112 protein-coding genes, 1 tRNA gene and 1 pseudogene (2 of these 114 cut by a window edge) are annotated in these 115,343 nt (G+C 51.5%); 44 read left to right on the top strand and 70 right to left on the bottom strand.

The window, feature by feature from the left end:
- Nucleotides 1–111 carry the 5' portion of a hypothetical protein gene (locus BCM14_RS12970; RefSeq protein ID WP_106228458.1) on the bottom strand. Its footprint begins 390 nt before the window's first position, so only the first 111 of its 501 coding nucleotides appear in the window; its start codon is at nucleotides 109–111; the stop codon falls past the left edge of the window.
- Nucleotides 112–322: 211 nt separating this feature from the next.
- Between BCM14_RS12970 and BCM14_RS12965 the strand changes: the two genes are divergently transcribed.
- Nucleotides 323–544, top strand: coding sequence for a hypothetical protein (locus tag BCM14_RS12965; protein WP_146129775.1), 222 nt, complete (start codon nucleotides 323–325; stop codon nucleotides 542–544).
- A 98-nt stretch (nucleotides 545–642) separates the two neighbouring features.
- On the opposite strand, the gene BCM14_RS12960 is transcribed toward BCM14_RS12965, so the two are convergent.
- From BCM14_RS12960 to BCM14_RS12890, 15 genes are all read right to left on the bottom strand, one after another.
- Nucleotides 643–1,347: an ABC transporter ATP-binding protein gene (locus BCM14_RS12960; protein ID WP_106228456.1), complete on the bottom strand. Its 705-nt coding sequence runs from the start codon at nucleotides 1,345–1,347 to the stop codon at nucleotides 643–645.
- Entirely contained in the window at nucleotides 1,344–3,155 is a 1,812-nt protein-coding gene (locus tag BCM14_RS12955) for a branched-chain amino acid ABC transporter ATP-binding protein/permease (protein WP_259673621.1), read from the bottom strand. Before BCM14_RS12955 ends, BCM14_RS12960 begins: the two co-directional genes overlap by 4 nt.
- Complete coding sequence (locus BCM14_RS12950) at nucleotides 3,145–4,044, bottom strand: branched-chain amino acid ABC transporter permease (RefSeq protein WP_106228454.1); 900 nt, start codon at nucleotides 4,042–4,044, stop codon at nucleotides 3,145–3,147. Before BCM14_RS12950 ends, BCM14_RS12955 begins: the two co-directional genes overlap by 11 nt.
- Nucleotide 4,045: 1 nt before the next feature.
- Nucleotides 4,046–5,185 (bottom strand): ABC transporter substrate-binding protein, encoded by a 1,140-nt coding sequence (locus tag BCM14_RS12945; RefSeq protein WP_106228453.1) that lies wholly within the window; start codon nucleotides 5,183–5,185, stop codon nucleotides 4,046–4,048.
- A 60-nt stretch (nucleotides 5,186–5,245) separates the two neighbouring features.
- Nucleotides 5,246–6,040: an enoyl-CoA hydratase/isomerase family protein gene (locus tag BCM14_RS12940; RefSeq protein WP_106228452.1), complete on the bottom strand. Its 795-nt coding sequence runs from the start codon at nucleotides 6,038–6,040 to the stop codon at nucleotides 5,246–5,248.
- Complete coding sequence (locus BCM14_RS12935; protein WP_106228451.1) at nucleotides 6,033–6,377, bottom strand: Zn-ribbon domain-containing OB-fold protein; 345 nt, start codon at nucleotides 6,375–6,377, stop codon at nucleotides 6,033–6,035. Before BCM14_RS12935 ends, BCM14_RS12940 begins: the two co-directional genes overlap by 8 nt.
- Complete coding sequence (locus BCM14_RS12930) at nucleotides 6,377–7,534, bottom strand: thiolase domain-containing protein (RefSeq protein WP_106228450.1); 1,158 nt, start codon at nucleotides 7,532–7,534, stop codon at nucleotides 6,377–6,379. The genes BCM14_RS12935 and BCM14_RS12930 overlap by 1 nt, the downstream gene beginning before the upstream one ends.
- Entirely contained in the window at nucleotides 7,534–9,060 is a 1,527-nt protein-coding gene (locus BCM14_RS12925) for an AMP-binding protein (RefSeq protein ID WP_106228449.1), read from the bottom strand. The genes BCM14_RS12930 and BCM14_RS12925 overlap by 1 nt, the downstream gene beginning before the upstream one ends.
- Nucleotides 9,057–9,725 (bottom strand): TetR/AcrR family transcriptional regulator, encoded by a 669-nt coding sequence (locus BCM14_RS12920; protein WP_106228448.1) that lies wholly within the window; start codon nucleotides 9,723–9,725, stop codon nucleotides 9,057–9,059. The genes BCM14_RS12925 and BCM14_RS12920 overlap by 4 nt, the downstream gene beginning before the upstream one ends.
- 90 nt (nucleotides 9,726–9,815) lie before the next feature.
- Entirely contained in the window at nucleotides 9,816–10,352 is a 537-nt protein-coding gene (locus BCM14_RS12915) for a hypothetical protein (protein ID WP_106228447.1), read from the bottom strand.
- A gap of 11 nt (nucleotides 10,353–10,363) precedes the next feature.
- Nucleotides 10,364–11,494, bottom strand: coding sequence for a D-alanine--D-alanine ligase (locus BCM14_RS12910; RefSeq protein WP_106228446.1), 1,131 nt, complete (start codon nucleotides 11,492–11,494; stop codon nucleotides 10,364–10,366).
- Complete coding sequence (locus tag BCM14_RS12905; RefSeq protein WP_106228445.1) at nucleotides 11,487–12,071, bottom strand: DedA family protein; 585 nt, start codon at nucleotides 12,069–12,071, stop codon at nucleotides 11,487–11,489. The genes BCM14_RS12910 and BCM14_RS12905 overlap by 8 nt, the downstream gene beginning before the upstream one ends.
- Nucleotides 12,065–12,862, bottom strand: coding sequence for an alpha/beta fold hydrolase (locus BCM14_RS12900; protein WP_259673619.1), 798 nt, complete (start codon nucleotides 12,860–12,862; stop codon nucleotides 12,065–12,067). The genes BCM14_RS12905 and BCM14_RS12900 overlap by 7 nt, the downstream gene beginning before the upstream one ends.
- Before the next feature lie 71 nt (nucleotides 12,863–12,933).
- Nucleotides 12,934–13,425, bottom strand: coding sequence for a hypothetical protein (locus BCM14_RS12895; protein ID WP_106228511.1), 492 nt, complete (start codon nucleotides 13,423–13,425; stop codon nucleotides 12,934–12,936).
- Between the two features lie 23 nt (nucleotides 13,426–13,448).
- The gene (locus tag BCM14_RS12890; protein ID WP_259673618.1) at nucleotides 13,449–13,937 is read right to left on the bottom strand and encodes a YHS domain-containing (seleno)protein; all 489 of its coding nucleotides are present in this window, start codon (nucleotides 13,935–13,937) and stop codon (nucleotides 13,449–13,451) included.
- Nucleotides 13,938–14,047: 110 nt separating this feature from the next.
- Here BCM14_RS12890 and BCM14_RS15355 point away from each other — a divergent pair, with 110 nt between their 5' ends.
- Together BCM14_RS15355 and BCM14_RS12885 are read left to right on the top strand one after the other, a co-directional pair.
- A complete protein-coding gene (locus BCM14_RS15355) occupies nucleotides 14,048–14,206 on the top strand; it encodes a DUF5993 family protein (protein ID WP_259673617.1) in 159 nt (52 codons plus the stop codon).
- Nucleotides 14,207–14,216: 10 nt separating this feature from the next.
- The gene (locus BCM14_RS12885) at nucleotides 14,217–14,786 is read left to right on the top strand and encodes a disulfide bond formation protein B (protein ID WP_106228443.1); all 570 of its coding nucleotides are present in this window, start codon (nucleotides 14,217–14,219) and stop codon (nucleotides 14,784–14,786) included.
- Between the two features lie 38 nt (nucleotides 14,787–14,824).
- Here the strand turns inward: BCM14_RS12885 and BCM14_RS12880 are convergent, their stop codons facing one another.
- Nucleotides 14,825–15,205, bottom strand: coding sequence for a hypothetical protein (locus tag BCM14_RS12880; protein ID WP_106228442.1), 381 nt, complete (start codon nucleotides 15,203–15,205; stop codon nucleotides 14,825–14,827).
- A gap of 239 nt (nucleotides 15,206–15,444) precedes the next feature.
- Here BCM14_RS12880 and BCM14_RS12875 point away from each other — a divergent pair, with 239 nt between their 5' ends.
- Nucleotides 15,445–17,175 carry an adenylate/guanylate cyclase domain-containing protein gene (locus BCM14_RS12875; RefSeq protein ID WP_106228441.1) on the top strand — a complete coding sequence of 577 codons (1,731 nt, stop codon included), beginning with the start codon at nucleotides 15,445–15,447 and terminating at the stop codon, nucleotides 17,173–17,175.
- Nucleotides 17,176–17,312: 137 nt separating this feature from the next.
- On the opposite strand, the gene BCM14_RS12870 is transcribed toward BCM14_RS12875, so the two are convergent.
- The 11 genes from BCM14_RS12870 to BCM14_RS12815 all read right to left on the bottom strand — a co-directional run bounded on the left by BCM14_RS12870 (nucleotide 17,313) and on the right by BCM14_RS12815 (nucleotide 25,948).
- Nucleotides 17,313–17,672 (bottom strand): type II toxin-antitoxin system death-on-curing family toxin, encoded by a 360-nt coding sequence (locus tag BCM14_RS12870; RefSeq protein ID WP_259673616.1) that lies wholly within the window; start codon nucleotides 17,670–17,672, stop codon nucleotides 17,313–17,315.
- A 24-nt stretch (nucleotides 17,673–17,696) separates the two neighbouring features.
- Complete coding sequence (locus BCM14_RS12865; RefSeq protein ID WP_106228509.1) at nucleotides 17,697–17,927, bottom strand: hypothetical protein; 231 nt, start codon at nucleotides 17,925–17,927, stop codon at nucleotides 17,697–17,699.
- Between the two features lie 237 nt (nucleotides 17,928–18,164).
- Nucleotides 18,165–18,950 (bottom strand): carboxymuconolactone decarboxylase family protein, encoded by a 786-nt coding sequence (locus BCM14_RS12860; protein WP_259673615.1) that lies wholly within the window; start codon nucleotides 18,948–18,950, stop codon nucleotides 18,165–18,167.
- A gap of 643 nt (nucleotides 18,951–19,593) precedes the next feature.
- A complete protein-coding gene (locus BCM14_RS12850; protein WP_106228438.1) occupies nucleotides 19,594–19,902 on the bottom strand; it encodes an ArsR/SmtB family transcription factor in 309 nt (102 codons plus the stop codon).
- A 5-nt stretch (nucleotides 19,903–19,907) separates the two neighbouring features.
- Entirely contained in the window at nucleotides 19,908–21,002 is a 1,095-nt protein-coding gene (locus tag BCM14_RS12845) for a sulfate/molybdate ABC transporter ATP-binding protein (RefSeq protein ID WP_106228437.1), read from the bottom strand.
- 27 nt (nucleotides 21,003–21,029) lie between these two features.
- The gene (gene cysW / locus BCM14_RS12840; RefSeq protein ID WP_106228436.1) at nucleotides 21,030–21,917 is read right to left on the bottom strand and encodes a sulfate ABC transporter permease subunit CysW; all 888 of its coding nucleotides are present in this window, start codon (nucleotides 21,915–21,917) and stop codon (nucleotides 21,030–21,032) included.
- Nucleotides 21,914–22,777 (bottom strand): sulfate ABC transporter permease subunit CysT, encoded by an 864-nt coding sequence (cysT, locus tag BCM14_RS12835; RefSeq protein WP_106228435.1) that lies wholly within the window; start codon nucleotides 22,775–22,777, stop codon nucleotides 21,914–21,916. The genes cysW and cysT overlap by 4 nt, the downstream gene beginning before the upstream one ends.
- The gene (locus BCM14_RS12830) at nucleotides 22,774–23,778 is read right to left on the bottom strand and encodes a sulfate ABC transporter substrate-binding protein (protein WP_106228434.1); all 1,005 of its coding nucleotides are present in this window, start codon (nucleotides 23,776–23,778) and stop codon (nucleotides 22,774–22,776) included. Before BCM14_RS12830 ends, cysT begins: the two co-directional genes overlap by 4 nt.
- A 134-nt stretch (nucleotides 23,779–23,912) precedes the next feature.
- Nucleotides 23,913–24,923, bottom strand: a complete 1,011-nt coding sequence (locus tag BCM14_RS12825) for a sulfate ABC transporter substrate-binding protein (protein ID WP_106228433.1) — start codon at nucleotides 24,921–24,923, stop codon at nucleotides 23,913–23,915.
- A gap of 148 nt (nucleotides 24,924–25,071) precedes the next feature.
- On the bottom strand, nucleotides 25,072–25,587 hold the full coding sequence (locus tag BCM14_RS12820; protein WP_146129774.1) for a hypothetical protein: 516 nt from the start codon (nucleotides 25,585–25,587) through the stop codon (nucleotides 25,072–25,074).
- Nucleotides 25,571–25,948, bottom strand: a complete 378-nt coding sequence (locus BCM14_RS12815; protein ID WP_106228431.1) for a hypothetical protein — start codon at nucleotides 25,946–25,948, stop codon at nucleotides 25,571–25,573. Before BCM14_RS12815 ends, BCM14_RS12820 begins: the two co-directional genes overlap by 17 nt.
- A 357-nt stretch (nucleotides 25,949–26,305) precedes the next feature.
- On the opposite strand from BCM14_RS12815, the gene BCM14_RS12810 reads away from it, so the two are divergent.
- From BCM14_RS12810 to BCM14_RS12750, 13 genes are all read left to right on the top strand, one after another.
- Nucleotides 26,306–27,247 carry a CysB family HTH-type transcriptional regulator gene (locus BCM14_RS12810; RefSeq protein ID WP_106228508.1) on the top strand — a complete coding sequence of 314 codons (942 nt, stop codon included), beginning with the start codon at nucleotides 26,306–26,308 and terminating at the stop codon, nucleotides 27,245–27,247.
- A 132-nt stretch (nucleotides 27,248–27,379) separates the two neighbouring features.
- Nucleotides 27,380–27,868, top strand: coding sequence for a rhodanese-like domain-containing protein (locus tag BCM14_RS12805; protein WP_375318485.1), 489 nt, complete (start codon nucleotides 27,380–27,382; stop codon nucleotides 27,866–27,868).
- A gap of 11 nt (nucleotides 27,869–27,879) precedes the next feature.
- The gene (gene epsC / locus BCM14_RS12800) at nucleotides 27,880–28,872 is read left to right on the top strand and encodes a serine O-acetyltransferase EpsC (RefSeq protein WP_106228506.1); all 993 of its coding nucleotides are present in this window, start codon (nucleotides 27,880–27,882) and stop codon (nucleotides 28,870–28,872) included.
- 16 nt (nucleotides 28,873–28,888) lie between these two features.
- Nucleotides 28,889–29,818 carry a family 2A encapsulin nanocompartment shell protein gene (locus BCM14_RS12795; RefSeq protein ID WP_106228430.1) on the top strand — a complete coding sequence of 310 codons (930 nt, stop codon included), beginning with the start codon at nucleotides 28,889–28,891 and terminating at the stop codon, nucleotides 29,816–29,818.
- Complete coding sequence (locus BCM14_RS12790; RefSeq protein WP_259673613.1) at nucleotides 29,793–31,385, top strand: family 2A encapsulin nanocompartment cargo protein cysteine desulfurase; 1,593 nt, start codon at nucleotides 29,793–29,795, stop codon at nucleotides 31,383–31,385. The genes BCM14_RS12795 and BCM14_RS12790 overlap by 26 nt, the downstream gene beginning before the upstream one ends.
- Nucleotides 31,378–31,956 (top strand): RBBP9/YdeN family alpha/beta hydrolase, encoded by a 579-nt coding sequence (locus BCM14_RS12785; RefSeq protein WP_106228429.1) that lies wholly within the window; start codon nucleotides 31,378–31,380, stop codon nucleotides 31,954–31,956. Before BCM14_RS12790 ends, BCM14_RS12785 begins: the two co-directional genes overlap by 8 nt.
- A gap of 183 nt (nucleotides 31,957–32,139) precedes the next feature.
- Nucleotides 32,140–33,138, top strand: a complete 999-nt coding sequence (locus BCM14_RS12780) for a Bug family tripartite tricarboxylate transporter substrate binding protein (RefSeq protein ID WP_106228428.1) — start codon at nucleotides 32,140–32,142, stop codon at nucleotides 33,136–33,138.
- A 55-nt stretch (nucleotides 33,139–33,193) separates the two neighbouring features.
- Complete coding sequence (locus tag BCM14_RS12775) at nucleotides 33,194–34,477, top strand: LLM class flavin-dependent oxidoreductase (RefSeq protein WP_106228427.1); 1,284 nt, start codon at nucleotides 33,194–33,196, stop codon at nucleotides 34,475–34,477.
- 217 nt (nucleotides 34,478–34,694) lie between these two features.
- Complete coding sequence (locus BCM14_RS12770) at nucleotides 34,695–35,669, top strand: sulfonate ABC transporter substrate-binding protein (protein WP_106228426.1); 975 nt, start codon at nucleotides 34,695–34,697, stop codon at nucleotides 35,667–35,669.
- Between the two features lie 42 nt (nucleotides 35,670–35,711).
- Nucleotides 35,712–36,707: a sulfonate ABC transporter substrate-binding protein gene (locus BCM14_RS12765; protein ID WP_259673627.1), complete on the top strand. Its 996-nt coding sequence runs from the start codon at nucleotides 35,712–35,714 to the stop codon at nucleotides 36,705–36,707.
- A 21-nt stretch (nucleotides 36,708–36,728) separates the two neighbouring features.
- Nucleotides 36,729–37,877, top strand: a complete 1,149-nt coding sequence (ssuD, locus tag BCM14_RS12760; RefSeq protein WP_106228424.1) for an FMNH2-dependent alkanesulfonate monooxygenase — start codon at nucleotides 36,729–36,731, stop codon at nucleotides 37,875–37,877.
- Nucleotides 37,878–37,883: 6 nt separating this feature from the next.
- Nucleotides 37,884–38,693, top strand: coding sequence for an aliphatic sulfonate ABC transporter permease SsuC (gene ssuC, locus BCM14_RS12755; protein WP_375318484.1), 810 nt, complete (start codon nucleotides 37,884–37,886; stop codon nucleotides 38,691–38,693).
- A gap of 3 nt (nucleotides 38,694–38,696) precedes the next feature.
- A complete protein-coding gene (locus tag BCM14_RS12750) occupies nucleotides 38,697–39,518 on the top strand; it encodes an ATP-binding cassette domain-containing protein (protein WP_106228422.1) in 822 nt (273 codons plus the stop codon).
- Between the two features lie 60 nt (nucleotides 39,519–39,578).
- Here BCM14_RS12750 and BCM14_RS15350 read toward each other — a convergent pair whose 3' ends face one another.
- The 8 genes from BCM14_RS15350 to tyrS all read right to left on the bottom strand — a co-directional run bounded on the left by BCM14_RS15350 (nucleotide 39,579) and on the right by tyrS (nucleotide 45,581).
- A complete protein-coding gene (locus BCM14_RS15350) occupies nucleotides 39,579–39,776 on the bottom strand; it encodes a hypothetical protein (RefSeq protein WP_259673611.1) in 198 nt (65 codons plus the stop codon).
- On the bottom strand, nucleotides 39,773–40,312 hold the full coding sequence (gene ssuE, locus BCM14_RS12745) for an NADPH-dependent FMN reductase (RefSeq protein ID WP_106228421.1): 540 nt from the start codon (nucleotides 40,310–40,312) through the stop codon (nucleotides 39,773–39,775). The genes BCM14_RS15350 and ssuE overlap by 4 nt, the downstream gene beginning before the upstream one ends.
- 109 nt (nucleotides 40,313–40,421) lie before the next feature.
- A tRNA-Ser gene (locus tag BCM14_RS12740) sits at nucleotides 40,422–40,512 on the bottom strand.
- 214 nt (nucleotides 40,513–40,726) lie between these two features.
- Nucleotides 40,727–41,353 (bottom strand): riboflavin synthase, encoded by a 627-nt coding sequence (locus tag BCM14_RS12735; protein WP_106228420.1) that lies wholly within the window; start codon nucleotides 41,351–41,353, stop codon nucleotides 40,727–40,729.
- Nucleotides 41,354–41,397: 44 nt separating this feature from the next.
- Nucleotides 41,398–42,567, bottom strand: a complete 1,170-nt coding sequence (ribD, locus tag BCM14_RS12730) for a bifunctional diaminohydroxyphosphoribosylaminopyrimidine deaminase/5-amino-6-(5-phosphoribosylamino)uracil reductase RibD (RefSeq protein WP_259673610.1) — start codon at nucleotides 42,565–42,567, stop codon at nucleotides 41,398–41,400.
- Nucleotides 42,564–43,037, bottom strand: a complete 474-nt coding sequence (nrdR, locus tag BCM14_RS12725) for a transcriptional regulator NrdR (RefSeq protein ID WP_106228418.1) — start codon at nucleotides 43,035–43,037, stop codon at nucleotides 42,564–42,566. The genes ribD and nrdR overlap by 4 nt, the downstream gene beginning before the upstream one ends.
- 9 nt (nucleotides 43,038–43,046) lie before the next feature.
- The gene (gene glyA / locus BCM14_RS12720; protein ID WP_106228417.1) at nucleotides 43,047–44,291 is read right to left on the bottom strand and encodes a serine hydroxymethyltransferase; all 1,245 of its coding nucleotides are present in this window, start codon (nucleotides 44,289–44,291) and stop codon (nucleotides 43,047–43,049) included.
- A 63-nt stretch (nucleotides 44,292–44,354) separates the two neighbouring features.
- Nucleotides 44,355–45,581 (bottom strand): tyrosine--tRNA ligase, encoded by a 1,227-nt coding sequence (tyrS, locus tag BCM14_RS12715; protein ID WP_106228416.1) that lies wholly within the window; start codon nucleotides 45,579–45,581, stop codon nucleotides 44,355–44,357.
- A gap of 226 nt (nucleotides 45,582–45,807) precedes the next feature.
- Between tyrS and BCM14_RS12710 the strand changes: the two genes are divergently transcribed.
- Together BCM14_RS12710 and BCM14_RS12705 are read left to right on the top strand one after the other, a co-directional pair.
- Nucleotides 45,808–47,229, top strand: coding sequence for a M23 family metallopeptidase (locus BCM14_RS12710; protein WP_259673609.1), 1,422 nt, complete (start codon nucleotides 45,808–45,810; stop codon nucleotides 47,227–47,229).
- 2 nt (nucleotides 47,230–47,231) lie between these two features.
- Nucleotides 47,232–48,332, top strand: a complete 1,101-nt coding sequence (locus BCM14_RS12705; RefSeq protein ID WP_106228415.1) for an anhydro-N-acetylmuramic acid kinase — start codon at nucleotides 47,232–47,234, stop codon at nucleotides 48,330–48,332.
- On the opposite strand, the gene erpA is transcribed toward BCM14_RS12705, so the two are convergent.
- The 6 genes from erpA to pmbA form a co-directional block, all read right to left on the bottom strand.
- Nucleotides 48,333–48,701, bottom strand: coding sequence for an iron-sulfur cluster insertion protein ErpA (erpA, locus tag BCM14_RS12700; RefSeq protein WP_106228414.1), 369 nt, complete (start codon nucleotides 48,699–48,701; stop codon nucleotides 48,333–48,335).
- Between the two features lie 126 nt (nucleotides 48,702–48,827).
- On the bottom strand, nucleotides 48,828–49,889 hold the full coding sequence (gene argC / locus BCM14_RS12695) for an N-acetyl-gamma-glutamyl-phosphate reductase (protein WP_106228413.1): 1,062 nt from the start codon (nucleotides 49,887–49,889) through the stop codon (nucleotides 48,828–48,830).
- 86 nt (nucleotides 49,890–49,975) lie between these two features.
- Nucleotides 49,976–50,368: a 30S ribosomal protein S9 gene (gene rpsI, locus BCM14_RS12690; RefSeq protein ID WP_106228412.1), complete on the bottom strand. Its 393-nt coding sequence runs from the start codon at nucleotides 50,366–50,368 to the stop codon at nucleotides 49,976–49,978.
- Nucleotides 50,369–50,377: 9 nt separating this feature from the next.
- Entirely contained in the window at nucleotides 50,378–50,806 is a 429-nt protein-coding gene (gene rplM, locus BCM14_RS12685) for a 50S ribosomal protein L13 (protein WP_106228411.1), read from the bottom strand.
- Nucleotides 50,807–51,087: 281 nt separating this feature from the next.
- A complete protein-coding gene (locus BCM14_RS12680; RefSeq protein ID WP_106228410.1) occupies nucleotides 51,088–52,185 on the bottom strand; it encodes a TRAP transporter substrate-binding protein in 1,098 nt (365 codons plus the stop codon).
- Nucleotides 52,186–52,274: 89 nt separating this feature from the next.
- Nucleotides 52,275–53,642, bottom strand: a complete 1,368-nt coding sequence (gene pmbA / locus BCM14_RS12675; protein ID WP_106228409.1) for a metalloprotease PmbA — start codon at nucleotides 53,640–53,642, stop codon at nucleotides 52,275–52,277.
- 36 nt (nucleotides 53,643–53,678) lie between these two features.
- Between pmbA and yjgA the strand changes: the two genes are divergently transcribed.
- On the top strand, nucleotides 53,679–54,239 hold the full coding sequence (yjgA, locus tag BCM14_RS12670; protein WP_106228408.1) for a ribosome biogenesis factor YjgA: 561 nt from the start codon (nucleotides 53,679–53,681) through the stop codon (nucleotides 54,237–54,239).
- Nucleotides 54,236–54,910, top strand: a complete 675-nt coding sequence (locus tag BCM14_RS12665; RefSeq protein WP_106228407.1) for an alpha/beta hydrolase — start codon at nucleotides 54,236–54,238, stop codon at nucleotides 54,908–54,910. Before yjgA ends, BCM14_RS12665 begins: the two co-directional genes overlap by 4 nt.
- Before the next feature lie 15 nt (nucleotides 54,911–54,925).
- Here the strand turns inward: BCM14_RS12665 and BCM14_RS12660 are convergent, their stop codons facing one another.
- A complete protein-coding gene (locus tag BCM14_RS12660; RefSeq protein ID WP_106228406.1) occupies nucleotides 54,926–57,391 on the bottom strand; it encodes a bifunctional acetate--CoA ligase family protein/GNAT family N-acetyltransferase in 2,466 nt (821 codons plus the stop codon).
- Between the two features lie 92 nt (nucleotides 57,392–57,483).
- Here BCM14_RS12660 and gltX point away from each other — a divergent pair, with 92 nt between their 5' ends.
- From gltX to BCM14_RS12635, 5 genes are all read left to right on the top strand, one after another.
- A complete protein-coding gene (gene gltX / locus BCM14_RS12655) occupies nucleotides 57,484–58,884 on the top strand; it encodes a glutamate--tRNA ligase (RefSeq protein WP_106228405.1) in 1,401 nt (466 codons plus the stop codon).
- Between the two features lie 68 nt (nucleotides 58,885–58,952).
- Nucleotides 58,953–60,428: a M81 family metallopeptidase gene (locus BCM14_RS12650; RefSeq protein ID WP_106228404.1), complete on the top strand. Its 1,476-nt coding sequence runs from the start codon at nucleotides 58,953–58,955 to the stop codon at nucleotides 60,426–60,428.
- 7 nt (nucleotides 60,429–60,435) lie between these two features.
- Entirely contained in the window at nucleotides 60,436–61,377 is a 942-nt protein-coding gene (locus BCM14_RS12645; RefSeq protein ID WP_106228403.1) for an ABC transporter permease, read from the top strand.
- Nucleotides 61,377–62,210, top strand: a complete 834-nt coding sequence (locus BCM14_RS12640) for an ABC transporter permease (RefSeq protein WP_106228402.1) — start codon at nucleotides 61,377–61,379, stop codon at nucleotides 62,208–62,210. The genes BCM14_RS12645 and BCM14_RS12640 overlap by 1 nt, the downstream gene beginning before the upstream one ends.
- A gap of 35 nt (nucleotides 62,211–62,245) precedes the next feature.
- Entirely contained in the window at nucleotides 62,246–63,826 is a 1,581-nt protein-coding gene (locus BCM14_RS12635; protein ID WP_106228401.1) for an ABC transporter substrate-binding protein, read from the top strand.
- A gap of 8 nt (nucleotides 63,827–63,834) precedes the next feature.
- Here the strand turns inward: BCM14_RS12635 and BCM14_RS12630 are convergent, their stop codons facing one another.
- The 5 genes from BCM14_RS12630 to BCM14_RS12610 are packed head-to-tail and all read right to left on the bottom strand — an operon-like array spanning nucleotide 63,835 to nucleotide 70,553.
- Entirely contained in the window at nucleotides 63,835–64,638 is an 804-nt protein-coding gene (locus BCM14_RS12630) for a gamma-glutamyl-gamma-aminobutyrate hydrolase family protein (protein WP_106228400.1), read from the bottom strand.
- Nucleotides 64,639–64,643: 5 nt separating this feature from the next.
- Nucleotides 64,644–65,585 (bottom strand): ABC transporter permease, encoded by a 942-nt coding sequence (locus BCM14_RS12625; RefSeq protein ID WP_106228399.1) that lies wholly within the window; start codon nucleotides 65,583–65,585, stop codon nucleotides 64,644–64,646.
- The gene (locus BCM14_RS12620) at nucleotides 65,582–66,541 is read right to left on the bottom strand and encodes an ABC transporter permease (protein WP_106228398.1); all 960 of its coding nucleotides are present in this window, start codon (nucleotides 66,539–66,541) and stop codon (nucleotides 65,582–65,584) included. Before BCM14_RS12620 ends, BCM14_RS12625 begins: the two co-directional genes overlap by 4 nt.
- 38 nt (nucleotides 66,542–66,579) lie before the next feature.
- On the bottom strand, nucleotides 66,580–68,223 hold the full coding sequence (locus BCM14_RS12615; RefSeq protein ID WP_259673608.1) for a peptide ABC transporter substrate-binding protein: 1,644 nt from the start codon (nucleotides 68,221–68,223) through the stop codon (nucleotides 66,580–66,582).
- Nucleotides 68,224–68,252: 29 nt separating this feature from the next.
- Nucleotides 68,253–70,553, bottom strand: coding sequence for a penicillin acylase family protein (locus BCM14_RS12610; RefSeq protein WP_259673607.1), 2,301 nt, complete (start codon nucleotides 70,551–70,553; stop codon nucleotides 68,253–68,255).
- A gap of 154 nt (nucleotides 70,554–70,707) precedes the next feature.
- On the opposite strand from BCM14_RS12610, the gene BCM14_RS12605 reads away from it, so the two are divergent.
- Nucleotides 70,708–72,396 (top strand): gamma-glutamyltransferase family protein, encoded by a 1,689-nt coding sequence (locus tag BCM14_RS12605; protein ID WP_106228395.1) that lies wholly within the window; start codon nucleotides 70,708–70,710, stop codon nucleotides 72,394–72,396.
- On the opposite strand, the gene BCM14_RS12600 is transcribed toward BCM14_RS12605, so the two are convergent.
- Nucleotides 72,385–72,876, bottom strand: coding sequence for a hypothetical protein (locus tag BCM14_RS12600; RefSeq protein WP_106228394.1), 492 nt, complete (start codon nucleotides 72,874–72,876; stop codon nucleotides 72,385–72,387). The genes BCM14_RS12605 and BCM14_RS12600 overlap by 12 nt on opposite strands.
- Before the next feature lie 310 nt (nucleotides 72,877–73,186).
- Between BCM14_RS12600 and BCM14_RS12590 the strand changes: the two genes are divergently transcribed.
- The 5 genes and pseudogenes from BCM14_RS12590 (at nucleotide 73,187) to BCM14_RS12570 (ending at nucleotide 81,132) form a co-directional block, all read left to right on the top strand.
- The gene (locus BCM14_RS12590; RefSeq protein WP_106228392.1) at nucleotides 73,187–76,108 is read left to right on the top strand and encodes a ribonucleoside-diphosphate reductase subunit alpha; all 2,922 of its coding nucleotides are present in this window, start codon (nucleotides 73,187–73,189) and stop codon (nucleotides 76,106–76,108) included.
- Between the two features lie 19 nt (nucleotides 76,109–76,127).
- A complete protein-coding gene (locus BCM14_RS12585; protein WP_106228391.1) occupies nucleotides 76,128–77,330 on the top strand; it encodes a ribonucleotide-diphosphate reductase subunit beta in 1,203 nt (400 codons plus the stop codon).
- A gap of 259 nt (nucleotides 77,331–77,589) precedes the next feature.
- Nucleotides 77,590–78,062 (top strand): annotated as a pseudogene (locus BCM14_RS12580) (histone H1-like DNA-binding protein).
- A 124-nt stretch (nucleotides 78,063–78,186) separates the two neighbouring features.
- On the top strand, nucleotides 78,187–78,759 hold the full coding sequence (locus BCM14_RS12575; protein WP_106228390.1) for a YggT family protein: 573 nt from the start codon (nucleotides 78,187–78,189) through the stop codon (nucleotides 78,757–78,759).
- 105 nt (nucleotides 78,760–78,864) lie between these two features.
- Nucleotides 78,865–81,132: a mechanosensitive ion channel domain-containing protein gene (locus BCM14_RS12570; protein WP_259673605.1), complete on the top strand. Its 2,268-nt coding sequence runs from the start codon at nucleotides 78,865–78,867 to the stop codon at nucleotides 81,130–81,132.
- Here the strand turns inward: BCM14_RS12570 and BCM14_RS12565 are convergent, their stop codons facing one another.
- The 8 genes from BCM14_RS12565 to BCM14_RS12530 form a co-directional block, all read right to left on the bottom strand.
- The gene (locus BCM14_RS12565) at nucleotides 81,133–81,627 is read right to left on the bottom strand and encodes an outer membrane lipoprotein (RefSeq protein WP_106228504.1); all 495 of its coding nucleotides are present in this window, start codon (nucleotides 81,625–81,627) and stop codon (nucleotides 81,133–81,135) included.
- 56 nt (nucleotides 81,628–81,683) lie between these two features.
- Nucleotides 81,684–82,622 (bottom strand): carbohydrate kinase family protein, encoded by a 939-nt coding sequence (locus BCM14_RS12560; RefSeq protein ID WP_106228388.1) that lies wholly within the window; start codon nucleotides 82,620–82,622, stop codon nucleotides 81,684–81,686.
- Nucleotides 82,623–82,629: 7 nt separating this feature from the next.
- The gene (locus tag BCM14_RS12555) at nucleotides 82,630–83,616 is read right to left on the bottom strand and encodes a zinc-ribbon and DUF3426 domain-containing protein (protein ID WP_106228387.1); all 987 of its coding nucleotides are present in this window, start codon (nucleotides 83,614–83,616) and stop codon (nucleotides 82,630–82,632) included.
- Between the two features lie 12 nt (nucleotides 83,617–83,628).
- Complete coding sequence (gene prmA, locus BCM14_RS12550; protein ID WP_106228386.1) at nucleotides 83,629–84,534, bottom strand: 50S ribosomal protein L11 methyltransferase; 906 nt, start codon at nucleotides 84,532–84,534, stop codon at nucleotides 83,629–83,631.
- Between the two features lie 8 nt (nucleotides 84,535–84,542).
- On the bottom strand, nucleotides 84,543–85,889 hold the full coding sequence (gene accC, locus BCM14_RS12545) for an acetyl-CoA carboxylase biotin carboxylase subunit (protein WP_106228385.1): 1,347 nt from the start codon (nucleotides 85,887–85,889) through the stop codon (nucleotides 84,543–84,545).
- A gap of 1 nt (nucleotide 85,890) precedes the next feature.
- Complete coding sequence (accB, locus tag BCM14_RS12540; RefSeq protein ID WP_106228384.1) at nucleotides 85,891–86,337, bottom strand: acetyl-CoA carboxylase biotin carboxyl carrier protein; 447 nt, start codon at nucleotides 86,335–86,337, stop codon at nucleotides 85,891–85,893.
- A 42-nt stretch (nucleotides 86,338–86,379) separates the two neighbouring features.
- On the bottom strand, nucleotides 86,380–86,814 hold the full coding sequence (gene aroQ / locus BCM14_RS12535) for a type II 3-dehydroquinate dehydratase (RefSeq protein WP_106228383.1): 435 nt from the start codon (nucleotides 86,812–86,814) through the stop codon (nucleotides 86,380–86,382).
- 75 nt (nucleotides 86,815–86,889) lie between these two features.
- Nucleotides 86,890–87,459, bottom strand: a complete 570-nt coding sequence (locus BCM14_RS12530) for a TlpA family protein disulfide reductase (RefSeq protein ID WP_106228503.1) — start codon at nucleotides 87,457–87,459, stop codon at nucleotides 86,890–86,892.
- 65 nt (nucleotides 87,460–87,524) lie between these two features.
- Between BCM14_RS12530 and mpl the strand changes: the two genes are divergently transcribed.
- Genes mpl through BCM14_RS12500 form a run of 6 tightly spaced genes read left to right on the top strand, consistent with a single transcriptional unit; the run spans nucleotide 87,525 to nucleotide 94,548 of the window.
- Nucleotides 87,525–88,895: a UDP-N-acetylmuramate:L-alanyl-gamma-D-glutamyl-meso-diaminopimelate ligase gene (mpl, locus tag BCM14_RS12525; protein ID WP_106228382.1), complete on the top strand. Its 1,371-nt coding sequence runs from the start codon at nucleotides 87,525–87,527 to the stop codon at nucleotides 88,893–88,895.
- Between the two features lie 13 nt (nucleotides 88,896–88,908).
- Nucleotides 88,909–90,810 carry an RNB domain-containing ribonuclease gene (locus BCM14_RS12520; protein WP_106228381.1) on the top strand — a complete coding sequence of 634 codons (1,902 nt, stop codon included), beginning with the start codon at nucleotides 88,909–88,911 and terminating at the stop codon, nucleotides 90,808–90,810.
- The gene (locus tag BCM14_RS12515; protein WP_106228380.1) at nucleotides 90,773–91,669 is read left to right on the top strand and encodes an energy transducer TonB family protein; all 897 of its coding nucleotides are present in this window, start codon (nucleotides 90,773–90,775) and stop codon (nucleotides 91,667–91,669) included. Before BCM14_RS12520 ends, BCM14_RS12515 begins: the two co-directional genes overlap by 38 nt.
- Before the next feature lie 4 nt (nucleotides 91,670–91,673).
- On the top strand, nucleotides 91,674–92,516 hold the full coding sequence (gene aroE / locus BCM14_RS12510) for a shikimate dehydrogenase (RefSeq protein ID WP_106228379.1): 843 nt from the start codon (nucleotides 91,674–91,676) through the stop codon (nucleotides 92,514–92,516).
- 17 nt (nucleotides 92,517–92,533) lie between these two features.
- Nucleotides 92,534–93,712 (top strand): LPS export ABC transporter permease LptG, encoded by a 1,179-nt coding sequence (lptG, locus tag BCM14_RS12505; RefSeq protein WP_106228378.1) that lies wholly within the window; start codon nucleotides 92,534–92,536, stop codon nucleotides 93,710–93,712.
- Entirely contained in the window at nucleotides 93,709–94,548 is an 840-nt protein-coding gene (locus BCM14_RS12500; RefSeq protein ID WP_106228377.1) for a symmetrical bis(5'-nucleosyl)-tetraphosphatase, read from the top strand. The genes lptG and BCM14_RS12500 overlap by 4 nt, the downstream gene beginning before the upstream one ends.
- A 16-nt stretch (nucleotides 94,549–94,564) precedes the next feature.
- Here the strand turns inward: BCM14_RS12500 and BCM14_RS12495 are convergent, their stop codons facing one another.
- From BCM14_RS12495 to BCM14_RS12470, 6 genes are read right to left on the bottom strand one after another with little or no spacing between them, the layout of a single operon-like run.
- Nucleotides 94,565–95,335, bottom strand: a complete 771-nt coding sequence (locus BCM14_RS12495) for a lysophospholipid acyltransferase family protein (RefSeq protein WP_375318490.1) — start codon at nucleotides 95,333–95,335, stop codon at nucleotides 94,565–94,567.
- On the bottom strand, nucleotides 95,335–96,318 hold the full coding sequence (locus tag BCM14_RS12490) for an amidohydrolase family protein (RefSeq protein ID WP_106228375.1): 984 nt from the start codon (nucleotides 96,316–96,318) through the stop codon (nucleotides 95,335–95,337). Before BCM14_RS12490 ends, BCM14_RS12495 begins: the two co-directional genes overlap by 1 nt.
- Nucleotides 96,315–97,118, bottom strand: a complete 804-nt coding sequence (locus BCM14_RS12485) for an aspartate carbamoyltransferase (protein ID WP_106228374.1) — start codon at nucleotides 97,116–97,118, stop codon at nucleotides 96,315–96,317. The genes BCM14_RS12490 and BCM14_RS12485 overlap by 4 nt, the downstream gene beginning before the upstream one ends.
- Nucleotides 97,096–97,497, bottom strand: coding sequence for a Holliday junction resolvase RuvX (ruvX, locus tag BCM14_RS12480; RefSeq protein ID WP_106228373.1), 402 nt, complete (start codon nucleotides 97,495–97,497; stop codon nucleotides 97,096–97,098). Before ruvX ends, BCM14_RS12485 begins: the two co-directional genes overlap by 23 nt.
- On the bottom strand, nucleotides 97,490–98,074 hold the full coding sequence (locus BCM14_RS12475) for a YqgE/AlgH family protein (protein WP_259673604.1): 585 nt from the start codon (nucleotides 98,072–98,074) through the stop codon (nucleotides 97,490–97,492). Before BCM14_RS12475 ends, ruvX begins: the two co-directional genes overlap by 8 nt.
- 17 nt (nucleotides 98,075–98,091) lie before the next feature.
- Complete coding sequence (locus tag BCM14_RS12470) at nucleotides 98,092–98,256, bottom strand: rubredoxin (RefSeq protein ID WP_106228371.1); 165 nt, start codon at nucleotides 98,254–98,256, stop codon at nucleotides 98,092–98,094.
- A 68-nt stretch (nucleotides 98,257–98,324) separates the two neighbouring features.
- Between BCM14_RS12470 and thiD the strand changes: the two genes are divergently transcribed.
- The 6 genes from thiD (at nucleotide 98,325) to BCM14_RS12440 (ending at nucleotide 104,301) form a co-directional block, all read left to right on the top strand.
- Nucleotides 98,325–99,170, top strand: coding sequence for a bifunctional hydroxymethylpyrimidine kinase/phosphomethylpyrimidine kinase (gene thiD, locus BCM14_RS12465; RefSeq protein WP_106228370.1), 846 nt, complete (start codon nucleotides 98,325–98,327; stop codon nucleotides 99,168–99,170).
- Nucleotides 99,171–99,175: 5 nt separating this feature from the next.
- The gene (thiE, locus tag BCM14_RS12460) at nucleotides 99,176–99,823 is read left to right on the top strand and encodes a thiamine phosphate synthase (protein ID WP_106228369.1); all 648 of its coding nucleotides are present in this window, start codon (nucleotides 99,176–99,178) and stop codon (nucleotides 99,821–99,823) included.
- A 24-nt stretch (nucleotides 99,824–99,847) separates the two neighbouring features.
- The gene (gene hemL, locus BCM14_RS12455) at nucleotides 99,848–101,128 is read left to right on the top strand and encodes a glutamate-1-semialdehyde 2,1-aminomutase (RefSeq protein ID WP_106228368.1); all 1,281 of its coding nucleotides are present in this window, start codon (nucleotides 99,848–99,850) and stop codon (nucleotides 101,126–101,128) included.
- Between the two features lie 76 nt (nucleotides 101,129–101,204).
- Nucleotides 101,205–102,431: a bifunctional glutamate N-acetyltransferase/amino-acid acetyltransferase ArgJ gene (gene argJ, locus BCM14_RS12450; RefSeq protein WP_106228367.1), complete on the top strand. Its 1,227-nt coding sequence runs from the start codon at nucleotides 101,205–101,207 to the stop codon at nucleotides 102,429–102,431.
- Nucleotides 102,432–102,452: 21 nt separating this feature from the next.
- Nucleotides 102,453–103,340, top strand: coding sequence for an ATP-binding protein (locus BCM14_RS12445; RefSeq protein WP_259673603.1), 888 nt, complete (start codon nucleotides 102,453–102,455; stop codon nucleotides 103,338–103,340).
- Nucleotides 103,333–104,301 (top strand): Nudix family hydrolase, encoded by a 969-nt coding sequence (locus BCM14_RS12440; RefSeq protein WP_106228366.1) that lies wholly within the window; start codon nucleotides 103,333–103,335, stop codon nucleotides 104,299–104,301. The genes BCM14_RS12445 and BCM14_RS12440 overlap by 8 nt, the downstream gene beginning before the upstream one ends.
- Here the strand turns inward: BCM14_RS12440 and BCM14_RS12435 are convergent.
- The 7 genes from BCM14_RS12435 to BCM14_RS12405 all read right to left on the bottom strand — a co-directional run.
- Complete coding sequence (locus tag BCM14_RS12435) at nucleotides 104,257–105,828, bottom strand: efflux transporter outer membrane subunit (RefSeq protein ID WP_259673602.1); 1,572 nt, start codon at nucleotides 105,826–105,828, stop codon at nucleotides 104,257–104,259. The genes BCM14_RS12440 and BCM14_RS12435 overlap by 45 nt on opposite strands.
- On the bottom strand, nucleotides 105,825–108,965 hold the full coding sequence (locus BCM14_RS12430; RefSeq protein WP_106228365.1) for an efflux RND transporter permease subunit: 3,141 nt from the start codon (nucleotides 108,963–108,965) through the stop codon (nucleotides 105,825–105,827). The genes BCM14_RS12435 and BCM14_RS12430 overlap by 4 nt, the downstream gene beginning before the upstream one ends.
- Nucleotides 108,966–108,970: 5 nt before the next feature.
- On the bottom strand, nucleotides 108,971–112,054 hold the full coding sequence (locus BCM14_RS12425; protein WP_106228364.1) for a multidrug efflux RND transporter permease subunit: 3,084 nt from the start codon (nucleotides 112,052–112,054) through the stop codon (nucleotides 108,971–108,973).
- A gap of 2 nt (nucleotides 112,055–112,056) precedes the next feature.
- The gene (locus tag BCM14_RS12420; protein ID WP_106228363.1) at nucleotides 112,057–113,295 is read right to left on the bottom strand and encodes an MdtA/MuxA family multidrug efflux RND transporter periplasmic adaptor subunit; all 1,239 of its coding nucleotides are present in this window, start codon (nucleotides 113,293–113,295) and stop codon (nucleotides 112,057–112,059) included.
- Nucleotides 113,296–113,421: 126 nt separating this feature from the next.
- Nucleotides 113,422–114,174 (bottom strand): cell division protein ZapD, encoded by a 753-nt coding sequence (zapD, locus tag BCM14_RS12415; protein WP_259673601.1) that lies wholly within the window; start codon nucleotides 114,172–114,174, stop codon nucleotides 113,422–113,424.
- 82 nt (nucleotides 114,175–114,256) lie between these two features.
- A complete protein-coding gene (gene coaE, locus BCM14_RS12410) occupies nucleotides 114,257–114,865 on the bottom strand; it encodes a dephospho-CoA kinase (RefSeq protein ID WP_106228500.1) in 609 nt (202 codons plus the stop codon).
- Nucleotides 114,866–114,903: 38 nt separating this feature from the next.
- Nucleotides 114,904–115,343, bottom strand: the 3' portion of a protein-coding gene (locus BCM14_RS12405; RefSeq protein WP_106228361.1) for a prepilin peptidase. 274 nt of this gene lie beyond the right edge of the window; 440 of the gene's 714 nt are visible here — the last part of the coding sequence; its start codon lies beyond the right edge, outside the window — the gene reads right to left on this strand; the stop codon is at nucleotides 114,904–114,906.

Here is a 115,343-nt window from a genome sequence, read left to right as displayed (position 1 = left end):
CAAAGCGTTTGTATAGCGCTGATTAACGATTAAGTAACCTTGACGAAGGTCACTAACAACGGTCTCTAAGGCGACTAACTTAGCGTAGATTTTGGGAATTTCTTCAGACATAGCAGCTCTTATCGATTCGTTGTGACCTCATTATGGCACTGATACAAGCTGGCTGACAGGCCCGCCACAAGCACAACGCGAGAGCATGTATTTTTTTCAGATACACGTTGTCCGTGTATAAAAAATCAATTTGTCAGATTTAATGGTGATTACACGTGATCACTTTAAACAGAAGCTCTCGAAAACGAACACACCAAAGGCTTGGCAAAGCATGAATGAAGAATATGCCAACAACAGTAAGAGACTAACTATCATCTTGTATCACCTTTACAGCGGTGAAAAAACAGCCCCGTCTGACACCTTACCGTTTTCTCTAGACAAAGACGGCACAGCGATTTTAAGTGATGACTTGATGACCGCCTTAAGCAGAGCAGAGAATGCTGACCTCATCGCTTGGGCAAAGGAACACATTTCTGAGTTGGTGTTTAGATGATATGTGTCCTTGAAACAGTAAGCAATCACGGCAAACATTTTCTATCGGCCAGAGCTTCAAATCTAACGATTTGATGTCATGCTTATCAGAGAGGCTGATTACGATAAATAACTACTCACTAACTCGCGGCTATTCAATAACTCGGACGCAGCACCCGTCATTGCGCACTCACCATTTCTGAGTACCAGTGCCCGGTCTGCGGACTCGAGAGCTAGCATCGCGACTTGTTCCACAAGAATGATCGCGAGGCCCTCATCGGCTAGTTGCCTGAGCGTGCTGATGATAAGCTCAACAATCTGCGGCGCAAGTCCAAGAGACGGCTCATCGAGCATAAATAATTTAGGCCGCATCATGAGTCCTCTGGCAATCGCCAGCATTTGCTGCTCCCCGCCAGAGAGCGCTGATCCAGAGATTTGTTGACGTTGCTTAAGTATTGGAAAACGTTGCCACTGTTGCTCAAGCAAATCACTGATCACGTCATTCGCCAAACCAGTATTTTTCGCGCCGAGCAGCAGATTGTCGCGCACCGAAAGCCCCGGGATAATTTGACGCCCCTGTGGGACGTGAACCAGTCCGCTGCAAGCAAGTAAATATGCAGGTTTCCGACCGATATCATGCTCGGCAAACTGAATTTCTCCGGACTCCAGGGGTAATAACCCCGAGAGTGCTCTGAGCAACGACGTTTTACCAGCACCGTTTGCACCGATCACCGCCAGCATTTCGCCGGCTGAGACCGTCAGACTAATGTTACGCAACACTTGATTCGGACCGATACGAGCATATAGATTATTAGCGCGAATCATGTTTTTTTGACTCCGGTCCCCAGATAAGCCTCAATCACTGTGGGATTATTTTGAATTTCCTCTGGCGTGCCATGAGCGATTAGCCGACCAAAATTCAGTACGCTAAGTGAGTCGCACACAGACATCACAAATTCCATATTGTGTTCGACAAGCACAATTGTTATGCCTAGGTGGCGTAACTTAAGAAGCACTTGCGCAATTTCCTTTGCCTCCTGAGTGTTCATTCCAGCTATCGGCTCATCCAAAAGCAAAATGCGTGGTCGTTGAGCGATGGCTCGCGCGAGCTCCAGCAATTTTCTATGCCCGTACGGCAATTCACCGGGCAATCGATCTGCAAGATGATCAAGGCCAAGAAAATTCAAGATATTTATGCTTTCCTGACGTTCTTTATTCTCAAGTGAGTTTTTAAACAGCCAGTCAAAAAAATCTTTTGAATATGACTGCTGATGTTTAACACCGAGCATCACATTATCTAAAACAGTAATTCCCTCGATTAGCTGAAGATTTTGAAAGGTACGAGCAAGCCCCAGGTTCGCACGATCAGCAATGCTTAAGGCCGAAATATCTTGATCACCGAGTGTGATCCGCCCGGTGTCGGGTCGGTAGACCCCGGCAATCATATTAATGATGGTGGATTTACCTGCACCATTTGGACCAATCAAACCGTGAACGGTGTTAGGCAGCACATCGATAGACACCGTATCAACTGCTTTGAGGCCACTATAGCTTTTACTGATACTTTGAATGCAGAGCGAGGCACCTTGGACGATGCTAGTCGAGAGTGCAAGCTCAGAGCGTTGCTGTTTTGAGCTCGATTTTGGGTCCTCAAGCAGGCGAGTATCTTTGTCAGACAGGCCGAGTTTAGTATTCAGCTTGTCCAGCACGCCGGCCGCCCCCTTTGGGAAAGCCAGCAATACCGTCACTAGAATTAGTCCATAGATAAACAAACCGTACTTATCAATGCCTGCAATGACCTCAACGATTCCCAGCAATATGAGCGTGCCAAGAAACGGTCCGCTTTTAGTCCCCAGTCCTCCCACGACAGCTGCAATCAACAGGGCGATACTCAGCCTGACCGTAAACGCATCGCTACCGACAAAGCCGGACTGATGTGCGAAGAACGCACCGCCCATTCCTGCCAAGGCTGCAGCGAAGGCAAAGATACCAGCCTTCCATCGACTGACTTGAATACCGACAGAAGCCGCAAATACCTCTGATTCACGAATCGCCCGCAGGTTACGACCAAATCGCCCATCATGAATAAAATCGGACAGCAGCTGAATCACAATCACAGCTGCACCTGCGAAGTAAAAGAAAACGACAGGACCTGACTTTGTCTGCCCAAATTCAATCTGTGGAATGGCCGAAAGACCCATCGCGCCACCCGTCAAGCCAATCCAGCGTTGAGCCAATATATCTAAAACATAACCGACTGCAAGCGTCGTCATCGCGAGATAGAGGCCACGAGTTCTAAGGGCAAACACACCAACCAAACCACCACCAAGCCCAGCAAGGACGGTACCAAAAGCGATCGAAAGAGGAATAGGCCAACCGAGTTTAAGCGCCGTGAGCGCTGATCCATAAGCGCCGAGAGCATAAAAGCCTGCTTGACCCAGCGACATCTGGCCTGATAGCCCGAGCAGCAAGTTCAAACCAATAACCGCGATTAAGGTGTAGAAAAAAGTCTGCGCGAGGAAAATGTAAAAACCATTAATCGGTAACCAAGGTATGACAAGAAAGCAAAAAATCCATAATAAATAAGGACTACGTTTTGGATCAGGTCTGAGGCGGCGTTTGCTATCTGACATCGGCATGCCGCTCAGAAAAAAGCCCTGAAGGCTTGACAGCAATGATAATGAGCGCTGCGAGCAAAGGATACAGATCCCCAAAACCCGAGTCGATATAGTTTGAAAGCGATTCAAACACACCAAACAAAATACCGCCGACTAATATCCCAACGGGATTAGCAAACCCGCCAATTGCCGCAACAATCAGTGCCTTGATGGTTAACACTAGGCCCATGTGAGGATTGATCGTCACAAGCGGCCCAATCAAGACCCCGGCTACTGCAGCGAGAATAGCTGCGATGATAAATACCCCAGTCTTTACACGATCGGTATGGACCCCTAAAAGCTTGGCCGACTCAGGGTTAAACGCCACCGCTTGGATATTTTTACCCCATCGCGAATGAAACATGAACGCATAAAAAATAATAACGATTACAACCGCAGCAATAATGACGAGGATTTCCTCTACAAATAACCCAGCTCCCAGCACTTGAACCACTTGATCACGTCGCGAACTGAATAATGGACTCGAATACTGTGAGGTTTTTCCAAAACCGAGTTCGATCACATTTTGAAGAATCAAAGCTATACCCGCAGTCGTGAGAATCCAGGAAAACGCTCCGACTGGCGTACTTTTCTTGCGATCAAGTGGCCGGATTGCGATCCGCTCAAGCAGCCAGCCCATTATGGCAAGAACAATTAGCGTCATTGCAATAGCAACAAGCAAAGGCAAGCCTGCTTTTCTGATAAACAGCATCAGGAAAGTACCCACCATCAAAAAGTCACCTTGTCCGAAGTTAACGCGGTGCGTTGTCAAGTGTGTGATGTACAGGCCGAGGGCGACGAGCACGTAAATCGCGCCCATCGCCAACCCACCGGAGAGTAGTTGGATTATGTTGCCAATTTGCATGTCAGTTCAAACGTGTGACAACACCGTTTTTCCAGACGCCCAGAAATACGTGCTCCTTATCCAGACACTCGTGGTCGCTCGCACTAAACGGTTTCGCAGGCGTGGCTGAGACCGCTTGGATACCATCGATATTTTCAATTGCATTTCTGATAGCTGCTGGATCAGCTTTGCCAACTTGATCTACTGCCTTGAACACAATCAGTCCTGCGTCATATCCGAGTGCGGCAACAACAGGCCAACGGTAGTCTTTCCCGTATTCTTTTTTCATCTTCTCGTTAAAGACTTGAGCGCGCGGCGTGTTGATATCCAGCGCTTGACCCATGACGGTACCTTCAATCGCGTCCTTACCTACAATTTCAAGTACCTTTTCCGAGGATAAACCCCAGTTACCTGCTATGACGGGTTTGTAATTGAGGCGAGGAAGAGGACGGAAAGGCAACTCGAACGATTCATGAAAATTTAGAACAAGCTCAGCCTTGGCATCTCGCAGCTTGACCATTTGAGGCGTCAAGTCGGTCACATTCGGCGCCGCAGCCTCGATTGCAACAAGTTCGACACCGCGTGCTTTAAGACCGGCTTCAATTTCTTTCGCCGCAAAATTTCCATAACCAGTCGTAGAGTGAATCAAGCCGATCCGTTTGAAGTTTTTTGCACCCCAGTCCAGCATCTGATCAATCTGGAATTTTTCCACCATGGAACAACGGAAAATCTGACTCGGCTTTTCCTCTATAAATTGAGTCGTGATGTTGGTCGCGATTGAGGGGCCAGCGACGAGAGGGATACCTGCCTTTTGCAAAATAGGCGCGATGGCCAGAACATTGCCACTGCTGACCGTACCAATCACGACAGACGCTTGGTCATTTTGAATCAGTCGTTGTGCGAGTGTCACGGCACGCTGCGGATTCGCTTCATCGTCATAGACGGTTAGTTCAATCTTGGTTTTACCGCCAGCTGTCTGATAATCCTTCAGTGCAAGTTTAATCCCCTGCAAGTAAGACTCACCAAAATCAACGATCGCTGGCGGGCCACTCAGCCCCTCAATGACACCGACTTTGACTTGAGCTGACACATTGAAAGCGCAAGCAATCAAGGCCGAGGCAAAAGCCGCTTTAAAAATAGACTGTTGATATATTTTTTTCATCTTGTCTCCGTATGTAGATTTTAATTTTTTAAGTACCGCAACATCAGATTTAAAGCGTATTCAACTAGCAGTAAATACAGCATCGCGTCGTTCGCGAAATGACGACAAGCCTTCCTCTAAATCCGCAGTCATCGCAAAGTCGCGAAACGATCGTGATTCAGCTTTGAGCGCGTCGGGCATATTCATGCCCATTGAAGTACGAATCATTTCTTTCGCAAAGCGATGTGAGAGGGGTGCCCGGCTAGCAAGCATTTGCGCGTACGACATCGTTTTACCAAGCAACTCGGCTTGCGGATAGATTCTATTTACAAGGCCAATGCGGTATGCATGCTCAGCATCGATACGTTCCCCAGAGAGAATAATTTCCATCGCATGCCCCATCCCCACGATTTGCGGCAGGCGAATCAGTCCTCCATCGCAGGCATGAAAGCCCCACTTAGCATCTTGGAGAGCAAACTCTGCATTTGGGGAGCAAAACCTCAAATCACAAGCAAGTGACAGTTCAAAACCACCGGATATCGCAAAACCATTGACCGCCGCGACAATCGGCTTATCTATGTCGAGATTGCGTGTAATGCCGCCGAAGCCTGGCCCATTCGTATATTTTTTCCGAAATTCCGGCGCGGGCGTCCGTGCAAAATTCAGACTGTACGTTTTAAGGTCAGCGCCTGCGCAAAACGATCGATCGCCCGCACCAGTAATGACAGCAACGCGTGCAGTTTCATCCGCATCAAATTCCTTCCAGATGTCAACAAGCTCATCATTCGCAGCGAAATCTAGTGAATTCATTTTTTCGGCACGATTGATCGTGATCAGACGAACTTGGCTGTGTTTCTCATATTGAATATCAGACATTTTTTTGCACTCTGAAAGTTGGTGTGGTTTGTTCTGCTAAGTGTGTCCGGACGGCAACAACGCGATCACCGAGCTCATCGCCTTGTTCAGGCAAAAATCGTCCAGTGATCCTGAAACCGTTATCCAAATCAACGACACCCACGTGATAGGCCCCTTCTTCCTTAAAGCGCAGAGGTGGCTTTCGTATGGTGGTCCAACTAACGAGTTTGCCTAAGCCCGGAACTTGGATCTTGCCCATGTCACTATGCAGACAACTTGCACAGGTATCAATACAGCCCGCCTCTAGCGCACCGCAGTTTGTACACTGGTGAAAGCTGATCATCTCTGGCTTAAACATTATTCTCTCCCCAATATGTTGACCGTACACGCCACGCCTGTGCCACCAAGATTATGAGTCATGCCGATACGCGCGTTGGGCACCTGATTTGGATGTTGTCCTCTAAGTTGTTGCACCACTTCATAGATTTGCCCGATCCCCGTTGCGCCGACCGGATGCCCCTTGGCAAGTAATCCGCCGCTTGCATTGATGACCACGTCGCCCCCCATATTGGTGCGACCCTCTGCAGCCCATTTGCCGCCCTGTCCACGTGGGACTAGACCCAGATCTTCACTATCAATAATTTCTGCAATTGAAAAACAATCATGTAGTTCAACTAAATCAATATCCTCAGGTTGCAAACCTGAAAGTTCAAAGGCTTTATGCGCTGCTGTCACAGTGGCTTCAAAGGAGCACAGATCCGGGTGATCTGCGATACGCGGTGAGCCACTGGTTTGTGCGCTGGCGAGAATCTTGATTCTCTCTTGTCCATTCTTGGACAGCAAGCGTTCTGAACATAAAACAATTGCTGCCGCACCATCACTTGCCGGACAACAATCAAACATCTGCAAGGGATCAGCGATCATTGCAGAGGCCACGATCTTCTCAAGCGTGAGTTCTGCACCCATTTGTGCCAAAGGATTGAGCAGTCCATTTGCTTTATTTTTGATCACGACGGCTGCCACCTCTTCACGCGTCGTACCGTATCGTTGCGCGTGAGCCCGCCAGGCCAAACCAAATAAACCTGGAAAAGTAAGCCCACTTGGCCCATCATTCTCATTGTCCATCGCACAATTCAACGCAGAGGTAACTTCGGCAGTCGATGAATGCGTCATCTTTTCTACGCCGACAACAATCGCGGCATCGCACATGCCGCTGGCGATTGCCATCCAGGCGTGCCGAAAGGCGATCCCTCCTGAGGCGCAGGCGCCCTCCACTTTCGTGCAGGGAATATTTCCCAGACCCAATCGCGAACCAACAATTCCCGCGAGAACCTCTTTTCCGTTGAGTGGGCCGCTAATGAAATTACCCAAGTACAGCGCACCTATTTCTTTGCGCTCGATACCTGCTTCGACGATCGCGCTGGCTGCAGCTTGCACCGCAAGTGTCTCGATTGGCATGGCAATATGTTTGCCAAACGTAGTCGAACCAACCCCTGCTATATAGACATTGCGCACTATTGGCCTCCTTTTACGAGTTGTTTGCGCAACTCCGTTTTGAGAATTTTTCCGTAATTGTTTTTCGGCAAACTATCGGTCATGAAATACTCTCGAGGACGTTTAAACCGTGCCATATTCTCGAGACACATATTGTCCAATTCCTCGCCGGATACTGCCGCGCCCGGTTTAACGACAACAAAGGCGACGGGCTCTTCTCCGAGATCTTCATTAGCGCGACCAATTACCGAAACCTCGATAATATCGGGGTGTCTGAGCAAAACTTCCTCTATCTCCCGCGGATAGATATTGCTGCCACCTCGGATGATCATGTCTTTAGAGCGATCACGAAGCGTCAGATAGCCCTTTTCATCGAGCACTCCAATATCGCCCGTCCAAAGCCAACCCGCTTTAATTGTTGCGGCGGTCGCTTTTTCGTTGTTCCAATAGCCCATCATCCGAGTGTCCCCCCGAGTCACCACTTCACCCAGTTCGCCGAGCGGCAGGGCGTTTCCGTCGACATCGACGACGTTGATCTCAGTGCCCGTTCTTGCAGTACCACAAGAGGCGAGGCGTGCAAGGTGCGCCTCATCTCTGTTTCCTTGATGGTCAAATTTGGAAAGTCCAGTGATGGTCATTGGACTTTCTCCCTGTCCATAAACCTGAAACAGTCGAGGTCCAAAAATATCAAGCGTTTTGAGCAAATCGTTGACATACATTGGACCACCGCCGTAATACGCGGTCAGCAGATTGCCTGCGCAATTATTGATGCCTTGCGCCGCGCGGGTCAATCTCGAGAGCATGGTCGGCGCAGCAAACATCGACACATCAGCATAACGCTGAAGCGCTTCAAAGACTGCATCAGTCTCAAAGCCTTGTTCTATCACTTGATGACCACCACTAAACAAGTGCGGTAAGGCATAGAGACCCGATCCATGCGAAAGGGCAGCAGCATGCAACATGGTTTGACCGGGTTGTACATGATCAACATCGGCGTAATACTGCAAGCACATTGTCATTAAATTACGATGCGACAACATTGCGCCTTTCGGTACACCCGTTGTCCCGCTTGTATAAAACAACCAGGCGAGATCTGTGGGCGCGACTTCCGCACAAGCCATTGGTAGCGCGCGTGCAAGTGCCTGATATTGATCATCATCAACTACCACGACTGGTCTCGAATCAGGAAGTGAGCCCAACGCATCCATGAGCCCAGATTGCAACGATCCGCTCGTAAAGATAATACTGGCACCTGAGTCAAGGACGATTGGTGCTACCTCACGTGCATGAAGTTTCGCGTTTACCGGCACGGCACACAGTCCTGCCGCCCAAGTAGCAAACAGGAGCTCCAGAAACTCGTTTCTGTTTTCCATCCAGAGCATTACGCGGGAACCAGGTTCCAGGCCTAGACCATTTCTTAAACCACCCGCCAAGCTGCTCACGCGTTGTGCCAACTCAGCGAAGCTCAATGAGCCTTGTGAACTTGTCAGTGCCTGCAGATGCGGATGACTACGCGCGCGCGTTAAAAAGGGTTTCGCAATATTCATTTTTTATTTCTTTTCTGAACGATTCTCGGCAGTACCTTGAAAAATTGCTCTGTAAATCTCGTGATCGGAGCAGAAGACTGCAAAAGTTTCGCGCGAATCAAGGCACCCTCCCAGCCAGACCAAAAAAACTCGGCAAATGCTTGTACGTCGGCGCTTGCGTCTATTTCACCCACTTCGATCGCACGCTGTAGGCAATCAGCTATTTTGTTCTGCCAGGTTTTGAATATTTGTTCTAGCGCGTTTCTGAATAAAGACTGGCTGGCGCCAAGCTCCTGGCTCAGATTGCCGACTAGGCATCCTCGACGAAACTCAAACCGCTCGACCCCCTCAATCCCCTCTTGCACATACAAGTTCAGCGCTTCAAGCGGAGAGCATTCTGTCTGGCCCAGGACACGATCGAGCTTGCGGTTGTAGTACTCAGCGTAGTAACTGATCACTTCCAGTCCGAATTGCTCTTTACTCGAAAAGAAATGATAGAAAGAACCTTTCGAGAGCCCAGCTCGTTGAAGAACGTGCTCGACGCCCATCGACGCGTAGCTTTGCTCGCACAGCATTTCTGTCCCTGCGCGGATTAGTCGAGACAAACTCTGCTCTCTGCGCTCGGACCGAAGCAAAGGCTCTTTTGTTTTGACTTCCAAATTTGAAGAAGTAGCGGTGTAGGTCATCGGTTTAGCATAAACCGGTCTACTAAATTTAGGGTGACTAATCGTCTAGGGGTTTTCCTGAATAGGCCACTAGTGTTAATCCGGCGCTAGTTAATATTCGCCCCGCTCAAAAGCGATCGTTGACGGCGCCTTACCAAAATCATGTCCCAATTCAACCACTGCGTCGTTGCAATAGTGGCCAACTAAAGCAAAGTGGTGCACGGCATGAGAGGCTAAAAATAACAGCTCTCGTGCCAGGGTTGTACTGACGATGAACTCACGCTCACCAGCAAGACCAGACCTTAAACGCGTTTGTAGCGGCTGATCCGGCTGCAGTTCTGGCTCAGCAGCCAAGGCTTCAAATTGATCAATGAGATTCTGGATTTTTGCGAGGGTAACGACCGGTACATTTTGAATAGCCAGATTGCGCTCGCGGGCATCATAGTCAATACATCGCCCCTCCTGCTGCACTGTATTGAGTAGTGCTGAGTAATGCTCAATGACATGCCTTAAGTGAGGCCCGACCGCTTGCGCATAATTAAAAGTCTCTGATGCTTGTTGTTGCAACAAGTCAATCACACCAGACATCTGCTTAAGCAACTCAATGTTGTAGGTGCAAAGCTCACTGACCTCAGCATTTTTGCTCATGCGCTGGCCCCTCAATCCGTCGCAGGATAGCGTGGTGTCAATTCTTTTTCGCGTCGATAGCCTGCAAAAAAGGCCTTGATCGTCACTGGCTTAAACCCACGTTTTCGATTGGCGTAGCCAATTTGAAACAACCAGCGATATTGCGTCATTAGGTCACGCCATGCCTTGAGCAAAGTGGTTTTGCGATCCCAAATGTGAGTACTTTCAGCGCCCGCACCGTTGACCTCGACGATCGTGAAATCTTCACCAGCTTGCACCTTCTTGAAGTCAGCAAAGCGGATGTCGTAACGACCAAAATAGAATTCAGGCAACTGTTGCGATATCTCATCAAAGCGTTCGACCATCTTGGGTGTGATCAGATCGGTACCGTTTCGAAAGATCGCGCCCCTGCTGTGACTGCCTGCAAACGCCAGCCGAATCGCTTCACCTTTCGCCGGGATCGTATCCAGTCGCTCCAGATGACGATGGAAATAAAGCCTGGTGAGCTGACCGGCGCGTCTGTCCGCCAAGATCAGTTCGCGCAAAGTACGAACCCCATCCCCCGTGACATAGGGAAAATATTTCAAGGTCAGTGAGATCAAGCGCCCTTTGCTTTGGCCAGGCAAACGACAGTAGAAAACACCCGCTTCACCTTCAAGGTCAACAAAGCGTTGAATCAAAAAACTAGCAGTCGCTGGGAATTTCTGTAGATAGCTCACCAGATCAGCTTCAGCGCGTAGCAGTTTCACACCGACACCTCGGCATCCCATATCGGGTTTTGCCACTACCGGGAACGTCAACCCCTTCTGCTTCATCGTCTCCAGTATGTTTTGCATGAACGCCAGCAATTCATGTTCATCTTTGAAATCAGGACGCTCGACAGCAAAAAAGTCAGCTACCCAGTCGGGTACATGTTGCACGGCGAGCTTGAGAATATCTGCCTTTGACTCACCCACAAAGCCGCCACCCGGAAACGATGGATTAGCAACCGTCGGCAACAAGGGGCCTCGATAACGCAACATCAGATAAAACGCATAGGCAAACACCGGGGGATAGAATGCCCACATCGGCCAAAATTCAAAGAAACTCAGTGGCTCACCCTCCCCATCGAACGCAGGCATGCCCTCATGAGGTTTTGCTTGGCGGGATACAAGGTCATTCATCGCTGACTTCCATCCTTAAAAGGCTTTTCAGCCGTCTCAATACGGGTACGGCAAGTGCAATCGCTAAGATCGGCAACGTGACGGCAAGACCTTTAGGGATCCCCAAAAACGATGCCAAGGCATCACCCGCTGCAATGCTCAACCAATACAAACAAGCTGTCCAAAGCAAGACTGCTAGACCGACCATTAAGGTGAAAGGCATTAGGGATGCCTTGGTGAAGCCGCATGCTGTGTAAGTCAGCAAGCGCAAACCGGGGATCACGCGCGCGAGGAACACCGCGCTCAGCAAGTGATTGTGAAGCTTATCGGTAAGCCCAGCCAAGGACTCTGACCGGATATAGCGTCGCTCGAGCCACTTAACACGACGTGCCAACACCCCGACGCCATACAGCAGCAAATCACCCAAGGCAATACCGAAAGCCACTGCCGCAAATGATAAACCCCAACTGAGCGAGGCTTGTGTGGATAAAGACACCCCAGCTGCAATCGCAACGTCCTCGACCAGAAACGTCGTCAAAATCAAGGCCAGCACCATGAACCAAGGCTCGGCCATTCCGTTTAGCGCAGCCGTCAGCATGTGGGCTCAATCGCCCAAGCAATGGCGTCGCGGACAACAGCTTCGGAATTCCAGGGCAAAAAATGATTCTGGTTTTCAAGCACGACTGTTTTCAGGCACTTGACGTGACTCAGTTTCGCCTGCATGAAGGCGACGTTTTCAAACGGCACCAGATTGTCTTTTGTGCCATGAACGATGACGACGGGTGCAGTGATGTTTTTGAGCATGGGCTCAAGTGTCAGCAAATGGGTCTTCAGATCCATCAATTCATCATTTGAGTTTCTCAGCTTATCGGGCAGTAAAGCGCTAATCGGCCAATACTTGCCCAGGGGCTGCAAGGGGTGGATCTCTTCAAGACCCGGATCAAGCGAAGCTGCCAACAGAACGAGCGCCCTGACCCGCTCAGGATGTTCGGCTGCTACTTGAGCAACGACTGGGCCGCCGAGCGAGTGGCCAACCAAAATCACTGGCAGCCCGTCAGCAGGCATCAGCGCTAACACTGCGGCGGCTTGCTCATGCAAACTCGTCACAGCAAGTGAAGGGGTACTCTGGCCAAAACCCGGCCGATCGAGCGCAATCGAATAGGAGCGCTCAACGGGTCGCTCGACGTAGTTGACCCAAGCCTGTGCCGAACCTGGCGTGCCATGAACGTAAATGACTGGTATGCCTTGAATCTGCGCCGACTGTAAGTAGCTGATTTGTCGCTTTAAGGGTTCACCGGTCATCTTGAATTGTCGTAAATGCTCAAGGTTGGTCTTGGGGATGTTCGGACCTTGATTTGAGCAACCCGAGGCAGCCAATATGACAGTCATAGCAGTAAAAGATCTGGCAAGCATTTTTTTGCAAACAGAAAATATGGTTGACCGGTTCATGACCTGAACAATTAACGCGCAGGTTGGGCGAATTGACGCACTGCCATCAAGATCGTGTCTCGACGCAAAAATAAAATGAAGGCAGACGAGATCCATACCCCGCAAGCAAGACTAAACAGTTCGCCACCATCATAGGTGCCATCGGTATTGAGAACCTGGACGCCAAGCGGTGTAAATAAGTGAAAAAATATCGCACCGCTGATCACCCCAAGCGAAATCAAGGCAGCAATTGCGTGAACAAGAGACTTTTTGGTAATCAATCCAATGAACAACAAACTGGACGCGATTAATTCACCTGTGCCAACCACGTACTGACTGAAAATACCCGAGTGCCCAAACAACCCTGGGAAGCCTAAGCTCGCCCCCCACTTATCCAGGGTACCGAAGATATATTGCGTTTCAGGCGAATCCGTGAATTTGAAAAACAAAGACTGAACAAAAATGACAATGACAAAAATACTCAGCAGCCAGAGCGTTATTTTTTGATTACGTGAGCTTTGCATGGTGAACCCCTTTTTTTCTGTGATTACTCTAGAACTTTGGGCCAATTCTTATCTGCCTGCTGGATGAAGTCGGGGATATTGACCTCCCACTTCTTTTGTACCGCTTCGTCATAATTAAGATAAAGCTTATCTTTGACGATTGTCCAGCGCTGCGGGTCAGCAGAAGCGGTATTACCTTGAGATACTGCCCAAGCGCAATAGCCTCCATACTGCGGCGCATACTTGTCAGGCTGAGCACTAAACTTATCGCGGTTGGCCGTGTTTGCAAAGCGCCACTCTGCGCCCTGATAGTTTGCAGTGATCGCAGGATCGCCTTTCACGGGTTTACCCTCGGTGAAATAAGCCACAGTATCGTAGCCACTCACCGCAGTTTTACTAAAAACGGCGGTGTAAATCGCTGCATCTTTAGCCCAAACCGGCACGCTGCCTTGCCCGATAACCAGTGCTAGCAATCCCACCCACTTCATGATCTGTTTCTTCATCGCTGCCTCATTTGGTAGCTGGTTATTCATACTGACTCACTGCTATTCGTGAGAGTATCCCGTTTGGTTACAATTTTTTTGTCTTTTTGAGCATGTTCACGCGTGTAATATCGAACAAAGCCAGATAACGGAGACTAGCTATGTACATGTTTTTGCCATTTCTTCTTGCACTCGGCACCTCCCTTTGCGCGATGACCGGTAAGAAAACCCCGGCGTACACGCTGTGGCTTGTGTTACTCGTCGTGACGCTTCTTTGGTTTAAACACCATGCAACAGACGCGTTGACCTTGTCTTTTTAAGAGCTAGAACATGACAAATTCAAACCAGTCAATTGCAGTATCAGGCACGACCGTTTTTGTTAACTTATGCGGACTACTGGGGATGTGTGTCTCTTTGCTGGTCGCTTTCTATTATCAATTAGTCCTGTCCGAGCTCCCCTGCCCCCTTTGTTTGCTGCAGCGCGTCGGCATCATCTTGATGGGGATGGGGTTTTTATTTAACGTCCAGATGGGTATCAAAAGAGCCCACTACTCAATGGTCATTCTGGGATGCCTTGTCACGGCTGCGATCGGGATCAGGCAAGTGTTTTTGCATATTCTGCCAGGTGATGCGGGCTACGGTTCAGCGTTTCTCGGGCTTCACTTTTACACGTGGTCCGTGCTTGCTTCTGTCATTACCCTGATATCGGTCGCTCTCATGCTTGTCGTTGACGACAAAGATCTCATCAAAATCCAGTTGCCTGTTTTTACTGGCTTAAACAAAGCAGTGACTTGGCTGTTTGTCGGCTTGATAGCCATGAATCTGGTGTCTACGGTTCTTGAATGCGGTGCGGGTCAATGTGATGACAACCCGGTTTTTTATCAGTTGTTAGGTAAGTAAACGGATTAGCCTATCTCGATGTTTGTTCAGCGCTTTTATTAGCGAGTCGAGTTTTTTTCAAGACGCGCTTCTAACAAATCCAGGCGCTCGCTTGTTCTTTGAATACGTTCTGTTGTCTGAGCCATCACCGTCGCCATTGCCTTACCTGAATCGTAAGCAGACAAAAGCGCTTGCATGGTCGCAACGTTCGCCGCATACAAGCCGATCACCGAAGCTGCTGCCGTCGTCACGACGATATACTTTAAGTTGGTAATTTTTTGACCAATCTCGGTAGCCGTTTCCTTGAAGTCGTCGGCGCTTCGTCGAAGATCTACCCGCATGGCTTCCAGATCTGCTTTCATCTCAGCCACTCGAGTATCGATGCGGGCCTCAATCACTTCACTTCGAGCATTAAGTATTGAACGATATGAACGAACCATCTGCAACGCCTCAAAGTAATCGGAACTAAAACTCTACTGACTTATTTAGGCAAGATCAAACATAAATTTGTAAGTAGATGTTGCGGATAAAGCCTCAGGGGGTAGGGCCAAAGAGCCTAACCCGAACTAATCTTTTGGCACGAGGCCTGTTGCACGTTGGCGTTGCTGTTGAACGTCAAAGCATCCTCAGCTAGACTGCCTTTATTTAGCATGTCGGACAAAATAAACGAGAGGGTGGCATGTTCACAATGACGATTGCAAGAAAGATTCTTGGCATTGCTTTGATGCTGATCGTACTGATGGCGGGTACTTCGCTCGTATCGACCTTTCTGGTGATTCGAACTGGCGAGCGCTTAGATGACATCGTCGAAAACTACATCCCAGCATACGGTGATTTGGCGCGGACCAACATTCGTTCACTTGAACGCGCGCTTGCCCTTAGAACCATGATCATCGAAAAATTACTCAAAAACGCTGACACGACAATGTACGATGCGGCAAATGCCCGGTTTGAAGGGGCCGGCAAGGCTGCCGAGAAGGAGGCAGCGTCGAGCCGGGCGCTCATCAACGGATTGCTGGATAGAGGCGTCTCAAAGGAGGATGTAGCGAAGCTAGCTCGCATTGACATTCGTATCCAAGTGGCAATGGATAAAACTCGCAGCCAACTCAACGAAGAAATTGGTCGCCTTCAGCTTGCCCTCGATACGGACAATCCCATTGCTTTTCAAGAAGGCTTGGCGAGGGTTCGCAAAGGACGTGCCGAGCTCAACGAGCAACTCGAGTCCATTCGCTCTGACATGCTGGCGCTGCTGGTGAACCATGCTGAGGGGATCAAGCAAGACCTGCGTAACATCATGATTGTCTCGTTTGCCTTAACGTTATTGGCAGCCGCTATCGGCGTGACTTTCTCGATCCTGGTGAGCGGAAAGTTAACGCAACCGGTCAGGCGTTTGCTTGAGAGCGCCCGGTCTGTAGCAGCGGGGCGTCTTGACCACCCGCTCGTTGTCGAATCTCAGGACGAGATTGGCAGGCTAACCGTCGAGTTCAACCACATGGTGGATCAGCTACGAGAAAAAGAATCCCTGCGTGAGACTTTTGGCAAATATGTCGACCCGCGAATCGTCGAAGGATTGATGAATCGCCCTGATCTCGCTCGTGAAGGACAAAGACGAGTCATGACCGTCATGTTTTGCGATGTTAAAGGTTTCACACACGCCAGTGAACAACTGACACCAAACGGACTAGTCAAGATCATGAACCGGTATTTCTCGGTCATGTCGGAAGCGATTCGTCAGCAAGGCGGCGTTATCGACAAATACATTGGCGATGCCATCATGGCCTATTGGGGCGCCCCGTTCGTGATTGAAGCGGACCAGACCCGGCTGGCAACTCTGGCGGCGCTTGAGATGCGCAAACAACTGGATCCGATGCGTGCGGGATTTCCAGAGTTGATAGGTTTGCGTGAGTTGCCGATGGCGTTTGATATTCGGATTGGCATTGCAACGGGTGAAGCCTTAGTGGGTAGTATTGGCTCTGACATTATGATGAATTACACCGTCATGGGCGACACGGTCAATCTGGCATCGAGACTTGAAGGTGTTAACAAGGCCTATGGCAGCGACATCCTCATTTCTGAAGCGACTGTCGTTGGCGCGAAAGGTGCGATCGAAGTCCGTGAGATAGACAGCGTGGTCGTTCTCGGTCAGACCAAGCCGCAGTCGATATTCGAACCGATGGCAGAAACCGGGCAGTTATCGCTTCAACAGGCCGAACTTCGGGGACTGTACTCTCAAGGGCTGGCAGCTTATCGAGCGCGTCACTGGCAAGAAGCGCTAAGTTTGTTTGCCCAAGCATTGAGCGTCACGCCGCATGATGGTCCTTCTATTGCCATGACCGAGCGAATCAATAAGCTGCTGATGACGCCATTAAAGGACGACTGGGATGGTGCGTGGCATTTCGACCACAAATAAGTCCTGTTCATGGGCTTGAACCGTAGAGCCCCTGAAACTGCACTTTGGCGGGGCAACAGCTACTACATCACAAACCGCCTGAGGTGCTGAAATCTCAAGTTTTTTGCTTTTGGTCTGCGGGAGGGATACTAACCCTATTACTCTTGAGTCATAGCAAACTCTCGAAGCCAGGGTTCAATGTGGGCGATATCAAAAGTGCCAGTCTCGAAAAGCTGCAACATCTCTTTGTGGATGACCATGGATGGCCGCTTTAGGCACCAGCCGTTGATACGCAGAAACACGTCGGCTGCAGCAAAAGCTATACGCTTGTTGCCATCTACAAAGGGATGATTAATTGCGAGGCTTTCTAGCAATGCTGCAGCCTCAGCAATGATATCGGCGTAGTAGCCAGTTTGTGGTCTAAACAAGGCTGCTTCGAGGGCGCCTGGGTCACGAACCCCACCTGCGCCGCCATACCTTTGCATTAAAACTATATGCATGCCGAGTACATCGGCCACGGTTAAATAATCGCGCGGCACTGCTTATTTCGCGAGTTCGCGATACAAATGATCAAACTCGTCAAGACTAGACGCAAAAGACGCCATTACGTGGCGGCGGGGTCGGGTCTTTTGCTGGCGGTCAATGTAATCACGCAGAGCCTCATCGAGCACAGCTTGAAATTGCCGGCCTTGTCCCTCAGCAATTTGACGTAATGCGGTCAACACGTCAGGCGAGGCTTGAGAAGAAAACTTTTCGCGCGCAGTTGTAGCCATGAAAGCACCTAATCTTGATAAATCTTGAAATAGCATGATACTTCAAGATGTTTGAAATCGCCTATTTTTGTGCGTTTCATGAGCACTTCGAACCGAGGTCAGTCCATTGATGGGCTAGAGCCGTTTGTTTCCAGCAAAAATGCAATTTCTCAATTTTGCCGGAAATACAGACGCAGGACGTCATGTAGGTACTCACCGCAGTTCGGGCGAACTACAGAAAAGCAGCAAGGGCAATGCTTAGCGGGTCGGTGCTGCCGCCAATGCCTGCTTAAGCGCGGCATCGGCAGGTTGTGCTGCTATCGTATCTCCGCGTTCAGCCAGAATCTTTATCAACTGCCGTAACTGCTCAGCCGTCAAGCCTACTCGCATGCTAGCGGCCATGTGCGATCGCAGTTGCGGCTCTGCTCCTTGTGTGGCGGCCAAGGCACCCACTGTGGCCAACTCACGGCTTTGCCAGTCTAGGTTGTCCCGCTCGAAAATATCACCAAATAAATGGGCTTGGAGATATTGGTTGATCACTGGCGCGAAATCGAATAAAGGTCCTTGAACCGGAGCTCCGGATATCTTTGTTTGATTGGCTTTTCCAACGGAGATCAACATGGCACCAGTGGGAATAGCTCGGCTTGGCTCGCGTCCTAGCGCGTCCTGAATGCCGCGCTGCTTACGTACCTCTAACACCTTCATCAATTCACTTAACGCATTAAGGCTACGTGGAAAACCGGCGTAGGCATAAAGTTGCACCAAGACTTCCTTCACCTCGCTGACTGTCAAGCCCGCATCCAAACCAGAATGTAAAGCGCTGTTTAGATTGGGCATGTCACTCACCGCCATGAAAGAGGCTATGAGCGGTATCGCCAGTTGCTTGGCGGAAAGAACCTCGGATTGATCTGATGTAGTTGTAGTAAGCGGTTCTGAGTTTCTCTCAGTGGCATGAACCGGCCCGCTCATCAGTCCGAGTCCTAAAACCAGAACGAACTCTAATGCCCTAATGGGACGATTATTAGCTGGCGTTGAATTGTTCATCAGTCACTTTCTCCACCCAGGTTACAAACTCGCCTTTAAGTCAGCGACCAACCGCAAGGTGGGCCATGGCTAAGTTTGGTGCCGCACCATGCCAAGGTTTGACATCGGGAGGGCACCACACAGCGTCACCTTAAAGTATGACTTCGTACAGGTCTCAAGTTCATATCGGTAAAGACAGTTTAATGGACTCGTGGCATCGCGAATCTTTGCATAGCAGTTTCGAAACTTAAGTTTTGGCGGGCCAGAAGATACCAGATCGCAAACCGCCTAAGTTTTCCAAGGGCATGTAGATCAAGCTCTTGGGGTTCAATGCATCATTCTAAATGTTGAGACATCTTCTTGTACCGAGAGTTTTCAGAACCTCTGTGCTAAAGGCTCCGGAATTAGAACCTGCTAGGTTGCGCCACTGTGCCCTTTCGACCCAATGCGAACGGTCGCGGCGCTGCCTTGGGCGGCGGTAATGCAGCGACAGCGGGTATAGGACTTGAACCCGCGAATGACTCTTCCCGCATTGGGAGCGGACGTTCAGTCGTGAAACCAGTAGGGCTTTAAAAGGCCCACAGACAAAGGAAATGTTTCTTGTTGTGTCTGCTTCTATGGAAATGGGTACCTGAAGACGCTTTCAGATCCAGCTAACCAGCCTTCAACCCTGATGCGTCACCCTGTCGCACATCGCCTGGCAAATTTGCACGACCTGTTGGTCTGCAATTGCATAATAAATTTGTACACCCTTTCGCCGCTTGCTCAAAATGCCTTTTCGATACAGTTGGTTCAGGTGCTGAGACATGTTCGGCTGCGTCGTTTTCACAGCCTCGATCAATTGCCCAACGTTCTTTTCAACATGGCAAAGCGCACTGATAATTTGCAAGCGCATGGGGGCAGACAACAGACCAAAAAGCTCAGCCGCGTCTTTCAGAACCCTCGCCAAATCTCCATCATCCTGCGTTGTCATGGCGCTCAAGCGTCCACAAACACTCGCGCTTTACGCGGTGTCAGCACCAAGGTTTCGCCTTCCTTGAAATCTTGCTGGCGGTATTGCGATGCCGACAACTGCGCTTCGATGATGGCGTCTTGGCCAAACATGCCAGCTTCCACGGGTTCGAGCTCCAACCTTGCCACAGGCCCCACCACGATGGCGCGGGTCAGTTTGGCCACAATGCCCGTGTTGGCAGCACCCGGCGTGTAGCGGGTCACATCCAGGTCGTGTGGACGCACATAGGCAAAAGCCTTTGCGTCTTGCACTTGGCCATGTTCTGGCGTATCCAAACGAATGGCGTGTTGGTCGGCACCGATGAGCATTTCGCCTTCGTGCGCTCGGCCATGGAACAGGTTCACATCGCCCAAAAAACCATACACAAAAGGGCTGGCCGGGTGGTCCCACACATTTTGAGGCGAACCGATCTGCTCGATATTGCCTTTGTTCATCAGCACCACGCGGTCGGCCACTTCCAGGGCTTCTTCCTGGTCGTGCGTCACAAAAATGCTGGTCACATGCAACTCGTCATGCAAGCGGCGCAACCAGCGGCGCAGCTCTTTGCGCACCTTGGCATCCAAGGCACCAAAAGGCTCATCCAGCAGCAGCACTTTGGGCTCGACGGCCAGCGCACGGGCCAAGGCAATGCGCTGGCGTTGACCGCCCGATAACTGCGAAGGATAACGATCGGCCAGCCAGTCGAGTTGCACCAAACTCAAAAGTTCGTGCACTTTGCGTTTGATTTCGGCTTCTGGTGGGCGCTGGTTGCGCGGCTTGACGCGTAGGCCAAAGGCGACATTCTCAAACACCGTCATGTGGCGGAACAAGGCGTAATGCTGAAACACAAAGCCCACTTGGCGCTCGCGCACATGCACATGCGTGGTGTCTTCGCCACTGAAGGCGATGGTGCCTTGGTCGGCTGTTTCCAGACCCGCGATGATGCGCAGCAGCGTGGTCTTGCCGCAGCCCGATGGGCCCAGCAGCGCGACCAGTTCACCCGACTCGATGTCGAGGCTGACATTGTTCAGCGCGGTGAAGTCGCCAAACTGTTTGTTGACGTTACGGATTTCGATGCTCATGTTTCAAACCAAAATCTAAAGTTGAAGTCAATGGACTGGCTGCTCAGGCGGGGTGTTGGCTGAAGCCTTGAGTTCTTGCTCGTGCTGCCACTCGATGAAGGACTTAATGGCCAAAGTAACCAGCGCCAGCAAGGCCAACAGAGACGCTACGGCAAACGCGGCCACCGACTGGTATTCGTTGTAGAGGATCTCGACGTGCAAGGGCATGGTGTTGGTTTGGCCCCGGATATGACCCGAGACCACCGACACCGCACCAAATTCGCCCATGGCCCGTGCATTGCACAAGATCACGCCGTACAGCAGCCCCCACTTGATGTTGGGCAGCGTCACGCGCCAAAAGGTCTGCCAGCCTGTGGCCCCCAACACAATCGCAGCCTGCTCTTCGTCGTTGCCCTGAGCCTGCATAAGCGGAATCAGCTCGCGTGCAATGAAGGGAAAGGTGACAAACACCGTAGCCAAGATGATGCCCGGCACCGCGAAAACAATCTTGATGTCATGCGCTTGCAGCCAAGGGCCAAACCAGCCCTGTGCGCCAAACATCAGCACATAGATCAAACCCGCCACCACGGGCGAGACCGAAAACGGCAAGTCCACCAGCGTGGTCAAAAGCGACTTGCCCTTGAACTCGTATTTGGCAATGGCCCAGGCCGCGGCCACGCCAAACACCAAGTTCAGCGGCACGGCCACTGAAGTGGTGATCAAGGTCAGCCGAATTGCAGACCAGGCGTCAGGCTCTTTCAGCGCCTCCAGGTAGGCATCCAAGCCTTTGCGCAGCGCCTCTGTGAAGACAGCGGCCAGCGGCAAAACCAAAAACAAAAACATGAAGGCCAGCGCCAAGCCAATCAGACTGCGTCGAATCCAGCGGGCTTCGGTGGTGCCTGCCTGCACCTTGCTGGCAGAGAGGGTCTGACTCATGAGGAGGCTCCCGAGCGGCGGCGTTGCCAGGTTTGCAAGGCGTTGATGACCAGCAGCAAGATGAAGGAAAAAACCAACATGACCAGCGCGACAGCGGTCGCACCCGCGTAGTCGTATTGCTCCAACTTGCCGATGATGATGAGCGGCGTGATCTCGGACACCATGGGCATGTTGCCCGCGATGAAGATGACCGAGCCGTATTCACCAATGGCACGCGCAAAAGCCATGGCAAAACCCGTGAGCAATGCGGGGGCGATGGTCGGAAAGATCACCTTGCTGAAGGTCTGCCAGCGCGTGGCGCCTAAGCAGGTGGCTGCTTCTTCGAGCTCTTTTTCCGTGTCTTCCAGCACCGGCTGCACGGTGCGCACAACAAAGGGCAAACCGATGAAGATGAGAGCGATCACCACCCCATTGGGGTTGAACGCCAGTTGAATCCCCAGCGGCTCCAGGTATTGGCCAATCCAGCCGTTGCCTGCGAGCAGCGCCGTGAGTGAAATGCCCGCCACGGCTGTGGGCAAAGCAAAGGGCAGGTCCACCAGCGCATCCACGATTTTTTTGCCAAAAAAGTCATAGCGCACCAACACCCAAGCGATCAACAGTCCGAAGAACACATTGACCAGCGCGGCGATGAAAGAAGCCCCAAAGGTCAGGCGGTAGGACGCCATCACACGCGGCCCGGTGACGGCAGCCCAGAACTGGTCCCAGGTGAGAGTGAAGGTTTTGAAGACCAGCGCTGACAAGGGGATCAACACGATCAGGCTCAGGTAAAAGATGGTGAAGCCCAGGGTCAGGTTGAACCCGGGCAACACCCTGGCTGGCGCCCGCCGTGGGGCGGGTGCCGCAATGGGCAAAGCAGTCATGGAGAGAACTTATTGACGGTGTAGATCTTGTCGAATTGACCGCCATCGTTGAAGTGCAGTTTCTGTGCCTCAGCGAAAGAGCCAAACACCTCGTTCACTGTGAACAACTGCAAAGGCTTGAAGGTGGCAGCGTGCTTTTTGAGCACCGTGGCCGATCGTGGACGCAAAGCGTGCTTGGCCGCGATCTCCTGGGCTTCTTCGGAGTACAAATAGTCCAAGTAAGCCTTGGCCAACTCGGCCGTGCCTTTCTTGGCCACAGTGCGCTCGACCACGGCCACCGGGTTCTCGGCCACGATGCTGATCGACGGGTGGATCGCATCGACCTTGCCCGCGCCGAATTCACGGTCAACCGACACCACTTCCGACTCAAACGTGACAAGCACGTCGCCAATGTTGCGCTGCAAGAAGATAGTGGTGGCATCGCGCCCACCTTTGGCCAGCACAGGGACGTTTTTGTAGAGCTTGCTCACGAACTCGGCCGCGTCAGCGTCCGAGCCGCCCTTCTTCTTCACATAGCCCCAGACCGCCAGATAGGCCATGCGGCCGTTACCACCCGTTTTGGGGTTGACCACAATCACCTTGATGCCGGGCTTGACCAGATCGTCCCAGTCCTTGATGCCCTTGGGGTTGCCATTGCGAGTGAGGAACAACATGGTCGAAGTGGTGGGCGACGCACTGTTGGGAAAGCGCTTGTTCCAGTCTTTGGCCACGATGCCAGTGGAGGCCAAAAAGTCCACATCTGTGGTGGTGTTCATGGTCACCACATCGGCATCCAAGCCGTCGTTAACAGCTCGAGCCTGTGCGCTGGAGCCACCATGGGCTTGGTCAATCTTGACGTCTTTGCCCGTGGTCTTTTTGTAGTGCGACACAAAAGCGGCGTTGTAGTCCTTGTAAAACTCGCGCGCGACGTCATACGAGGCGTTGAGCAAGGTCTGGGCGTTGGCCGACAGACCCGACAGGGCCAAAACCATCGCCAAAGTGATGCGGGAGAGTTGTTTCATGCGGTGTCCAATCGGTTGCAAATAAAACGGAAGAGCGCGATTGTGGAAGTCTTCCCTTTAATCTCAAACGAATCATTTGTAGTTTGCTTATATGGATATCAAGATATAGAGGGCCATTTGCAAACCGCAGCCGATCATTTCTTGGTGTAGATCTGATCGAAGCTGCCGCCGTCTGCAAAGTGGGCTTTGTCGGCTTTTTCCCAACCCCCAAAGGCCTGGTCGATGGTGAACAGGTTCAATTTGGGGAACTGCTTGGCGTATTTGGCCTGGGCCTTGGGCGAAATCGGACGGTAGAAGTTTTTGCCCGCGATGTCTTGGCCTTCGTCGGTGTAGAGGTATTCCAGATAGGCCTGGGCCATAGCGCGTGTGCCTTTGCGGTCCACGTTTTTATCGACCACGGTCACAGCGGGTTCGGCCAGGATGCTGATCGATGGATAGACCACATCAATCTTGCTCCCGAATTCTTTTTCGAGCAGGTTGGCTTCGTTTTCCCAGCTGATGAACACGTCACCCTGCGCACGCTGGGCAAAGGTGATGGACGAGCCACGGGCCCCGGTGTCGAGCACGGGTACATTTTTGTAGAGTGCGGCCACAAAGTCTTTGGCCTTGGCTTCATTGCCATATTTGCGCTTGGCAAACTCCCAGGCGGCCAAATAGTTCCAGCGGGCCCCGCCCGATGTTTTGGGGTTGGGCGTGATCACGCTTATGCCGGGTTTGACCAGGTCATCCCAGTCTTTGATGCCTTTGGGGTTGCCCGCACGCACCACCAGCACGATGGTCGAGGTGTAGGGCGAGCTGTTGTGCGGCAGTCGCTTTTGCCAGTCTTTGGGAATCAGGTTGCCGTTTTTGTGCAGCGCGTCGGTGTCACCCGCCAAGGCCAGGGTGGCCACGTCGGCATCCAAGCCGTCAATGATGGAGCGGGCTTGTTTGCCCGAGCCGCCGTGCGACTGCTTGAAGCTCAGGTCTTGGCCGGTTTTGGCTTTCCAGTGGGCGGCAAAGGACTTGTTGAATTCAACGTACAGCTCACGGGTCGGGTCATAAGACACGTTGAGCAGGCTGATGGGCGCTTGCGCTTGCACCGTCAGACCCGACAAGGTCAATGCCAGCAGCGCGGCGAATTTGATAAAAGGGCGTTTGGTTGTCATGAGGTCACTCCGAAAATACACATCAATAAGCGGATGGGATGAATTCTGGAAGTGACTCGTTAAAACTCAAACGACTGTTTTTCTATTTCTTAATGAGTTAATCATCTATGAAGGATTTCTTGCACCCGCATGGCGTTCACACCACACCTCAAGATGCCGTTAACCACCGCTTCAACACCGTGGCATTGGGCTGGCCTATCACCCGTTGCTTCTGCCCTCGGGCGTCGATCAGCACCACATAGGGCGTGACGTTGGGCCAGGTCGGGTCGACCGCTTGGCGAATGGCGGGCTCGAAACCATCAAAGGCGTACATCTGCGTCATGCCCTTGAAGTGCGAGGCATTGCGCAAGGCCTTTGGGACCGCCACGTCCATCATGACGGCATTCAGTTCGGGTTTGTCTTTGCGTTGTTGCACGGCCTTGTGCAGCACCGCAAAAGCAGCCGGGCAAGTGCTGCAGTAAGAGTACGCTGCAGGGCGTGGGCCATGCTGCAAAGCATGCGCCCAGGTTTTTTCGTCAAAGGGCAACACCGTGCGCGGGGTCGATGCCTTGGATTGGCCCTGAGGGTGTGCGTGCTGGTGTGTTTGCGCCCAAACCGCCGAGGCACTCAAGCCGAGTGCAGCGCTACAGATGGCGAGTGCCATGAATTTAAAAACGGAGTTCATGGACTTGCGTCTCCTGTGAGTTGCACCACACCACCACCATGCGCGAGCCACTTTGGGCCAAGCGAGGGTGGTCGTTGTAGCCCGTGGCTTGGCCCAAGGTTTTGAGCGTTAAATTTTGCCCGCCATCGGTCGACAGCCAGGCCTTGAGAGAAGTCACAGCGCCTTCACTGCTGCGCCAGACCACGGCCACGTTTTGGCCATCGGCCAACACATCGGCATGCTCGGCCCGCGCATCGGGCAATGCCCGCACGGTCTCGCTCAGAGGCTCGCCTTGGGGCTGTAAATATTGGATTGCGAATGGCTTTTTGATAGGATCACTCTGAGCATAGTCGGGTATTGCAGAGCCGCCACCCCACCCCATCAGTATCTTATGTTTAGCTGAAGAAAAGTTACTGAACTTTTATCGTCGAACAATAAGCACGGGTGAATAAAACTCATCCTATGTTCAGGACTGAAAAGAGGTAAATCTCACCGCCACTTTACTGAGCAACAAACCCTTGCTTCTAGGCGGTACTGACCGGACCGATACGTGAACTCAATATATAAACTTTTTAAAAAACAAAACGAAAACTTACGAATATACATATTCGTTTTAAAAAACTCGGACCATTTTTCTAAAGAGGATTTCGATAGATATATATAAGTTATGAGTTGTTGGGATTTAAAGAACTCTCTCATAAGATAAATGTCAGCGTTTTATCTTTTTATGAAGGTCATTATGAATTTCCAGCAACTTCGCTCTGTCCGCGAGACAATTCGGTGCAACTTTAATCTTACCGATGTAGCCGAGGTGCTTCATACATCTCAACCAGGCGTTAGCAGACAAATTCGTGAACTCGAAGAAGAGCTGGGTTTTGAACTTTTTATACGCTCAGGAAAGCGTCTCACAGGGCTTACGGTACCTGGTGAACACGTATTACCCATCATCGAAAATATATTACTTAGTGCTGCAAATCTGAAGACAGCGGGTCAGGATCTCGACCAATCGCAACATGGAATGCTGTCCATCGCAGCCACGCACTCTCAAGCGCGTTACGCATTACCGTTAGCGGTTGAGGCTTTCCGTGCGAAATATCCAAATGTGAGCCTTCACTTGCATCAAGGCTCACCCAGGCAAGTAGCAGAGATGCTGTTATCTGGCGATGCAGATGTCGGGGTCGCAACTGAAGCACTCGATCACTACGATGAGTTAGTTGTTATGCCTAGCTATCAATGGGCGCACTCAATCATCGTCCCACCTGGGCATCCGCTGCTCGAAAATAAACTGGATGTTGAACGACTTGCTGAGTTTCCATTAATTACATATGAAAATGGCTTTACTGGACGAACAAAAATAAATCAGGCATTTTCCAGTAAGAATTTATCTCCAAATATCGTTTTAAGTGCGATGGATGCAGATGTGATCAAAACATATGTTCAGCTTGGATTAGGGGTTGGTGTGGTTGCCTCGATTGCCTATGATCCAGAACGAGATCAATCACTTCGTGCAATTGATGCAGGACATATTTTTGGTATTAACCAGACAAAGGTCGCTGTTTTGAAAAACAACTATCTACGCGGCTATACATATTCATTTATCGAAGCATTTTTCCCTGCGCTCAATAGAGAAACGGTAGAAAAAGCACAGGTGGAAAAAGGAGGATTTTCTACTCAGTTCTAGCATTATTAAATGACATAGATGATTTTCAGATTAGTTAACTCATTTTTATTCGTTACCTGGATGAGCGTGATTGCGTAGACTTTAATCATCGCCACTTACACGGTTAATTTTTAGCTGTAGTGCGGATGATTCATGCAAAAGCTATCCAAGATCATGACACAAGAAAATCAAACCTATAACAACGCTGAAACACTTGATGCTGCACGTGCAGTATCGCAAGCCGCTGGTTTACCTTATGCCGGGAATATTCCACCAAAGTTAGCCTGGAACCTCTTTTCAGCAGGCTTCGCTGAACTTATTGATGTTCGATCTGCAGAGGAACGGAAATTTGTCGGCTACGTCCCAAATAGTATCCATGTCGCGTGGGCTACAGGAACAAGCTTAAATCGAAACCCCAGATTTACTAAAGAACTGGAATTAAAGACCGGTAAAAGCAAGATTTTGCTTTTACTTTGCCGTAGTGGAAAAAGATCAGCGCTCGCGGCCGAGGCAGCGACTAAAGCTGGATTTACCAGCGTATTTAATGTTCTGGATGGATTTGAGGGAAACCTAGATGCTCAACAGCATAGAGGTGCTCAGGATGGCTGGCGCTTTAATGAATTGCCATGGATTCAGGATTGATCGGATTTGATATGGATGCTTTTTATATACCCCGCCCCAATCAGGAAAATGATTTAACAGTTGCGTTTGAGCTACAAAATGTAGTCAAGTCATTAGCTAAAGTTAGAAATCGGTGGAGGGTTTCACAGAAACGCTCCAATGAAACTGGTGGTCGCGAATTGCCCTCACGTGAGGCATTGTCCGTCATTATGAAGGGACTGCGAGGAATATTATTTCCGATGCGCTTAGGTCCTCTGGACTTACGTCAGGAGAGTGAAGACTATTACGTTGGCCATGTTTTGAATGAAGTGTTGTTGTCGCTATTAGTCCAGGTGCAACTTGAATTGAAATACAAGAATAAAAATTCAGACGCTAAGGACGCGTCCTCTAATGAGCAACAAGCCAATCAAATAGTCAGGGACTTTTCTATCGATCTCGCTTCAGTGCGTGAGCAATTGGATAGCGATGTGATTGCTGCCTATGAAGGTGATCCCGCAGCACAAAGCGTTGATGAGGTGTTGCTTTGCTATCCAGGCATACAAGCCATGATTAACCACCGGATTGCACATCTTCTTTATAAATCGGGAGTTCCACTGATTGCTCGAATCATCGCTGAGCTCGCGCATAGTGAGACAGGTATAGACATACACCCGGGTGCAACAATCGACTCTGGTTTTTTTATTGATCACGGAACGGGTGTGGTGATCGGTGAAACAGCTGTTATTGGGAAACGAGTGCGTATTTATCAAGCAGTCACGTTAGGCGCTAGAAGCTTTCCAACCGATGCGTCTGGCAACCCAATCAAAGGACGCGCACGCCACCCCGTTGTCGAGGATGACGTAGTGATCTATGCAGGTGCGACTGTTTTAGGACGAGTCACGATTGGACATGGCGCATCGATTGGCGGGAATGTATGGGTCACGCATAACGTTGAACCTAACCAACATGTCACGCAAGCCGATTCAAGGCAGGATGCCGAGGCACCATCAAACACAAGACCTTATTTTTTCAAAAATAGTTTTTAACGATTAAGAGGACTATATGTCAGAACAGAACCCTGGCCAGTTAGCACTTAGCGACAATGCCGCACGACAACTAGCCAATGCAACTAAAACCACTCCGATATTATCAACAATCAGTCCCAGATGGCTTGTTCATTTACTCCAATGGTCTCCTGTCGAAGCAGGTATTTATCGCTTAAACAAAGTTAAAAATCCACAGGATGTGCTTGTCGCATGCGCAAAGCGTGATGAATCAGAATTACCGCAAACATTTGTTGATTATGAGGATACCCCTCGAGAGTATTTTCTCAATGCAGTCTCGACTGTTCTGGATGTCCATACACGCGTCAGTGACTTGTATAACAGTCCACACGACCAGATAAAAGAACAGCTCCGCCTGACGGTGGAAACTATCAAGGAAAGACAAGAAAGCGAGCTGATTAATAATCCCGACTACGGACTTCTAGCAAATGTGACACAAGAACAAATCGTCTATCCACTCACTGGAGCACCAACGCCCGACGATTTGGACGAATTATTAACAAAAGTATGGAAAGAACCTGCATTCTTTTTAACTCATCCATTGGCTATCGCGGCCTTCGGACGTGAATGCACACGTCGCGGAGTCCCTCCACCGACCGTCAGTTTATTTGGCGCACAGTTTTTAACCTGGCGGGGTATTCCACTAATTCCTAGCGATAAAGTACCTGTTGCAGATGGCAAAACGAAAATTCTACTTATTCGTGTCGGAGAAAAGCGGCAAGGTGTAGTAGGACTTTATCAACCAGGCTTAGCTGGAGAGCAAAGTCCAGGACTCTCAGTACGTTTTATGGGTATCAGTCGCAACGCAATTGCATCTTACCTAATTAGCCTCTATTGCTCATTAGTGGTTCAGTCTGACGATGCGCTCGCCGTACTTGAAGATGTTGAAATCGGAAAATTCCATGACTATCCCGACACCTACAAATGATTCCTTGGCAATTAAGAGTGGATTGCCAGATCTTTCCACTCTTGCAAGCATGGCTAACAGTTTTTTTGCATCCTTACCGACTGCAAATAGTACGACTACGCCCTCCACCGGATACGCTTCACCGCACATATCTGCGGCACAAGCGACTAACGTCGCGCGTGCTCAGCAAATCAGTCTTCCAGAAAACAGTCTGAATGCAAAAAGCTTTGTGCTCCCCATCCAATCATTTTTATTAGATCAAACACCTAAAAATACATCTTCTCATTTTTATTTCATTGATCCTCAGATTGCGCCTCAAGGGCTCTCTGATCGGATTCAAAACTATACAAGCGATACTCGCTATCCTCCGTTTGATTTGAATGCGGTACGCAAAGATTTTCCTATCCTCAAAGAGCGTATCAATGGAAAGCCACTCATTTGGTTTGACAATGCAGCGACTACACAAAAGCCACAGAGCGTGATTGACCGGCTTAATCAATTCTATAGTCATGAAAATTCGAATATTCACCGTGCGGCACATGAGCTCGCTGCGCGCGCAACGGATGCATATGAGGCTGCGCGTGAAAAAGTCAGAAAATTTATAGGTGCATCCAGTACGAATGAAATTATTTTTGTTCGTGGGGCAACCGAAGCAATTAATCTCGTAGCCAAGTCTTGGGGTGCAAAACACATCGGCAAAGATGATGAGATCATTGTTTCTCAGCTGGAACACCATGCAAACATCGTGCCATGGCAACAACTCGCTGCAGAAAAAGGCGCACGCATAAGGGTCATTCCAGTTGACGACACTGGCCAGGTACTTTTAGATGAATATCAAAAATTGCTCAATCCTCGGACAAAAATCGTTTCTATTACACAAGTGTCCAACGCGCTAGGAACAGTTGTGCCTGTTCAGGAAATCGTCAATCTCGCACACCGTGCTGGCACAATCGCACTCGTAGATGGGGCGCAATCTGTCAGTCATATGCGCGTCAATGTCCAGACGCTAGGCGCTGATTTTTTCGTATTTTCGGGACATAAAATATTTGGACCGACGGGAATTGGGGTCGTGTATGGCCGTCGCGACATTCTTGAGCAAACACCTCCGTGGCAAGGCGGTGGCAATATGATTGCGGATGTGACATTCGAACATACACAATACCAACCCGCACCAAATAAATTCGAAGCAGGAACTGGCAATATCGCAGATGCGGTTGGTTTGGGAGCAGCGATCGACTATGTTGAAAAAATCGGTATTGAAAATATCGCATCCTATGAACATAATTTGCTTGAATATGCGACGCATTTACTCTCTCCAATCCCCGGGGTTCGACTGATAGGTACAGCGAAAGAGAAAGCAAGCGTACTTTCTTTTGTGTTGAAGGGGTATACAACTGAGGAAGTCGGCGTAGCACTGAACAAAGAAGGCATAGCAGTCAGATCAGGGCACCATTGCGCGCAACCTATCCTAAGACGGTTTGGTGTAGAGTCTACCGTTCGGCCCTCACTCGCCTTCTACAATACTTGCGAAGAAGTAGACCGCATGATCTCCGTTGTTCGTCAACTCAGTGCGGGTCGTCATGTCTGACAAACCAACATTGATTGTCGTCCCAGGCTGGAATAACTCTGCACCGGGTCACTGGCAAAGCATTCTTACCAAAAAATGGCCAGGCGCTATTCACGTAGAGCAAGAGAATTGGTTGCAGCCATCAAAGGAGCAATGGGTAGCCAAACTTGCGCAGACGATATTAGAACAGCCGAGGCAGGTTGTGATTGCTGCGCATAGTCTTGGCTGCGCAACGACAGTCCACCTCCCGCAACGAGCCGTTGAACGCATTCAAGGAGCTCTCTTGGTTGCTCCAGCGAATCCTTTACGCCGTCATGTACTTGAGAGTTTTGCGCCAATCCCTTTAGATAGATTGCCCTATCAAAGCATTGTAGTTTCAAGCGATGATGATCCATACTGCCCGCTTGCCCTTGCACAACGCTATGCAAATAGTTGGAAAAGCGAATTTATATGTATACCTAATGCAGGCCATTTGAATATTGAATCAGGCTATGGAAACTGGCCTCGTGCAGAAACTTTGCTTAAAAAATTAATGCTTGACTTCGAAGAGCAAGTATTCCGAATGCAATGCATCGGTTGTGCGTTAGGCTAACTTTCAAGGATGTCTCCTCCACCTGTAAATGGTGATTTTCCCCGAGTTACCCATATAGCTCGGGGATTTTTTTTATTCGCTGTTTGCATATTATTTTTTTCAAATAATGATATGCATTAATGTTCGTTGTTCAAACCTTCATGCGGTCATAGCATCTGTATTTAGCTTTCTAGCAGATTCCTCATGTCGCGCATTTCTCATTACTGTCGTAGCCTACTTATCGCATCTGGTTTATTTTTCATATTGAATAGCGTTGCAAGTTCAGCCCTCGCAACACAAGCCCAGTTTCCATCCAAGCCTATCAATCTAGTCGTCCCCTACCCTCCAGGCGGCACTAACGACAATGTTGCTCGGATCATCAGTAAACGGCTTGCTGATAAAGCAGGTCAACCGGTCATACTTATCTACAAAGGCGGTGCTGGGGGCACAATCGGGGCATCTTACGTAGCATCATCTGAGCCGGATGGATATACCCTTCTCAATGCATCAATCGGTAATCTGGCTATAGCACCACAACTGATAAAAGTTAAATTCGACCCATTTACCGATTTCGTCCCCATCAGTTATTCGGGTAATGCCGTCGTTACCGTTGCAATCAATCCAGCTTTACCGGTACATACCTTAGCTGATCTCATCGCATACGCACGTGCCAATCCAGGCAAGCTTACCTTTGCATCATCTGGTAACGGTACGCCCGGACATATGTCAGGGGAGATGTTCAAGCTTATGACTGGCGTTGATATCAGACACCTGCCTTACCGAGGAAGTGCGCCAGCAGTATCAGATGTCATGGCTGGTCACGCTGATATGGCATTTGATCCCTTAAGTACGGTCTTTGTTAAAAGTGGAAAGTTGCGGGCTCTGGCTTTGTATGGGGCGAAAGACGCTCCCACTGACCTGCAGCATATCCCAACGATGGCGCAAGCAGGTTTAAAAGACTTTGAAGATGGTTTGGCAGGATCTTTTTTGGTCGCAGCGCCCAGCCACACTCCACCCGATATTTTATTCAAGCTAAGAACCTGGATGGCCGAGGTCATTCAGGAACCTGAGGTGATTTCTGCCCTCGCACAAGTTCAAGTCATAGTGCAACCCATGACGCCAGAACAAATCACCCAACAAATTCGAGCTGTTCATAACGTAGCAAATCGCGTGATCCAGACAACAAATTTACAGCAAGACTAAACGACTTTTTTTAAAAATATTACAAACCTCCAATATATTTAATTAAGGTACTTCGATGAAATTAGGGTTATTTCTTTTGGCTGCGGGTCATCATGCAGGCGGATGGCGACATCCTGATGCAGAATCAGGCACAGAAAACATTGATCACGTTATTCGTATTGCACAAGCAGCAGAACGCGCTAAATTTGATATGGTTTTTTTTGGCGATCGGTTACTCACGACACCAGACTCACATCCGTCCATGATCACGCGCCCTGACCCATTGGCAATGCTTGCAGCACTCTCAATGGTTACAACACATATTGGTTTAGCAGGCACAGCATCTACTACCTATACGGAACCATTTAACTTGGCACGTACGCTCGCCACAGTAGACAAGCTCTCCAAAGGGAGGGCTGCTTGGAATATCGTGACAACATTTGCAGACGGCTCAATCAATTTCAGTCGGGATCGCCATCCAGATCATGCATTGCGTTACGAGATCGCTCAAGAACATGTCGAAGTAGTGAAGGCGCTTTGGCGTTCATGGGATGCTAACCCCTATGTGCAAGATAAAGAGGCAGGCGTTTATGTCGATGTTAAAAAGATGCATGCAATTAACCATAAAGGTAGATTCTTTAATATTGCAGGCCCCTTGAATGTCACGCCAAGTCCTCAAGGCCATCCGGTTCTAATACAGGCAGGCTCCTCTGGACCAGGCCAAGCCCTAGCGGCCAAGCATGCAGAGGTCGTGTTCACTGCGCAACAGGATTTGACAGATGCCCAGAATTTTTATAGCGGACTAAAAGCTCAAGTGATCGAAAAAGGCAGAAATGCAAACCAATGTCTGGTGATGCCAGGCCTAATGCCGATCATTGGGCGAACAGAGCGAGAAGCAAAAGACAAACTCGCTCAACTACAGTCTTATACAGACCAATCAAATGCCTTAGCAATCCTCGGAGAGGAGTTGGCTTTTGATGTATCAGACTATCCAATTGATGGGCCTGTTCCTGAGTTACCTCCCGATCCTAGTGCGCATAGTCGACGACATCTTTTAGTACGTCTGGCGAAAGAGAAAAACTTGACGCTGCGTGAACTCTATCACCAAGTCGCGAGCGCCAGAGGTCACCAAATCGTTGTAGGAACAGCCCTGCAGGTTGCAGACCATATGATCAAATGGGTTGATGAAGGCGCAGCAGACGGGTTCAACATCATGCCGGCGTATTTTCCAGGTGGATTTGAAGACTTCATCAGGGAGGTCGTTCCTATTTTGCAAGAACGGGGCCGCATGCGCCGAGAATATGACGGCAGTACCCTTCGCGAGCATCTAGGATTGAAAGCAGCTACTTTGACGGATTGAATATTCTCTCCTTAAATCATCAGTGCTGACTATGAAATTCGAACTGAATTTGTTCGGAATTAAACCGGACACTACTGATTTTCAATATATATTTTTCAACTTTATTTATCTGAATATCAATTTAGATTGAATAGAAATTAACAAGCAAAAATAATGTAGTTCCAGTTTAGTTCGATGGCGTTGAAAATCTCATGAAATGCATACATGAGGTTGTTAAATGTCTAAGTTCATCAATCAACGCCGTACATTCGTCAAAAGCACAATAGCACTCGCTATCATTGCTCTCAATCCCCAGGGTCCAGTCAATGCGCAATCAAGCGGTCGCGTGTTCAGGATTGGAAATCAAAAGGGTTGGCTCTCAATCCTGAAAGCACGCGGCACCCTTGAGGAAAAATTAGCGCCACTTGGCGTAAAAGTTACCTGGACAGAATTTAACGCTGGCCCCGTTCAACTTGAAGCATTGAATGTGGGGTCGATCGACTTTGGTGATGTAGGCGAGGCTCCACCGATATTTGCACAGGCGGCTGGTGCACCGCTGGTGTATGCCGGAGCAACGGTTCCGCGTCCACGACTCGAGGCCGTAATTGTGCAAAAAGATTCGCCTATCAAAACCGTCGCTGACTTAAAAGGTAAACGCGTTGGCTATAACAAAGGCTCAAACGTTCAGTACTTCCTGGTGAAATTGCTTGAAAAACATGGCCTGAAATATGACGACGTCCACTCTGTATTTTTGCCACCCCCAGATGCGCGGGCAGCTTTCGAAAAAGGTGCGATTGAAGCCTGGGTGATTTGGGATCCATTTCTTGCTTCGGCAGAAATTACTCTCCAGGCCAGATTGTTGGCTAACGCTAGCGATATTGTAAAAAATCGTAGCTATTACTTCACTTCCCGCAGTTACTCAGAAAAAAATGCAGATGTTTTAAATATCGCAATCGAAGAAGTCAATAAGATTGATCAGTGGGTGTCAAAAAACAAGTCTGCAGCAGTAACAGAGTTATCAAAAATTCTAGGGCTCGATAAAACAGTTCTAGATCTTTATATCGGTCGTTCCGAGTTTGGTACAGGCCCGATAACCAAAGAAATCCTGGGTGAGCAGCAAATTATTGCAGATACCTTCTTTGACTTGAAGTTAATCCCTAAAAAACTGAATCTCCTCGACGCTGCGCCATTCAACTTGCAGCCCAAGGGATAAAAAATGAAACCGATCCGTTTTTTATCTCCTATGCACAACAGCATGTCTCAACGTCGCCGATTGTTAGGTGCTGCGCTCGGAGCGGGAGTGGGGGCCACATCAGCTTTAAGTCTTTTTCCTCTTGCTGTGTCCTATGCTCAGTCTACCCCTGCATCGTTGAATAGTGATGCAAAGCTAATCCGTATTGGTTATCAAAAATCAGCAGTCAATCTCGTCATCCTCAAGCAACAAGGTGCTTTGGAGAAGCGCTTTCCTGATTCAAAAATCTCCTGGATTGAGTTTCCAGCGGGGCCACAACTACTTGAGGCTTTATCTGTTGGTAGTCTTGAGTTTGGACTGACTGGGGATTCGCCCCCTGTGTTTGCGCAGGCTGCAGGTAAAGATTTGTTCTATGTGGGCACAGAGCCACCTAAGCCAGAGAGCTCTGCCATAATTGTTTTGAAAGATTCACCGATACGCTCACTTTCAGATCTAAAGGGAAAAAAGATAGCTCTACAGAAAGGTTCAAGTGCGCATTTCCTATTAGTACAGGCTGTGAAAAAATCCGGCCTGAAATGGAATGATATACAGCCGATTTATCTCACCCCTGCAGATGCGCGAGCCGCTTTTGAACGAAAAAGCTTGGACGCCTGGGTGATATGGGATCCCTTTTATGCCGCAATTGAGTTAACGGTGCCAGTGCGTGTGGTCTCAACAGGAGCGGGGCTGACCAATAACAACTCTCTATATCTTGCCTCGAGAAATTTGGTCGAAAATCATCCGACTACGATTCGCGCACTTTTTGAGGAGTTGACCCAAGCCGATCAATTAGTGCAAAAAAATAGAGAGCAAGCGGTACGTTTGATCTCGTCATTTAGCGGTCTGAGTCCTGAGGTCATCGGCTTATTTTTAAAACGCCGTCAGATCTCGCCGGTAGGTTTGTTGGACCCACAAACAATCGCCGATCAGCAAGCGGTTGCCGATGCATTTTTTGAGCTACAGCTCATCCCTAAAAAGATCAATGTCGCAGACATCGTCTGGTCGGGTCATCCTATTTAATCAAATTCAGGAAACTATCAAATGAATATATTCTGGTTTATCCCTCTGCACGGCGATGGTCGATATTTAGGTACGAGTCAAGGTGCACGCGCACTGGACCACCACTACATGAAACAGATTGCTCAGGCAGCTGATCAATTGGGTTTTGGCGGTGTGTTGTTGCCGACCGGACGTTCTTGCGAGGATCCCTGGATCGCCGCAGCAAGTCTGATACCTGTGACTGAGCGGTTGAAATTTCTGATTGCCCTGCGACCAAGTACGATTTCCCCTACTGTTGCGGCCAGACAGGCTGCGACCTTTGATCGCCTGAGCAATGGTCGTCTGCTTGTAAATCTGGTTTCCGGAGGGGATAGCGGAGATTTAGCCGCCGACGGAACATTCCTTGAGCACGACCAACGATATGATCACGCACGTGAGTTTCTAGATGTCTGGACGCGCGTGTTGTCAGGCGAGACGGTTGATTACGAAGGCCAGCACATCAAGGTTCGAGGCGCGCGTCAATTATTTCCGCCTGTCCAGCGTCCTCACCCACCTATTTACTTTGGTGGATCTTCTGACGCAGCACATGATCTTGCTGCGGAAAAGGTTGAGCTGTACCTAACATGGGGTGAGCCACCAGAAGAAGCAGCCAAAAAATTCGAGGATGTCAGAAAGCGTGCAGCAAAATTCGGACGAAAAGTGAAATTTGGTGTGCGATTGCATGTCATTGCGCGTGAAACAACGCAAGAAGCCTGGACTGCCGCCGACGATCTGATTAAACACCTCGACGAAGAAACCATTGCTAAAGCGCAAACATCTCTTGCCGGGATGGACTCTGAGGGCCAGCGTCGTATGCGTGCACTGCACGGTGGAGATCGCAATAAGCTCGAGATCAGTCCTAATCTGTGGGCAGGCGTTGGCTTGGTCAGAGGTGGTGCGGGAACTGCACTGGTCGGTGATGGAGAAACAATTGCAGCGAGACTCAAAGAGTACGAGGCGATTGGTGCAGACACGTTCGTGCTGTCTGGTTATCCTCATCTCGAAGAAGCTTACCGTGTCGCAGAGTTTGTTTTCCCGCATGTCGAGCTGGATACAAACTTAACATCCCAACATTCGAATTCTGTGAGTCCGATTGGTGAGGTCATGGGTAATGATCTCGTGCCAAAAGAACTCAAGGTTTCACAAAGTTAAGGATTGATGATGCAAGAGCGTTTGATTAAGTTATTTTCGTATGCGGCGTTTAGAGCCAAATTTCTTGTACCCTGGCTTGTACCGTTATTACTCGTCACCGTGTGGCAGCTATCCTCCTCTAACGGGTGGTTATCAGCCAGAGTATTGCCAGCTCCACTCGATGTGGTTAAAGCTGGCTGGATGCTTACAGAATCAGGTGAGCTCTGGAGGCATGTGCAGATCAGTACATCACGTGCTCTGGCTGGACTTGCTATTGGTGGTGGGCTAGGCTTGGTGCTCGGCCTCCTGACCGGCTCAGTGCGTTGGCTTGAGACTTTGCTGGATTCAACCATACAGATGATTCGTAATATCCCTGCGCTGGCTTTGATTCCGCTGGTCATTCTCTGGTTTGGTATTGATGAAAGTGCCAAGCTATTCCTGATTGCTGTTGCGGTGTTTTTCCCGATTTATATCAATACTTTTCACGGGATTCGTAACGTTGATCCTGGGCTGATCGAGATGGGACGCACATATGGATTATCACGCTGGGGCCTGTATCGAGAAATTATTCTGCCTGGCGCACTCTCATCGATTTTGGTAGGTTTGCGCTTTTCGCTTGGTCTGATGTGGGTGATTTTGATTGTGGCGGAAACAATTTCTGCGCAGGCGGGGATCGGTTATATGACGATGAATGCGCGAGAGTTTTTGCAGACCGATATTGTTCTGGTCGGTATTTTGCTTTATGCATTGCTAGGCAAGCTCGCCGATATATTTGCTAAATCGCTGGAGCAATACGGCTTACGCTGGCATCCAGGCTATCAAACTGTGAGGGCATAGAACATGACACAAATATTTCAAACATCCAACGGCCTACGTTTGTCGTTAAACAACATTTCTAAAAACTATGGCGTACGTTCTGTTTTGAACGACGTGGGGCTCAATATAGAACCAGGCCAGTTTGTTGCAATTGTCGGACGCAGCGGTTGCGGCAAGAGTACGTTGTTGCGTCTCGTTGCAGGTCTTGAGAAAACCTCCGAGGGAACAATACAGATGGATGCGCAACCAGTCCAGGGACTGTCTGACGATGTACGTGTCATGTTCCAAGAGGCGAGGTTGCTACCCTGGCGTAAAGTCATTGATAACGTTGCGTTAGGCTTACCAAAGAATGCACTTGAGAAAGCATCCCAGGTTCTTAAAAGAGTAGGGCTTGAGGAAAGAGCGCAAGACTGGCCCGCGAAGTTATCAGGTGGTCAGCGACAACGCGTTGCGCTTGCCCGAGCTCTTGTGCATCAACCTAAATTATTACTTCTTGATGAGCCACTTGGCGCGCTCGACGCCTTAACGCGGATTGAAATGCAGCAACTGATTGAAGGGCTCTGGGAAAACGAAGGTTTTACAGCCTTGCTAGTGACCCATGATGTGCAAGAGGCCGTCGCGCTTGCTGATCGCGTGATTTTGATTGAGGATGGTCAGGTCGCACTTGATTTGAAGATTGATCTGGTCAGGCCACGGGCACATGGTACAGTTGAATTTGCTGCACTGGAAAAGGAAATTCTTGACCGTGTACTGCAGAAAAAGAAACCGGCCTTGATTACACACTTAGAACAAACTTCAGTACCTAGAAAAATCAAAGGATTGGATCTTGCTCTAGGGGCTGGATAATTTTATTTCGATCACTCGTTTTCTTGCCCTGCTCAGAGCAAGGACAAGAAGATGAGTGATTCAGCAACCAAAGCCGGACATTACATAGATGTCCAAAAATGAGTATTCTCTTATGTTGAGTGAATCACGCGCATCGTGCATAGGCGACCACCAAAATTCCCGGGCATAGTCCAGGGGTTCGTCTTTTTCTACAGAAGATGGTTGTGCTGAAATATCGACCGTTTTGTCTGGTGTTGTGTAAGGGAGGTGGGATTTCATACGAGCACCCCTTCTTTGTAAAACTCCTCGATGGCAGAAACGGCTTGATCTAGTCGGATGGCAAGCTCATCGTCGACTTGGTAGTAACCATCTTCTTGCTGAATAATCTGTTGATCGATTGCAAAAATCCCTTGAAGAATATTTTTCGCGCCCATGGATTGCAGCACGGGCCGCAGGGCATAATCGATCGCCAACATATGGTTGGGCGAACCTGCGGTTACAAGAGGCAGCACTACTTTTCCTCGCAAAGCGGCCTGAGGCAAAATATCCAGAAATAGTTTGAGCAGGCCACTGTAAGCGGCTTTATAGATTGGTGTTGCAATGATAATAATTTCTGCCTGTGCAACGCTCGCCGCTGCTTTTTTAAGAGCTGGATGATCGAACTGGGCCAGAACGAGCGCTTCGGCGGGTAACTCACGCAAAGACAAATTCGCTGCTTGCAAGCCAAGATGGTTAAGCTGCTTTTCGAGCTCTTTTAATAAAGCCGCTGAGCGAGACGGTTTAGTGGGGCTGCCTGCAATTAGTAAGATCGACATGAAAATCCTTTTTATCTATTAAAGGATTTTGCTTGAGACCAGGTTAATTGTTAACGATGAACTGACACCCAAAAAGTCATCCCCCGTTAATGGGGTAGAGCCGGGATACTGGCGGACAGAGGGGGATTCGAACCCCCGATACGCTTGTGACGTATACACGCTTTCCAGGCGTGCGCCTTCAACCGCTCGGCCACCTGTCCGGGATACTGCCTAAAGATACCTATCTGCCACAGACAGCTAATAAGCAAGTCCACTAGTTTAGCAGAGTCTAGTTTCGATAATAGGCTCTGAGTATTGACCAATACTCATGGGTGCGCCAAGCTAGAAACCAAGTTTTTGTTGCAGTGGCGCGCGATGTTCCTGTGCGCGTGGGTTTAAACAATTCATCATGAAAAAAACTGCTTTCCCCAAAACTTACCCCATGGTAGTGTCTTGATAACTCATTAATCGCTCACAATACCGGGCAATCGTATCGACTTCTAAATTCACTTGCTGCCCTGGCTTTAACGCTTTGAGTGTCGTCACAGCAATTGTGTGCGGGATCAGGTTGATGCTGAATTGGGTGCCGTCAGAAACATCCTCAACCGTATTCACGGTCAGGCTCACACCATTAACGGTGATCGAGCCTTTGTACGCCAAAAACTTACCCAGCGACCCGGGCGCTTTTACAACGAGCAACCACGATTCACCCACAGGCTCGAACCGGATCACTTCGCCTAAACCGTCAACATGGCCCGACACAAGATGACCGCCGATCTGATCACCGACACGCAACGACTTTTCAAGATTCACTTCACCGACTGCGTCCAAACCTCGGGTCAAACGCAAGCTCTCGCGTGAGACGTCAACGCTAAAGCCTTTATCGTCTTTGGATACAACCGTCATGCAAGCGCCTTGGATGGCGATAGAGTCCCCAAGACCGACATCGCTCAGATCCAAACCCCCAGCGTTGATATTCAAGTGAACGCCGGCCCAAGTACCACCTTCAAAAGGCTCAATGCTTTCTATACGACCGACTGCTGCGACGATTCCGGTGAACATGGCTTGCCCTCTTCAAAACGTTAAACACAACAACCAACAATTGATCAATTCAAGTGAATTTTTTTTAACAAATCCTGCCAGCGAGCCACTGACCGTGCGCGCAGACGGACGTCTGCACCCAATCTGGCCACATCAATAAACTCAAAGCGCGGCGCTTGCGATAGCTTGTGCAGACCGGGCAGTTTGGCAATCCCCATCCCCTCGCCTATCAACATTGGGGCGGTGTAAATCAGCAACTCATCAATACAGCCCGCTTGCAGCAAGGCACCGTTCATGCCAGACCCTGCTTCAACATGGATTTCATTATCGCCACGCTTCGCCAACCAACGCATCACTTCCAGCAAGTCGACGCGCGGGCGTGACTTACCTGACAGCGATGACGAAGCAACCAGTTTGGTCTCGGGGACGTAAACGACTTCAGCACCAACATCCGCAAGGCGAAGCGTTTTATCCGTATCCTTGGTCGCGGTGAAGAGCGTCGTGCCGCCGCCCTTCAGCACCAGGGCATTCGCGTCGATACTCAAACCGGGATCAATCACGGCCCGCCTTGGCTGGCGAGGTGTTTCAACATGCCGGACAGTTAACTGCGGATTATCCGTTCGCACCGTACCGATACCAGTCACGACCGTACAACTGCGCGCGCGCCAGTGATGCCCATCCGCACGCGCCTCAGCTCCGGTAATCCATTGGGACTCCCCATTACTCAAGGCAGTACGACCATCGAGCGAAGCTGCCGCCTTCAGCCACACATACGGCACACCACGTGTCATGCGCGAGATGAACCCGGGATTGATTTCGAGTGCTTCTTCAGCGCAGACACCGACAGTGACTTGTATGCCTGCCTCTCGCAGCGCACGCATGCCACGACCGGCTACATTTGGATTCGGATCAAAATGACTAAACACGACGCGTGCCGGTTTAGCTGCAATCAAGGCATCAACACAAGGCGGTGTGCGACCGTGATGACAACAAGGTTCAAGGGTCACGTAGATCGTGGCACCTTCTGCAGTCAAGCCATTTTGCAGGACATCGCGCAAAGCCATGACCTCAGCATGCGGGCCACCGACCAATTGCGTTGCACCTCGGCCATGCACCTCACCGTTGCGTACGACCACACAGCCCACACGCGGATTAGGTGACGGCAAATACAACACCCCTTGCGCCAAAGCCAATGCCTGACGCATGTAGAAGACATCTTGGTCAGGATTACTCACGATTTTTTTGATTTAGCCGCGGGCACTTGCATCTCACGGATCGCTTCGACGAACTCACCGATATCTTCGAAGCTCTTGTAGACCGAGGCAAACCGCACGTAGGCGACTTTATCGATTTTTTTCAACTCAGCCATCACGAGTTCACCCAAATAGGCGGTCGTGACCTCGCGTTCGCCGCTGGTCAACAGCTTATCTTCAATGCGCATCACCGTTGCGTCGACAACAACTGCACTAACCGGTCGTTTACGCAGCGCTAAAGCGAGGCTCGCTCTCATTTTGGCTGAATCGTAATCATGACGACTGCCGTTACGTTTAACCACGTAAGGCATCGCAAGCTCGGGCCTTTCGTAAGTCGTGAAGCGACGATCACAGGATGAACACTTTCTGCGGCGCCTGATAAAGTCGCCCTCATCGCTTGCGCGCGAGTCAACGACCTGAGTATCGGCAAAACCGCAGAAAGGACACTTCATGCCAAGTGCTTAACCGTAGACCGGAAAAGTTGACGTCAAGGCATTGACGCGTGCGCGAACCGAGGCAATATTCGCCTCATCTCTTGGGTTATCAAGCACGTCTGCGATCAAATGAGCGGTCAACTCTGACTCGGCCTCTTTAAATCCACGCGTCGTCATCGCAGGGGTACCCAAACGAATGCCGCTTGTGACAAACGGCTTCTCGGGGTCGTTAGGGATGGCGTTTTTGTTGCACGTAATGTGCGCCAGACCCAGAACGGCCTCCGCCTCTTTACCGGTGATACCTTTGGATCGCAGATCAACCAGCATCACGTGGCTCTCGGTGCGACCTGACACGATGCGCAAACCACGCGAAACCAGTGTTTTAGCCAATACATCTGCATTCTTAACAATTTGCGTAGCATAAGTTTTGAACTCAGGTGTCAGCGCTTCTTTGAACGCAACTGCCTTGGCTGCAATCACGTGCATCAGCGGACCACCTTGAATGCCGGGGAAGATCGCCGAATTGATGGCTTTCTCATGCTCAGCTTTCATCATGATGATGCCACCGCGAGGTCCACGCAAAGACTTGTGCGTGGTGGATGTAACGATATCCGCAAACGGGACAGGGCTAGGATAAGCACCACCAGCTACCAAGCCAGAGTAATGCGCCACATCAACCATCAGCAGAGCACCGTTATCCTTGGCAATACGAGCCATACGCTCGAAATCAATTTTCAGCGAATAAGCCGACGCACCCGCGATGAGAATCTTGGGCTTATGCAAACGAGCAAGTTCTTCGACCTGCTCGTAATTAAGCACCTCATCAGCATCCAGACCATAGTGATTAAAGCTGTACAACTTACCTGACGCATTGACTGAAGCACCGTGCGTCAGGTGACCGCCCTCTGCCAGACTCATGGCGAGCACCGAATCACCCGGTTTCAAGAATGCCTGATAAACCGCCTGGTTCGCCTGTGAGCCCGAGTTAGCCTGAACATTGACGGCTTCGGCACCAAACAGCTCTTTCAGACGATCGATCGCTAGTTGCTCGACGATATCGACATACTCGCAACCACCGTAATAACGTTTACCTGGATAACCCTCTGCATATTTATTGGTCATCTGAGTACCTTGCGCCTGCATGACAGCGGGACTCGCATAGTTTTCAGAAGCGATGAGCTCAATATGCTGCTCTTGGCGTTGGTCTTCTTTCTGGACAGCTGCCCATACTTCGGGGTCAACGCGCTCAAGGGTAAGGCTACGGTCAAACATGAGGTTTCCTAGCAAAGGGATTCGGGTGTAGTAGTGTACCGCCCCTGAAGGCGGGCACCTTGCCTAGACGACGGTTACTCTCGCAAACTTACGCTTACCAACTTGCATGACATAAATACCCGCAGCGAGTTGCAGGCCTTTGTCTTCGACTTTAGCGCCGTTGATGCGGACACCACCTTGCTCAATATTACGTTGGGCTTCTGCCCCGGACGCGACCAGGTTGGCTTCGCGCAGCACCTTGAGGACACCAAGCGGCGCACCAGCAACCGTCATCTCGGGCATATCCTCAGGGACGGCACCATCCCGAAAACGCGCTTCGAAAGCCGCTAGGGCGCCTTCAGCAGCGCTTGGCGAATGAAATCTTGCGACGATTTCCTGGCCCAGCATCACTTTGGCATCACGCGGATTGCGCCCTGCGTCGATCTCCGCCTTCAAGGCTGCGATCTCGTCGAGGCTGCGGAAGGACAACAACTCAAAGTACTTCCACATCAGCGTGTCAGAGATCGACATGAGCTTGCCGAACATTGACTCAGGCGCTTCGCTGATGCCGATATAGTTGTTCTTGGACTTCGACATCTTGTCGACACCATCAGTCCCCTCAAGAAGCGGCATCGTCAAAATACATTGTGGCTCTTGCCCATACTCTCGCTGCAGCTCACGACCGACAAGCAGATTGAACTTCTGGTCGGTACCACCGAGCTCAAGATCAGACTTCAAGGCAACCGAGTCATAGCCTTGCATCAAAGGATATAGAAATTCATGCACAGAGATCGGCTCACCTGCTCTATACCGTTTTGTAAAGTCATCACGCTCCATCATGCGCGCGACGGTATAACGCGACGCCAATTGAATCATGCCCCGCGCACCCAGTGGATCGGACCACTCTGAGTTGTAACGAATTTCAGTTTTTTGCGGATCCAGCACCAAACTGGCCTGGGCGTAATAGGTATTGGCGTTCGCTTCGATCTGCTCACGCGTCAAGGGCGGTCTGGTCGAATTGCGACCGGAAGGATCGCCGATCATGGAGGTGAAGTCACCAATCAAAAAAATGACCGTGTGCCCCAGATCTTGCAACTGCCGCATTTTGTTCAACACAACGGTGTGGCCCAGGTGAATATCAGGCGCGGTGGGATCTAACCCAAGCTTGATGCGCAACGGGACACCGGTCGCCTCGCTACGCGCAAGCTTCTGCATAAACTCGGCCTGAACCAGCAACTCGTCACAGCCGCGCAGGGCTACCCCCATGCTGGCTTCAACCGTTGGTGTTATTTCGTATTTTGACTGTGACATGATGTAAATTAAATAGTATTTAACTGAAATTGACCGATACTTACGAATTATTACAAAACTATGACTGATGCAACGCACAAAATGGGCTAAACTTTCAGCTTCGGCTCGATCGACTATGGACTGCAACTTTCCCCATGCAGACGAATCATACGCATTCTGATGTCGACGCGCCAACCAATCACCACTGCAGTTGGGGCTTTGTCAGCCCACTAAATGGATTTTTCTTTTGATAGTTAAAGTACCCCTGGCATTGAAGCGTGCGCTGTTAGCGATGCGCTCACCTCTCATTCAGGCCCCTAACTCGGTTGGTGGTCGTCTCGTTTACGCCTTTGCAGTTTGCTCTATCGTTTTGCTGTTTGTTGGTGTTGGGGCCTTCGGGATGGTTGTGCCAAGTGCGACCGATCTCCCACCGCCCGAGCAAGTGGTTCTTCAAGATGTGGTCGCCATCCCCGACGAAGCGCTGGCACGCACAGAGGCAACAGCTGGTGCCGACGCACCGTTCATCACTGAAACACACATCCAGCCGGGTGATACGGTGGCCTCAGTCCTAAAGCGACTCAAGCTGACAGATACTCGCTTGCTCACCGCCATTACAAGCAACACTCAAGCACGGTCAATATACAAGCTGCGCCCCGGGCGCACCGTTCTGGTGGCAACCACACAAGATGGTGACTTTTTGTGGTTGCGCTACATACACACGCCCGGTACTGAAGCAAATGGTCGTGTGATCGCAAAAATGCTTGAAGTGAAAGCCGTCGATGGCAGCTTCACCTTTAACGAGATTGAAGAACAGACTGAAACCCATATTGAAGTGGGTATGGGCACGATCACCCGCTCGCTGTTCGCGGCGACAGACGTTGCCAACATTCCCGATGGGATCACAAGCCAGATGGCAGATATTCTTGGTAGCAAGATCGACTTTTTGCGCGGTTTGCGCAAAGGTGATCAATTCAGAGTCGTCTACGAGACCCGGGCACACGAAGGTCGCAGTGTTGGCACCGGTCGCGTGCTGGCTCTGCAATTCGTTAATCAAGGCAAATCCTACAGCGCGGTCTGGTTCAATTCGGACGACAACAAATCTGGTGGCTATTACAGCCTCGAAGGTGAGACGCTGCGCGGCGTTTTTCTTCGCAATGCCCTGAAGTTTTCTCGCATCAGCTCTACTTTCGGGACGAGACGCGATCCGATCTTGGGTTCTTGGTCAGGCCATGCGGGTGTCGATTACGCGGCTCCTACGGGTACGCCAATTCAGGCGACTGCCGACGGTATCATCGACTATATCGGATGGCAGAACGGTTACGGTAACGTCATCATCTTGCGCCATCCAGGCAACATCACTGTTGTATACGGCCATCAATCTGCTTTTGCACCCGATCTCGTTAAGGGATCAAGGATTGCGCAAGGCCAAACCATTGGTTACGTTGGCTCGACCGGCTGGTCAACCGGGGCGCATCTGCACTATGAATTCCGCATTAACGATAAGCCCGTTGATCCACTCACGGTGGCGCTTCCAGAATCGCCGCCGATCGAAGCAGAGCACTTGCCAACCTTTGTTAAAGCTGTCGCGCCGTTAAAGCAACAGCTTGAAGTACTGGCAAAGTTTCAACCAGCTGCGGCTGAAGAATCTGCGAGCATCGCTCAGCAATAGGCATGACTGGCCAAATATACGTCGGCCTCATGTCTGGTACCAGTCTTGACGGCGTTGATGCAGTGGTCGCTGAATTCGATCAACAGGGCACACCTAAATTGCTTGCTCGCGCGTCTGAGCATTTCTCACCCGGCTTGCGTCACGAGCTTCTCTCGCTCAATAGCAGCGGTGCAGACGAACTGGCACGCGCCGCAATCGTCAGTCAAGCGCTGGCTCGCCTTTATGCAACAGTCACCAAGCAGGCAATCTTTGCGGCTGGCCTGACGTCACAAGATATCAGCGCAATTGGCGCACACGGGCAAACGGTCAGGCATCAGCCCCAGGCTGGCTACACCATTCAATTAAATTCACCCGCTTTGCTGGCCGAATTAACTCAGATTGATGTGGTGGCTGACTTTAGAAGCCGTGATGTGGCGGCAGGCGGACAAGGCGCGCCACTAGTACCCATGTTTCATCAATACGTCTTTATGGGTAACGAGCCTCGCGTTGTGCTCAACCTCGGAGGTATTGCAAATATCACGGTGCTCGACCCTGACAAGCCTTTGCTTGGCTTTGATACTGGTCCCGCAAACGTCTTAATGGACCTGTGGTGCGAACGTCATACAGGCCAAGCTTATGACCATTCAGGCCAGTGGGGCGGCAGTGGCCTCGTCAACAAGGCTTTGCTTGAACACCTTATCAGTTCAGAGCCGTGGTTTGACCTACCCGCCCCAAAATCGACCGGACGCGATCTGTTTCATGCCGATTGGTTGAATGAACGACTAAGCGCTTTTGTTGAAACGCCTCAAAACGTTCAAGCAACATTACGCGCACTGACCGCACAGACCATTTCACAAGCCATCGAGCGCTACGCCACTCAGGCCAAAGATGTACTCGTGTGTGGTGGTGGCGCCAAGAACGCCTTGCTCATGCGAGACCTCGGCAACCTGCTAAAGCGCCCAGTCACCGCAACGGATTATCACGGGATCTCATCCCAAGATGTTGAAGCGCTTGCGTTTGCCTGGTTGGCTTGGGCCAATCAAAACGACGTTAAAGCCAGCAACCCTGCGGTTACCGGTGCACAAGGCGCGCGCCTCTTAGGCGCTACCTGGAAAGCTGGCTAATTAGACAGAGAAAGACGAACCGCAACCACAAGTCGTTGTGGCATTCGGATTACGAATGACGAACTGAGCGCCTTCGATATCTTCTTTGTAATCAATCTCAGCGCCGACCAGATACTGAAAGCTCATTGGATCAACCAGAAGAGCAACACCGTTTTTCTCAAGCGTGGTGTCGTCATCAGCTACGTCTTCGTCAAAAGTGAAACCATACTGAAAACCTGAGCAACCACCACCTTGTACGAAAACTCGAAGCTTCAAGTTATTGTTGCCTTCTTCAATCAACAGGTCTTTCACCTTCTCGGCAGCAGAATCAGTAAAGATGATTGCTGGCGGCGGGGTTTGCAGATTAACGGTTTCAGTGATGGTGTTCATGGTGGACTCCAGCCTCTTTGAGGCGACTTGCGATACGACGGAATAACAAAGACTACACTTTAAGTCAGGGATAACCCAAGGGGTTATATCCGACTATTATGCTCAACTATACAGCAAATTAAGGATTTACGGCGAAATCGCCACGTGGCTCAAGCCGGCTGTCTCAGGAAAACCGAACATTAAATTCATATTCTGAATAGCCTGACCCGCCGCACCTTTCACCAGATTATCTTGCACAACCAGAATAATCAGCTTGCGACCGTTGCCAGGGCGGTGAATAGCAATCCTCAGGGTGTTAGACGCCCGTACCGAGCGCGTCTCGGGCATGCTGCCAGCGGGCATGACATCGACAAACGCCTCGCCGCGATAGTGATCTTCGAATAATTTCTGATAATCCACACCCAGTGCTTCAGGCAAAATATTTGCGTAAATCGTGCTGAACATGCCGCGAATCATGGGCAACAGGTGCGGGATAAAGGTCAACCCGACGGGCGCACCCGCCATGCGATCCAACTGTTCTTGGATTTCGGGTTTGTGGCGATGACCGGCAACGCCATAAGCCTTGAAGTTATCAGCTGCTTCTGCCAATAAATGACTGACCTCAGCCTTGCGCCCTGCGCCGCTAATGCCAGACTTCGCATCCACAACGATATCGTGGAGATCAATCAGGGGTGCGCCACCAAACAACGGTGACAAACCCAGCAAGACAGTAGTCGGATAGCAACCCGGATTACCAACAACGCGCGCTTTGGCGATCGACGCACGATTAAGCTCAACGACCCCGTAAACCGATTCAGCCAGCACGTCAGGACAGGCGTGAGGGATTTTGTACCACTGCTCGAATACCTTGGTGTCCTGCAAACGGAAGTCAGCAGCCAAATCAATGACTTTGACACCTGCGGCCAATAAGGTTTTAGCCTGAGCCATCGCAACGCCATGTGGTGTCGCAAAGAAAACCACATCGCAACTGGTCAGCTCAGCCTTTTCAGGCGATGAAAAGGCCAGATCAACGCGGCCACGCAAGCTGGGAAACATCTCTGCCACGCGCATGCCGTCTTCTGTCCGCGACGTGATGGACGTGAGCTTGACGTGCGGATGCTGGCATAGCATGCGAAGTAGTTCGACACCGGTGTAACCGGTACCACCCACAATACCGACTTTGATCGGACTAGCTGGGGATTGCGACATCGTTCGGGCTCCTGATAAAAAAAGCCGCTTGCGCGGCTTTTTCGTACAACTGAGAAAAACCAGTGGTCTTAATTGCCACCAATAGTTTAACGCTTGCTGAACTGTTTGCGACGACGCGCCTTGCGGAAACCGACTTTTTTACGTTCGACTTCACGAGCATCACGCGTCACCAAACCTGCTTTAGACAGAGCTGGCTTTAATGTTGCATCGTAATCAATGAGTGCGCGGGTAATACCGTGACGCACAGCACCGGCTTGACCGCTTTCGCCGCCGCCATGCACATTGATATGGAAATCAAATGAAGCCAGATGGCCTGTCAGCTCAAGTGGCTGACGGACGACCATACGCCCCGTTTCGCGAGCAAAGTATTCGTCAACGACTTTACCGTTAACGACGATCTTGCCTTCGCCTTTTTTCATGAACACACGAGCCACCGAAGTTTTGCGGCGGCCTGTTCCGTAATTCCAATTACCGATCATGGCCTGTCCTTAAAATTCTAGGTTCTGTGGCTGTTGGGCAGAATGAGGATGCTCAGCACCCGCATAGACCTTCAGCTTTTTGATCATCGCGTAACCCAGAGGGCCTTTAGGCAACATGCCTTTAACGGCTTTCTGGATTGCGCGGCCTGGAAAACGCTCTTGCAGCTTGGCGAAATTGGTTTCGCGAATACCACCTGGGTAAGTCGTATGACGGTAGTACTTTTTATCCGTCGTCTTGTTACCGGTGACAACAATGTCTGCCGCGTTGATAATGACGATGTAATCGCCAGTATCAACGTGAGGTGTGAATTCTGGTTTGTGTTTACCGCGCAAACGGCGTGCGACTTCGCTGGCCACACGACCTAGGACTTTGCCCTTGGCGTCGATCACATACCAGTCACGCGTGACTTCATGCGGCTTTGCCACAAATGTCTTCATGATTGGATCCTAAGTAAAAACCTGACGGGACCATCCCGGCAAGCCCTCAATCGAACATGTCATTTAGTGAAACCGTGCCAAAGCGTTATGAGCCGCCCGTGCAGGAATGGTTACACCCTTACTCAAGACATGATGAATACGAATTGAGGAAAGCCTTTGATTCTACAATAAAAAATGGGCTTTTGTGAAATCCAAAAGCCCATCTTGAGTAAAAAAGTCACTAAAACCCATCAAAAAAACGTTTTGATTCCCTTTTTACTAAATAAAACGCACAGATTCGTTTATTTCTTCTTCTGCAGCATTGAACTGACGAAGCCGTCGTAAGAACCTTCCGCGACGCGGAACCATGGCACCTGTGCATCCCGATAGCCCATGTAGTTGTCGTGCACGGCCTTGAACTTTGGATCTTTCGCAGACATCTCTGCATAGACCAGCGTGGCCGCATCCCACGACGCTTCAAGCACTGGGCGAGGAAACTGATGCAACACTGCGCCTTGACCAATCAGATTTTTCAAGGCTGCCGCGTTACGATTATCGTAACGAGCAAGCAGGGTCACGTTAGTTGAGCGCGACGCCACATCGATCATCGCCTTGTAGCTTTCTGGCAGCTTCTGGTATTCGCCCGCATTGACGTACAGCGAGACTTGGGCGCCGCCCTCCCACCAACCCGGGTAGTAGTAGTGTTTAGCTACCTTGGCGAAGCCAAACTTTTGATCGTCATACGGCCCCACGAACTCAACCGCATCGAGCGTGCCTTTTTCGAGGGCGGGGTAAATATCCCCAGCAGCCAGCTGTTGTGGCACGACGCCCAAGCGCGATAACACTTCGCCAGCAAATCCAGCCGTACGGAACTTCAAGCCCTTCAGATCGGCAACAGTTTTAATTTCGTTGCGAAACCAACCACCCATCTGGCAGCCTGTGTTACCCATCGGAAAGTTGACGACGTCATATGCTTTGAAGACATCGCGCATCAGCTTCATGCCGTCACCGTCATACATCCAGCCGTTCATCTGGCGCGCATTCAAACCGAATGGCACGGCGGTATCAAAACACAAGATCGGGTCTTTACCGAAGTAATAATAAGCCGGGCTATGACCCATCTCGATGGTGTTCTTCTGAACCGCATCCAGAACGGCTAGCGGGGGAACGATCTCACCAGCGGGAAAGGTTCTGATGTTGAACTTGCCACCGCTCATGTCACTGATTTGCTTGGCAAATTGCTCAGAGGCACCGAACAGGGTGTCAAGTACCTTAGGGAAACTCGACGCCAGGCGCCAATTGAGCGTGGGGGCATCTTGGGCAAAAACTGGCGCTGCAACCGTGGCAGTACCAGCAACCGCACCTAAACTAGCTTTTTTCAGAAACGAACGACGTTGCATCCTGTATCTCCGTAAATTTATTTAGAAGGGCCGTGCCGCCCCTGTCGGGCGAATATTACACCTGAGCAATAAACAAATACACCCCTAAGCTAAATCCCGGCTATCGCCATTTTCTCGATCAAGATAGAGCCAGTCGTTTTGCTGCCACGATTAATCGTGTCAGCACCGACCGCCACGATTTGCGAAAACATGTCCTTAAGATTGCCAGCGATTGTCACTTCTTCGACTGCATGGCGAATAAGCCCTCCCTCAACCCAATAGCCAAAGGCACCGCGAGAGTAATCGCCCGTCACGTAATTCACGCCTTGGCCGATTAACTCTGTCACCAGAAAACCAGTATCCATTTTGCGCAACATCGCGTCGAGGTTGTCTTTTTTCTTGGTTTTTGTCGAAGATAAGACAAGATTGTGCGAGCCGCCAGCGTTACCCGTCGAGACCATGCCCAGCTTGCGCGCAGTGTATGAGGACAGAAAATACCCCTTTAGAACACCATCTTTGATGATGTCGCGAGCCTGGGTGCGGACCCCTTCCTCGTCAAACGGCGAGCTGCCCATCGCGCCCTTAATGTGAGGATTCTCGTCAATATTGATGTGACTGGGAAATAATTGCTTCCCCAACGCATCAATCAGAAAACTCGACTGCCGATAGAGCGCACCGCCGTTAGTCGCCTGAGTCAGTGCACCAATCAAGCCTAAGGCCAGTGGCGCCTCAAACAACACCGGAAAATGCCCAGTCTTGATTCGGCGCGCCGACAACCGCGATAAGGCACGCTCAGCGGCATAACGCCCGACAGCGGCAGGGTCAGCCAAGTTTTTGGGATTACGGTCACTGGTGTACCAATAGTCGCGTTGCATCCGCTGACCACGGCCAGCAATGGGCGACACGGACAAACCATGACGGGAGTAGGCGTAGCCATCCAGAAAGCCGCGCGTATTGCCCAGTACAAAATGTCCCTCATGCGTATCGACACTTGCACCTTCGGTATTGCTGATCCGCTTATCGCATTGCAGGGCAGCATGCTCAGCTGCGATGGCCAACTCAGTGGCCTCGCTCACGCTGATTTTCCAGCGATGATGCAGTGACAGATTATGTTTAGCCTTCTTGGCGAGCAGCGCTTCATCGGGCAGACCGGCGGCGGGATCTTCTGCCGTATAGCGCGCGATATGCCACGCTGCCTCAACCGTGTCCCTGAGTGCCTGTGTTGAAAAATCCGAAGTGGATGCCGACCCGCGGCGTTGGCCTGCAAACACCGTGATGTCCATCGACCGATCACGCGTCTGCTCCACCGTTTCGACATCGCCTTTGCGAACAGTAATCGCTAAACCCTGGGCTTCTGACACCTCAGCTGCGGCATCTGATGCCCCCAGAGATTTGGCATGTTTCAACGCTTGAGTGACTAAATCCTCAAAAATTGGGCGATTTTCAGTAATCGGGAGTGCAGAAATCTTGTTAGCCATGGCGATCCATTCAAATGAGGCCTTATCATAGCAACTATGCAAAACGACATACCTCATTCAGAAGACGATACTGGCGACGACCAGTACGACGGCCCCAGCAAATCCCAAGTCAAACGCGAAATGCTCGCTTTAGTCGATTTGGGTAAAGAGCTGGTCGACCTATCACCCGAGCGCTTAAAACAGTTGCCGCTGTCCGAACGTTTGTACGACGCCATCCGGCTCGCCCAGCGCACCACCAGTCGCGAGGGTTTGCGCCGGCAGGTGCATTTCGTCGGCAAGCTGATGCGCGACGCTGATGCAGCGCTCATTCAAACACAGCTCGAGACCTGGAAAAACGGTTCTAAAGAGCAGACTCAAGCCATGCACCGGCTCGAGTCCTTGCGCGATCGCTTGCTCAAAGATGATCAGGCACTCACTGATTTATTGACGAAATTTCCAGGTGCTGACGTACAGCATTTGCGCACCCTGATCCGCGAAGGCCGTAAAGAACAGGTCGCCAATACGCAGCTACGCCCGGGCCAGGATCCACTGCGCAAACACTATCGCGCGCTCTTTCAAGCCCTGAAAACACTCCATGACACCGAGACAACCACATGAGCCAAGACGATCTGCTTGAGTGCCTTGAGACTGAAACCGAGCCCAACCCAACAGCCTGCGTAATCTGGCTGCATGGTCTGGGCGCTGACGGTGGTGACTTTTACCCCATCGTCCCTGAGCTCAGGCTGCCCGCGTCAATGCCGACGCGGTTTGTGTTTCCCAATGCTATGGTGCAACCCGTCACCATTAATGGTGGGATGCACATGCGTGCCTGGTATGACATTTTCGTGCCTAATATCGTTCCTCGCGAAGATGACGCGGGGATCAGGCGTTCAGAGGCCGCCGTCAATCGTCTGATCGAACGAGAAATTGCCAGAGGCATCCCGTCTTCCAAAATTGTACTGGCTGGATTTTCGCAAGGGTGTGCGATCACCCTGCACACGGGGATAAGAACCAAGCACAAACTGGCTGGCTTCATGGGGCTATCCGGTTATTTGCCTATCCTGGCCGCAGCTGACCGAGAGCATAACGACGTAAATGAACAAACGCCCATTTTCCTGGCGCACGGTTTATTTGATCCAGTGGTCACCATTGACCGCGCTCAAGCTGCTCAACAAAAGCTCACTCAGTTGGGTTATCAGGTGCAATGGCAAACCTATCCCATGCCGCACTCGGTCTGCCCTCAAGAGATTCACGACATCTCAGTGTTTTTGCAAAAAGTGCTGGCCTAAAAAAGTTGGTCGTATTCAGCTCGAGTCCTTGGTTCGATTGACCAGGTTTAGCCAGATTCGGCGTGTTCCGGGGTCATCGGGCTCATGATCGACGGTGAAGCCAAGCTTGGTCATCAAACTGATCATTGGCCGGTTATCCGACAAGACCATACCCTCGATGTAATCGAGCCCCTGTTCTTGCGCTGCCAAGATTAGCTTTCGCATCAGGCGACCACCCAAACCCAGTCTTTGCCAATCATCTCCCACGACCAGGGCGTACTCGGCGCCGCGTCCGTCCGGATTTCGCAAATAATGAGCCAGACCAATCACCACATCTTTTTTACGCCCCCGATCAGCTGGATCAGGCTCACTTGTTGTCACGACGAGTGCTAACTCACGGTGATAGTCGATCTGGGTATAACGAGCAATCATGCGAGGCGTGAGTTCTCGCATCATTGAGACGAACCGCATATAGCGGGATCTGTCAGACAGTCCTCGAATGAAATTCTGCAAAGCTTGGGCATCTTCTGGGCGAATGGGGCGTAACGTCCCCTCGCGCTCATTTCCAAACTCAAGCGATTCTACCCAGCGATAAGGGTAAGGATGAATCGCCATATGCGGATAGCCCTGCATCTGCGGATCAGATCGCTGGGGCAACGCTCTCAAGGCAATGCTTGCGTCAAGTGCGAAAGGTGCCAGATCGTCGAAATAGATGGGATCGAACACAATTCGTTCAATATCAGGGAGCTCTGCGACCATGATGGATACTTGCTCGAGCACAGTCAACAATGCCTCGTGGGCGATTTGAGAGACGTGGCCGGCCAGCGAATGGCGCCACACTCGACTGCGATCAAGCAGCAGCCGGGCAAGGTAAGGATTCAGGGGGGCAAGATCGGTGCCCGCGTCGGGGCCAATAATTCGAGCAATCGCCCCACCCACACCAACGCTTACGATCGGGCCGAAATGTAAGTCCAGATGCACTTCTACCCGTAACGGTATCTGTTGTCTCAGAACAATATCGTTGACCGTCGAACGAAGCGCAAGCGGCACATTGAATGCTTCAATGAGGCTCAGCATTTCTGGGGCAGCCAATCGGGTTCGCCCTTGCTCTCTGACCTTCACCAAGATGTTTCGAGCCAAATGCAAATCAGGTGCGCGGCCATCCGGATGGGGCGACTGCAACTGCAGCAACAGCTGCTGGTTGTAATGATAGGTTGCCAAAACACCGAAAGCATCGGCAGCAGACTCAGGGGTGCGAAACGCGGGTGTACCGGCATCATCGAGCAACCGTCTCAGTGGGCGCATGTGCGCATCACCCATCAGACACGTGATGATTGGCTTATGCACACCCGGTGCAATCAGAGCCAATTCGTCGACCACAGCGCTCAGATCAGCTCTCGAATCTGGGCTTAACAGTACCAGCACACCGTCGACACCTGTGTCGTTCAAAACGGCATGCAATAAATCTCGGGTCAGGTGCCGCGTGAGCGGCTGATTGGTGATGACAGGATTAAAGACTGATTTGCCCGGCTCAAGCAATTGCGACAACGCCATGCGTGTCTGCACTGCAAAATCGGCACTGGCGAAAGGCACGCCATCGATCGCCAAATCCATCGCCAGTTGCGATGGGCCGTCTCCGTTAGCCATGACTGCCAGGCGACGACCGGTCGGTCGGCGCAAGTGCACCAGAACCTTCAAGGCTGAGAATAAATTCACAAAATATCGAACGCGCACAGCACCAGCCCGACGCAAGGCTGCATCAAACGCAGCATCCTCTTGCGGCGAGCCAAACGCTCTTCCCGCTTTTAAGACGACCACAGGTTTTACACTCGCAGCCGCCCTCAAGGCACTCATGAACTCGCGACCAAAACCGATTTCTTCAACATAGAGAGCAATACTGTCCGTGCGCGAGTCGGTCGCCAGGTACTCCAGAATCCCCGCCAGCCTCGCGACCGTCTCGTCGCCCAACGCAACGACCGAGGAAAACCCGATATGGGTTTCGTCTGCCCAATCCAGCACGCTGGATACGATGGCGCTAGACTGGGCTACGAAGGCAACACGCCCCTCTCGGGCCAGGGTCGGATTCAGACTTAAATTCAGACCAAGATGAGGGCGCAAAATACCAAAAGACTGTGGCCCTATCATTAGGCAACCATGCAGTGTTGCCCACCGTCGACAAAGGGTAATGGTTTGCTCAGGTCGGCTATCGACCCACTCACTTTGCAGCAAAATAGCCGCTCGTGGCCGATATCTCGCTAACTGATCAAGCGTCTCGGCGAGCCGCGCAGGGTCGACACACAAAACCGCTAGGTCCAAGCGCTGCTCTGCCGTGGCGCCAGCTAGCTCGCTGGGGATTTCAATTGGGCGACCCTTTTGTACTTGAACCTTCGTTAATTTGGGATGCTCGGCCGCGGGCAAACTCTGGGCAAGCGGCAGTTGCTGGTCAGTGATGACCAGAATGCTCCGAGGTTCAAATAAGGGGCCGAAGATGTGACGCTGCATGCAACTGAGCTCTCTAAACTAAAATACCGATGTTTTCACCATACACGTTTCTTGGCTCACTGGTGAGTCATGAAACAACGGATTTAAGGCCCATGACCGATTTCTCGCACGTTCGCACTCGTTTTGCCCCTTCACCAACTGGTTTTTTACATCTTGGTGGTGCACGCACTGCACTGTTTTCCTGGGCTTTCGCTCGGCACTATGGCGGCACTTTTATCCTGCGAATCGAAGACACCGACCTTGAGCGCTCTACGCCAGAGGCAGTACAGGCCATTCTCGATGGTATGGCATGGCTGGGACTAACGCCGGACGAAGGCCCTTTTTACCAAATGCAACACATGGATCGCTATCGCGCAGTCCTGGGCAGCATGTTGGCCGCTGGGACGGCTTACCCTTGCTACAGTTCCCCCGAAGAGGTTGAGTCCATGCGCGAGGCTGCGAAAGCCCGTGGCGCAAAGCCTCGTTATGATGGCACTTGGCGCCCAGAAATCGGCAAAACGCTGCCGGCTATCCCAGCCGATCGAAAACCAGTCATTCGCTTTAAAAATCCGCAAGAAGGCGCGACCGCCTGGCTTGATCTCGTCAAAGGGCCGATCAGCATTGACAATGGCGAGCTGGACGATTTGATTATTGCCAGACCAGATGGCACCCCCACTTACAATTTTTGCGTGGTGGTTGATGATTGGGACATGCGCATCTCGCATGTTTTGCGCGGTGACGACCACGTCAACAACACGCCCCGCCAGATCAATATTCTGCGGGCGCTGGGCGCACCCGTGCCTCAATATGGTCACGTGCCAATGATTCTTGGCCCTGATGGTGAAAAACTTTCCAAGCGCCATGGTGCGGTCAGTGTCATGGACTACCATCGTGAGGGTTATCTGCCCGAGGGCATGATCAATTATCTGGCGCGACTCGGCTGGAGCCACGGCAACGACGAAATTTTCTCTCGCGAGCAACTTGTTGAGTGGTTTGATCCCCAGCATTTATCCAAGTCGGCCGCGCAGTGGGATCCCAAGAAACTAAATTGGGTTAACGCACACTACATCAAGCAAAGCGACAACGAATCATTGGCTCACAGCATAAGTGAGAGAATCAAAGCCCGAGGAGGCGATCCCGAAGCCATCAACCTCGTTGAAGTCGTGCAGCTGCTGAAAGACCGCGCCGAGACGCTTGAACAACTCGCCGACGCGGCCATGCTCTTCTGCGGGCCATTCAAGTCTGCTGAGCCAGACCTGATCGCGCAACATTTGACCGCTTCGGCGCGAGCAGCACTAAAAGATTTCGCGCAACAAGCGGCGAAGATAGATTGGACTAAAGACGCAATTGCTGCTCTGATCAAAACCGTGCTTGCCACTCACGAACTCAAGATGCCTCAGCTCGCCATCCCCTTGCGCGTCGCCGTGGCGGGCACGACTCAGACACCAGCGATTGATGCAGTCCTGACGCTGTTAGGCCGCGAGGTGGTCCTCAGCAGATTGAATGGATCTTAATCAGTTGTTATTCCGGGGCTTTTAAATTACAGTCAGTGGTACGCCTTGGTTAACACAAAGGATCCATCATTAAGCCGTCCGACACGAAAGCTGCGCGCATTTTTTTTGCTGCGCTGGGTACTGAAACCAACACCTTCGCGCCGCTGCCAACGGGCTTGAACTCCTTTCTCGAACGGGACTATTACCGCGCAGGTTCGCATCCGGCTAAACCAAGTTTTCTAAGCGCTCCACTGCATGTGCTGCGCGAGCGCCAGGCTGGGCAGGGATTCGAGTTGATCGAAGGCTTGATCGCCTCAGCGCAACCCAGCGGTACAACCACGCGGGTCGCTTACGAGACCTTGAGAGACGAACTACTAGACGGGCTGCGCTCAGCGATGCCGGTCAGCATGGTGGTATTGGGCATGCATGGCGCCATGGTGGCAGATGGTTATGACGATTGCGAAGGCGATATCCTGACTCGTGTACGCGAAATCGTCGGCCCTGACGTGATCGTGGGCGCCGAACTTGATTTGCACGCCCATCTAAGCCCCACCATGGTCCACAAGGCGAACCTCTTGGTGCTCTACAAAGAATACCCCCATACCGACACGCTAGCACGCGCGCACGAACTGGTCGATCTGTGTCTTGACATGCAGGCGGGCAAGATTCAACCGGTCGCTGCCTTGGTTGATTGTCAAATGATCGTGCCGATTCATACCACTCGCGAACCTGGTAAGAGCATCGTCCAACGCCTTCAAGCACTCGAAGGCAAGGATGGCATATTGTCAGTCTCGATCGCTCACGGTTTTGCCACGGGTGATGTGCCAGACATGGGCACCAAGGTGCTGGTCTATAGTGATGGTGACGCAGCCAAGGCTCAGGCGCTTTCGCGCTTATTGGCTGACGAGCTGATCGCCATGCGCGAGCAACTGAAAATTCCCTTTCGGTCGATTGATCAAGCTCTGGACGAAGCGCTTGCCATGCCAGCGGGGCCCATCGTGCTTGCCGACAGACCAGATAATCCGGGCAGCGGCGCAGCGGGCGATTCGACTTTTATGTTACGTCGCATGCTGGATCGCAAGATCGTTGACGCGGCCTTGGGTCCGCTGTGGGATCCCATGGCAGTCAAAATCGCCTTCGACGCAGGCACTGGTGCAAGTCTGATGATGCGCCTCGGCGGCAAAACGAGCATTCTGTCAGGTGATCCCGTTGATGTCCTGTGTCAGGTGCTGGCCCTCAAAGAAAACATGACCATGACGGGTCTCTCAGGCGGCAAGACCTCGCTTGGCAATTGCGCTCTGGTTCGCGCCGAAGGCATCGACATTGTTCTGAGTTCAAACCGCAATCAGGCGATGAATATTGACCTGTTCACGCAACTGGGCTGTGCACTTGACGAGAAAAAAATCATCGTGGTGAAGTCCGCGCAGCATTTTTACGCTTCGTTTTCTACGATTGCTAAAGCAGTCATTTACGTCGGCGGCCAAGGTGCGGCCACGCCCGACTGGGATACTTTCACCTACAAAAAAGTTCAGCTGCCGCGTTGGCCACTGAAAGCCTCAGCCTGATACGACGATGTTGGCTTACACAGCAAGACGGTTACTGCTGACACTACCGGTCATGCTGGTCGTCGCCTTTTTTGTTTTTTCATTGCTCAATTTAACGCCCGGCGATCCCGTCATTCTGTTGGCGGGTGAGGACGCCACTGCACAAGACATTGCCCGGATCAGAGCAAGCCTGAGCCTGGATCAACCGTTTTTCTTTCGCTTTGCGCAGTGGCTCTGGCGAGTGGTGCAAGGGGACTTAGGTGAGTCAATCTTCACCGGCTTGTCGGTGTCCCATATGATTGGGCAACATTTAACACCCACCATTACCCTGATGCTCATGACCTTGGTGTCGTCGATGCTCATCGCAATCCCGCTTGGCGCACTCGCCGCCTGGTTTCGTAACGGTGCCTTTGACCGACTGGTGGTCATGCTGACCGTCGTGAGTTTCTCAATCCCGTCTTTTGTCATTGGCTACTTGATCGCCTGGATCGTTGGCATCAAATTCGGTTTGCTTCCCGTTCAAGGCTACATCCCTTTCTCTGAAGGCTTTTGGGCATCTCTCCGCACGCTTATCCTGCCGACTGTTGCTCTATGCAGCGCCTATGTCGCGCTAATCACAAGGATTACACGAGCCACATTATTAGAAACGCTGACTCAGGACTACATCCGTACGGCGAGAGCTAAGGGCGTCAGTGATGAGACCGTGCTGTTTCGTCATGCCTTAAAAAACGTGGCAGTGCCCGTCATTACTGTGATTGGTAGCGGGGTGGCCCTGTTGATTGGTGGGGCAGTCATTACCGAAACGGTTTTTTCTATACCAGGCATCGGACGCCTGACGGTTGATGCCATTTTGAGAAGAGACTATCCGATTATTCAGGGTGTGATCTTGATGTTTAGTTTCATGTACGTGTTAGTCAATTTAGGGGTCGATTTGCTGTACCGCATATTTGACCCCAGGATTAAATACTGATGCGCTACCTGCTTAAGCTCATCAAATATCATCCTTCAATTGCGATCGGTACCGCGACGCTGACGCTTCTGTGCATCATTGCTCTGCTTGCACCGTGGCTCGGTACCATCGACCCAACAGCGATATCTCCCGCACTACGGGCGCGGCCACCCAATGCCCAGTTCTGGTTTGGCACCGACCTGTTGGGGCGAGATGTCTATTCGCGCGTTTTATATGGGGCCCGGGTATCGCTTATCGTTGGATTTACCGTTGCCCTCTTATCGGCAGTGATCGGCACAGTGATCGGTCTGGCAGCGGGTTTTAACCGCATCATCGACGCCATCGCCATGAGAATTATTGACGGCATGATGGCCATCCCCACCATCTTGATCGCGATAGCCTTGATCGCCCTCACTAAACCGTCAATACAAAACGTGATCATGGTGATCACCATTGCTGAAATCCCCCGTGTGGTCCGCTTGATACGCGGCCTATCACTGACCTTACGCGAGCTGCCTTACGTCGAGTCGGCGGTGGCTGCTGGTGCTGGGCCTTTGCGCATCATCGTCACGCACATTTTCCCCAACACCATCGCGGCGCTGACGGTTCAGATTACCTATATTTGTGGCTTGGCAATCCTGATTGAAGCGAGCCTGTCTTTCATCGGTGCCGGGGTTCCCCCCTCAACCCCCTCCTGGGGCAATATCATGGCCGAGGGGCGCACGCTGTGGCAGATCAAACCCTATTTGATTGCTTTTCCAGCACTATTTTTGTCTTTTACGATATTGTCCTTAAATATGCTGGGCGATGGTTTGCGTGATGCCATTGACCCGCGGCTCGCCAAGAGAATCTAAGCGATGTGCAACACACCTCATTAAAAGAGAAGACGATGCAACGCAGAACATTTATTGCAAGCGCTGGCGCCTTAGCCGGGCTCGACTTAATACCTTTTGCCGCTTGCGCCCAAGCAAAGCGCACGCTTTTCAGGTGGGTACCAGCTAACGATTTGACCTTGCTCGACCCAACATTTACGACAGCGACGATTACCGCCTGTCATGCGATGCAAGTGTTCGACAACTTGTTCGGATCGGATTCAAGCTATACAACCAAACCTCAAATGGTGAGCGAATATTCGATTGATCCAGCGGGCCTAGTCTGGGATTTGCATCTACGACCAGGACTTAAGTTTCACGATGACAGCCCGGTTCGCACACAAGACGTGATCGCGAGCATCAAACGGTATGGCAAGAGTAATCCACTCGGACAAACCTTCATGGGTCTGGTTACCGAACTCAGTGCACCTGATCCGCAAACCGTCCGCATTACTTTGTCCAAACCCTTTCCCTTAGTCGCCTACGCCCTCTCCGGCCCGGCGTCTTCAATCATGCCCGAGCGCATTATCAGCGCAAGCGACGGGGTGGCGATCAAAGAAATAGTCGGCAGCGATCCCTTCAAGTTTATTGCGTCTAAATGGGTGTCGGGATCTCAGGTTGTATACGAGAAATTCGAGGCTTATGTGCCCCGTGCAGACGGTCAGAGCTCGAATACCGCCGGCCCTAAGGTTGCACACATCCAGGATCTGAAGTGGCAAATCATCAATGATCGCGCCACGGCGGTAGCTGCGCTTCAAAACAACGAGGTAGACGGTATTGAAACCGTTGACAACGATTTCATCCCTGTACTCAGTAAAGATCCTTCGATCCGCTTAATCAAAGGCAGCGTGCCGTCCATCCCGCTGATGCGTTTTAATCACTTGCAAGCGCCTTTCAATAACGTGCTCATGCGTCGCGCCATCCTGGCTGTGGTCAGGCAAAATGACTACATGACAGCTGCCAACGGGGCTGACTTCCCCGAATACTGGAGCGATAAAGTGGGTGTTTTTGCCCCAGGCACACCCATGGCAAACGATGCGGGTCTTGAAAAGCTGACAGGTAAACGTGATTTTGATCTTGCCAGGAAACTGATCAAAGAATCTGGGCATAACGGTCAGGCCATTGTGCTGCTTGACCCGGTTGACTCACCCACGCATCACGCCTCTGCTTTGATCACCGCTGATCTTTTTAAGAAACTCGGTCTTAAAATCGACGTGCGCTCGATGGACTGGGGAAGCTACCTACAAAAGCGCAATAATCAAGATGCGCCTGAGGCGGGTGGCTGGAACGTCGCTTTCACCGCAATGGTCGGGACCAGCAATCTCGATCCAGCCAGTAATCTGGGTATCCGCGGCACTGGCAAACAAGCCTGGTTTGGCTGGCCGACCAATCAGAAGATTGAAGACCTGAGAACTCAGTGGTTTTATGCCAAAGACCTGGCCGAACGGCAAGAATTGTGCCGACAGATTCAATTGCAAGTGTTCGAGGAAGTCCCCTACATACCGCTGGGTGCTATCTACAACCTGATGGCAGTTCGAAAAGAGTGGCTTGATTTTCAGCCTGAAGGTCCAGTGTTCTACACGACACACAAAGCCTAATCAGCCCATCAGGCCGCGCGGCTTAAAGGTCGTGCCGCCTGGTCTCGTCGTTGCAGCGCCGCGTCCAGAAAATCTCGCAATAAGGGTAAGCAGTCAGTCATCCCGTTAGTCGACTCATACATTTCTGGATGCCATTGCACGGCCGCGATATAACTATCACCTGAGCCACGAATCGCTTCGATCAAACCGTCATCAGCTGATCTTGCCTCGATGTCAAAGCCTGGTGCAAGATCTTTGATCGCTTGATGATGAATACTGTTAACCGCTAGCGGCTCTGAGGCGGGCAGAAGCTGAGCAAGACGGCTTGCGGGATCAACCACGAGGCCATGCAAATTATTTTCATAGAGCGCGCTGTTGCGATGTGCGACCGGTGTCTGGGTTTGAGTGATCACATCTTGGTAAAGTGTCCCACCAAACGCAACATTGATCAGTTGCAGCCCTCTGCAAAGGCCAAACACGGGTTTGCCAGCCGCCACGAAGGCTTTGGTTAACGCGAGTTCATAGACATCACGGGCCGCATCACCCGACCATTCTGGCTTAAGCGGCTCTTCGCCATAGTGACCAGGCCAAATATCAGCACCCCCGTGAAGCACCAGACCATCTAGCTGGTCTGCGTAATCCGCACACGAAATCAGGCTCGTAGCAGCACTGCCATAAGGCGAAGGGATCAAAACCGGCAATGCCTCGCCTGCCGCGACCCAATGCGCAGTTGATTGTTCAATAAACTGCAAAGTCTTACGCGGTACGACTTTGCGTGCAGGATCAGGATGCATAAGACAAACACTGACACCGATCATTAAACGTTTTGACATAAAGATTACCTGCCCTCAATACTCTTTGGATTAAACGCTTTATGGAATCCATCACCCATAAAGTTAATGGAAACCACTGCAAGCAAAATCGCAAGCCCCGGATAAAGCGCCAGAGGGGGTGAGACGACGAGCAACTCTTGCGCATTATTGAGCATGCTGCCCCAACTGGTCGACGGAGGTTGAATGCCAACCCCTAGGAAGCTTAGCGCTGATTCAGCAAGGATAATTCGTCCCATCGCCAGTGTGGTGGCCACGATGACGGGCGAAATCGCATTTGGGATTATATGCACCAGCATCATCCGCAGATGAGAAGCCCCCTGCGCTCGGGCTGCAAGAACAAACTCGGTGTCGTTTAGTGCGAGAGTGGAAGCACGCATTAAACGCGCGACACCTGTCCAGCCCAGGAGTATAAAAATCACGATAATGCGCCAATAACCTGCCGAGCCAGAGCGCACAAATTCAGCCGAAAAACCAAGTTTGGTCAGATCCAGCGCTGCCAGAATAATCAGCAAAGGCAGGCTGGGTAGTGACATGATGAAATCTGCGAAACGCATCAACAACGCGTCGACTTTGCCACGAAAGTAACCAGCACAAACACCGATAAGGATGCCAATTAAAGAGGCCCCTATCCCTGCGATGACAGCAATCGAGAGCGAAACGCCTCCACCTCGCAACAGTCGCATGAGCTCGTCACGACCAGCATCATCAGTGCCCAACCAGTGCTGAGCAGACGGCGGTTCAAACCTGCCCAGCAGGTCGGTTTCAACACCACTGACGTCAAGCAAGCTCTCGAACCACTCAACCGCACCACACAGCAGCGCCGCACACAATAAAACGAGCGTGCCTGCGACGGCGGCGTAATCCGAGGCAAAGACTCGAAACCTGACAGCCCAGATTCCCTGCGACTGACTCGTGTCTTTTTGCAGCGATGCATCCGAGGCCGTCATTTGCGCCGCCCTGATAAGCCAATTCTTGGATCAAGGATTGAGTACGAAATATCTGCAATGATGCTCCCAAGGAGCACCATCAAGGTAGTGACGAGCAGGCACACGAGTGCCAGGTTGTAGTCGTTACCCATGATGGATTCGTAAATCAACCGTCCCATCCCGCGCCAGCCAAACATCGTCTCGATGAGCGTCGCACCAGACAGTAAATGGCCAAAGCCAAGCGCGATAATGGTCATGATGGGAATCATTGCGTTACGCAATGCATGCCGACAAACAATTGCGAACTGAGTTTGCCCTTTGGCACGAGCCGTTCTGATGTAGTCCTGCCCCAAGGCCTCGATCATGGCGGATCTGACATAGCGTGTCAGGCCACCAATTTCAATTAAGACCAGGGTCAGGCAAGGAAGGATCAAGTAAGCGATCGGCTGGTATTGTTGATCGGTTCGGGGCATACCCCCCGCGGGCAAAACACCAAACTTCACTGCGAATAAATAGATAAACATCAAGCCCAGCCAGAAACCCGGGACAGAAATCACCAGAAACGCAAACAAACTAATGAGCCGATCAATTTTTCTACCTTGATTAACGGCCGCAAGCGTACCCAGAATCATGGCCAGGCTGACGCTAATCACAAAGGCTGTTGCAGTCAAAATGATGGTATTGCCAAGCGCTGGTATCAGGATTTCCATTACAGGCCGGTGCTGCATACGCGAGAACCCGAAGTCGCCAGACAACGCCGCTTGCAACCAGCTGCTGTAACGCGACCAAATCGGTTGATCAACGCCATAGATTGCTCGCAGCTTGGTCACGTCTTCGGGCATCATGTTCGGATTAGCGGACATCAACAAGTCGATTGGATCACCTGGCATCAACCCGATCAGCGCGAAGATCACAAATGAAGTGAGCAACAAAACAAAAACCAGTCCACCGATTCGCTTGAGTGCAAAATCAATCATGGCATGACCTCGACAGCCCGCAACGGCAAGCTATTCATTTATTTAGGCCGCCATTCTTCAACCCAGGCAGTGATAAGCCCCCAGCGCGTATCGTTTGCCACGCCTGTCATCCATTTCGGGGCAAGCAAAGCGCTGGTCGGAAAATAAAGATAGATTTCAGGCAAATCGTCGGCAATGATATCGAGAATTTTTTTCCAGGCAGCTTTTCTCACAACGGGATCCAAGGCACCCCAAGCCTCGACCAAAGCAGCATCCATGGCCGGGTTGTTGTAGCCCATGTAGTTCAAGCCAGTCCAATTATTTTGTTCTGTGGGGATTTGGCTCGAATGAAAATAAGTGTGAGGCACCATATCGAGTGCCGCGTCAGTTTGAAACTCGACTAATCCTTTGAAGTTACGTTTGCGCAGCGTTTCGCCAAACATCACTCTGGCTGGCTCGTTTTTTATCACAATCTCGATGCCGATTGCTTTCAATTGCGTCTGGATGACTTGCTCAATCAACTCTCGAGTGCGGTTGCCCGACGTTGAAACCAGATCAAGGGACAGCTTCTCACCGTTGGCATTGACCAGAATTTTGTCAGCGCCGGGCTTATATCCAGCCTGCTCAAGCAATGCACGTGCGGCCTTGGGATCGTAGGCATATTTCTTGACCCCGTCATCCCACCCGAATTGAGTGGGGTGTTTAAACGAGTGCGATATTTCGAAGCGATTCCCAAACACTTTTTCAACGATCGTCTTGCGGTCGATCCCCATTTGAATCGCTTGTCGCACGCGCTTGTCAGCCAGAAAAGCATTATCGAATTGCACACTCAGATGTTCATAGCTTGCAACCGACGGCACAAACGTCCAATCAAATTTATCTGCGTCGGTTTTCATCATCGCGAGATGCTGATCGAGTGTCAGGCCGATATTGCCTGTCGCGACCATATCAACTGCGCCTGACAGCAAATTGGCTTGCAAAGCAGCCGTATTTTCAACCAGTCGGAAAGTGATCCGCTTAAACCAGGGCGCCTGCCCTTTCCAATAAGTATTGGGGACGAGTGCGACCGATTCATTCGGCCTGAATTCGCTGATTCGATAAGGCCCCATCCATAAGCCCGGTTCTTCTGGTTTACGGTTAAACAGCGATTTCTGACCATAATCGAGAGGGTTCGCCGCAGCCCTGAAAATTGATCCTTCGATGTGTTCTGGGATAGGGGTTGGTGCGGACCGATCAAAATCATAACGAACCACCCGCAAGGTAACTTTCACATTGCGAGCATCAAGGGCTTCGACTTGCTCGACAGTGGGCGGTACAGAAAAGGCGCGCTCGACTTCAAACCCGAAGGCGACATCTTTGGCCGTGACTGGTTGACCATCACCCCAGAACAGATTGTCCTTAAGCGTAAAGACGACTTCCATCCCATCGCTGCCATCGCTACGCTTGGTAACCTTGGCACGACCGTTAGCAATACTTGGTAATTCCGTGCACAACAAGCAGATCACCTCTCCCTTAGCCGTATACCCAGTCATCGTCCTGCGTGCCGCCGCAAGAATCGTATCTTTTACGCTGGTCACCGTGATGTTTGGATGCAAGTCAGGTGGAAACTGCACCATGCCAATACTCAGGGTGTCGCGTTGTTGGCCGAGCGAGAGATTGCTGAAAGAAACCAGTACCGCGAGCAGAAAATGTTTAAGCTTCATTGACCTATCCATGTACAAAAAATGTTTGGCTAATCAGAGGACGCAGCCAAATTAATGACCGAGCGGGTTAACTCGTTAACCTGTTCTTGATGAAAGGCAAGCGGGACGGGCACGTTATCCATCCAGGGTTGGTACAAATCGCTATAATGTTGATCGCCGGGCGAACCAGCCTGACCAGGGCCCATCGACGCCATCGAGACCCACCAATTGCCCACATCAATCACCGCACGAAAACTAGACCCGCCCGTCACGGTGTGATGATCAATACCTGGCCACCAGCGGGCATAAACCGTCGATCCATCGCCAGATGAACCACGGCCTTTCACATCTGCAAGCTCGGCCAGAGCGCCTGGCAATTTCGACTTAAGCGGATGCTTCAGATGCATCTCGTGCAGCCGTCCCCAGTTCGGGATCACTTGATCTGACTGGGTACCGAGCGTCTGAGCAAGCGTCTTAAGATGCGCGTAGGCGCGATCAAGACAGAGCACTAACAACGCATTTCGTTTGATTTCGGGCTGCGCGCCGAACCGGCTATCCGGATTGGTTAACGCAGCCAAGGCAACATGCGGATGAACCAGGGTGATTAGATCGTTGATATGTGCGGGGACGACAAGGCTACGCACTTCTCGCTGTAGATACGCCCACCAGTATTCATACAGACCTGCAGCCGGACTGTCTGCTGCGATGTCGTGCTCCCAACGCTCGAGTAAGGCACGCGCCGTTGTGTCACCGCCTTGTGTTTGACGCAACAGGTCTACCAGGACTTTAGCGCGACCTGAATAAATATCCTGCTGCACACACCAACTATCAGTAATAGAGTGATTCGGTTTCATGTCTGAAAAAATGGACACCAACCGGCGATGCCTGTCGTTTGCGGTCCACTCAAAACTGATTCGACGCTCAGCTACAGGCCAGTCAGCGGGGAATGGCATCTGATTGGCACTGGCTATCCAGCCTCGTGGTGGATTGAACTCACCAGGCATGCTCTCAATGGGCAAAATCCCCGACCAGGGATAATCGCCAGCGGCGGGCACAGGCATCAAGCCGTCATGATTGGGCCGTACTGGCACCCGACCAGCCGACTGCCACCCAATGTTGCCGTGAGTATCAGCAAACATGTAGTTTGTACCCCACACCGCATGCCGAATCGCAGCTCGAAACTCATCCCAATTGGTCGCAAACACTTTGGGTACATATTCTAAATTGGTTGCTGCACCTGGCTCGAGCCAGGCAGCGCGCAGCACGACGGCCCGCCCCACTTGCCTATCTTCTGCAATGATGGGACCAAGTGGCGTGAAAGCGAGATCGACTTTGACAGGCAGTTGGCCACGAACCAGAATTTCTTCAGAGATTCGGGCGATCGATTCTGTTGCCTTGAAACCTTGGTATTGCGTACCGGCTGCGTTGACTTCAAGCACATACAAATCTTCTTGATCGATTTGAAAGTCAGTGCGGCCGAAAGCGATGTACTCGTTATGGCCGAACTGTACGCCAGGGCGCCACACTGGGCCAGCACCGATCAAGTTCAGACCAGGTGCCTTGAGATGGCAGACCATTCTCGGGCTAGGAACGCTATACGGTAAATGGGGGTCATTTGCCAGAATCGCGCGGCCTGTATGTGTATGTTTAGGACCAATGACCCAAGCGTTGCTGCCGTTTCGAGAGTCGATATCTGGTTGAAACAACTCGGCAACGGTTGCCTGATCAGCGCCAGCGACCTGCACGATCTTGTCAAACGGCAAGGGTGCGACGCGATAGTTCAGCAGTTTCAAGTCATCGCTACTTATTTTAAAAACATCCAGGCCGGCGGGTACCGTGAGCGGCCACTCTGGCTCGAGTGGGTGGGCAAGTGTGTCAAGAGCAAGCGCATTGCGTTGCGCCAGCATCACTCGACGGATTTCGCCCTGGATATTAGGAGAGGCCGAGACTCGGCAACGCAACAGGTCATCTTTTATCCAGCGATCAGGCGTCATCTTGAGCGCAACGAACTCCGGTGGCAACAAAGCCGGATCCGCCTGGATTTGGTCAATGCGCGCGTTAATGCCCGCAACGAAGGCACTTGCTATCCCTTCAACCTTGCTATCGAGCTTCGCCCACTCTGACTCGATCGGGCCCCGAAACATCAGCAGCCTCGCCACGTGATCAAACGGAACGAAGGCAGCACCGAAGACCTCAGCGAGCTTACCCACTTGCCTGCGATGATTGAGATCGAGCTGCCACAGCCGCATCAGGGCAGCTGCATAACCTTGACCAAAAAAAGCATCGGCTATGTTTTGAGCTTCTATGTGTGGCACGCCCCAGCAATCGATCTGAATGGTGACAGGGCCCATTAACCCTTTTACTTGGTAGTTTTTTTGAGACTGTCGCGAATCGACCATGGGTGTTGAATAGGTTTGTTTTAGATACGTTGCAAGGTATTCTACGTTTCACCGCTCGTTTTGACAGCATTTTTTCAACAAGAACAATGATTTTCTAAAGACAGCTATGCACACGCTCTATTACACGCTACCAAAAAGCAAGGACCTTGATCACGACCAAAGCCGCCAGAGAGGCGCTACCGGGCAAGCAGTCGCAGCCACGGCGTCGCCACTTGCATCACTCGCTGCGATCACCGCGATCAAAAACGGCGGTTCAGCCGCCGATGCGGTTGTTGCTGCACAAGCTGTACTTGGACTGGTTGAGCCTCATGCGTCAGGTTTTGGTGGCGGCACAGTTATTGTCTGGCACGATGAAAGAACGGGTGCCTCGGGTGTAATCGATGGCTTAGCCGCATCGCCCGCAAGCGTAACGGACAGCCTTGAACGCGACTTTGATGGTCGTGCTATCCCTCGCGAGAGAGCCATGTCTGGTGGCCGGACAGTGGGGGTGCCTGGTACGCTCAGGGCACTAGAAAACCTGCACAAGAGATTCGGCAAACAACCTTGGGCGAAGGCTTTCGACCCAGCGAGGCAGCACGCCACTGAGGGTTTTAGTATCCCGCCCTATCTGATCAAAACGATCACAGAAATAGGATCCATACAAGACGAACGCCTCGCCCATGAAATCTATTGTGGGGGTAAACGCCGGGTCATGCCCGAGGGCTCAATCATTCGCAATGCCGCTTATGCGAAAACACTCTCGATCGTTGCCGAACAAGGGGCGAGCGCTTTCTATGAGGGCGACATAGCTGAAGAGCTCATCGCGGTCGTCAACGGCGATTTGTTTCCCGGTCGTATGACACGGCAGGATCTGGCAGACTACACGGCGCTAGATAAAGCTCCCGCGACCTATGACTTCAATGGATCAAAGATTTTGACAGCACCCGCACCAGTATTCGGTGGAATCGCAGTCGGGCAGATCGTGCAAATGATGGAGTCACTCGGTTTCGCTGGCCAGGATCTGGGCGATAGCGCCGATCTCACCCATGCAGTCATGCAAGCAGGTCGCTTGGCATTCTCGGACCGAGGCGCTTATATCGGCGAGCAAACGCCCACGTCGGTACAAGCGGCCTTACTCGATCCCGCCTATCTTGCTGAGCGTGCAAAATTGATTGATCTGCGGCAAGTCATGGGTTCGGTCAAGCATGGCCAGCTGGGTGCGGATATGCCAGCCGGGCCTGATGGAACGGGCCTGACAAGCGCAATGACCTCGCACCTGGTTATTTGTGATGGCGACGGGCTAACCATATCCATGACAACTACTATTAACCAGAACTTTGGGTCAAGACTATCAGTCGGTGGTTTTTATCTGAATAATGTTCAAACCAATTTCGCTGCTAAATCCGGCAGTGAGACCGGTACGCGCGCGTACAACGCAATGGCCGCCAGGAAACGTCCCATGACGTCGTTTGCACCAAGCATCATGTTGAATCCAGGTGGTTCGGTTCGTGCTGCGCTCGGCGCTGGGGGTGGCAACCGCATAGTGGGTTTTGTTGCCAATGCCCTATTGCGCATTGCTGCCGGATACCAAGATGCTCAGCAGATCATCTCCGCCCCGCAGGCATTGAGTTGGACAGCCTTGTCTAATATAGAGCCAGGTCTGGGCAAACTCAGTCAGGCCTTGACGCAGCGTGGCCACTATCTCATGGCAAGGCGAATGGACGGAGGCACCCAAGTTGCCCTCAAACAGGGCAATAGCTGGAACGCGGGTGCCGACATTCGTCGCGATGGTACGGCGGTCGCGCTAATTGAGTAGAAAACCGGGCGGCATTTTTTTTGCTGTCATGGGCTTGCTTCCCGCGCGAGACTCGCGAAACGTTAGCCGGTCGCCTGTGACACGATCAACCTGATAATGGACGGTGTAGATGGGATCATCAAAATCCACCAGCTCACCGTTAGACCTGACGACTTGGGTCTTAAGCGATGAAGCGTCGAACGTCCAACAACCCGTTTCGCGCAACTCTGATCGAATATTGCGCCCCTGTTTGACCCGTGTTTGCTGCTTCAGTTTGCCGTCAGCGCCCAGTGTCATCAAGGTTTGAACCTCACCGGCGACACCTTTCTGCTGACGCACGAAATACCATTGTCCGGTCAATTGAGTGCCTGCCGTGGTCGGCTGACATACCGGCTCAGCGGGCGCCTTGGGCAATTCAGGCTTCGGTGGACCCACCTCTTCAGTCGCACAGCCCGCCAGAGAAAGCATCATCACTAAAGTTAAGGCTCTGAAACGCTTCATTCTGTCTGTAAACCTCATCAGCAGTGCATTTTTACTACAACTATTTCAATTAATGATTAATATTAGACGCAATAAAAATCAACAAAACAAGCACTTAGCGAGGTTTTCTCGCTTAAAACCCGCACAGTTTCAACAAAAAATGCGTCTCACCCCTAATTTAATGGATAAATTCGTCAGTCGACTTGAAATTAAGCAATTTACAAGAAAATTTTTTGTTGATTCGTCGGCACTGAACTACTAGAATTAGTAACACTCAAGTAAAAAAACACAACATCTAGTAGCAACAGTCACGCTAGCCGCAGGAGCCCTTATGCAGACTTCCACCAGCCCTTTAGCTCGCTCAGAAGCGCCCCCAACATTCGCAGGTCAAGCCCCTATTCCAACTGAAATTGCCTATTCGCAGTACCACATCATTCGTCGCAACGGCGCAGTCGTCAATTTTGAACCCAGCAAGATCGGGATCGCCTTGACTAAGGCTTTTCTCGCCGTCAATGGGGGCCAAGGCGCAGCTTCTGCCCGCGTGCGCGAGCTGGTCGACAATTTGACTCGCCAAGTTGTGTCTGTCCTGATGCGTGGCCGGCCAAATGGTGGCACGTTTCATATCGAAGATATACAAGATGCCGTCGAACTGGCTCTGATGCGCTCCGGCGAACACGATGTTGCTCGCGCCTACGTGCTTTATCGTGAACGTCGCTCACAAGAACGGGCTCGGACACAAACCGATCAGGCGCCCGCTCAGACCACCTCCTTCAATGTGACCGACAACGGCGTCACCAAGCCACTCGACATGGCTAAATTAAAGGCCACAATCGAATCCGCAGGCTTCGGTTTAGGTGACTTCGTTGACGCCGAAGCGCTGTTGCGTGAGACGCTGAAAAATCTATATGACGGCGTGCCCGTCGAAGAAGTCTACAAATCGGCGATTTTGGCAGCCCGTGCTTCCGTCGAAAACGACCCGGCTTACAGTCAGGTAACGGCTCGCCTTTTGCTGCATACGATTCGCAAAGAAGTCTTGCAGGCCGAAGTGTCACAAGAAGACATGGCAACCGAGTACGCTGCCTATTTCCCAAAATTCATCAAAAAGGGCATCGAAGCCGGTTTGCTCAATTCAGAGCTTTCGCGGTTTGATTTGCCACGTTTGGCAGCCGCGCTGGATTCAAGCCGCGACTTGCAATTTGATTACCTTGGCTTGCAGACCCTTTACGACCGTTACTTTCTGCACATTCGTGGTCAACGGATCGAATTACCTCAAGTATTTTTCATGCGGGTCGCAATGGGTTTATCCATTGGTGAAATTGACCGTGAAACCCGTGCGATTGAGTTCTATCACATCCTGTCTTCGTTTGACTTCATGAGTTCGACCCCAACACTGTTCAATGCAGGTACGCTGCATTCACAGCTGTCGTCCTGCTACTTGAGCACCGTTTCAGATAATCTCGACGGCATTTACGAAGCCATTAAAGAAAACGCCTTGCTCGCCAAATACGCAGGCGGTCTGGGCAACGACTGGACACCAGTGCGTGCAATGCGCAGCCACATCAAGGGCACCAATGGTGAAAGCCAGGGCGTTGTGCCTTTTTTGAAAGTTGTCAATGATACGGCTGTCGCGGTCAACCAAGGTGGCAAGCGCAAAGGTGCGGTTTGCTGCTACCTCGAGAGCTGGCACCTGGATATCGAAGAGTTCCTGGATCTGCGCAAAAACACCGGTGACGAACGTCGTCGCACCCACGATATGAACACGGCCAACTGGATTCCAGACCTGTTCATGAAGCGAGTCCTCGAAGGCGGTCACTGGACTCTGTTCTCGCCTTCGGATTGTCCAGACCTGCACGATAAAGTTGGTGTGGCTTTTGAGAAAGCATACACAGGCTACGAAGATAAGGCCGCGCGCGGTGAACTAACGCTGTTCAAGAAAATGCCAGCGCTCGATTTGTGGCGCAAAATGTTATCGATGTTGTTTGAAACCGGTCATCCATGGATCACGTTCAAAGACCCATGCAATATCCGCTCACCACAACAACACGTGGGTGTCGTTCACAGCTCAAATCTGTGTACAGAAATCACCTTGAACACCAACGATTCAGAAATCGCGGTTTGCAATCTGGGTTCTGTCAATCTTGTGCGTCATCTGAAGACCAACCCAGATGGTTCGCAGTCGCTTGACCACGCGAAATTGCAAAGCACCATCAACGTTGCAATGCGTATGTTGGATAACGTCATTGACATTAATTACTACGCCGTAGCCAAAGCTCGCAACTCAAACGTGCGTCACCGCCCCGTGGGCATGGGCATCATGGGCTTCCAGGATTGCCTGCATATCATGCGCACACCTTACGCATCGCAACAAGCAATCGAATTTGCTGACCAATCGATGGAAGCTGTTTGCTATTACGCTTACAGTGCCTCAAGCGATCTCGCAGCAGAACGTGGTCGCTACGCCAGTTACGATGGTTCGCTTTGGTCGCAAGGTATCTTGCCAAAGGACTCACTGGCATTGTTGCGTGAGCAACGCGGTGGCTATGTTGAAGTTGACGAATCAAGCACGATGGATTGGGATGCGTTGCGCGCACGCATCAAAAAGCAAGGGATGCGCAACTCAAATTGTGTAGCAATTGCACCTACTGCAACAATATCGAATATCATTGGCGTGTCCGCGTGCATTGAACCAACTTATCAAAACTTGTACGTTAAATCTAACCTCTCCGGCGAGTTCACTGTTGTTAACGAACACCTTGTTCGTGACCTCAAGAAACTAGGCCTATGGGACGAAGTCATGGTCGCAGACCTTAAGTACTTCGATGGTAGTCTTTCCCGCATCGATCGCGTTCCAGCTGAACTGCGTGCCCTTTATGCGACCGCGTTCGAAATCGAGCCCTCCTGGTTAGTCGAGTGTGCTTCACGTCGGCAAAAATGGATCGATCAGGCTCAGTCACTAAACATCTACATGGCTGGCGCGTCCGGGAAAAAACTTGACGAGACGTACAAGCTTGCCTGGCTAAGAGGGTTGAAAACAACCTACTATCTGCGCACTTTAGGCGCAACCAGCGCAGAAAAATCAACCGGTCGCGGTGGCGAATTGAACGCAGTAAATTCCTCGGGCGCTGGATCGACATCCGGTACCTTTGCGAGTGCCCCCATGGCACCTAATTTGCCCGAGCCTGAATTACTCGGTGCAGCCTGCACGATGCGACCTGGTGACCCAGGGTTCGAAGAGTGCGAAGCCTGCCAATAACCGAGACTGGATTAGAAATATGCTTACCTGGAACGACGAAGTAATCGCAACCACGCCAACCCCACCATCGGTGGCAGTTGGTGGCTTAGGTTTGGCCAGTGCCGCAGCTGCCGCCTTGCGTCAAGCAACGGGCGTATTTGGCGATACAGCCTTGCCTCCTGCCATTGCACCTGAAGCACCAATCGCTACCGAAGCTACAGCGCAACGACGCGTTAATGTTGCTGATAAGCGAATCATCAACGGTCAAACCGATGTCAATCAGCTAGTTCCTTTTAAGTACAAATGGGCCTGGGAAAAATACATCGCAACTTGTGCCAACCACTGGATGCCTCAAGAGATCAACATGTCTCGCGACATTGCACTCTGGAAAAACCCAACTGGCTTAAGCGACGACGAGCGTCGCATCATCAAACGCAATCTTGGCTTTTTTGTCACCGCTGATTCTCTGGCTGCTAACAATATTGTCCTGGGCACTTATCGCCACATCACGGCGCCTGAATGCCGTCAGTTTTTACTACGGCAAGCCTTTGAAGAGGCAATCCATACCCACGCCTATCAATATATTGTTGAAAGCTTGGATTTGGATGAGTCAGAAATTTTCAATGCCTATAACGAAGTACCGTCCATTCGCGCCAAGGATGAGTTCCTTATTCCGTTCATTGATGCAATCGCAGACCCTCACTTCAAGACAGGCACGCCCGAGAACGATCAGACTCTGCTCAAATCCTTGATCGTTTTTGCATGCCTGATGGAAGGCCTCTTCTTTTATGTAGGCTTTACACAAATTCTTGCTCTCGGCCGTCAGAACAAGATGACGGGTGCTGCAGAACAATACATGTACATTCTGCGTGATGAGTCCATGCACTGCAATTTTGGGATTGACCTGATCAACAGCATCAAGCTCGAAAATCCTCATCTGTGGACACCCGCTTTCCGTGAAGAGATTCGGGCGCTATTTAGCAAAGCCGTCGAACTTGAATATGCCTACGCTGAAGACACGATGCCGCGTGGCGTGCTGGGTTTGAATGCCCCAATGTTCAAATCTTATCTGCGTTTCATTGCAAACCGTCGCTGCCAGCAAATCGGTATCGAGCCGCTGTTCGCCCAGGAAGAAAATCCATTCCCCTGGATGGCAGAAATGATCGATCTGAAAAAAGAACGTAACTTTTTTGAAACTCGCGTGATTGAGTATCAAACCGGAGGTGCCCTGAATTGGGAATAGGCCCTCGCCGGTTTACACTTGCTCACGCTTATTACATGCCGAAGGCTGTAGTTAGCCTCGGTGCCATTTGAATTGATTCTCGCTAAGTTGCGGGATTCAGTTCAAATGGCTGTGCCGTATTCATTAGTGCAAACGTTTTTACTGATGCAAGATAGCAGTAGTTTGTGCCGATGAATAACTCGAGCGACACGAAATCCCATGGTGGGACGTAGTCAAGCACGGGTTTTAGTTTGGGACCCTGAACTCAAGGAGTATTACCATGGCAACAGCCAAAAAAGCAGCAAAGAAAGCCCCTGCCAAGAAAGCAGCAGTCAAGGCAGTAGTAAAGAAAGTTGCAGCAGTTAAGAAAGTCGCTGCAAAAAAAGCTCCTGCTAAAAAAGCAGCAGTTAAGAAAGTAGCAGTTAAGAAAGTCGCTGCAAAAAAAGCTCCTGCTAAAAAAGCAGCAGTCAAGAAAGTTGCAGCAAAAAAAGCTCCTGCTAAAACAGCAGCAGTCAAGAAAGTTGCAGCAAAAAAAGCTCCTGCTAAAAAAGCAGCAGCCAAGAAAGTTGTAGCTAAAAAAGCTCCAGCTCCAAAACCAGCAGCACCTGTAAAAAAAAAGTAGTTAAAAAGGTAACAGCAGGCAAGCCTGCTGTTACCCCAGCTGCAACCCCCTCGACAGCCGCAGCGCCAGGCGCGAAGACCGCTCTGAACCCTGCAGCATCTTGGCCTTTCCCCACGGGTGGTCGTCCATAAGTTCTTGTTATGGATGTAGGGATGAACCGCCTGGCTTTGTCAGGCGGTTTTTTACATTTCAGTTGCTGATGAATATGATCCTCGCATGCGACAATAAGGTCTAACTTTGTCCAAGTGGTGAGATATGACTTCAACGATTGCAGAAATCCTCAGATTTCTTTTGCAAACTGCCTCAACAGCGCTGGGGGTAGCACTTTTGGGTCGCGCTTGGATGTACACGGTCCGCCTACATCCCTTCAATCCAGCCGCTAAAACGATCGCTCAAGTCACCGACTGGCTCGTCCTGCCGATACGACGCGTGATGCCGCAAGCAAAACATATCGACTGGAGCTCCCTCTTCGCGGCCTATCTGATCGCCGTCGCTTATCTTGTTTTGATATCGATGCTCAGTACCGGATCCTTGGTTCCACCTTACTTACTGGTTCGTCTATTTGTCACTGCGCTGGTCAAGGTGGCGACCTGGTCATTAAATTTGATTATCTGGTTAACACTGATACAGACTGTTTTATCGTGGATTAACCCGCTCGCCCCCATCATGCCCGTGCTACGAACACTGAGTGATCCCTTATTGGCTCCGATCCGCAGAATTACGCCGAACTTAAACGGGATCGACCTGTCCACCCTCATTCTGTTCGTCCTGGCACAAATCGCACTGATCGTGCTCGATCAAATTAGTTTTGCGCTCTTACTCATTTAAATAAAACAACGTATGTTGAGATCCTCCGCGCTAAGGCACTTCGCTATCGTTTTCACTTCATTTTTATTCTTTACGACAGGGCAGTCGCTTGCGCAATCACCAAGCATGACCTCACTGTTGCTCAAGACAGCAACGCCAAGTGCGAAAGGCACAGACGTCACTGGCGCAGACAACTTAGGCAGTAAAGAGCAACTCGCGTCCGTTACTGCCCAACAAACAGAGACGCAAAAACAGCTCGACCAAGCCATTGCAGACAGCAACAAAGCGAAAATCACACTGGCGGCGTTGCCTGCAGAGGCCTCCGATGCACAGCGGCTGCTCGCCATGCAGCTTGACGCTTCGCTACAAACTCGTATCGACTACTTATCTCAGATCAACGATTTGCTCAAAGAGCTCGACCGGCAAATCAGAAACACGATCGCAGCAGATGCCGAGCGAGAAAGCTGGAATCCCCCCCCTGGGACGCCACCCTGGCCTTTGAGTGTTGGGGATGACACCCTTGTCGCTCTCCAGCAATTCAAAGCGCAAATCAATAAGCAAGATCGAAAAATCGATATTCTTGATCAAGAAATCGTGGCTCAAAAGAAACTTCGGTCACAAGCAGAAATCGATTTGCGTCAGTCGCTGGGGACAAGCTCAAGCAGTCGGGCGAATCCCGAAGCTGAGGCTGTGTTGCGCCTTGATATTGATAGAACCAGAACAAAACTGGATCTGTACGATTTGGACCTGATTCGCACAGATATTGAAAGGCGAATTATTCTTCAGCTGCGTCGCTTGTTGTACGTGCAATTGTCTACAACACAAAAAACGTGGGATTTCTATCAGAATCGGTTTTCCTTCACCCAGCAAGATTTAGATAACCGCTTAGCGGAAATTGATAAAAAAATAGCGGGTTTACGTGCGAAAGAGTTAGAAGAAAGTTCTCGGCTCACGCAATCCGTTGCTAAAGCTAAGGCCGCTAGTGCCCTCTTCGAGACGTTACAGAGCAGGCAAAACGCCTCGTCAAATGAAATTGCGCAAGCTAAGCGGACTTGGCTAACGCTGGACGCTGCGGTCGCTGGCGTCCGGACAGCCCGAGCAAAATACCGCGCGCTCATTGAACTGGAATTACTGACTAAAGATATTTGGTCAATGCGGCGTCAACTTCATGACGAAGACAATCTTTCTAGTGATCTAAAAAACATACAGCTTCGCCAGAGCGAAGATAGTCGAAAGCTGGATCAAGGGATACAGTATCTGAAAGAGGTGATTGACGAAAACAGTCAATCGCTCATCGCCTTGAGAGAGCAACGCAACAACGCAAATAGCCCAAGCGAGAAAAGTTTTTATGATGGCTTGGTTCAGCAAAACAGCGCCAGGCTAGAAGATTTGCGATCAGTCGATACGCAGACTGATCGTGTTAAACAGCTGCTGGCAATCTCTGCGATAGAAATCGAAAACGCTGCTACAAACCTTAACCTGTGGGAAAACGTCAAGAATTTTGCCGCAGCAAGCCGTGAAGCATTTCAAACCATCTGGCGCTACGAGTTGATTGCGGTTGACGATACAGCCATTGTCGATGGCCGCGAAATCAAGACCAAGCGCAGTGTGACCATAGGAAAAAGTATCGGTGCGTTGGCGATTTTGTTTATCGGGTTCTCACTGATTTCTACGATCATCAAACGAAGCCTTGCCCTTGCGGTCAGTAAAGCCGGGTTGACCTTAAGCCGCTCAGTTGTGGTCGGCCGATGGCTGACATTAGGTGGTGGGATCACCCTGGTCATCTGTGCGTTTAATCTGGTCGAGATTCCACTCAGTGCGTTTGCATTTTTCGGCGGTGCCTTAGCAATTGGCGTTGGTTTTGGAACTCAAAATCTGCTCAAAAATCTCTTTAGCGGCGTGATGCTGCTGATTGAGAAGTCGATTCGTATCGGTGACGTGGTTGAAGTCGACAACATCACCGGTACGGTCACGTCAATTGGCATTAGGTTTTCAACCATACAGAGCGCGCACGGTACTGACAATTTAATACCGAACAGCGTTTTAGTTGAACAAAAACTAATCAACTGGACCTATTCAACCCCTGACGTCAGACGAGAAATTCAAGTCACTGTCGCGTACGGTTCGGACGTCAAGCGAGTGATCGATTTGCTTGTTCAAGCGTGTGTCGAGCAAGAGGGGGTCTTGTCTGAGCCATCGCCCATGGCAACCTTGCACGAATTTGGCGATAGAGGATTAATTTTTATCGTTCAGTTGTGGATCAGAATCAATCCCACCACGAGCGTCATCGCCACCTTGGGCACAGTCAGACTGGCCATTCTGGACGCGTTCAATAAAGAGGGAATCGAACTGCCTTTCCCTCAGTACGTTGTGCAGTTGCAGCCGGATAATTAGTTAGATGGGCGTGACCCGCGTCGGGCCGGCACCACTGATCACTTGTACGCGTTGATTAACCGCCAGCGGCACGTCGGCTTCTTGAGCGATCACACGAAGCTCACCATTATCGAGACGCACAGTAATTTCTAAACCATCTTGTTTGCCGACGCGTTCTTCAATTGCATTGCCCGCCAAGGCACCCAGAATCGCACCGCCCACAGTCGCAAGCGCATTACCGTTACCGCCACCAACTGAATTGCCGGCAATCCCACCCACTGCAGCGCCACCGACCAGTCCAGCACCACTGGTACGCTCTTGTTGGATCACGATTGAACGAACCGCCGTCACCGTACCCAACCGGACGATTTGCTCTCGCTGAGCCTGACCATAGGTGTACACGTTAGCTGACGCGCTGGGTTTAGCGCAACCTGATAAAGATCCAACAGCGACGACGCACAATGCAACAGCACTTGCCTTAACGCAGTTGGCTATTAAAGAATGTTGATTGGACATAAAACGGGTACCTCCTACTCTGGTTTGATCACGATCATATGCGATATCGTGATCCATTAATTTAAACTCAATCCGAATTCATGTTTCAGTTGTTTACTAATTTCATCGCGCGTCGGTGCATGATTTTGGGGGCCGCGAGAGGCGATTTTGATCGAACCCATCAGACTTGCCAACTTACAGGCGTCTGACCAAGACCAACCGGTCGTCAATCCGTAAAGCAAACCAGCGCGATGGGCATCACCACAACCGGTTGGATCACTGATCGCAGTTGGCTTGACAGCCGCGATATGCTCTTGTTGCCCGTTGGTGTAGAGGGTAGCGCCCTCGGCACCACGTGTCACCACGATCGCAACCAGTCCTTGAGCCAGTTCCTCCATCGACTTGCCGGTACGCTGCTCAACAACACTCGCCTCATAGTCATTGACCGTCATGGCCGACGCAAGTTCCAGCATTGCAGAAATTTCTGCTCCGTCAAACAAAGGCATAGCCTGCCCGAGATCAAAAATAAATGGCGTGCCTTGTGCATGAAGCCGCTTGGCGTGGGCAATCATGCCGTCTTTTGAGTCAGGTGCGACAATCGCCCAAGGTGCTTGATGGCCAGACAAATCGTTCTCAGCTGAGCGTCCCATTGCGCCAGGATGAAAAGAAGAAATCTGATTATCATCCTGATCTGTGGTGATGAAACATTGTGCGGTGAAGGTATCAGGTAGTTTTTGAATCAGACTAATATCGATTCCCAGACTTTCGAAGCGTTTCAAATAATCGATCGCATCGTCACCCACGGTACCGACTGGGATGGGGTTTCCGCCAAGCAATTTGAGGTTGTAGGCAATGTTGCCTGCGCAACCACCAAAATCACGCCGCATGGTCGGTACAAAGAAAGAGACATTCAGCGCATGAATCCGATCAGCAAGGATATGATCTTTGAACCGGCCTTCAAAAACAGCAATCGTGTCGTACGCAATCGAGCCACAAATCAAAACGGGTGTTGCCATCTTTGCCTCAAGGAAAATACTTATCAAGTAGGAAGCCGCTTATTTGCAAACCATTTACAGTCAAAGGCAAGGTCAAGTTAACCTCTTGGCCCTTATCAAACGGTTGGTCGAGCAAACTCGGGGGAAGATATTGATAGTGAGCGACAACCTTGCGCACCACTACCGTGCCGGACGCATCTTTTAACGACAGAACCAGATTAGGCCACGGCTGCTTCTGATCATAGCGGTTGCGCATGGTAAATAAAAAATTGAACGAACTGGTTTGACCATCCGCGGCTGAGCCGTTTGCCAGCTGCAAGGAGGTCGAGTCAATGGTAATTCTCTCAATCCGTTGGCTGTAGCCGACCTCGCACTTGAGCTTGCTACACAGCTCAGTCAAAGCTGGGCGTAGCTGCGGCACCGCTTGAGCAATATCGTTGCGAAAAACAAAGACCAGCTGTCCTAATAAAAGAACTGTCGCCGCAAAAATACCGAGAGCCCACAAAATACGCGCAACAACAGCTGGCGGACTATTTTCATCATCGAAAGCGAACTCAGTTTTCTGGCGCTTTTTCAGAGCAGGAGCTTGACCAAATCTTCCATCATTCTCAATGGCCCTGAGAACTGGATCTTCATTGGTGTGATGTTCACTGGCACGACCGGCACGGATTAAATCCTCGCTCGTCGGATCCGCCCTCAAAATCGGCTCACCAAATTGTGTGGTTTGGTGCGTCCAGTCAGGCTCAACTTCGTTTTCAGGTTCAGGCTCTGGCCGATACCGAATGACATTAGGCGCGTTGCTCTCTGGCTGAGTCGACGCCATCGTCACAGGCTGCAGGGGTTCATCCAGCGGAGCAGGCCTGGTCAGGGTAGGCAAATCCGTCTCAAGTGTGGCGAAGCCGTCAAAGACGTACGCGCAGTTACCACAGCGCACCAAGCCTTCGTGCAAACGCAATTGATCAAGGACAACTAAAAAAGCACTTTGACACTTTGGGCAGCGCGTGACGAGACTCATTGCTACGCCCTTTTAAGGTTTAACGCCTGTTAAACAAACCCAGCCATCGCGGGCCTGCCAAATATGCAGCTCGAGCCAGGGCGCGTAAGCTTGGCTCACTTCCTCTGTCTGTCTTTCGAGCACGCCAGACAAAATCAAATGCCCGCCTGAGCGCACTCGACCCGCCAACATCGGCGCTAATACTTTTAGTGGATTAGACAAAATATTTGCAACCACTACGTCAAATGTCCCATCTAAAAGCGCGTCTGGCAACATGGCGTTGACGGTAACACGGTTGACCAGCGCATTATCTCTGGTTGCTTCGACGGCTTGCTCATCAATATCGACACCAATCGTCGCACCCGCGCCCAGCAAGCGAGCAGCAATCGCGAGAATCCCAGAGCCGCAACCGTAATCGAGTACTGTTGCGTCGGCCGACAGCTCGCTTGCGAGCCACTCAAGACACAAATGCGTAGTGGGATGACTACCAGTCCCAAATGCCAAACCGGGATCTAGCTGTATCGCTATCTGGCCTGCGACAGGCGTTGTCGGCATCTGGTCCGCATGCCAGCTCGGCACGATCAGCACCTTCTCACCAACCGTGATCGGACCGAACTGTGATTGAGTCAATCTAACCCAGTCAGCGTCTGGCACCTCTCTGAGTGATGTCACGGTTTGCGCAAAAGAGTAATCGGTCTCCGCCTGCACTTGTTCAAGCAATTGTTGGGGATCAACGCCATCAGCAAGCAGCACGATTAACTGAATGCGATCCCAGCCGTCAAGATTAGGTTCGCTACCGGGCTCACCAAACATCGGTTTTTCGATTTCGGTATTGAGATCCGCATCTTCAACGCTAATCGATAACGCACCCGCTTCAAGCAAGGCATCCGACAGAACGTCTGCATCACTGCCCGCGCAACTAAAAACCAACTCACGCATATAACCCTTTACGGACGCTCTGCCAGCTTATGTTCAAGATAATGAATGCTCGTGCCACCCGCAATAAACTTGCCGTCTACCATGAGTTCGCGATGCAAGGGGATATTGGTCTTGATGCCCTCGACAACCATTTCAGACAATGCAATGTTCATGCGTGCAATGGCCTGCTCACGTGTCGCACCGTAAGTAATCACTTTGGCGATCATCGAGTCATAGTAGGGCGGCACGAAATACCCGTTAAATGCATGCGAATCTATTCTCACCCCTGGGCCGCCAGGCGTGTGCCAGTTGGTAATACGACCAGGACTCGGCACAAAAGTAAAAGGATCTTCAGCATTAATCCGACACTCGACCGCGTGACCTTTGAAGCCAATATCTTTTTGGCGCAAGGTGAATTTTTCACCCGCAGCAATTAGTATTTGTTGCTGAACCAAGTCAATCCCGGTGATTAATTCAGTCACGGGATGCTCGACCTGAATCCGAGTATTCATCTCAATGAAATAAAACTCACCGTTTTCATAGAGAAACTCAAACGTGCCCGCGCCACGATATCGAATCTTACGACAAGCCTCAGCGCAACGTTCACCGATTTTTTCGATCAATTTTCTATCAATACCGGGCGCTGGGGCTTCTTCAATGACTTTCTGGTGACGCCTTTGCATTGAGCAGTCACGCTCGCCCAACCAAACCGCCGCCTTCTCGCCATCAGCTAATACTTGAATTTCGATGTGTCTCGGATTTTCGAGAAACTTCTCTAGATAAACCTCAGGGTTATTAAACGCTGCCGCCGCCTCGGCCTTGGTGGTTGTCACTGCCGTAAGCATAGCCGCCTCGGTGTGAACCACTCGCATGCCGCGCCCACCACCACCGCCTGCTGCTTTGACGATAACCGGATAGCCAACCGCGTTAGCCAAGCGCAGAATCTCTTGTGGATCGTCGGGCAAGGCGCCGGGAGAACCGGGCACCACCGGCACGCCAGACTCAATCATGGCCTGCTTGGCGCTGACTTTATCGCCCATCAAACGAATCGACTCAGACCGTGGACCAATAAAAACGAAGCCACTTTTCTCGACCCGCTCGGCAAAATCAGCATTTTCTGACAAGAAACCATAGCCGGGGTGGATGGCTTGAGAATCGGTTACTTCAGCCGCAGCAATAATGGCTGGCATGCTGAGATAGCTGTCTTTTGATGCCGCCGGGCCAATACAAACAGACTCGTCTGCCAGTCGGACATATTTGGCATCGCGATCGGCTTCAGAGTGCACAACCACCGTTTTAATGCCCATCTCACGGCAAGCGCGCTGAATCCGCAATGCAATTTCGCCTCGGTTGGCGATCAGAATCTTTTCAAACATATCAGGCAATCACAAACAAAGGCTGGCCATATTCAACCGGCTCACCGTTTTGAACCAGAATTTCTTTAATGACACCCGATTTGTCGGCCTCGATCTCATTGAGCAATTTCATGGCTTCGATAATACAAAGCGGATCACCCTCTTTTACCGCTTGACCCACCTCGACAAATGGCGCGGCCGAAGGGCCAGACGCTCGGTAGAAGGTACCGACCATGGGGGCTTTGACATGATGGCCGGCTTCTACTGGCACCTCGACACTGGCGGGCGAAGCGGCAGGCGCCGCAGCCATCGGTGCGGCTGCCATCGGCACCGGTTGATATGCAACGGGCTGATTCGCTTGCGAAAACTTAACAATTCGGACTTTACCTTCACCCTCGGTAATCTCTAGCTCGGCAATGCCCGATTCAGCGACCAGGTCGATAAGGGTTTTTAATTTTCTAAGATCCATAATTGATTCCGTATCTATTTGTGAGAAACAAAATTGAGAGAACTAGTGACGAATAGCAACTTTGACCGCCGCCTCATAACCATCGGCACCGAGACCTGCCACAACACCAATGGCCAGTTCGGATAAATAAGAGTGGTGGCGAAATGCTTCACGCTTGTACACGTTAGATAAATGCACTTCGACAAAGGGTATCGCCACACCGGCCAGGGCATCTCTTATGGCTACACTGGTGTGGGTATAAGCACCTGCATTGATAACAATAAAATTCGTACCATCAAGCCGCGCGCCTTGAATGCAATCCACGATTGCACCCTCGTGATTACTTTGAAAGGCATTCAGCGTACAACCCGACTCTGTTGCCAAGTCAACCAGCCTGTCGTTCAACGCCGAGAGGGTCAGCCGCCCATAAATTTCAGGTTCGCGCGTACCAAGTAGATTCAAATTTGGACCGTGCACAACAAGAATCTGTTTAGCCATTGCATCAACCCCTGCCAATTTAACAAAACAGCCGTCTTTTTACGCTAAATCCGTCGATTTGTCTAATTACGTCTCTTAATTTCTGGTCAATTCTTGGATTTTATGACTGAGGTCATCAAGCTTGACTTGACCCAATATAGTCTCGACTACATTGCCTTTTGCGTCAACCAGTACGGTAAAAGGCAGACCACCAGCAGGATTTCCCAGCTGCTGCACCAGTGAGATGGCAGAGTGTCCTGCAACTAAAAGCGGATAACTGACGGGTATTTTAGCCAAAAAATCCACTATGTTTTTATTAGTATCCACCCCTATCCCGACAAATTGGGCGTCTGGCATCGCTTTGGCCATGGTATCGAGTGCTGGCATCTCTTCAACACAAGGCGCACACCACGTCGCCCAGAAGTTCACCACCAACGGCTTGCCCGAATAGCTTTGCATCGCGACGCTGCGTCCTTGCACATCTGGCCAGGCGCTCGCAAACAGCGTTCGGGCGGCCTCAGTCTTGCTGGCTACTGACGTTGCTGGCTTATTCAGCGTTTGATTTGCCCGAGGTGCCGCACGCGAGGACTCGCGCCAAGCAAACCCGCCAGCGGCAAAAGCAACTGCAAGCCCCGTGACCGCCAAAATGATTGTCCGCTTCTTCATCTGACAGATCATACTAGGATGTTCGTGACAGGAACTCACTCTACAATGCGAGCAGGAGAGTGGTTATGCATCTGCACATTTTGGGAATTTGCGGCACATTCATGGGCGGATTAGCCCTGATTGCACGCGCCGCTGGTCATCGCGTAACGGGTTGCGACGCTGGCGTCTACCCGCCCATGAGCACACAACTATCAGAGCAAGGGATAGCGTTGATCGAGGGCTTCGCGGCCGATCAACTCGACCTAAAGCCGGATCTTTTCGTCATTGGTAATGTAGTAACCCGTGGCAATCCCCTCATGGAAGCCATCTTAAACGCAGGATTACCTTATACGTCAGGCCCGCAATGGCTGGGCGAAAACATCCTGAGTACGCAACATGTGCTTGCTGTGGCGGGCACCCACGGCAAAACCACTACGAGCGCCATGCTCACCTGGATTTTGCGGTACGCCGGCAAAGCGCCGAATTTTCTGATCGGCGGCGTGGCCAACGATCTGGGGGTTTCCGCTCTGTACGACCCAGCCTCCCCTTATTTTGTCATTGAGGCGGACGAATACGACACCGCCTTTTTCGATAAACGATCGAAATTTGTGCACTATCGGCCTCGCACAGCGATCTTGAACAACCTTGAATTCGATCATGCGGACATTTTTTCCGACCTCGCAGCGATTGAGACTCAGTTTCACCATCTGGTCCGCATCATTCCAGAGCAAGGCAGGATAGTGCTCCCTGATGGCGACCAGGCGCTAGAGCGCGTCTTATCCCGCGGTTGTTGGTCAAAGGTGGTTCGCGTTGGCTTGTCAGACGCGTTGCACAGCGAAGCCATCAGCGCCACAGCGTTCACGGTCAAGTTTGGTGAGACGTCAGTTGGCACCATCAAATGGGACCTGACCGGTGATCACAACCGATCTAACGCCGTGGTCGCCCTCGCCGCTGCTCGCCATATTGGCATAGACCTGGAAACCGGCATCGCAGCACTGTGCAACTTTGGCGGTGTAAAAAGACGCATGGAAGTGCGCGGATGCGTTGACGAAATCACCGTTTATGACGACTTTGCCCACCATCCAACTGCCATACAAACCACAGTCGAAGGCTTGCGCCGACAAGTCGGTTCAGCCCGCATCTTGGCAGTACTCGAGCCGAGATCCAACACAATGAAACTCGGGACCATGGCGGCGCGCCTGCCTGACGCCCTTCAACAAGCCGACAAGGTTTTCTGTTTTGGTCAAAAGAGCGGCAAGCATTCCTTGGGATGGGATCCACGAGCAGTCCTTGCCCCGCTTGGTGACCGAGCCAGTGCCCACGGCGACATTGATGAGCTGATTCACGCGATCACAGACTCAGCGCGTCCTGGGGACCACATATTAATCATGAGCAATGGCGGTTTCGCCGACATACACCGCCGGTTGCTTGACACACTAGCCACCAAGCACGGCTAAGACGGATATCTGAATGTACGTATTATTTGAAGAAGACGGCGCGTTCAAAACCGGGCACATCATGTCCGAATCAGACGCGACACTGCAAGTTGAATCGAGCAGCGGCAAGCGTAGCAAGATCAAACGCAATAACTGTATTTTTAACTTTACTGCCCCATCGCCTGACTCCTTGATGCCGCTAGCCAACCAGCTTGCGCAGGACATCGATGTCCAATTTCTCTGGGAATGCGCACCGCAAGAAGAGTTTGACGTTGAAACCCTGGGTGCGGATTATTTTGGGCATATCCCAAGCACGGTCGAAAAAACTGGGTTGCTCCTGAGGCTGCATGAAGCGCCGATTTATTTTCATCGCAAAGGCAAAGGCCGCTATCGCCCGGCCCCACCCGACATACTGACCGCCGCGCTTGCTGCGCAAGAAAAAAAACAACGACAAGCGGATCAGTTGCAAGAGTGGGTCGATCAAATGGTTGCAGGCGAATTGCCTGAGCCAATTGCTTTGACCGCACTGACTCTGCTCACCAAACCAGATAAGAACTCGCTCACCTGGAAGGCTTTCGACGCCGCTTGTAAACAGCTACAGCAAACGCCTGACCGGCTGCTCCTGACGCTCGGCGCCTGGCCTCACGCGCTCGCGCTGCATCAAGCCAAATTCGAAGCGATGAATTTTGCACAAGGCGTGGGCTTTCCGGCAGTGGAACTGCCCCGGATTGAACACAATCTACCCGTCTCGGCTGCGGTCGCCTATTCAGTGGATGACATCACGACTACCGAGATCGATGACGCGCTATCAGTCACGACACTTGCTAATGGACACGTTTGCGTCGGGATTCATATTGCAGCGCCTGGCTTAGCCGTTGCCAAGGGAAGCAAACTGGATCAGTTAGCGCGGCAGCGCATGTCCACTGTGTATATGCCCGGGGCCAAAATCCCCATGCAACCCGACCCAGTTATTGAGGCTTTTTCATTAAATGAAGGGACCGCCGTCCCAGCGCTGTCGTTGTATGTCACCATTGACCCGCAATCTGGCGACGTGATTGAGCACGAGAGCAAGGTGGAGCAAGTCATTGTCAGAAAAAACCTCCGCCATAACGAACTTGATTCTGCCATCACCGAAGCCGCACTCGCTGATCCGAATATTGACCTGCCCTATAACGATTGGCTCAGACCGCTCTGGACGGTCGCCCTTGCCCTTGCAGCGAAACGCGAGCAAGTTCGGGGAAAACCAGAAAACAATAATCGAATCGAATACAGCTTTTATCTCGACGGCGCTGCCGACAACCCCGACACACCTGTGAGACTCGAGCCACGTGCACGCAATGCGCCCCTTGATCGTCTCGTGGCTGAATATATGATTTTGGCCAACAGCACCTGGGGCGGATTGCTTGACGCTTGCGGGGTGCCAGGCATCTATCGCTCACAGCAAACCGGCCGAGTCAGGATGAGCACACAAGCCTTGCCTCATGAAGCCATCGGGGTTGCGCAATACGCCTGGTGCACCTCGCCCTTGCGTCGTTACGTTGACCTAGTTAATCAATGGCAACTCATCTGTGCGATTGAACACGGCATATCGGCGCCCCTGGTTGCCCCGTTTAAACCACGCGATGCCGATTTGTTTGCCATCATTGGCGCATTCGATGCGCAATACGCCATCTGGAACGAACACCAATCTAACATGGAGCGTTACTGGTGTTTGAGATGGCTCAAACAGCAGCGAATCGAACGCAGCGAGGCGACGGTACTGAAAGACGATTTGATCAGGATAGCGGCAACACCGCTCGTCACTCGTCTTTCAGGTATGCCGACACTTGAGCGTGGCACGCCAGTCCAGATTGATATTTTGGGTGCAGACGAGTTAAGTCTTGAACTAGATTGCAGATATGTCAGCCATGTTAGCGAAACTCCAGCTCAGTCCTAAGCATCTGTGGCTGGGTCGGCCGCAACAGCGCTTCATGCGCTGGGGGCTGCTGTTCTCGATTGCATTGCATGTCGCCGTACTGGCCTGGCAACGGGACTCTGTCAAAAGGCCTGACCCCAGCCCTCCGTTACTCGAGATGGTGCTTGTTAATGCATCGACCGAGAGCAGTCCCGTGGCGCCAACCGCTTTCGCTCAAGTCAATTTAGACGGTGGTGGGGAGGGCTCAGGTGGATTCGCCTCAAGCACCCAGGCTAAGCTCGGGACGGAAGCGCAGAATATCGTGATCGACGCGATGACCAAGCGACGCCTTCAACTTGAAGCACAGCAGACAGAGTTGTTAACCCTGCTCGAATCCACCGCACGAGTCTCACAATCAAAATCAGCCGAGAGCTTTGTCAAAAACAACAACACGTCAGGCAACGACCAAACGGATCAAGCTGAACTGCTTCTCAACGCTAAGCTGGCTGTCCTGTCAGAGCAGGTGCGCGAATACAATGCGCGGCCACGCAAGCATTTTGACGCACCTTCGACCAAGGCTCACCAATTCGCCAGCTACGTGGATCAATGGCGAAGCGGGATAGAAAAAACAGGCACTCAATTCTATCCGGGCAATTCAAACCAACGCGTATACGGCTCACTTCAAGCGAGCATTACGATTAACGCCAACGGTCAAGTCATCGATATCACAATCGACAAGCCATCGAACCAGGCGGTTCTCAATCAATCAGTCAAAAGAATCGTCTCTTTAGCTGGCCCATTCGCGCCATTCACCCCTGAAATGCGTAAACAAATTGATCAAATTGTCATCACACGAACCTGGCATTTTTTAAACACTGGCACCCTAAAGACCGAGCAGTAATTCGATGCAACTAAAAACAATTCCTTCCTTTGGCGTAGTCGGCAATCCCATCAAGCATAGTCGTTCACCGCGCATTCATCTGCTGTTCGGCGAGCAACTCGGCATTGAGCTGCAATACGACCGGATTGAAGCACCCCTTAATCAATTTGCGACGACGGTCCAACATTTTTTTAACCACGGCGGACGCGGATTAAACATAACGGTTCCCTTCAAGCTAGAAGCCAAAGAGCTCGCTTGCGCTCACCTTAGCGCACGCGCTCAGCAAGCCATGGCGGTCAACACGCTGTGGATGCAAAAAAATGAGCTGCATGGCTGCAATACGGATGGTGTGGGTTTGCTGGGAGATTTGCTCAGACAGTCGGTCGTGGTTCTCGGCGCCAAAGTACTGCTTGTTGGAGCTGGCGGGGCCGCAAGGGGAGTAATCGGGCCATTGCTTGAAGCGGGCTGCTCTGAACTTCGCGTTGTCAATCGGACAGCTTCACGAGCCCACGAACTGATCAAGGCCTGGCCGAACCACTCAAAAACACTGTCGGCAGGCGGCCTCGCTGACGCCTCCACACCAGGTGGCTGGAACATCGTGATCAATGCCAGTGCAAGTAGCTTGAGTGATCAGGTTCCTGATCTACCGCGAGGGCTCTATGCGTCAGATAGTTGCGCATATGACATGATGTATGATTGCAAGGCAACCCCCTTTATGGATCAGGCCGCTTCTGATGGCGCACAGCTCAGATCGGACGGCCTTGGTATGTTAGTTGGGCAAGCCGCTGAGAGTTTCTACATCTGGCACGGCGTTAAACCCGACGTGTCATCCGTTATTAACAAGGTCCGGGCAGAGCTCACCGCTTGATCCATATCATTTAAACCATGCGCACCGTTCGTAGATATCTCGCTCGCGAAATTTATCGCTCAACCTTTGTGGTTGTGCTGGCGCTATTGGGTTTGTTTACTTTTTTTACACTGGTCGATGAGCTCGATACCGTAGGCGTCAACTTACCAGTCACGTCCCTGTTTTACTTACAAGCGCTGGCGATGCCGACGCGCTTGTATGATCTTCTTCCTATTGGCCTGTTGATCGGCACTATTCTCGCACTCGCAGGTTTGGCGCAACGCAACGAGCTCGTTATTTTGCGCGTATCAGGCATCAGCGCTAATGCCTTCGTCGGCATGCTCTGGCTGATATCAGTCCCCATTATGGCAGGCGCGCTCATTCTTTCTGAGTTCATTACGCCAGCGGCCGAAATTAAAAGCAGTGAAGCGAATATGCTCTTGCGGGGACGGGTTGAGGGCGGTATGCTCAATAGTGGTTATTGGTTTAGAGAACCTGCAAAAGACGGTGGCACTCGTGTCATCAATGTAGGCAGGATGCTTGCGTCTGGTAACGTCGCCGATTTAAAAATGTATGAGTTTGATCGCAATCAAAAGCTCACCGTCATGTCTCAAGCCAAGACTGGACACTTCGACAACGGCCAACTGACAATGAGCGAAGTCACTCAGCACAAAGTCGCACAAAATTCGCGTGATTTTCTGTCGGACGCAATTGTTCGTAAAGACCCACTGATGACGCTTGAACAAAGCCCAACCCGCAGCATCGATACCAGTCTGACCGCTGAGCGTCTGGTTGCGCGGATCTTAACGCCCGAAAGGATGTCAGTGACTGCGCTGAGCGACTACATTGCCTATCTGAATAAAAATCAACTCCAGGCGGATAGGCAGATTGTGGCTATCTGGCGAAAACTGTCCTATCCCTTTACTTTGCTTGTCATGATGACGATTGCGGCACCGATAAGCTTCATGCAAACTCGTCGAGGCGGGATTGGCGCAAAAGTGTTTATTGGCATTCTCTGTGGCACTGGTTTTTTCATGATCAACCAGCTCGCCCTAAACGTAGGCCTACTCTATAAGTGGCCTCCAGTCGTGACCGCCCTGTTGCCGAACACGGCTGCGATGGTGCTAGCGCTCGCCACGATGCTCTCGATTGAACATCGTCAAAGCTTAGCGGCCATGAAAGTCCCCTATATGTTCTGGAAAAAATCCGCGATATGACCGTGCCAAGTATTTGGATGATAGGGGATGTTCAGGGATGCAGCTTAGAGTTAGATGAGTTGCTAAGCCACCCTGAAATCGCGGAAGACGAGGATGCTGAATTCTGGTTTGCCGGTGATTTAGTCAACCGTGGTCCGCAATCGCTGGCAACGCTGCGACGCATCATAGCGCTCGAAGACCGTAGCGTGGCGATTCTTGGCAATCATGATCTGCACTTGTTATCCCTTGCGGCAGGTGTTCGACGCCCAGGTAAGAACGATACGTTGCAAGAAATATTGGATGCGCCCGATGCAAAAGAAATCATCGACTGGCTTAGATGGCGGCCGCTCGCCCATTACGCGGTTGGCCACCTGATGGTGCATGCTGGCGTTCTTGCTAAATGGGACGTGAGTAAAACGCTGTCCCTCGCCAACGAAGTTCAACTTGCCCTGCGCGGAAGCAACTGGCAGAAAATGCTCGAAAAAATGTATGGTGATGAGCCGACTCAATGGAACGACGCCCACAGTGGCGGCAAACGATTCAGAGTGATTGTCAATGCCTTGACTCGCATGCGTATGTGCACCCCTAAGGGTCAGATGATGTTACCCATCAAATCTGCACCTCAGCATCCACGTAATGCAGGTTTGCTACCGTGGTTCGACGTACCTGACCGCGCCACGCGCGATGTGACGGTCGTATTTGGTCATTGGTCAACGCTTGGGCTGATGTTGCGATCAGACGCAATTTGTCTCGATAGCGGCTGTATCTGGGGGGGTGAGCTGAGTGCGGTTCGCTTACAAGACCGTAAGCTCATACAAATAAAAGGCAAAAACAGCATAGTTGTCACCGGCAATTAAACTGCCGCTCTGGCGTTCACAACCGATTCAAATCGGCCTCGTGATCGGCTACACCCAAGGCTGATCTAATCGCTTCACGAGCACACTTTGAAAGATCGGCCCTCGATAGGGGCTTCTCTTGATCGGTGGAAATGGCTGGCAAGAAGACCATTTCGACGCGGATCCCGGTTGTACCGAACACGCGCCACATGTTCATCACAAGACTTTCGTCGCCCACGTAGGCAGGATAAGCACTGCGCTGTCCCTGATGGAAGTATTTCACAGCCACAGGTTGAACCAGAACCTTCGCTTTGCGGGCAGGCTCAAACAGGTTTGCATAAAACGGCAACACATCGAAACCTTCAGATGTTGTGCCCTCGGGAAACAAACCCACCGCTTGGTCTCTCTGCAAATGCTCTGCCATGGATTTAGCCACCGCGCTCAGAGCATGTCGCGATCCACGCTCGATAAAGATCGTATCTGCTCCGGCGGCAAGCCAGCCGACGATGGCCCAACTGCGAATTTCACTCTTGGCGATAAATGCAGTGGCGCGAACGTAATTCAACACAAAGATGTCGAGCCAAGAGACGTGGTTGGGGACAATGAGTAAAGGCCCCTTAGAAACGGGCTCGCCAGCGATGACCACCTTGATGCCGCAGATCCACAACAAAACCCTTGACCAGTATTTTTTAGACCAGAGCCGAAACTGCAAACCCAAGATCCAATAGACCAAGGCGATCGTCAAAAGCCCCAAGGCAACCCAGACGAAGCACGCCACGGCTCGAAGGGCGAAACGAAGTGTATGAATCATGTGCGCTCCCAAACGATTTGACCAGTCTTAACGGTCATCGTCACCAAGCCGAGCATACCCATTCCTTCAAAGGGGGTGTAGCAACTCATACTGTTTAAATTGTTCTCGTTCACAGTCCACATCATGTCGGGATCCACCACGCACAGGTCTGCTGTTACTCCGATGGCTAAACCAGCAGAATAGCCCAAACCGACCTCAGCCGGCCGGACGGTGATGCGAGACAAGGCTTGTCGCAAGTCAATCCGCTCTTGGTCGGCCCATTTCAAGACCAGAGCAAGCAGTAACTCAACCCCGCTCGCACCTGGCTGAGCCAAAGCGAACGGCTTGGTTTTACCCTCGGCATCCGCCATGGTGTGCGCTGAACAAATCGCGTCTATTGTGCCATCGCGTAAGCCGGCCCTGATAGCGTCTCGATCACGCTGCCCCCTGAGGGGCGGATCAAGTCTAAAGCGGCTGTCGTAGTAACCAATATCAACATCGGTCAAATGAAGGTGATTGACGCTCACATCACAGGTAAGAGGCAAGCCGGCTTGTTTAGCTGACCTGATCAGGGATAGGCTCGCTGCACTGGATATGCGCCCGATATGAGCAGGTTTTCCAGTCTGCTGTATGGCGCTGATCACCCGAGCAACAAGCGAGGTCTCGACTTGCACGGGCGCAGCCGACAGGCCAAGACGAAAAGCGTAAGCGCCGCTGGCTGCAGCCATCCCCTGGGCCGTTGAAGCAACAAAACCATTCGGGGTTGTCGTGCACGTAATGCCGCCAGCCCAGGCGGCCTGTTCTTCAAAATAATCGGGCGCAAGGTCTACTAAACCGGGCAGTACAAGTTTGCCGCTGGCGTCTATAACGCGCTGCGCAACAAAGTCAGAAGGAGCCCAGTCTGTGCTCACGATTTCGCCACGGGTGATGTAAAGGTCAGCTACCCGATCCAGACCCGTCGCTGGATCGATGACACGTCCCCGCCGAATAATCAGACTCATCGGGCCTCCAGTATCAAGCTGCAGATACTTGCGCAGACTGCGACTCGGACCTTATGTTTATCAGACGGCTCAGTCTGTGCGACCGCCTGCCACGTGATCTGATCCCTTTCAAGGTCTATCACCAGATCGGCATCAGCCTTCGCCCGCCGTGCGTCCTCACAGACCAACACGCCCATTCGCTCGATACCCTCGGGCGCTTCGCCAGCAAGAACAATCGCCCTGACTTCAGGCACACCTACCGTCGTCATTGCGTGAACCAACGATCGGGCAAACCCCGACTCCTGAAGCGATCCGTCGAACACAGCGACCAAGGCGTTTAAATCAGGCCGCCTCTCTCGAATGAGAAACAAGTCAACTAATGCCTCAATCGGTTTAGCGTGACAGCCATCGCCTGCATTCATGACATGTCGTTCCGCTGGCAGGTGTTGCGCTAAAAAATAGGGTGTTCCGCTGACTGGATGTTGCACCACCAACAAGTCGCATTCAATATCAGACAGCTCGTTCAGGGCCTGCTGCCATCCTTGGCCGTCCCTGGGCAAGCTTCCGGGGAATGCCCCGCAGGCAATCCCCAAGAAATGCGTCGCCTCTGTCAGGGCGAGTTGCAAGGCAGACTCGCCTTCTATACCAACCGCCAAGAGGCTTGCCCCGCTATAGGGGTCGGTGCCACCAAGGCCAGCCGTCAAACGATCGAGATACGTCTGAGCACGATCCAATATTTGCAGCAACAAGGCTTTAGGCAAGCCCTCTGTGCAAAGTAAATGGGTCAAACCTTTGTGTCTATTGAGCTGAGGATTGAGCATCAAAATAGCGCTGCAAAATAATCGTCGCAGCGATCGCGTCATCGGGGGCATTGCCGACAATTTGTTGCGCCTGCATACTGCTGCCTCGTTCATCGACTAGTACGACAGGCAGGTTAAATCTTCCATGCAACTGATTGGCAAAACGACGGCATTTCAAGGTCGCGTATTGATCTTGACCATCCGTATTGAGCGCTAAACCAACGACCAGTCGATCGGGCTCCCATTCTTTGAGCAATTCAGCAATCCGGCCGAACCGCCCGATGCGCGTTGCGGCAGTGATGATTTCAAGTGGACGAGCTTGTCGCAGCAAGGTATTGCCCATTGCAACGCCTAGTTTTTTTGTGCCGTAATCAAATGCCAAGAGCGTTTCTTCAAGCATGCCCAGCGACACCTGTCAGCATCGAAGGGTCGATGCCCAGCAGCTTCATCGCTGCAGCGTACCGATCCTCTGGTGCCACGGCAAAAATAACATCCACGTCTGCTGCAACCGTCAACCAAGCATTCTGAGAAATTTCATTTTCTAATTGCCCGGCACCCCACCCCGCATAACCCAGAGTAATGAGTATTTTTTCAGGGCCTGTGCCAGCGGCCACCGCTTGTAAGACATCGCGCGAAGTGGTCAGTGCTAAATCACCGAGCTTGATGCTTGAACTGAAATCACCCGGGGGAGAATGCAGGACGAAGCCACGATCCGTGTGAACCGGGCCACCGAAAAATATGGGCGAGGCGTCCTGGGGGGCGGTTTCAAACTCGAGATCGATTTTTTCTAACAAGCCAGCCAGCGACAGGTCAGTGGGCCGATTGATCACTAAACCCAGTGCCCCTTTCTCTGAGTGCTCGCAGATGTAGATGACCGTACCCGCCAGTTCACCGCCAACAACCCCTGGCATCGCCATGAGAAACTGGTTGGACAAATCAATCGAGATGCTCGCCTCAGCGGCAATTAGTTCGCTCATCGACATCAAATCCTGCTTTAGATTTCCATCAATTCAAAGTCTTCTTTACGGGCACCGCACTCTGGGCAGACCCAATTCGGGGGAACATCTTCCCATTTGGTACCGGGCGCAATGCCGTCGTCAGGACAACCCGCCTCTTCGTCATAAATCCAGCCACAAATCAGACACATCCAGGTTCGCATAATTCTCTCTTTTTGATTTACCAGCCATTAATTAAGATGGCCCGTATTTAAACGACTGTTCTCATACAATGAGAGCAATCTTACATAACTCAGACTATACCGTGACTCTTGCCTCTTTTCCCCTGACTCTCGTTTTCGGACCTTTCGATCCCACTGGCTCGGACGGCCTCCCTGCGGACGCAATTACCTGCGCTATCCTTGGTAGTCACGCTGTGTCCGCCCTGACGGCCATCACGATTCAAGACACAGCCGAAAGTGAGTCGGTCTTGCCTTGCGCCCCTGATCAAATCGATGATCAAGCGCGCTGTGTTCTCGAGGATATGGCAGTACAAGCCATTAAAGTCGGGGCAATCTCCTCAGTCGAGGCAGTCAGTGCTGTTGCCCAGATTGCTGCCGATTACAGTCAGGTGCCCCTGGTTTTACACTTAGGTCCACAAGAAATCAGCTCTGAAGAAGTCGAAGATCAGGACGAAACCGAAGACGTCGTGGGTGCAACCCTTGAATTGCTGGTGCCGCAAGCACATGTCGTGGTGATTGAAGGCCGTCGACTCAATCAATGGATCACTGAAGAAGTCTTAGAGGCGGCTGGGCAAGAGTTAGCGCCTGCCGCTTTGCAAGCAATCGGCGCGGATTGGGTGCTAGTCACCGGAAACCAGCAGCGACCTGGTCATCTGGTCAATATCCTCGTGGGTCCCGACAATCTCACAATTAGTTGGCCCTGGACTGCGCCGCCTGAACGAATAAGGGATTCAGGTGGTCTGGTGGCCACCGCCTTAGCTGCGTTGCTGGCAACTGGACATGGGGTTGAAGATGCTGCGAAAAAAGCTTGCGCTTATGCTGAGGCGTCGCTCAACCAATCTTTTCAACCCGGGATGGGGCAAAGGATTGCCTGCCGCAACCCGATCATCAACTGAAATAGATGACCGGACGACTGAAATTTCCACGAGGTCTGTACGGGGTCACCCCGGATTGGACTGACGCAGACAAGCTCGAAAGCGCTGTGCGACAAGCCATCGCGGGCGGTATGGTTGCCTTACAGTTGCGTCACAAAACAGCAACACCTGAGTTTCGTCGGGACTTGGCTTTACGCTTGTTGCCGATCTGCCGCCACGCAGGCGTACCGCTGTTGATCAACGATGACTGGCGACTGGCGCTAGAAATCAAAGCAGACGGTGTTCATCTGGGGCAACACGATGAAGATCCGGACATTGTTCGGGCCAACGTGGGTGCAGGGATGATGATTGGCGTGTCGTGCTATGCCAGCCTGCCACGCGCTCAGTCACTTTTGCGGTGTGCACCGGTTTATATCGCTTTTGGTGCCATGTTTGCATCAGGTACGAAGCCCTTGGCGCCGCCCGCCCCGCTGACTGTTCTGGGTGAAGCGCTGAGGCTGACAACAAGCATGAGCGAACCTCGACCAAGCGTTGCCGCGATAGGCGGGATCAACCTAAACAATGCGGGCACAGTGATTGACGCAGGGGCCAGCTCGCTCGCGGTGGTGGGTGGTCTGTTTCAGGCAACCGATATCACCAGCACAGCACGTGCTTTTTCTGAACTTTTTAATTGATCGATCTTTTATCCAGGTAAAACCATGTCAACCAATGCAGAACTCTTTGAACGCGCCAGTCGCAGCATTCCAGGCGGTGTGAACTCCCCAGTACGCGCTTTTCGCTCGGTCGGTGGCACACCTCGCTTTGTAGCCAGGGCCCAAGGCCCCTATTTCTGGGATGCGGAAGACAAGCGCTATATCGATTACATCGGTTCCTGGGGTCCTGCTATTTTGGGCCATGCGCACCCAGAAGTGGTGCGCGCCGTGCAAGAAGCTGCGGTGCATGGCCTGTCTTACGGTGCGCCGACAGAAGCTGAGATCATCATCGCTGAAATGCTGATTGAACGACTGCCTTCAATGGAAATGGTGCGCTTGGTCAGTTCAGGTACCGAAGCGACCATGACTGCCATTCGGCTCGCCCGCGGGGCAACGGGTCGCAACAAAATCATCAAATTCGAGGGCTGTTATCACGGCCATGCCGACAGCCTGTTAGTCAAAGCGGGATCCGGGTTACTAACCTTCGGCAACCCAACGTCGGCTGGTGTCCCACCTGAGTTTGTCGCACACACCATTGTGCTTGACTACAACGATATCGAAGGCGTCAAACAAGCTTTTGCCCAGCACGGACAAGACATCGCCTGTGTCATCGTTGAACCCATTGCCGGCAATATGAACTTAATCAAACCGATTGCTGGGTTTCTAGAAACTCTACGCAGCGAATGTACGAATCACGCTGCGGTATTGATTTTTGATGAGGTCATGACAGGCTTTCGGGTGGGTGCACAAGGCGTACAAGGTTTATCTGGTGTCACGCCTGACCTCACTACCTTAGCTAAAGTCATCGGCGGAGGGATGCCTATCGGTGCCTTCGGTGGTCGTGCGGACATCATGAAACACATCGCACCGCTTGGTGGCGTTTATCAAGCCGGTACGTTGTCTGGCAATCCCGTTGCCGTTGCGGCAGGCATCACGACACTTAAGCTCCTATCCGCTCCTGGCTTTTACGAAGATCTTGCAAGCCGAACCAAAAAATTAACAGACGGATTGTCGGAGAGCGCCAAAGCAAATAGCATCCCGTTTAGTGCCGACAGCGTGGGTGGCATGTTTGGCGTGTATTTCGCCGACCAAGTTCCCACCACCCTGGCTGAAGTTGCAGCCAGCAACATCGAGAGGTTCAAGGTCTTTTTCCACGCCATGTTGGATGAGGGTGTTTATTTCGCCCCTTCAGCCTACGAGGCGGGTTTTGTGTCCGCCACTCACGACGATAGTGTTATTCAGGCAACAATTGATGCGGCTGAGCGAGTGTTCGCAAAACTAAAATGAACAGATTGCAAAATAGTCGTCACGCAAAAAAGCGATAATTACCTGCTTCGTCCCTATAACCTAATGAGTGAGAGTCATGGCCGTTAACTTGCACATTCCCGCAGACCACGAGATTTATCCGATTGCCGGCATTGAAATCGGTGTGACAGAAGCTGGTATCCGTAAAGCTGATCGTCGTGATCTGACCGTGTTTCGGTTAAGCGAAGGGACGAGTGTTGCCGGGGTTTTTACGCGCAATCGTTTTCGCGCCGCACCGGTTACCGTTTGTGAGCGCCACCTGGCTTCAACGACGGGGATACGAGCCTTGGTGATCAACACCGGCAATGCCAACGCAGGCACAGGCGAGACTGGCTTGCAGGCGGCAGAGCAAACCTGTGCCGCGCTCGGTGCACTGCTCGGCACGAAAGCCGATCAAATTATGCCTTTTTCTACTGGCGTCATTCTTGAGCAGCTGCCCGTTGATCGTCTGATTGCCGGCTTGCCTGGCGCTATTGCAAACTTATCCGAAACCAATTGGGTTAGTGCAGCGCACGGCATCATGACCACCGATACGCTACCGAAAATTTATTCGCAACGCGTTGAAATCGGCGGCAAGACTGTCACCTTGACGGGCATCAGCAAAGGCGCTGGCATGATCCGCCCCAACATGGCGACCATGTTGGGCTTTCTGGGCACCGACGCGGGTATCGACCAAGGTTTGCTTACCAGTCTGGCCAAAGAAGTAGCTGATGTGTCGTTCAATCGCATCACGGTTGACGGCGATACCTCGACTAATGATTCGTTCATCATCATGGCAACCGGCAAGAGCGGCCTGACGATCAGCAATACAACCGATCCTAATTATCAAATCCTCAAAGCAGCTTTGGCCGAGGCGGCAGCCGACCTGGCGCAAAAGATCGTACGTGACGCCGAAGGCGCAACAAAATTCATGACGGTTCAGGTTGAACAAGCCAAAGACGTGGACGAGGCTTTGCTAGTAGCCTACGCAGTGGCACAGTCACCCCTGGTCAAGACTGCCTTTTTTGCCTCGGATCCGAACTTGGGTCGTATCGTTTGCGCAGTCGGTTACGCTGGGATTCCTGATCTCGACGTCTCTCATGTCAATCTGTGGCTAGGCGATGTTCACGTCGTGCTTGATGGCGGTCGCAACCCAAGTTATCAAGAAGCAGACGGGCAACGTATCATGAAAGAAGCCGAGATCGTGATGCGTATCGGTCTGGGCCGAGGCACAGCGAGCGACACCGTCTACACCTGCGACTTTTCACACGAGTATGTCAGCATCAATGCTGATTACCGTTCTTGATTTTTAATTCGAACACCTCTAATGAACTCTTCAAATCTTGTGAGTACCCCTGAAATAGCCGAACTCCTTTCACGCATGAATCGTGTGCTCGGTCAACTTGAAGCCTATCTGCCTCCTGCCCCGCCACCAACCAACTGGAATGCACCTGCGTTTCGCTGGCGTAAACGCGGGGCCTCACATGGCTGGCTTGACGCGATTGCCCATGTGAGTTTGATCAATACGATTGATCTGCAACATATTGATCGTCAAAAAGAGATCATTGACCGCAACACTCGTCACTTCATCGAAGGTAAGCCATCGAACAATGTCCTGATGACAGGCGCTCGCGGCACCGGCAAAAGCTCCTTAGTCAAAGCCATGCTCGCTAAATATAGTGAGCAAGGTTTGAGACTGATCGAAGTCGACAAAGCTGATATGGCCGACCTGCCCGACATTGTTGAGATGGTAGGTAATCGACCCGAGCGCTTTATCGTATTCTGTGACGACTTATCGTTTGAAGAAGGTGAAGCCGGCTACAAAGCCCTGAAATCTGTACTGGATGGCTCTGCCGCATCAACGGGCAATAACGTGTTGATTTATGCGACGTCTAATCGACGCCACCTGATGCCTGAATACATGAGCGAAAACCTGTCTTATCAACATCAGAGCGACGGCGAAATTCATCCCGGCGAAACGGTGGAAGAAAAGATTTCGCTGTCCGAGCGCTTTGGTCTCTGGATTTCTTTCTACCCCTTCCGTCAGGACGACTACCTCGACATTGTGCAACATTGGCTGCGCACATTGGGGTGCGATGACGCAGTTGTCCAAGCTTCGCGCACAGAAGCCCTGCAGTGGGCGCTCGAACGCGGCTCACGATCTGGTCGAGTGGCCTGGCAATTCGCGCGGGATTGGGCAGCAAGACATGCCTGAGAAAATTGTTGAGGCTGCCGTTGGTGTTTTGCTAAGACCAGACGGAACCGTTTTGCTGGGCAGCAGGCCTGCGGGCAAGCCATGGGCTGGGATGTGGGAACTTCCCGGTGGCAAAATTGAGCCAGGCGAATCAGTGATGCAGGCGCTTACGCGCGAGCTGCACGAAGAATTGGGCATCACCGTGACACGCGCCACACCCTGGGTCACCTACACCCACGTCTACCCTACTGCCACGGTTAGGCTCTCATTTTGTCAAGTGACACAGTGGGACGGAGAACCCGAAGGACTTGAGGGGCAGCAGTTGCGCTGGGTCGACATCAAACATGCTCAAGAAGTACCGCACTTGCTGCCGGCAACCTATCCACCGCTTCGCTGGCTGTTATTGCCAGACTTCTATGCGATTTCTTCTGTCGGTTCGCCCGAGGGAGTCGACACCTTTTTATCGCGCCTGGATCATGCACTGACAAATGGTCTGCGCTTGCTGCAATGGCGCGAACCAGCTTGGATAACCGGGGCGGATTCGCCCGATCTGCATGATCTATTGCGCAAAGTCCTTGCTCGATGCCATGCTACCGGGGCTAAAGTGCTAGTTAATAGCGTTCATCCAGAATCGTGGTGGCTGGAAGCCGACGGTGTGCATCTGCGCCAAACCGAGGCAGCGCTCATCAACGAACGCCCTCACTCCTTAACCAACGATAAATTGCTCGCCGTGTCTACCCACGATGCGACCGAATTGGCTCATGCAAGGCGGCTCGGTGCGGATTTTGCAGTCTTGGGGCCAGTGCTGCCTACAGCCTCTCATCCAGGTCACCCAGGCATGGGATGGGAGCAATTCAGTTGCCTCAACGAACAAGCCGGGTTGCCCGTTTACGCCTTGGGCGGACAATCAGCTGAGACGCTGGTTCAAGCCAAACAATCAGGGGCCCACGGCATTGCTGCTATCCGCGGCGGATTGCGCTGAGGATAGCTCAGTCGCTAAATCGTCTGGACGAATTTCTTTGCCCTGCTTGTCGATTTGTTCAATCTTGTCCATCGACCAGCCGCCCCCGAGTGCGACAACTAAATTAACGCTAGCGGCCAGACGACTACCGAGCAAGCCGATATAGTTACTTTCTGCGTTAAGCGCGCTGGTTTGCAGGACAGCAACGCTCAAATAATCAACTAAACCTTGGTTGTACTGATTCATGGCTAAACGGACAGCCTCTTTTGAAGACTCCATCGCTCGGCGCGAGGATTGAAGCTCTCTGTCATACACACGCAACTGAATCATCGCATTATCAACTTGCTGCAACGCCTGCAAAACCGTTAAACGATAAGCCGCGGTTTGCGCATCAAAGATCGCCCGGTTTTGATCGATGAGCGCGTTACGCGTGCCACCATCAAAAATCGCCTGAGCAATGCTCGGCCCTAAAGACCAATACTGCGCAGGGGCGGTGATCCATTGAAGGAAATTGGTTGTTTGATACCCGCCCGTCGCCGAGAGTGTCAACGCTGGAAACCAGGCAGCAACTGCCACGCCCACTTGGGCATTCGCCGCTTCAACTTGCATCGTCGCCCCAGCGATATCTGGCCGCTGTTCAAGCAACGTGGATGGCAAGCCCACCGGAATGGTCGGAGGCTTGATAGCAAAAGCTTCGGGCTCGATGTTGAAAGACGAAGGTGGACGAGCAAGCAGCACCGCGATGGCATTTTGATACACCATGCGTTGTTGTTCTGTATCAATCAGTTGTGCACGGGTGCTTTCTAATTGGGTCGTTGCCGTCGCCACATCGCCTGGATTAGCGACACCGGCGTTATATTTATTTTGTGTCAAGGTCAACGAGCGTTCATAGGATTGAACCGACGTGCTTAAGACGCGCGCCGTCTCATCGAGCGTCCGTAACTGCATATAGGTCAGCGCTAGCGTGCTTTGTGCCGTCAACCGAGCACCAGCCAAGTTGGCTGCTGCCAGCTTTCTGTTCGCCGTCTGGCCCTCAACATTACGACGCACGCTACCCCATATATCCAAGGTCCAGCTCGCAGTCGCCGACAATTTATAAACGTCATAATCGTTGGACGCAGCGGTACCCGTTGAACTCACCGCCGTGCCACCGATACCCGTCATGCCGCCATTGACCGACAAGGTCGGCATCAAGGCTGCCTGTGAACTGCGAAGCACTGCAACAGCTTGCCGGTACTGCGCCTCAGACTGAGCCACGCTCAAATTCGATTCATTAAGCTGCTGCATCAGCCCATTTAAGGTGGCGTCGCCAAACATCTCCCACCAAGTCCCTTTAGAACGGGTAGCCATGGCCGGATCAACGGGTTGCCACCCAGACGCCTCCCGAAACTGAGCGCCCAGCTCAAGCGGGGGGCGGACGTAATCCGGACCGACCATACAGCCCAGCAGCGACACAAGCAAAACACTCAGCACGCCTAGGCGCGATAGCCGAAGATAAAACCTGACGGGGGACAAATGCGAGTCGATCATTGTTAGGGGATGCTTCATGTTGAATGCTTGGTACGAACCGGAGGATTAGATGCAAGTCGCTTGAACAGTCTTCGGGATTTCAACCAAGTGGCGAAGCGGTCAAGGTAGAGGTAAACCACGGGGGTCGTGTAGAGTGTCAACAGCTGGCTCAAAACGAGACCACCTAAAATAGTTATTCCAAGTGGTTGACGCATCTCGACACCTGCACCGGTTGCGAACACTAATGGTAAGGCACCAAAGATCGCCGCACTGGTGGTCATCAAAATCGGGCGTAAGCGAGTCATACAGGCAAGATGGATTGCCTCTTTCGGGGCAAGGCCATCACTGCGCTGAGCCTCTAGCGCAAAATCCACCATCATGATGGCATTTTTCTTGACGATGCCGATCAATAAAAAGACACCAATTAAAGCAATCAGACTGAACTCGGTTTTTAAAACAATGAGCGCCAATAAAGCACCGACTCCCGCCGATGGCAGTGTCGACAAAATGGTCAGGGGATGAATGGTGCTCTCGTAGAGCATGCCCAGTACGATGTACATGGTAATGATGGCGGCGAGAATCAAATAGGGCTGACTAGACAGAGACTTTTGCAAAAGCTGCGCCGTCCCTTGAAAACCCGCCTGTATCTTGTCTGTCGGGAGGTTAATCTCGTCCACCGCCCGAGCAATGGCGTCGGTTGCCTGCCCCAGCGTCACATTGGGAGCCAGATCAAAAGAGATTGTGTCAGCAGCAAACAGACCTTGATGCTTCACCGAGATTGGCGCGTTGCGGTTTTCAAAGCTGCTAAACGCCTTCAGCGGTACTCGTTCGCCACTCTTATTCATCACGTACACGTCATCAAGGGACTGTGGGCCGATGGCGTGATCGGGCGACACACCCAAGACAACTCGATACTGGTTGAGTGGTCGATAAATGACGGATATCTGACGCTGGGCGAAGGCATTATTAAGCTGCGCAGTAATAGCCGCCATTGAGACGCCTAAACGCGTGGCTGCCTCGCGGTTGACGACCAGATCGATTTCCCGACCTTTGTCCTCGACATCCGTGTCAACGTCCACGAGTTCGGGTAACTTAGCCATGGCCTGCTGAACCTTGGGCATCCACTCTTTCAAATCTTGCAGCTCAGAGGCCATCAGCGTGTATTGATAACTCGAGCTAGTCGTTCTGCCACCAGCCCTTACATCTTGCGCAGCGATTAGAAAGAGCCGTGCACCAGGCGTACCGCCTAGTTGTGGCCGTAACCGATTGATGATGTCCTGCGCCGCCAGTTTCCGTTCAGCAAAGGGTTTTAATTGCACGGCTAAGAAACTCGTGTTTCCCCCACCAGAGCCGCCTGCAAAGGCAGTGACAGAATCAACGGCGGGATCCGCCAGCACGGTCTTGCGAAACTTATCCAGCTTGGGCGTCATCGCCTGAAACGATGTGCCTGAATCAGTCGCGAAGAAACCAATGACCAAACCGGTATCTTGAGGCGGAAATAAACCTTTAGGGATGACTTTGTACAGATACACATTCAACACGATCGTACCCAGTAATACCAACATCGTGATCCTGCTATGTCGGAGCGCGACGTTTAATGACCGACCATAAAACGACATTACTCCAGCCAGAACACGCTCAAAATAGTTGTTCCAGTTAGTCAACCAGTTATGCGTTCTCTTAGTTCCGCTTTTATCCACTGGCTTGAGAAGCACCGCTGCCATCATGGGTGTCAACGTCAGCGATACAAGCATCGAGATCACAATCGCAACCGACAAGGTCACTGCAAATTCACGAAACAGTCGTCCGGGCAAACCGCCCATAAGCAAAATCGGAATAAAAACGGCGATCAGCGAAATACTCATTGAGACGACTGTAAAGCCAACTTCTTTCGTCCCCCTGAGTGCGGCCCTCAGTGGTCTCTCACCTTTCTCCATATGCCGGATGATGTTCTCCAGCACAACAATGGCGTCATCGACGACAAAACCCGTCGCAATAATCAGGCCCATCAACGACATCAAATTGACAGAAAAGTGCAATAAATACATCGCACCAAACGTACCCAAAAGGGATACTGGCACAGCTAGCGTCGGGATCAAGGCCGCACGCCAGTTACCCAAAAACATGAGCACCACCAGCATCACCAGCACGATAGCGATGATGAGCGTCTTTTCAGATTCGAAGACTGACACCCGAATGGTCGGGCTACGGTCCATCGCCACATCGACGGTCACGTCAGCTGGCAAAATCGCTTTAAGTGCAGGTAACTCTGCTCGAATCGCATCCACTGTTTTAATAATATTTGCTTTGGCTTGTGCGCGAACAATGACCAAAATTGCTGGGTTTTCATTAAAAAATCCGACGTTACGGATGTCTTCAACTGAATCCTCTACTGTCGCAACGTCTGATAATCGCACGGGCGCACCGTTTCGCCAGGCAACGATCAAAGGGCGATATTTAGCCGCATTAGCAAGCTGATCGTTGGCAGTAACTTGCCAACGATAGCTATCGTTCTCCAGCAAACCTTTTGGTGTTAACACGTTTGAGCCTGAGATGGCTGTGCGAACAGTATCCAGCGCAATGCCATATTGCGACAAGGCCTCCGGATCGAGATTGATGCGCACGGCTGGATTCGAGCTACCGCCCACCTCTACCTCGCCCACACCAGAGATCTGTGAAAGCTTTTGCATGACAATCGTGGTCGCCAAATCATAAATTTGTCCAACGGCCAGAGTGTTTGAGCGCAAAGCCAAAATCATCACTGGCGCTGAGGACGGGTTCACTTTTTTATAGGTGGGATTTTGTCGCAACCCGCTCGGCATCAGGGCCCTCGCCGCATTAATCGCCGCCTGGACATCCTTGGCAGCATCGTTAACGCTACGGTCCAATTCAAACTGCAAGGTGATCCGTGTTGACCCAACCGTGCTGCTTGAGGTCATTTCATTCAAGCCAGCAATGGTTCCGAGAGATGATTCCAACGGCGTCGCCACGGTCGCGGCCATGACTTCCGGATTAGCCCCGGGTAAGTTTGCACTCACCGAAATACCGGGAAACTCAATTTGAGGTAACGGTGCGATCGGTAAAAATGAATAGGCCAGAATACCGGCCAACACCACAGCGACCCAGACAAGTGTCGTCGCGACTGGACGCATAATGAAGGGCCCTGAAATATTCATGTTGATCAGCCTGTAGTCGGCCGTGCGACAGCGCCGGTGCGCAGCCGATCAAAAAACAGATAAATAACAGGCGTTGTAAACAAGGTCAGCACTTGACTCACCATCAGACCACCAACCATGACCAGACCGAGTGGTTGACGCAACTCGGCCCCAGTGCCCGTCGCCAGCATGAGTGGAACCGCACCAAAGAGAGCGGCCAGGGTAGTCATCAATATCGGTCGAAAACGCAACAACGCTGCTTGATGAATGGCCTCGCGAGGCGATAGTCCCTGCTTGCGCTCAGCATCAAGCGCAAAGTCAATCATCATGATGGCGTTTTTCTTAACAATGCCAATCAAGAGAATGATGCCAATAATCCCGATCATGTCGAGATCACGACCTGTCAAGAGCAACGCGAGTAATGCGCCGATGGCTGCGGACGGTAGCGTTGATAGAATCGTGATGGGGTGGATGAAACTCTCATACAGAATCCCCAGCACAATATACATCGTGACAATGGCAGCCAAGATCAGCAACAAAGTGCTGGATAGCGAGGATTCAAAGGCCTGCGCAGCGCCCTGAAACCGGGTACGAACACCCAGCGGGATTTCAAGTTCGCGTTCAGCGGCATTGATAAGGGCTACCGCATGAGACAACGACGCACCAGCAGCAAGATTGAACGAAATCGTCACTGCGGGGAACTGGCCGATTCGATTAATAACTTGCAAGCTGCGTCGTTCCGAGATCTTTGCCACACTTGATAATGGCACTGGATTGCCTGCAGACGTCTGAACATAGATTGCATCCAACGAGCCTGCATCGCGACGGAACTCGGGCGCAACTTCAACCACAACGCGATACTGATTCGACTGGGTAAAGACAGTCGACACCTGGCGCTGCGAAAAAGCATCGTTGAGTGCGTCATCAATCAGTTGTGTGGTTACCCCAAGGCGTGCTGCTGCTTCGCGATCAATTTCGACGTAGGTCGATAAGCCTTGATTTTGCAGGTCGTCCACCACGTCTGCCAGCTGAGGAATCGTACGCAATTTGTCGATCAAAATCGGAACCCACTGCGCGAGCACTTCAGCGTCAGGATTTTCGAGCGTTAATTGATATTGCGTTCGGCTGACGCGATCTTCGATGGTCAAATCTTGGATGGGTTGAAAATAGAATCTCAGCTCATCCACTGCAGAAACAGTCTGCTGCAGCTGCCGGATAATGGTCATCACACTATCCGATCGCTTCGCATGAGGTTTTAAGGCGATCTGCATCCGCCCGGCGCTCAGTGTTGCGTTGCTCGTGTCGACCCCAATAAAAGAGGATATCGTCTCGATCTCTGGATTCTGTAGCAGCAACTTGACGGCATCCTGCTGCCTTCTGGACATCTCAGCAAACGACACATTAGCAGGTGCTTGCGTAATGACCTGAATCAGACCGGTATCCTGCTGCGGGAAAAAACCTTTTGGCACCAACACATACAGACCCCACGTCACGGCAAATGTGGCAAGCGCCACCATGAGCGTCAGTCTCTGCCGATTCAACACAAACTGAAGTGCTGAGTCGTACAGAGCAATCAGACGATCAATGAACAGACCACATTGCGTTACAAACCAACCATGCTTCTCCTCGTGCCCAGCGCGCAGCAAGCGCGAGCATAGCATCGGTGTCAGCGTGAGCGAGATCACCAACGACAAAAGGATAGCCACTGCCAAGGTCACCGCAAACTCGCGAAACAAACGACCCACCACTTCAGACATAAACAAGAGCGGGATCAGCACTGCAATCAGCGACACGGTGAGTGATACCAGTGTGAAGCCAATCTGCGAGGCGCCTTTCAAGGCCGCCTGCAATTTAGTCTCACCCGCCTCAAGATACCGCGCAATGTTTTCAATCATCACGATGGCATCATCCACCACGAAACCGGTCGCGATCGTCATGGCCATCAAAGTCAGGTTATTGATACTAAATCCAGTGAGATACATCACGCCGAACGTCCCCACCAGCGACAGAGGCACGACCACACTCGGGATAAAGGTGGCAGTCATGGTGCGCAAAAATACGAAAGTGACAAGCACAACAAGTCCGATGGCGATAAGCATTTCTTGTTGCACGTCACGCACAGACTCGCGGATTGTCTGAGTGCGATCTGACATCAAGGTGACATCGAAATTGGCGGGCAAGGCAAGGCGCACTTGAGGCAATAAAGTCTGAATGCGATCAACCACTTCGATGACATTCGCACCGGGTTGCCTTTGCACATTGAGCAGTACAGCCGGCTGGGTACCGTTCCAGGCAGCCAATCGGACATCCTCCGGGCCGATAACTACCGTCGCCACATCCGATAGTTTCAATGGCGCATTATTTTTATATGCCAGAATCAAGTCGAGGTAATCAGTTGGCGACTTGACCTGATCATTGGTATTAATGGTTGTCGAGCGCAACGGACCGTCAAGCGTTCCCTTGGGCTGATTCACGTTTGCTGCAACAATCGCAGTCCGCAAATCTGCCATGGTTAAACCCATCGCGGAGAGCGATTTGGGATTGGCCTGAATTCGAACAGACGGGCGCTGTCCGCCCAACACAGTGACCAAACCGACACCTGGAACCTGAGATAATTTTTGTGCGATTCGGGTATCGACCAAATCACGCACTTGAGGCAAAGGCACTGTCGGAGACGTAATGGCCAAGGTCACGACTGGCGCATCCGCAGGATTGACTTTGTTGTAGATCGGCGGCGCGGGCAGATCCTTAGGCAATAAATTGAACGCAGCATTGATGGCCGCCTGCACCTGCTGCTCTGCAACATCGAGCGGCAGCTCAAGAACGAACTGCAAGGTAATCACCGAGATCCCTGCCGAGCTACTAGAGGCCATCTGATTCAGGCCGGGCATTTGCCCAAACTGTGTCTCAAGCGGAGAGGTCACCAACGAAGCCATCACATCAGGGCTCGCACCGGGATAGCCTGTGGTGACCTGGATAGTGGGGTAATCAACCTCAGGCAACGACGAAACTGGCAACGAGCGGTAGGCAACAAGACCACAAAGCAACATGGCCACCATGGCAAGCGTGGTGGCGACGGGCCTCGTGATAAACGGGCGGGAAAGATTCACGGCTATTTCGTCTTAGGGGACGTTGATCCACCAGGCCGTCGACCGGCCGGATTCTGACCACCACTACCATTGGGCGCATTGTCGTCAACTACCCGCACCTTGGCTCCTGCGCGCAATTTGTCGGTCCCTTCCAAAACAACTTTATCCCCAACTGAGACACCGTCTAAAACAACGACTCGATCGTCAGTGGTGGCACCGGTCTTGACCTTTTTGATGGCGACAGTACCGTCATCCTGCAAAACATAGACAAAGGGCCCTTGACTGCTTTGCTGGACGGAGGCTGCCGACACGGTTGCCGCGTCTTTAATTGTTTTGACCAGAATCCGTGCGTTGACGAACTGATTGGGGAACAAGGCATCATCATCGTTAGTAAACTGCGCTTTGAGCTTGAACGTACCCGTCGTTACGTCAATCTGATTATCAACCGTCGTCAGATAACCTTGAGCGAGCCGCTTCGTATCGGGCCGATCATAAACATCGACCACCAGCTTTTTTCCGGCGAGCAGGGGAGCACGGACTTCTTCCAGGCTGCTCTCAGGCAAAGTAAAGATAACGTTAATGGGCTGAGTTTGAGTCAGTACAACAATGCCCTGTGGGTCATTGCTTGTCAGGATATTACCGACGTCAAATTGCCGGAGGCCCAAACGTCCGGGGATTGGCGCAACGATCCGGGTGAAATCCAGTTGCAACTGTGCGTTGTCAACCGCAGCCTGATCAGTCAACATCAGGGCTTGATATTTTTTTACCAAGGCGACTTGTGTATCAACAGTTTGACCGGCAATCGACTTCTGATCCCGCAAGGTTTCGTAACGCTTTAAATCCAGCTTGGCATTCTCGTATTGAGAGCGATCTTGAGCCAGCGTCCCTTTGGCCTGATCCAAGGCTACCTGATAGGGACGAGGGTCGATTCGGGCGATCAGATCCCCCACTTTGACTTTATCGCCTTCCTTGAAGGGGATTTGTATTACTTCACCCTGAACCCGGCTGCGCAAGGTCACCGTGGCATAAGCGGTGACTGTCCCCAGACCACGCAGATAGATGTCAAAGTCTTTGGCCAGCACTGGTTCAAGTTTGACCGCAACAGGGATTTGAGCGGTCGGAGGTGGCCCTTTAGGTACCGCGTTTTCTTTGATGCGGACCGAAACGATCCACGCAATGGCGCAAACAACAGCGAACAAGCCCAGCCCAATCAGAAGTTTGGAGTTTTCCCGGACAACATTTAATAAACGACGGTCAGGCATTCGGATCCCAATAGATATCTGGCTAGAAGGCTAGTATAGAGGGGTTTAGAAGTCACTTTGACGTCATAAGTTCCGTTGCGTAACTTTTTGTAACCGATCGTCTCTATTACTAAAAAGCACAAGCAATTAGAGCGAGCACAACGCCATTTTGAACGAGACATCTTGAGCGACCGCCTGCGGTCGAAGCTCGCCATCTTGCGTGGCGAAGCGAATCCACACCATGTATTTATTCGCACTAATTTCAGGGAAAATCTGCTCGTTATCGCTCACCCATACCCTGAGCAACTGATAGACCTTGCCCCCAAGCATTTGTTGAAACCCCCCTTGGGAGCCCACGACTGCATTCGGTTGGGTCGATTCACGCAACATACCCAACACCATGGCAATACCTTCTTTCAGCGGCTCGAGGGGTTCTATCCACTTTTGCAGGTCGGCACAACGCGCATCAACATCACGGCATTGCCAGGCATGAAACGAAGGCATATCGACTTGCGTGCCGCCACCAGGAACCGCCAAACGACCTCTAAGGCTAGTCAACCAGTCGTTGTCTCTCAGCGTTTGCCCTGTTTTGCCTGTTGCAATCAGATTGCTCGTCACGCTGTCCATCTGCGACAAGGTATGTTGCAGGGCGTTTGTATCCACGCCCGGATGATCTTGTAGCGCTAATAACGCGACTCGTTGACGATCGAGATCTTGCAAAACGCTGCTCTTCATATCCGCACGCTCAGTGGCATCCAGCAGATCAAACAACGCAGCAAGGGCCACTTGATGCAGTCTCGCATCACCCGGTTGTGCAAAGAAAGTCAAGCGATCAAACAGATATTCGAGCCTCATTAAGGCTCGAACACGTTCGTTAAAAGGATATTCAAAAAGGATCACTGACGCTTGAGCTCTTTAAAAGCAATACAACTGGGTTGCTTCGCAACACGACTCAGTGCCCCGCGCTTGACGACCCAAAACATTAACTTCGATCAGCCAAAGCACACCATATTTCGTGCAAGGCCGACGTCTGCTCCGTAAGATAGCCGATTGGCACCGAAATGTCATTCAAAATCACATCGTCTGCCACCAAAAGCCGGTCTTCACGCGTGGCTTGTGCAGCAAGTATTTCTTGGATCGCGGAGACCGATAAACCACTGCGAGCCTGCACTCGGCTGATCTGGGTGTCAACATCGCAGTCGACAACACACACTCGATTAACCCTGTCCTTCCATCTGCCCGATTCAACCAGCAATGGAATTTCAAAAACAATATAGCGGCCAGTGGCCAACGCTGCAGCGCGATCCGCCGCTGAGCCAATCAATGGGTGCAGAATTTGCTCAAGCCGGGTCCGTGCAGCCTTATCCGCAAACACGATTTCGCGCATACGCCGACGATCCATCGCACCGGTCGCATCAATGACCTCTGCACCAAAAGCCTCAGTGACGGGTTTGATGCCTAAGCCACCTGGCTCGGTCAACTGTCGCGCAAGCTGGTCGGCGTCGATCACGGTGGCGCCCCATTTTGCCAGCAGTTTTGACACGGTCGATTTGCCAGACCCAATCCCGCCAGTTAACCCCAACTTGAACATACCTGCCTCAACACCCACCAAATTAGGGTGAGTGTCACCTATGACAGGGGCCAAAAGCAAGCAAATATGCCTAGCCCACCAGCAAACGACAAAAAGGGACCAAAAGGCATGGCGACCGCTGCGCCCTGTCCGGTTTTGAACCAGCGAATACAGCAAGCCACGGATGCCATGCAGGAAGCGACCAGCAGCACCAAGGGAACAAGCGTAACCCCCACCCACGCCCCCAGCGCGGCAGCGAATTTAAAGTCGCCGTGACCGATTGCTGGCCGACCTGTCAGCCGTTCGAAAATAATCGCTACCAGCCACAAGGGCATATAGCCTGCTACAGCACCTAGCACGGACTGCTCAAGCGGCACGACTGAATACAGCAAATGAAAAATTAAACCAGCCCACAGTAGTGGCTGTGTCAACACGTCTGGTAGCAACCCCGTGTAAGCATCTATCCGGGCCAGCACCAGTAAAACCGCGCATACCGCTG

This window comes from Jezberella montanilacus (assembly GCF_003003055.1).
Classification (GTDB): domain Bacteria; phylum Pseudomonadota; class Gammaproteobacteria; order Burkholderiales; family Burkholderiaceae_B; genus Zwartia; species Zwartia montanilacus.
Note: the sequence above shows the minus strand (reverse complement) of the source record. Positions and strands in the feature narration are given on the sequence as shown.

Coding starts and splice junctions, on each gene's coding strand:
- BCM14_RS12485 (WP_106228374.1), bottom strand. CDS start 97,118: ATGCTCAATCCTCAGCTCAATAGACACAAAGGTTTGACCCATTTACTT.
- BCM14_RS12795 (WP_106228430.1), top strand. CDS start 28,889: ATGTCAGAACAGAACCCTGGCCAGTTAGCACTTAGCGACAATGCCGCA.
- BCM14_RS12805 (WP_375318485.1), top strand. CDS start 27,380: ATGCAAAAGCTATCCAAGATCATGACACAAGAAAATCAAACCTATAAC.
- BCM14_RS12660 (WP_106228406.1), bottom strand. CDS start 57,391: ATGCAGCGTCACATCTTCGGCCCCTTATTTGAACCTCGGAGCATTCTG.
- aroE (WP_106228379.1), top strand. CDS start 91,674: ATGCAACTAAAAACAATTCCTTCCTTTGGCGTAGTCGGCAATCCCATC.
- BCM14_RS12810 (WP_106228508.1), top strand. CDS start 26,306: ATGAATTTCCAGCAACTTCGCTCTGTCCGCGAGACAATTCGGTGCAAC.
- erpA (WP_106228414.1), bottom strand. CDS start 48,701: ATGAACACCATCACTGAAACCGTTAATCTGCAAACCCCGCCGCCAGCA.
- BCM14_RS12665 (WP_106228407.1), top strand. CDS start 54,236: ATGAGCCAAGACGATCTGCTTGAGTGCCTTGAGACTGAAACCGAGCCC.
- BCM14_RS12600 (WP_106228394.1), bottom strand. CDS start 72,876: ATGAAGCGTTTCAGAGCCTTAACTTTAGTGATGATGCTTTCTCTGGCG.
- BCM14_RS12420 (WP_106228363.1), bottom strand. CDS start 113,295: ATGCCTGACCGTCGTTTATTAAATGTTGTCCGGGAAAACTCCAAACTT.
- BCM14_RS12620 (WP_106228398.1), bottom strand. CDS start 66,541: ATGATTGATTTTGCACTCAAGCGAATCGGTGGACTGGTTTTTGTTTTG.
- BCM14_RS12780 (WP_106228428.1), top strand. CDS start 32,140: ATGTCGCGCATTTCTCATTACTGTCGTAGCCTACTTATCGCATCTGGT.
- BCM14_RS12590 (WP_106228392.1), top strand. CDS start 73,187: ATGCAGACTTCCACCAGCCCTTTAGCTCGCTCAGAAGCGCCCCCAACA.
- BCM14_RS12790 (WP_259673613.1), top strand. CDS start 29,793: ATGACTATCCCGACACCTACAAATGATTCCTTGGCAATTAAGAGTGGA.
- BCM14_RS12625 (WP_106228399.1), bottom strand. CDS start 65,585: ATGACGGCCTCGGATGCATCGCTGCAAAAAGACACGAGTCAGTCGCAG.
- BCM14_RS12830 (WP_106228434.1), bottom strand. CDS start 23,778: ATGAAACAACTCTCCCGCATCACTTTGGCGATGGTTTTGGCCCTGTCG.
- BCM14_RS12860 (WP_259673615.1), bottom strand. CDS start 18,950: ATGAACAATTCAACGCCAGCTAATAATCGTCCCATTAGGGCATTAGAG.
- BCM14_RS15350 (WP_259673611.1), bottom strand. CDS start 39,776: ATGAAATCCCACCTCCCTTACACAACACCAGACAAAACGGTCGATATT.
- BCM14_RS12645 (WP_106228403.1), top strand. CDS start 60,436: ATGTTGGCTTACACAGCAAGACGGTTACTGCTGACACTACCGGTCATG.
- cysT (WP_106228435.1), bottom strand. CDS start 22,777: ATGACTGCTTTGCCCATTGCGGCACCCGCCCCACGGCGGGCGCCAGCC.
- BCM14_RS12430 (WP_106228365.1), bottom strand. CDS start 108,965: ATGAATATTTCAGGGCCCTTCATTATGCGTCCAGTCGCGACGACACTT.
- BCM14_RS12500 (WP_106228377.1), top strand. CDS start 93,709: ATGACCGTGCCAAGTATTTGGATGATAGGGGATGTTCAGGGATGCAGC.
- argJ (WP_106228367.1), top strand. CDS start 101,205: ATGGCCGTTAACTTGCACATTCCCGCAGACCACGAGATTTATCCGATT.
- mpl (WP_106228382.1), top strand. CDS start 87,525: ATGCATCTGCACATTTTGGGAATTTGCGGCACATTCATGGGCGGATTA.
- tyrS (WP_106228416.1), bottom strand. CDS start 45,581: ATGTCACAGTCAAAATACGAAATAACACCAACGGTTGAAGCCAGCATG.
- BCM14_RS12440 (WP_106228366.1), top strand. CDS start 103,333: ATGCCTGAGAAAATTGTTGAGGCTGCCGTTGGTGTTTTGCTAAGACCA.
- BCM14_RS12875 (WP_106228441.1), top strand. CDS start 15,445: ATGTTCACAATGACGATTGCAAGAAAGATTCTTGGCATTGCTTTGATG.
- BCM14_RS12765 (WP_259673627.1), top strand. CDS start 35,712: ATGTCTCAACGTCGCCGATTGTTAGGTGCTGCGCTCGGAGCGGGAGTG.
- ssuC (WP_375318484.1), top strand. CDS start 37,884: ATGATGCAAGAGCGTTTGATTAAGTTATTTTCGTATGCGGCGTTTAGA.
- BCM14_RS12605 (WP_106228395.1), top strand. CDS start 70,708: ATGCACACGCTCTATTACACGCTACCAAAAAGCAAGGACCTTGATCAC.
- BCM14_RS12960 (WP_106228456.1), bottom strand. CDS start 1,347: ATGATTCGCGCTAATAATCTATATGCTCGTATCGGTCCGAATCAAGTG.
- accB (WP_106228384.1), bottom strand. CDS start 86,337: ATGGATCTTAGAAAATTAAAAACCCTTATCGACCTGGTCGCTGAATCG.
- nrdR (WP_106228418.1), bottom strand. CDS start 43,037: ATGAAGTGTCCTTTCTGCGGTTTTGCCGATACTCAGGTCGTTGACTCG.
- BCM14_RS12490 (WP_106228375.1), bottom strand. CDS start 96,318: ATGAGTCTGATTATTCGGCGGGGACGTGTCATCGATCCAGCGACGGGT.
- thiE (WP_106228369.1), top strand. CDS start 99,176: ATGACCGGACGACTGAAATTTCCACGAGGTCTGTACGGGGTCACCCCG.
- BCM14_RS12825 (WP_106228433.1), bottom strand. CDS start 24,923: ATGACAACCAAACGCCCTTTTATCAAATTCGCCGCGCTGCTGGCATTG.
- BCM14_RS12955 (WP_259673621.1), bottom strand. CDS start 3,155: ATGTCAGATAGCAAACGCCGCCTCAGACCTGATCCAAAACGTAGTCCT.
- epsC (WP_106228506.1), top strand. CDS start 27,880: ATGGATGCTTTTTATATACCCCGCCCCAATCAGGAAAATGATTTAACA.
- BCM14_RS12470 (WP_106228371.1), bottom strand. CDS start 98,256: ATGCGAACCTGGATGTGTCTGATTTGTGGCTGGATTTATGACGAAGAG.
- ssuD (WP_106228424.1), top strand. CDS start 36,729: ATGAATATATTCTGGTTTATCCCTCTGCACGGCGATGGTCGATATTTA.
- BCM14_RS12515 (WP_106228380.1), top strand. CDS start 90,773: ATGTCAGCCATGTTAGCGAAACTCCAGCTCAGTCCTAAGCATCTGTGG.
- BCM14_RS12565 (WP_106228504.1), bottom strand. CDS start 81,627: ATGTCCAATCAACATTCTTTAATAGCCAACTGCGTTAAGGCAAGTGCT.
- glyA (WP_106228417.1), bottom strand. CDS start 44,291: ATGTTTGACCGTAGCCTTACCCTTGAGCGCGTTGACCCCGAAGTATGG.
- ruvX (WP_106228373.1), bottom strand. CDS start 97,497: ATGCTTGAAGAAACGCTCTTGGCATTTGATTACGGCACAAAAAAACTA.
- BCM14_RS12615 (WP_259673608.1), bottom strand. CDS start 68,223: ATGAAGCTTAAACATTTTCTGCTCGCGGTACTGGTTTCTTTCAGCAAT.
- BCM14_RS12880 (WP_106228442.1), bottom strand. CDS start 15,205: ATGGTTCGTTCATATCGTTCAATACTTAATGCTCGAAGTGAAGTGATT.
- pmbA (WP_106228409.1), bottom strand. CDS start 53,642: ATGGCTAACAAGATTTCTGCACTCCCGATTACTGAAAATCGCCCAATT.
- BCM14_RS12785 (WP_106228429.1), top strand. CDS start 31,378: ATGTCTGACAAACCAACATTGATTGTCGTCCCAGGCTGGAATAACTCT.
- BCM14_RS12890 (WP_259673618.1), bottom strand. CDS start 13,937: ATGAATAACCAGCTACCAAATGAGGCAGCGATGAAGAAACAGATCATG.
- BCM14_RS12865 (WP_106228509.1), bottom strand. CDS start 17,927: ATGGCTACAACTGCGCGCGAAAAGTTTTCTTCTCAAGCCTCGCCTGAC.
- BCM14_RS12820 (WP_146129774.1), bottom strand. CDS start 25,587: ATGAACTCCGTTTTTAAATTCATGGCACTCGCCATCTGTAGCGCTGCA.
- BCM14_RS12585 (WP_106228391.1), top strand. CDS start 76,128: ATGCTTACCTGGAACGACGAAGTAATCGCAACCACGCCAACCCCACCA.
- aroQ (WP_106228383.1), bottom strand. CDS start 86,814: ATGGCTAAACAGATTCTTGTTGTGCACGGTCCAAATTTGAATCTACTT.
- BCM14_RS12445 (WP_259673603.1), top strand. CDS start 102,453: ATGAACTCTTCAAATCTTGTGAGTACCCCTGAAATAGCCGAACTCCTT.
- BCM14_RS12435 (WP_259673602.1), bottom strand. CDS start 105,828: ATGAAGCATCCCCTAACAATGATCGACTCGCATTTGTCCCCCGTCAGG.
- rpsI (WP_106228412.1), bottom strand. CDS start 50,368: ATGATCGGTAATTGGAATTACGGAACAGGCCGCCGCAAAACTTCGGTG.
- BCM14_RS12920 (WP_106228448.1), bottom strand. CDS start 9,725: ATGACCTACACCGCTACTTCTTCAAATTTGGAAGTCAAAACAAAAGAG.
- BCM14_RS12555 (WP_106228387.1), bottom strand. CDS start 83,616: ATGAGTCTCGTCACGCGCTGCCCAAAGTGTCAAAGTGCTTTTTTAGTT.
- BCM14_RS12910 (WP_106228446.1), bottom strand. CDS start 11,494: ATGAATGACCTTGTATCCCGCCAAGCAAAACCTCATGAGGGCATGCCT.
- BCM14_RS12640 (WP_106228402.1), top strand. CDS start 61,377: ATGCGCTACCTGCTTAAGCTCATCAAATATCATCCTTCAATTGCGATC.
- BCM14_RS12925 (WP_106228449.1), bottom strand. CDS start 9,060: ATGAATATTGCGAAACCCTTTTTAACGCGCGCGCGTAGTCATCCGCAT.
- ssuE (WP_106228421.1), bottom strand. CDS start 40,312: ATGTCGATCTTACTAATTGCAGGCAGCCCCACTAAACCGTCTCGCTCA.
- BCM14_RS12775 (WP_106228427.1), top strand. CDS start 33,194: ATGAAATTAGGGTTATTTCTTTTGGCTGCGGGTCATCATGCAGGCGGA.
- BCM14_RS15355 (WP_259673617.1), top strand. CDS start 14,048: ATGTACATGTTTTTGCCATTTCTTCTTGCACTCGGCACCTCCCTTTGC.
- cysW (WP_106228436.1), bottom strand. CDS start 21,917: ATGAGTCAGACCCTCTCTGCCAGCAAGGTGCAGGCAGGCACCACCGAA.
- BCM14_RS12845 (WP_106228437.1), bottom strand. CDS start 21,002: ATGAGCATCGAAATCCGTAACGTCAACAAACAGTTTGGCGACTTCACC.
- BCM14_RS12770 (WP_106228426.1), top strand. CDS start 34,695: ATGTCTAAGTTCATCAATCAACGCCGTACATTCGTCAAAAGCACAATA.
- BCM14_RS12560 (WP_106228388.1), bottom strand. CDS start 82,622: ATGGCAACACCCGTTTTGATTTGTGGCTCGATTGCGTACGACACGATT.
- BCM14_RS12915 (WP_106228447.1), bottom strand. CDS start 10,352: ATGAGCAAAAATGCTGAGGTCAGTGAGCTTTGCACCTACAACATTGAG.
- thiD (WP_106228370.1), top strand. CDS start 98,325: ATGAGAGCAATCTTACATAACTCAGACTATACCGTGACTCTTGCCTCT.
- BCM14_RS12570 (WP_259673605.1), top strand. CDS start 78,865: ATGACCTCACTGTTGCTCAAGACAGCAACGCCAAGTGCGAAAGGCACA.
- BCM14_RS12965 (WP_146129775.1), top strand. CDS start 323: ATGAATGAAGAATATGCCAACAACAGTAAGAGACTAACTATCATCTTG.
- BCM14_RS12630 (WP_106228400.1), bottom strand. CDS start 64,638: ATGTCAAAACGTTTAATGATCGGTGTCAGTGTTTGTCTTATGCATCCT.
- BCM14_RS12520 (WP_106228381.1), top strand. CDS start 88,909: ATGTACGTATTATTTGAAGAAGACGGCGCGTTCAAAACCGGGCACATC.
- BCM14_RS12705 (WP_106228415.1), top strand. CDS start 47,232: ATGACTGGCCAAATATACGTCGGCCTCATGTCTGGTACCAGTCTTGAC.
- gltX (WP_106228405.1), top strand. CDS start 57,484: ATGACCGATTTCTCGCACGTTCGCACTCGTTTTGCCCCTTCACCAACT.
- BCM14_RS12735 (WP_106228420.1), bottom strand. CDS start 41,353: ATGTTCACCGGAATCGTCGCAGCAGTCGGTCGTATAGAAAGCATTGAG.
- BCM14_RS12850 (WP_106228438.1), bottom strand. CDS start 19,902: ATGACAACGCAGGATGATGGAGATTTGGCGAGGGTTCTGAAAGACGCG.
- BCM14_RS12935 (WP_106228451.1), bottom strand. CDS start 6,377: ATGTTTAAGCCAGAGATGATCAGCTTTCACCAGTGTACAAACTGCGGT.
- BCM14_RS12940 (WP_106228452.1), bottom strand. CDS start 6,040: ATGTCTGATATTCAATATGAGAAACACAGCCAAGTTCGTCTGATCACG.
- coaE (WP_106228500.1), bottom strand. CDS start 114,865: ATGTTCAAGTTGGGGTTAACTGGCGGGATTGGGTCTGGCAAATCGACC.
- BCM14_RS12475 (WP_259673604.1), bottom strand. CDS start 98,074: ATGAGCGAACTAATTGCCGCTGAGGCGAGCATCTCGATTGATTTGTCC.
- rplM (WP_106228411.1), bottom strand. CDS start 50,806: ATGAAGACATTTGTGGCAAAGCCGCATGAAGTCACGCGTGACTGGTAT.
- hemL (WP_106228368.1), top strand. CDS start 99,848: ATGTCAACCAATGCAGAACTCTTTGAACGCGCCAGTCGCAGCATTCCA.
- BCM14_RS12895 (WP_106228511.1), bottom strand. CDS start 13,425: ATGCAAAGCTCACGTAATCAAAAAATAACGCTCTGGCTGCTGAGTATT.
- BCM14_RS12750 (WP_106228422.1), top strand. CDS start 38,697: ATGACACAAATATTTCAAACATCCAACGGCCTACGTTTGTCGTTAAAC.
- yjgA (WP_106228408.1), top strand. CDS start 53,679: ATGCAAAACGACATACCTCATTCAGAAGACGATACTGGCGACGACCAG.
- BCM14_RS12905 (WP_106228445.1), bottom strand. CDS start 12,071: ATGCTGACGGCTGCGCTAAACGGAATGGCCGAGCCTTGGTTCATGGTG.
- argC (WP_106228413.1), bottom strand. CDS start 49,889: ATGTCGCAATCCCCAGCTAGTCCGATCAAAGTCGGTATTGTGGGTGGT.
- lptG (WP_106228378.1), top strand. CDS start 92,534: ATGCGCACCGTTCGTAGATATCTCGCTCGCGAAATTTATCGCTCAACC.
- BCM14_RS12885 (WP_106228443.1), top strand. CDS start 14,217: ATGACAAATTCAAACCAGTCAATTGCAGTATCAGGCACGACCGTTTTT.
- BCM14_RS12945 (WP_106228453.1), bottom strand. CDS start 5,185: ATGAAAAAAATATATCAACAGTCTATTTTTAAAGCGGCTTTTGCCTCG.
- BCM14_RS12900 (WP_259673619.1), bottom strand. CDS start 12,862: ATGACTGTCATATTGGCTGCCTCGGGTTGCTCAAATCAAGGTCCGAAC.
- BCM14_RS12635 (WP_106228401.1), top strand. CDS start 62,246: ATGCAACGCAGAACATTTATTGCAAGCGCTGGCGCCTTAGCCGGGCTC.
- BCM14_RS12530 (WP_106228503.1), bottom strand. CDS start 87,459: ATGAAGAAGCGGACAATCATTTTGGCGGTCACGGGGCTTGCAGTTGCT.
- prmA (WP_106228386.1), bottom strand. CDS start 84,534: ATGCGTGAGTTGGTTTTTAGTTGCGCGGGCAGTGATGCAGACGTTCTG.
- BCM14_RS12610 (WP_259673607.1), bottom strand. CDS start 70,553: ATGGGCCCTGTCACCATTCAGATCGATTGCTGGGGCGTGCCACACATA.
- accC (WP_106228385.1), bottom strand. CDS start 85,889: ATGTTTGAAAAGATTCTGATCGCCAACCGAGGCGAAATTGCATTGCGG.
- BCM14_RS12680 (WP_106228410.1), bottom strand. CDS start 52,185: ATGCAACGTCGTTCGTTTCTGAAAAAAGCTAGTTTAGGTGCGGTTGCT.
- BCM14_RS12815 (WP_106228431.1), bottom strand. CDS start 25,948: ATGGGGTGGGGTGGCGGCTCTGCAATACCCGACTATGCTCAGAGTGAT.
- BCM14_RS12950 (WP_106228454.1), bottom strand. CDS start 4,044: ATGCAAATTGGCAACATAATCCAACTACTCTCCGGTGGGTTGGCGATG.
- BCM14_RS12575 (WP_106228390.1), top strand. CDS start 78,187: ATGACTTCAACGATTGCAGAAATCCTCAGATTTCTTTTGCAAACTGCC.